The following is a 111,671-nucleotide window of genomic DNA, read 5'->3' on the forward strand; positions in this document are numbered from 1 at the left end:
TCGTCATATGAAACATGTTCCGCTGTATGAGCTCGTATTGTATTAGACGGAACATCCTCCGACAATTCCTTCCATCAAAAACAAATATCGGAGACAAAACATGAAGCCGTTCGCACGCTTGCTGTCGGGCCTGGCCCTGATGTGCATGACCAGCCTGGGCGCCGCCCAGGGCTACCCCGACAAACCCATCCGGCTGATCGTGCCGTTCCCGCCCGGGGGCGGCACCGACGTGCTGGCCCGCGAAGCGGCGATCAAGGTGGCCGGCAACACTGGCTGGAACATCGTCACCGAAAACCGCCCCGGCTCGGGCGGCAACATCGGCGTGGACGCCGTCGCCAAGTCGGCGCCGGACGGGTATTCCCTGGTGCTGGGCCAGACCAGCAACCTGGCGATCAACCCGACGCTGTACGCCAAGCTGCCCTACGACCCCGAGAAGGACCTCACCGCCATCGGCCTGGTGGCCGACGCGCCGCTGGTGATCGTGGTGCCGGCCAACTCGCCGCTCAAGACCTTCGAGGACATGATCGCGGCGGCCAAGGCCAAGCCGGGGGCCTTGAACTTCGCCAGCTCCGGCAACGGCACGGTGGCCCACCTGGCGGCGGTGCAATTGCAGAACGCGGCGGGCATCCAGCTCACGCACATCCCCTACAAGGGCGCGGCGCAGGCGTCCAACGATCTCATCGGCGGACAGATCGACATGTACTTGTCTTCCGTGCCGACGCTCATCGGCCACGTGCGCAACGGCAAGATGCGGGCGCTGGCGGTGACCTCGGCGCAGCGCGTGCCCGACATGCCCGACGTGCCCACCATCGCCGAGCGCGGTTTCCCCGGCTTCGAGGCCGTGACCTGGTTCGGCCTGGCCGCGCCGGCCGGCACGCCCAAGGACATCGTGCAGCGCCTGAATGCCGAGTTCAACAAGGCGCTCCAGACGCCGGAGCTGCGCGTCAAGTACCAGGAACAGGGCGCGCGCGTGCTCACCGACACGCCGGAAGCGTTCGCCAGGCTGATCCACGACGACCGCATCCGCTGGGGCAAGATCGTCAAGGACTCGGGCGCGAAGGTGGAGTGATCCGGCCGTGGCTGCCCTTTACGCCTACTCCAGCGGCGACGCCAGGCCGGCCACCGCCGCCCCGCCCGGGGCGTGCGACTGCCACCTCCACGCGTATGACGCCCGCTACCCGACGGTGAAGGGCGCAAGGCTGCTGCCGCCGGACGCGTCCATGGCGCAGTACCGCGCGATCCAGGCCCGCCTTGGCATCCAGCGCGCGGTGCTGGTCACGCCGTCGACCTATGGCGCCGACAACCGCCCCATGCTCGACGCCTTGGCGCAACTGGGCGGGCAGGCGCGCGGCGTGGCCGTGATCGACGGCAGCGAAAGTGACGCGCAACTGCAAGCCTTGCACGACGCCGGCGTGCGCGGCATCCGGCTCAATCTCTCGCTGGGGGTGACGAGCCGTGCCGACCAGATCCGGCCGCTGGCGGCGCGGGTCGCCCCGCTGGGCTGGCATGTGCAGTTGCTCATGCCGCCCGAGCGGCTGGCGCAACTGGAGGGCCTGCTGTCGGCCCTGCCGGCGCCGATCGTGTTCGATCACATGGCCCGCATCAGTCCGGCGCAGGCCGGCGCGCATCCGGCCCATGCCCTGGTGCTGCGCCTGCTCGGCCAGGGCCGCGCCTGGCTCAAGCTGTCGGGCGGCTACCTCGTCAGCCCGCGCCACAGCGTCGAGGATCCCGCGCTGGACGCGCTGGCCCGCGGCTATCTCGACGCCAATCCCGAACGCATCGTCTGGGGCAGCGACTGGCCCCACGCATCGGCGTCGGCCGGCATGCAGCCCATGCCCGACGACGCGCGCCAGCTCGACCGGCTGGCCGATTGGACCGGCAGCGCCCGGCTGCGCCAGGTCCTGGTGCACAACCCGGCGGCCCTGTACGGCTTTGCGGCATGAGTACCAGAACAATACGGAGACAACCCATGCAGACCTCTTATTCCCTCTCGCGCCGGCGCTTCCTCGCGCTGGGCGCGGCCGTGGCGGCCGGCGCGGCCTTCGGCGCGCGCGCCGCGCAGGATTGGCCCGGCGGCAAGACCATCACCTGGGTGGTGCCCTATCCGGCCGGCGGCAGCACCGACGTGCTGGGCCGCGCCATCGCGCAGCAACTGGATGCGCTGCTGGCCACGCGCGTGATCGTCGACAACCGTCCCGGCGCCACCGGCACCATTGGCGCGGCCCGCGTGGCGCGCGCCGAGCCGGACGGCCTGACGCTGCTGGGCACCTCGATCGGCCCCCAGGCGATCGCGCCGCACGTGCTCGGCAAGCTGACCTATGACCCGGTGGCGGACTTCGCGCCCGTCATCATGATCGGCACCATTCCCCATCTCCTGGTGGTGGGCAAGGAGCAGCCGTTCCACAGGGTCGCCGACCTGATCACGGCCGCGAAAAAGGCGCCCCAGAGCCTGGCGTATGCCTCGGGCGGCACGGGCACGATCCTGCACATGCAGGGCGAGCTGCTGCAGCAAAAGAGCGGCGCGCGGTTCCTGCACGTGCCCTACAAGGGCGACACGCCCGCGCTGCAGGACACGCTGGCCGGTCAGGTGCAATTCGCCTTCATTCCCGCGGCGGCCGCGTTGCCGCACGTGCAGACCGGCGCGCTGCGCGCGCTCGCCGCCACGTCGGCGCAGCGTCTGCCGGCCTTGCCGCAGGTGCCAACCATGGCCGAGGCCGGCTTCAGCGATTTCGTGGTGGAGCAATGGCAGGCCGTGTTCGCCCCCGCCGCCACGCCCGCGCCCGTCATCGCCCGACTCAACGCCGGGATCGGACGCGCCTTGCAGAGCCCGGCGCTCACGGCGCTGGCCGAGCAGCTCGGCATCACGCTGGCCGGCGGCACGCCGCAGGCCCTGGACACCACCCGCAGGGCGGACTTCGACAAATGGGGCAAGGTCATCCGCGATGCCGGCATCAAGCCGGCCTGACCCTGCCCTTCCGACTCTCACCTCCACAGGAACACTCATGGCAAACCAGGACATCATCAAGGACTTCCCGCGCGTCGGCGCCGACATCGTGCGCCGCGCGGCGGCACTGCAACCGGCCATCCTGGCCGACGTGGCCGGCCGCCGCGGCGCGCTCAGCGGCCGCATCCGCCCGCTGCACCCCGGCATGAAGCTGGCCGGCACGGCGCTGACGGTGGAAGTGCGCCCCGGTGACAACCTCATGATCCATGCCGCGATTTCCCTGGCCAAGCCGGGCGACGTGCTGGTGATCGACGGCAAGGGCGACCTCAGCTCGGCGCTGATGGGCACCATCATGATGAACGCCTGCCGCAAGCTGGGCATCGCCGGCGTGGTGATGGATGGCGCGGCGCGCGATAGCGTGGAGATCATCGAAATGGACTATCCGGTGTTCGCCGCCGGCACCAACCCGAACGGCCCCACCAAGAACGTGCCCGGCCGCATCGGCCATCCCGTGTCGGTCGGTGGCGTGACCGTGTACCCCGGCGACTTCGTCATCGGCGACGCCGACGGCGTGGTGGTGGTCGAACGCGAGAAAATCGAAGGCCTGCTGCCGGCCGCCGAAAAGAAGGTGCGCGACGAGGCCGCGCGCATCGCCGCGATCCAGGCCGGCGACACCGAGGCCAAGTGGCTGTCGGCGGCGCTGCGCGCCGCCGGCGTGCTCAAGGAAGGGGAATCGCTGTGAACAAGACCGCCACAGGCAAGGCCGCCATCGTCGTGACCGCGGCCGACCTGGCCCCGGAAGCCATCGCGCTGCTGCAGGATTTCAATCTGGTGTTTGCCGGCAAGACGCCCGCCGAAGAGGAAATCGTGGCCTTGTGCCGCGAGCACAACCCGGTCGCCATCATCGTGCGCTACAGCAAGGTGGGCGCCGCCGCCATGGACGCCGCGCCCGCGTTGCGCGTGATTTCCAAGCACGGCAGCGGCACCGACACCATCGACAAGGCCGCCGCCGCCCAGCGCGGCATCCAGGTCGTGGCCGCCGTGGGCGTGAACGCCGCCGCCGTGGCGGAACACGCCCTGGCGCTGCTGCTGGCCTGCGCCAAATCGGTCGTGGGCCTGGATGCGCGCATGCGCGCCGGACACTGGGACAAGTCGACGCACAAGAGCCTGGAGCTGGACGGCAAGACCATCGGCCTGGTGGGCCTGGGCGCCATCGGCCGGCGCATGGCCGCCATGGCGCACGGCATGAACATGCGCGTGATCGGCTTCGATCCCTACGCGCGCGATCTGCCCGAGTACATCGCCAGCGTGCCGCTGGACGCGATCTGGCGCGAGGCCGACGTGGTATCGCTGCATTGCCCCCTGACCGACGAGAACCGCGGCATGGTCAACGCGGCGACGCTGGCGCAGTGCAAGCCCGGCGTGGTCCTGGTCAACACCGCGCGCGGCGGCCTGGTCGATGAAGACGCGTTGCTGCAGGCGGTGCGCTCGGGCCAGGTCCGCGCCGCCGGCCTGGACAGTTTCGCCGTCGAGCCCATGACGGCCGGCCACCCCTTCCAGCAGGAGCCGCGCATTCTCCTCAGCCCGCACGTCGGCGGGGTGACCAGCGCCGCCTACGTCAACATGGGCGTGGCCGCCGCGCGCAATGCCCTGGACGTGCTGGCCCGCGCGGCCGCCCCCGCCTGAGGAGCCGCGCCATGCCGCAACGATGGACCGCGCGCATCCTGGCCGAGGCCGGTATCCACAAGGAATGACGCGGCCAGCGAGGGCTCAAGGCCGAAAGACATTCCCACATAAAAACAGAGGACGACAAATGAATCACCGTAATCGAACCCGCTTCTCCCCCCGGCGCGCCGCGCTGCTCGTCGCGGCCGCCGCGACACTCCTGGCGGGCGGCGTTGCCCATGCCGCGGACGCCTGGCCCAGCCGCCCCGTGCGGATCGTGGTGCCCTACGGCCCGGGCGGCGCGGTCGACGTGGCCACGCGCAAGGTCGCGCAGATGTTGTCGACGCAGACCGGCCAGAGTTTCGTGGTAGAGAACAAGCCTGGCGCGACCGGCACCATCGGCGTCAGCCAGGTGGCCCGCGCGCCGGCCGATGGCTACACGCTGGTGGCCAACGACACCACCTATTCGCTGCTGCCGCACATCTTCAAGAAACTGCCCTTCGATCCGGCGGCGGACCTGCAGCCGGTCACGGCCTTCATCTTCGCGCCCATGGCGCTGGCGGTAGCGGCCGACAGCCCGTATCGCACGCTCGACGATCTGCTGGCACGGGCGCGCGCCAAGCCCGACTCGGTGACGTACGGCTCGGGCGGCGCCGGCACCACGCCGCACTTTGCCGCCGAAGGGCTGGCGCGGGCGACCGGCGTGAAATTCATGCACGTTCCGTTCAAGGGCGCCGCCGAAGCCACGCAGGCGGTGCTGGGCAAGGTGATCGACTTCCAGTTCGCCTCGACCACCGGCCTGATGGGGCCGGCGCAGGGCGGACAGTTGCGCCTGCTGGCCGTGAGCGGCGCCAAGCGGCTGGCGGTGCTTCCCGACGTGCCGACATTCGCGCAGGCTGGCGTGAAGGATTTCGGCGTGGTCAACTGGACCGGCCTGTGGGCGCCCAAGGGCACGCCGCCGGAAGTCACAGAACGCCTGCAACGCGAGGTCGCCAAGGCCATGGCGTCGGAGGAAATGCAGACCTTCGCCACCAAGATGGGTGCCGAGCCGCGCGCCGCCGACGCGGCGGAATTCGGCCGCATCCTGGCCGACAGCAACGTGATGTGGGGCAACGTGGCCCGCAGCATCGGCTACGACGCCAAATAGACACCGAGGAGACGCCATGTTTTTCCCGCAACCGCCCCAGGTGGCGCAATTGGACGCATGGAGCGCCATGCCCGACCACTTCCGCCGCCACCAGCGCAGCGACTGGGCCGACGCCAACCGCGGCGGGGCGCCGGTCGATTCGTTCCTGGAGGGCCCGGTGTTCGATCGCCACGGCAACCTCTACGTCACCGACATTCCGTGGGGGCGGGTGTTCCGCATCGGGCCCGACGGCCAATGGTCGTTGGTGACAGAATACGACGGCGAGCCCAACGGCATGAAGTTCCTGGACGACGGCCGACTGCTGATCACGGACTACAAGAACGGCCTGATGGTCCTGGACGTGGCCAGCGGCCAGGTCACGCCCTACCTGGCCCGCCGCAACAGCGAGCGCTTCAAGGGCGTGAACGACCTGATCTTCGATGCGCACGGCAATATCTACTTCACGGACCAGGGCCAGAGCGGCCTGCACGACCCCAGCGGCCGGCTGTACCGCCTGCGCGCCGACGGCCGGCTGGATTGCCTGCTGGACAATGTGCCCAGTCCCAACGGCGTGGCGCTGTCGCCGGACGGCAAGGTGCTGTACCTGGCCGTGACGCGCGGCAACTGCGTCTGGCGCGTGCCGCTGATGGCGGACGGCAGCGTCAGCAAGGTGAGCCAGTTCTTCACCTCGTACGGTCCCAGCGGCCCGGACGGCCTGGCGGTGGACCGCGAAGGCAATCTGCTGGTCTGCAATCCCGGCCTGGGCTACGTCTGGCTGCTGAACCATCGCGCCGAACCGGTGATCGTCTGGCGCAGCCCCAACGGCATGTCGACCACCAACCTGGCCTTTGGCGGCGAGGACGGCCGCACGCTGTTCTGCACCGAGTCGGTGACGGGCACCATCCTCATCGCCCGCGCGCCCCATCCGGGCCTGCTGGCCGCGGCCCCGCGCTGACGCGCTCCGGGCGACGGAGCCGGCGGGATCCCACGCATCCACGACGGGCGCGCCGCGCTTGCCTTTACATCCCGTTTCAGCAAGGATGGGCATGCGTCCGTATCGTGGGCGCACCGCAACACAGGAGCTCGCCATGATGAGAACCACCTTGACCTGCACCCTGACAGTCGCCCTGCTTGCCGGCTGCGCCCCCTCCAAACCGATCAGCGCGCGTTCCGTGCCCGTGGACAATCACACGGCGCGCGATTCACTCGACTGGCCGGGCAGCTACGAAGGCACCCTGCCTTGCGCCGATTGCCCCGGCATCCGCACCCGCCTGACCTTGATGCAGGACGGCCGCTACGAGCGCGCCACCCAGTACCTGGACCGCGAGCCGCAGCCTGAAACGGTCGCCGGCACCTTCAGCTGGGAATCGGACGGCAGCACCATCCGCCTGGACGCCTCGGGCGACAGCCAGCGCTATTTCATCGCCGAGAACCAGGTGATCATGCTGTACCGCGACGGCACCCGGCCCACCGGCCCACTGGCGCCGCACTACGTGCTGCGGCGCGCGCAATAGCGCCGCAGCACCTGCCCGCGCAGGCGGCGGGCGCCGCGCCATGATGCCCGTGCGATCCGCGCCCCATTCGCCGCCGTGATGCCGCGCAGATGCCGCGCTTGCGGCTATTCTCTGGGCTGCACAGGCCGCGCCGCCCGCGCCGGAAGATGCCCCCACGGAAGGAAGATCCATGAAGACCGATCACGAACTGCTCGACGCGTTTGCCCCGACCGGCGCGCTGCGCGCCTCCATCAACCTGGGCAATCCCATCCTTGCCAACACCCATCCCGACAGCGGCGCGCCCGGCGGCGTGTCGGTCGACCTGGCCACCGAACTGGCGCGCCGGCTCGACGTGAAACTGGAGCTGGTGGTGTTCAAGTCCGCCGGCGAGTCGGTCAACGCGGTCGCCGCCGAACAGGCTGACGTGGGCTTCTTCGCGATCGATCCGCTGCGGGGCGAACAGATCGCCTTCACCGCGCCGTACGTGGTAATCGAAGGCGCCTACCTGGTGCGCGACGATTCCCCCATCACCCGCATGGAAGAAGTGGACCGAGCCGGCCAGCGCGTGGTGGTCGGCAAGGGCAGCGCCTATGACCTGTACCTGACGCGCGAGATCAAGCACGCCGAACTCTTTCGCGCGCCCACCTCGCCCGCCGTGGTCGACACCTTCGTGAAGGAAAACATGGAAGTGGCGGCTGGCGTCAGGCAACAGTTGGAGGCCGACGCGCACCGCCTGGGCGGCCTGCGCCTGCTGGACGGCCACTTCATGCTGATCCGCCAGGCCATGGGCGTGCCCAAGAGCCGCGGCGCCAAGGCCAGCGCGTACCTGGCCGCCTTTGTCGAAGCGATGAAGAAAAGCGGCTTCGTGGCCGAGGCGCTGGCGCGCCACAAGATCCAGGGCGCCGCCGTGGCGCCATTGGAAGCGGCGCCGCAATAAAAGGCAGCGTAGCCGCCACCCCGCTCGATTGCTCGCCGCGAGCCTGCCACGCGGTGGCATCACGCGCCTTGCCTGCCGCGCCGCCGCCTGCTGTGAACCGTCGCTGGCGGCCCGCCGCGCGGGCCGCCAGCGACAGGGATCGCCACCGCCGTCAGTGGCTGATCATCCAGGGCCGCGAACCGGCGAAGGACTTGGCGCCGTCGGGCGTGGCGCGGGTCTTGCCGGACCGGCGGGCGCCCGAACAGCAACCGCAGTTCATGCCGTGGCCCGACCGCGAGCTGCGCGGTTCGTTGGCGCTGCGTTCGTTGGCGGCATGGGCGCGATTGACGGCCGACGACAGCGCCGAGATCGCGGGCGCGCCGCCGACGATGCGGTTCGAGGCGGCGCCGCATCGCGGACAGTCGGCCGGGTCGCGCCACTGCGCCAGCGGCCGCAGCGCCGTGAATTCGCCGCAATCGGCGCAGGCGTAGTCATACATGGGCATGTCGGTCTCCTGCGCGCAAGGCCTAGCGGTCGCGCGACAAGGGCATGTCGATGCCGCCCTTGATGTGCTTGACCGGACCGGAGGCCGACGGCTGGATGTCGAAATCGAAGATCTCGGTCGGCAGCCACAGCGTGGCGCAGGAGTTGGGAATGTCCACCACCCCGCTGATGTGCCCCTGCACCGGCGCCGTGCCCAGTATCGAGTACGCCTGCGCCCCCGAATAGCCGAACTTCTTCAGGTATTCGATGGCGTTAAGGCAGGCCTGGCGATAGGCCACGTTCACGTCCAGGTAGTGCTGCTTGCCGCCCTCGTCCACCGAGATGCCTTCGAAGATCAGGAAGTCCTTGTAGGCCGGCGTGATCGGGCTGGGCTTGAAGATCGGGTTGCGGATGGCGTACTTGTCCATGCCGCCCTTGATCAGCGTGACGCGCATGTGCACCCAGCCGGCCATTTCGATGGCGCCGCAGAAGGTGATCTCGCCATCGCCCTGCGAGAAGTGCAGGTCGCCCACCGACAGGCCGCCGCCCTTGACGTAGACCGGAAAGAACACGCGCGCGCCGCGCGACAGGTCCTTGATGTCGCAGTTGCCGCCGTGCTCGCGCGGCGGCACGGTGCGCGCTCCTTCGGCGGCCGCGCGGTCGCGGTCGGCCCCTTGCAGCGCGCCCATGTGCGCCGTCTTGGGCGCCGGCGGATTGGCCAGTGGCGGCACGCGGTTCGGGTTGGTGTCGATCAGCGCCTGCTCGCGCTGGTTCCAGGTGTCCAGCAGCTTCTTGTCGGGCAGGCAGCCGATCAGGCCGGGATGGATCAGCCCGGCGAAGCTGACGCCCGGGATGTGGCGCGACGAGGTGAACATGCCATGGAAATCCCAGATGGATTTCTGCGCATGGGGGAAATGGTCGGTGAGGAAGCCGCCGCCATTGTTGCGGCTGAAGAAGCCGTTGAAGCCCCACAGGCTGTCGGGCTTGGCGCCGATGTCCAGCAGGTCCACCACCAGCAGGTCGCCGGGCTCGGCGCCTTCGACGCCGACGGGGCCGGACAGGAAGTGCACGGTGGAAAGATCGACGTCGCGCACGTCATCGGCGCTGTCGTCGTTCTTGATGGCGCCGCCGGTCCAGTCGTAGGTTTCCAGGATGAAATCGTCGCCGGGCTTGACCCAGACAGCCATCGGGATATCCGGATGCCAGCGGTTGTGGATCTGCTTGTTTTCGTAGGGGGACTGGGCCAGGTCGACCTGGATGAGGGTGTTTGCCATTCTCTTTCATCTCCAACGCAACGTGTTGATAAAACAGAACTTGCCATCAGAGGCCGGCCAAGGTGCCCAACGTGCCGGGGCGCGTCGCCAGCGACTGATTCGTCATGCACGGTAGGACAGTTTCGGGCGACGGTAAACTGGGTTTTTTCACAGTGAAGCCGTCACACGCCCCTTCGACACCCGGCCCCGGTCCGAGCCTCAGCCACTCTTGCGGCAAAAGCAGTAAACGTGCCGATAGGGATCGTCGACCATGTGGCGCGAAGCGATGACCCCATCGATGGCGGGCACGAACTCTTCGAATTCCGGGCCCACCTCGACCGGAAACGGCGTGCGCTCCGGAAGATCGTTGTAGCCCAGCACCAGCACGCCGCCAGGCCTGAGCACCGCGTGGCATTGCGCCAGCAGGCGGTGCAGGCCGGTCTCGCCGTCAATGCCGAAGCCGAGCAGGCCGTTGGCGACCACCACATCGAAGGCGTCCGCGCCATAGTGTTCCGCCATGTCGAGCGCATCGCCGATCCGGTGCAGCCCCGGCCGGCCGTAGACCGCATTGCGCGGCGAGATATCCAACGAATGGAAGGTCGCGCGCAGCAGCCTGGGATAGTGCCAGTTGTGTTTATCCAGGCCGAGGAACAGCAACTGTTGCGGTTCGCGCTGGAAGGCGGCCAGCCGGTTCAGATAGGCGAACACGCGCGTCTCGAGAAATACCCGGCTGGGCGTATCCAGCCTGAAATCGATTCCCACGCGTTCGGCCAGCACAGGCGACAGCCTGAACAGCGCCCGATTGGCGATATATTTCAACTTGCGCAACTTGCGCATCACATTCCCTCCTGCTCCGAGGGAAAGCAATATGCTTTGCGCGCGCGGACCTGCCTATTGGACTGGTCCGATATTGCACGGCAGTTATGATGCGTCCATCGCATTCGCGGCCGGCCCGCAACGGAAGTCCCAGTCCATGTTCCCGCTTCGCCCCCTGTCCGCCCTTTTCCTGTTCGCCTGTACCCTGCCGGCCCACGCGGCCGAGGAATGCGTGGCGCGGTTCGACGCGGGCGTGGCCCGCTACCAGGAAGCCGTGGGCGTGCAGAAGGGGCGCGAGACGGCCAACTGGCAGGAACTGAACGGGTTGCTGTGCCAGGGGCGGCTGGACCTGCTGGACATGGAGTTCGCGCTGGTCGACGACTACGAACAATGCGCGCGCAACGGCGGGAAGTTTCCCGAGCAGACCGCGCGCGCGATGCAGGACCGCTCGGACAACCTGGCCGCGCGCAAGAGCGCGTGGATCGACACCTGCGGCCCCTACATGAAGCAATAGCGCGGCCGCCGCAACGCGCGGGCAGGCCGCCGCGCGCCGTGCAACGGCCAGGCGCGTCAGGCGGCCGTGGCGGCCGCCGCGGGCCGCGGGAAGAAGATGGCGCGGGCGGGGTCGAAGTCGTAGCGGTCTTCGAACTCGGTGGCGTCCGCGGCCAGGGCCAGCACCGAATCGAGGATGAAATCGGCCTTGGCGTCCGACAGCAGCACGCTGAAGTTCAGGCGGATGAAACCCGGCTTTTCGATCTCGCGGCCGTCGAGGATGGCCTGGCGCATGCGCGCCGATTCGGCCTCGTCGATCTCCAGCAGATGATGCACGTAGGGACCGGCGCAGGCGCAGCCGCCGCGGGCCTGGATGCCGAAGCGGTCGCTCAGCATGCGCGTGACCAGTTGCTGGTGGACGTAGCCGCCCTGGCCGTTGCGCACGCGGAACGAGAAGATCGGCAGGCGCGGCGCGCTCAATGAACCCAGCAGTTCCAGGCGGGGATGGTCCTGCCAGCGGGCCAGCGCGCGCTGCACGAAGGCGGCGTTGCGCCGCGCCATCAGGTCGGCGCCCAGCGCCTCCTTGACCAGCAGCACCAGCGCGGCGCGGATGTCGCCGACCACGTTGGGGGTGCCGGCCTCTTCGCGCGCTTCCAGGCTGGCGCTGTAGTCGTGGTTCATGGGCGAGACGAACTTGACGGTGCCGCCGCCCGGGAAAGTGGGCGTGGTCGGCACGACCGCGTCGCGCCGCACGATCAGGATGCCCGAGGCGCCGGGCCCGCCGATGAACTTGTGCGGCGAGAACACGATGGCGTCGATGGGCGCGTCGGGCGCGGGCGTCATGCGGATGTCCAGGTACGGCGCGCCGCCGGCGTAGTCCCAGATCATCCGGGCGCCGGCGCGCTTGACGCGGCGCGTGATCGCTTCGACGTCGGCGACGATGCCGGTGACATTGGAGGCGGCCGACAGCGCGCAGATGACCAGCGTGCCCGCCGGCGCTTGCAGCGCGGCATCGAGTTCGTCCAGGTCCGGCCCGCCCTGCGCACTTTCGGCCAACACCACGATATCGGCGCCGCATTCACGCCACGGCAGGATGTTCGAGTGATGCTCGTAGGGGCCCATGACGACGCGCACCTTGCGGCCCGTCGCCAGCGCGGCCGGCACGCCCAGCAGGTGCACCAGGCGATTGATGCCCATGGTGGCGCCCGAGCCGGAGAAGATCACGGCATGCTCGTCGCCCGCGCCGCAGCAGCGGCCGACCACGGCGCGCGCCTCGCGCCGCAGGCGCGTGATGAAACCGCCGCAGAACGAGGCCTCGGTGTGCGAATTGGCGTAGTACGGCAGCACGTGCTCGAGCACGAAGCGCTCGACCGGCATGAGCGCGCGGCCGGAAGCCACGTAATCGGCGTAGACCAGCGGCTTGAGGCCGAACGGGCCTTCGATGACGGCGTCCTTGCCGATCAGGCCGTCGGCCAGGCTGGCGATGATGTCGGGGGATTGCAGGGATTGCTGGAACTGGCGCAACGGCCCTGTGGCGGCCGGGGTCGCTTGGGTAGACATGGTGCAGATTCGATGAAACGGCTGGCAGGAGAGTTAGCGAAATATCATACGATGGAAGGAAATTTGAAACCTCACCTAAATTTTCCTTAAAATCGTCAAAATTCGATCTTTTGAACGAATATATGGAAAAAATAGACAAGTTTGATCTGAATATCATTTCCTGCCTGCAACGCGAGGGTTCGCTGTCGCAGCGCGAGCTGGCCGATCGGGTGGGGTTGTCGCAGAACGCGTGCTGGCGGCGGCTGCAGCGGCTGAACGCCTGCGGCATCATCCGCGGCACCCGCGCCGAGGTGAACCTGGCGGAACTCGGGCTGGACCTGACGGTGTTCGTGATGATCCGCACCAGCCACCATGCCAAGGAATGGGCCGACGGTTTCCGCAAGCACGTGGAACGCCTGCCCGAAGTGACCGGGTTCTACCGCATCGGCGGCGACTGGGACTACCTGATCCAGGTGGTCTGCCGCGGCATCGCGGGGTACGACCGCTTCTACCAGAAGCTGATCACCGATTTCGAGCTGTCCACGGTGACGGGGTTCTTCAGCATGGAAGCCATCATCGAGAACCGGCCGCCCGACCTGGGGCTGCTGCAGGAGTCCGTGGGCAACGCGTAGCGCCCACGGTTGGCCGCGGGCGGCGCGGCGGCTTGAATAACCGGCAGTCATGATGTCCCGGGGCGGCTTATATCCACGGGTTATCCCGGATGCCTCCATATCCACAAATCGTCAATAATTCGCCAACGTTTTGTCGTCGATCCGTCCCCACCGCCGCCCATGTCCGTTTCCGTCCGGGACGCCATTGTTTCCTCCTCCCATCTTGCCTCGTCCGCCCCGGAGCTGTCCGAGGTGGAGTTCGGCCTGATCATCGCCTCGCACGCCTTCAACCGCTGGATGGTCCGCTGCATGGCCTGTGCCGGGCTGCCCGAGCTGACCTCGCTGGACATCCTGGTGCTGAACCACGTGTTCCATCGCGGCCGCGGCAAGAAACTGGCGGACATCTGCTTCACGCTCAATGTCGAAGACACCCACCTGGTGAACTATTCGCTCAAGAAGCTGGAGCGGCTGGGCGTGGTGCAAAGCGCCAAGACCGGCAAGGAAGTGATCTACACCACCACCGATGCCGGCGCCGCCGCGATCCAGCGCTACGCCGAAGTGCGCGAGCAATGCCTGGTGAAACCCTTCATCGACTCCCCCGCCGCGGACGATGCCAGCCACCAGCTGGCCAATACCCTGCGCGCCTTGTCGGGCCTGTACGACCAGGCCGCGCGCGCCGCCACCTCGCTGTGAGAATCCACGTTGTCTAGCATTCCCGCCTCCTCCGCCCAGCCGCTGCTCTCCGTGCGCGGCGTCTCGGTGGACTTCAATACCGAAAACGGCGTGTTCCGCGCCGTCGAGAACCTGGACTTCGACGTGCGGCCGGGCAAGACGCTGGCCATCGTCGGCGAGTCCGGCTCGGGCAAGTCGGTGACGTCCATGGCCATCATGCGGCTGACGGACTACAACAACGGCCGCATCGCCACCGGCCAGATCCTGTTCCGCGACGGCGACGACCGCGAGGTCGACCTGACGGCCGCGTCCGACGAGCGGATGCGCGCGATCCGCGGCAACGACATCGCCATGATCTTCCAGGAGCCGATGACCTCGCTGAACCCGGTGTTCACCATCGGCGACCAGATCATCGAGGCCATCATGCTGCACCAGCAGCTGTCGCGCTCGGCCGCCCGCAAGGCGGCGCGCGCGCTGCTGGAGAAGGTGCGCCTGCCGGACGCCGAGCAATTGCTGGACCGCTATCCGCACCAGTTGTCGGGCGGCATGCGCCAGCGCGTGATGATCGCGATGGCGCTGTCGTGCCAGCCGCGCCTGCTGATCGCCGACGAACCCACCACCGCGCTGGACGTGACCATCCAGGCGCAGATCCTGAACACCATCCGCGAACTGCAGCGCGACCTGGGCACCGCCGTGATCTTCATCACCCACGATATGGGCGTGGTGGCCGAGATGGCCGACGACGTGGTGGTGATGCTGCGCGGCAGGAAGGTCGAGCAGGGCTCGGTGGAAGAGATCTTCCGCGCGCCCAAGCATCCCTATACCCGCGCCCTGCTGGCCGCCGTGCCGCGCCTGGGCAGCCTGACCGGCCGCGACCTGCCGCTGCGCACGCCGCAGACGGTGCTGGAAGGCGACACGCTGCGCGAAGTGGGCGAGACCCGCGAGCAGGACACGGCCCGCTACGACGAGCCGGTGCTGCGCGTCGAGAAGCTGACCACGCGCTTTGACGTCGGCCACAACCTGTTCGGCCGTGTCACCCACCGCGTGCACGCGGTCGAGGAAGTCAGCTTCGACGTCTACCCCGGCGAGACGCTGGCGCTGGTGGGCGAATCGGGCAGCGGCAAGTCGACCATCGGCAAGACCCTGCAGCAGCTGGTGGCGCCGACCTCGGGCGCGGTGCGCTACAACGGCCAGGACATCTTCTCGATGGACGCCGCCGGCCGCCAGCGCCTGCGCCAGGAGATCCAGTACATCTTCCAGGATCCGTATGCCTCGCTGGACCCGCGCAAGACCGTGGCCTTCAGCATCGCCGAGCCGATCCGCACCCATCGCCTGCTGACCGACGAGGCCGCCATCGCGCGCCGCGTCGGCGAGCTGCTGGAACAGGTGGGCCTGAAACCCGAGCACGCGCGCCGCTATCCGCATGAATTCTCCGGCGGCCAGCGCCAGCGCGTCTGCATCGCCCGCGCCCTGGCCAGCGACCCCAAGCTGATCATCGCCGACGAATCGGTGTCGGCGCTGGACGTGTCGATCCAGGCGCAGATCCTGAACCTGCTGATGGACCTGCAGAAGGACCGCGGCCTGTCGTACCTGTTCATCACCCACGACATGGCGGTGGTGGAGAAGGTCAGCCACCGCGTGGCGGTGCTGTACCTGGGCCAGATCGTGGAACTGGGCACGCGCCGCCAGATCTTCGAATCGCCGCAGCATGCCTACACCCGCAAGCTGCTGGCCGCCGTGCCGGTGGCCGAGCCCGGCCGCCACATCGACACCTCGCTGATCGAGGGCGAAATCCCCAGCCCGGTGCGGCGCGTGGGCGACGAGCCGGCGATCATTCCCCTGGTTGAATTCGCGCCCGGCCACCGCGTGGCCCGCGCCGCCTGAACCTTCCGTTTTCTACACGTCGGCCCGGCCGATTTCCCGTCCCTGGAGTTGAACATGCTCTCCCTACGCAAAACCTTCACCGCCACCGCCCTGGCCCTGGCGCTGGGCGGCGCGCTGCCCGCGGTCCTGTCGACCGCCCAGGCCGCCGGCACGCTCAACGTCGCCATCAACCAGGATCCGGGCAGCTGGGATCCGATCGACACCTTCGTGACGTTCTGGGGTTCGGTCGGCAGCAACCTGTACGACGGCCTGACCATGCGCGGCGCCGACCTGAAGCTGCAACCCGGCCTGGCCACCAAGTGGGAATACCTGGACGACAACAAGCGCCTGCGCTTCACGCTGCGCCAGGGCGTCAAGTTCCACAATGGCGAGCCGTTCAACGCCGAGGCCGTCAAGTTCACGTTCGAGCGCCTGCTGGGCGCGGAAGGGGCCAAAGGCCCGCAGAAGTCGAACTACGACTCGATCGGCGAGGTCAAGGTGGTGGACGAGTACACCGTCGACTTCATCCTCAAGCAACCCGATCCGGTGCTGCTGACCAAGCTGGCCGGCTACGGCGCCATGATCGTGCCGCCCAAGTACATCCAGGAAAAGGGGGAAGGGAACTTCAACACCCATCCGGTCGGCACCGGCCCGTTCAAGTTCGAGAGCTACCAGCCCAAGGTCAACGTGACCCTGGCGCGCAATGACGACTACTGGGGCGGCAAGCCCAAGCTGGACAAGGTGGTGTACCGCTTCATCAGCGAGCCCGGCACCCAGGTCGCCGAACTGCAGGCCGGGCGCGTGGACATCGCCACGCTGATCCCGCTGGGCCTGATCGAAACGGTCAAGAAGTCGGGCAACGCCGACGTCATCTCGACCGGCGGCCCGGTGGCCTTCGCGCTGCGCTACAACACCAAGAACGGCATCACCCAGAACCGCGACGTGCGCCGCGCGCTGATCATGGCGGTGGACCGCGACACCATCGTCAAGCAACTCCTGCTGGGCCAGGCCAAGACCATCGCCAGCTTCCAGGGTCCGCAGTCGTTCGGCTACAACCCCGAGCAGAAACCCCTGCCCTTCAACCCCGCCGAAGCCAAGAAGCTGCTGGCCGGCGCCGGCATCAAGCCGGGCGCGACGGTGCAGATCGACGTGCGCGGCAGCGATTCGAACTTCCGCGAAGTGGCCCAGGCGGTGTCGGGCTATCTGCAGGCGGTGGGCGTGCGCGCCACCATCAAGCCGTACGAAACCGGCGTGCTGCTCAACGACATCATCCCCGGCGGCAAGACCGGCGAGATGTGGCAGAACCAATGGGGCGGTTGGACCTACGACTACGACAACACGGCCTACCTGATGTACCACTCGGGCCAGAAGTGGAATCCGTACGACAACGATCCCAAGCTGAACGCCATGCTGGAAGCGCAGCGCACCGTCTATGACGTGAAGAAGCGCGAAGCCATGCTGCAGGAGATCGCCGGCTACGTGGCCGACCAGGCGCTGGAACTGCCGCTGTACAGCCTGAACACCATCGTCGGCGTGAACAAGCGCGTGAAGAACCTGGAAGTGCCGGGCGACATCCGCTTCCGGTTCGTCGATACGACCGTGGAGTAGAGCCCCCCCGAGGCGCTGCGCGCCTTCCCCCAGGGGCATGCCTGCGGACCGGCGGAGCCGGATCCGCGGCATCCCGCTTAAGGGCGATGCCTGATTGGGCGTCGTGATGTCTGTGTGGCACTTGAAGCATTTGACGCATTAACCCTACTGATTCGCCGGGGCGAAAGCCCTGGCGGAGCCTCATGACCGGATTTCTGATTAAACGCGTGTTGCAGGCGGTCTTCGTGATCGTGGCCGTGACGCTGCTCGTCTCCTATGCCGTGCGCCTGACCGGCGACCCCGCGCTGATGCTCAGCCAGGGCTCGGGCAGCGTCACCGAGCAGGACCTGGCCAACATCCGCCAGGCGCTGGGCCTGAACCGGCCGTTCCACGAGCAATACCTGAGCTACATGCAGGGGCTGCTGCACGGCGACTTCGGCCGCAGCTTCATGGGCGGCACCTCGGTCGCCAAGCTGATCGGCGACGCGCTGCCGGCCACGCTGATGCTGGCGTTCACCTCGCTGATCGCGTCGATCCTGATTTCGCTGCCGCTGGGCATCCAGGCCGCCATCAAGCGCGGCAAGCCCACCGACCAGGCGATCCGCATCCTGTCGCTGGTGGGGCTGTCGTTCCCCAACTTCTGGCTGGCGCTGATGCTGGTGCTGCTGCTGTCGATCACCTTCCCACTGCTGCCGCCCTCGGGCTGGAGCGGTCCGGCCAGCCTGGTGCTGCCGTCGCTGACCATGGCCATCATCCTGTCGGCCACCAACATCCGGCTGGTGCGCACCACCATGCTGGAGACGCTGTCGGCCCAGTACATCATGGTGGCGCGCAGCAAGGGCCTGAAGGAACGCATCGTGCTGTACAAGCACGCGCTGCGCAACTGCGCCATTCCCCTCATCACCTACCTGGGTCTGCAGTTCGGCGGCCTGATCGGCGGCATCGTCGTCATCGAGATGGTGTTCAACTGGCCCGGCCTGGGCACGCTGGCGTTCGACGCCATCTCCGGCCGCGACTACCCGGTGCTGCAAGGCACGGTCACCGTGCTGGCCGCCGTCATCGTCCTGGTCAACCTGATCGTCGACATCGCCTACGGCATCGTCGATCCCCGTATCCGCACGCGGTGAGCCCCATGCAGACCACTACTTCCCCCGCCGCCCCCAAGGCAATCAAGCCGCGCAGCCGCTACCGCTCGCTGGAGTTCGTGCTGGGCGCCGTGCTGACCGGCATCATGGTCGTCCTGGTGCTGGCCTCGGGCTGGCTGTTTCCCGATGGCGGCGAGTCCATGGACCTGACCGCCCGCCTGATGGCGCCCTTCACCAGCGCCGCCCACCTGTTCGGCACCGACCCGCTGGGCCGCGACGTGCTGGCGCGCGTCATCGTCGGCGGCAAGATCTCGCTGCTGGTGGGCTTCGCGTCGGTGCTGGGCGGCGCCCTGCTCGGCATCATCATGGGCCTGATCGCCGGCTACTACCGCGGCTTCTGGGACATGATCGTGATGCGCTTCGCCGACGTGCAACTGGCGCTGCCGTTCATCCTGGTGGCCATCACCTTCATCGCCATCCTCGGCGGCGGCCTGTTCAACGTGATCTTCTTCATGATCATCTCGCAGTGGGTGCAGTACGCGCGCCTGGTGCGGGCCCAGGTGCTGGCGCTGCGCGAGCGCGAGTTCGTGCTGGCGGCGCGCGCCTTCGGCGTGCGCGACCTGGCCATGATCCGCCATCACATCGTGCCCAACCTGCTGGGCCCGCTGGTGATCCTGATGACGCTGAACGTCGCCAACAACATCCTGCTGGAAAGCAGCCTGACCTTCCTGGGCCTGGGCGTGGATCCCATGATCCCGAGCTGGGGCGGTATGCTGGCCGATGGCCGCACCTACATGCAGACGGCGTGGTGGGTGAGCGTGTTCCCCGGCCTGGCGATCATGCTGACCGTGCTGGGCCTGAACCTGCTGGGCGACTGGCTGCGCGATCGCCTGGACCCCACCGGCAAGGTGTAAATGTTATGCCCCCGCCCTGGGGCGGCCTGCTCCGGCAGGCACTTGAGGACTACTGACGATGGCATTGCTGGAAAAGACATTCGACCGCACGCTGGACGCCTGGATCCATGCCTACAAGGCCCCGGGCTGGCGCGGCGCGGCCGTCGAAGGCTGGCTGTTCGAGGGCGTCGAGGCGCGCCGCGAGGCCGAGGCGCGGCTGGCGCAGGCCGGCGTGACGGCGCGCTTTCGCAGCGCCTACAAGCCGCTGCTGCACTACTTCCTGGAAGAGGTCGAGCGCGACGGCCTGGTGGCGGTCGAGCTGCGCTACCCGCGGCACGAGCACGCCCAGGCCAAGCGCTTCACCCTCGAAGCCTACCCGCTGGTGGCGCTGCTGCAAGGCGTGCGCGTGACGATGAAGCCGGGATCGTCCGACCTGCACTACGACGTCACGCTCGTCTACGCCGACGGCCGACGCCGTGAAGATCGCGTGTTCGCGCCCAACCAGCTTGGCCAGGCGCAGGACGGCAAGCCCGAACTGTCGCCCACGGGGTGGCTGCGCGTGCGCGACGCCGACGGCGCCATCCAGACCGACGCGGCCCAGGCCACCGAATACCAGCAGGCCTTCCGCAGCATCGTCGACACGGTGCGCAACCATCCCTGGGGCGCGCACGAGCCGTATTTCGACCGGCTGGAGATCCGCGTCGACCTGCCCGGCATGGACTTCGCGCTGCCGGTCGACGAGGAAATCGTCAGCACCTTCGAGGCGCTGCACGAAGACCTGTACTTCACGCTGCTCGAACACTTCCAGCACCATTCCGGCCGCCCCTCCGGCGACCGCGGCCTGCAACCCGGCCAGATCATTCCCGACATCCGCCGCCACGACGGCGCGGCGCGCGTGCAGGTGACGCTGGAACCCTTCGCGCCGCCGGCGCCGGTGGCGCCCGTGGCGCTGGACGCGCCGCTGGCCGAACTGCGCCAGCCGCTGGCCGCCGCGCAGATCGCCGGCTGCATGACCGCGCTGGGCGGCGACGCCTTCCAGGCCGTTTCGCGCCAGGGACGCCCGGTGCTGGGCACCTACCTGCGCGGGCCCGGCCCGGCGGTCTTCATCTCGGGCGCGCAGCACGCCAACGAGACCTCCGGCGTGGTCGGCGCGCTGCGCGCGGCGCAAGCGCTGAAGGCGCGCGGCGACGCCCATTTCGCGCTGATCGCGGCCGAGAATCCGGACGGCTACGCGCTCTTTAACCGCCTGCGCGAACAGCATCCGCGCCACATGCTGCACGCCTCGCGCTATAGCGCGCTGGGCGACGACATCGCCTACCGCGAGCACGCGCCATTCTTCGAACGCGAAGGCCGCCACCAGGCCCACGCCATCAGCGGCGCGCAGTTGCACATCAACCTGCACGGCTACCCGGCCCACGAGTGGACCCGCCCCCTGTCGGGCTACCTGCCGCGCAATTTCGAGCTGTGGACCATCCCCAAGGGCTTCTTCCTGGTGCTGCGCCACCACCCGGGCTGGAGCGAGCGCGCCCGCCGCCTGATCGAGGGCGTGACGGCGCGGCTGGCCCGCAACGTGCCCGGCCTGGTCGAATTCAATGCGCGCCAGCTTGAACTATTCCACGCGCACGCGCTCGAAACCGGATTCGATGTGCTGAACGGCATTCCCGTGCAGGTCACGGAGACCGACCGGGAAGAGCTGCCGATGGCGCTGATCTCCGAGTTTCCGGATGAAACCGTGTACGGAGACCGCTTCGTTTTCGCGCATACTGTGCAAATGGAAACCGTCCTGGCGGCGACCGATATCCACCGCTCCGGACATTAGCAAGCGCCCGACATGAACATCCGAGAACGCAACCACGGCGACGACCTCGCCCTGGTGGACATCTGGCTCCGTTCGGTACGGGCCACCCATACGTTCCTGTCCGAAAAGGAAATCCAAGCCATGTACCCGCAGGTGCTCAACACCCACCTGCCGTCGGTGCGCGTCTGGGTCTGTGAGGACGATGCCGGCGAAGTCGCCGGCTTCATGGGCCTGAACGGCAACAAGGTCGAGATGCTGTTCGTCGACGCCAACAAGCGCGGCAAGGGCGCCGGGCGGCGCCTGCTGAATTTCGCGCTGTCGCTGCACGGCAGCCTGCGGGTCGACGTCAACGAGCAGAACCCGCAGGCGCATGGCTTCTACAAGCACTATGGCTTTGAAGACGTGGGCCGTTCGGAAACCGACGACGCGGGGCGGCCGCGGCCGATCATCCATATGAAGCTGGCGGGCTGAGGCGGACGTCAGGGTCCACGCCCCCGGAGCGGCACCAGGAAGCCCTGCGCCCGCCCTGGGCCGCGATCATCCTTACTAGCCGGCGAGAGGACTCCGACGCGGATAAGGCCGCACGGGTCCGATGGGCGTGCTGGATATATCACTCGACTGACGGCTTACCAGATTGCCTTTCCCGCACGAGTGGAGAATGCTCCACACAAGCGCCATGGGCACGGTGTGCTACGCTGCACTTATCGTGTAACACATGAGAACCGCACCATGAGCGACGCTACCTTTACCTTTCGAGTGGATGAAGCCTTGAAAAACGAGTTCGCCATGGCCGCCAAGGCCCGAGACCGCACCGGCGCGCAGCTTCTGCGTGACTTCATGCGGGAGTACGTGCAGCAACAACAGGAAGCAGCCCAGCATGACGCCTGGTTCCGCCGCCAGGTGCAAGCGGGCCTGGATTCCGCCAACGCCGGCCGCCTGGCGCCGGCCGCCGAGGTCGAAACCAAATTCGCGGCCCGTCGCGCCGCGACCCGTCGCCGGCTTGCAACATCCAAGTGAGGGCATTGCGCTGGACGCCCGAAGCGATCCAGGACCGGGAAGCGATCTACGATTTCATCGAGGCCGACAGCCCCGTTGCGGCGCTGATGCTTGATGAGCTGCTTGAACAGCAGGCGGGACGCCTGGCCGATCATCCCGGCCTGGGTCGTCCGGGCCGTGTCGCTGGCACCCGGGAGCTGGTGGCGCACCCGAACTATCTATTGATCTACGACGTGACGAACGATCTGGTGCGCATGCTGCGTGTGCTGCATGCGGCTCGGCAGTGGCCAACGCCGGATTCATCGCCGGGCAATCGTTGAATCTCGCGGTACGGCAAAGCCGCGCCCAAACGGCGGTTGCCCGCCCCCTACCCCGCCTCGCCATGCCGAGCCCGCCACGCCTTGAGCGCGGCGCGGTATTCGTCCATGGCTTCGTTGTAGGTATCGTAGACGCAGGGGATACAGCCGCTGTTGCAGCATTCCTCGGGCGCGGGGGCCTCGGGCGGCACGGGCGGCGGATCGTCGTCGGCGGGCGGAGTGGTGTTCGGGGTATCGGGGGTATTCGCGGGACTCATGGCCGCATGTTAGCGCCGATCGGCGCCGCTTCGTCCGCCAGCGCCCGCCATTGCTGGCGCCGGATCTCGTAGCGCAGCTTGCGCGCCTCGCCTTCGCCGGTGGTCTCGATCCAGCGCATCCCGCATTTTTCCATGACGCGCAGCGATGCGGCGTTGGCCTGTATGGCCACGGCGCTCAGCGCGTCCACCGGCAGGCGTTCGAATCCCAGCGCCAGCAGGGCGCGGGTGATTTCCGAGGCGTAGCCCCGGCCCCAACAGGTGGGCAGGAACGCGTAGGCGATCTCGACCCGCTCGATCTTGCCCGACAGCGCCAGCTTGAGGCCGGCTCGGCCGGCCAGTGCGCCGCTGTCGCGCTCGCTCAGCACATACATGCCATAGCCATGTTCGGCCCAATGCAGCATGTTGTGCTCGACGTAGCGCCGGCTGGCCGTGGCGTCGCGGGTGCCGCCCATGGTGGCCATCAGGGCAGCGTCGGCGTGCATCGCGGTGATGAAGGGCAGATGGGTCGACGACATGCGCTCGGCGCGCAGGCGCCGGGTGACGAAGGATTCGGGCAGCAGGACGGGCGGCATGATCTCGAAGCATGGACACACACGGTGCCTTGCATCATATCCATGCCCGCCCCTGCATGCCATCGCACTTTCGCACCGTGGACACACCCTGCTAGCCGCGCCGCAGGCCCAGGAAGCTCCAGTGCACGTCGGCGCGGTCCAGCATGTCTTCGCGCCTGACGAGGTGATGCGCCGACAGGCCATGCCCGGCCGCCAGCGCGATGGTCTCCTCGGCCGACACGTCGAACATGCGGCGGCCGGGCGGCACCGGGCCGTGGCGCAGCGACATCAGGATCTGGCCACCGGGCGCCAGCAAGGCCGCCAGCGCCGCCATGCCACGGGCGCGCTCGTGCGCGTCCAGGTGCATCCAGACGGCGGTCAGCATGATCACGTCGAACTCGCGCCCTTGCAGGCCCGCGAGTTCGGGCAAGGCGTCATCGACCCATTCCAGGTTGGGCAGCGCGTGGCGGCGCTGGCCCTCGCGCCGCAGTTCGGGCGTGGGCTCGGCCGCCACCACCTGGTGGCCCATGCGCGCCAGCGCGGCGGCATCGCGGCCCGAGCCGGCGCCGATGTCGGCGATGCGCGACGGCGTCGCCGGGATCAGGTGCGCCACGTCGCGATGCACATCCGCGAAAGCGATGCTCTCGTACTGCTCGGCCAGGGCCGCGGCGTTTTCGCCGTAACCCTGGGTGCCCGAGACCACGGCCCCGCCGCCGTCGACAGCTTGCGCGGGATCGGCGGCGCTCATTTGGCCTTGAGCGCGTCGTAGATGCGCTTGCCGACGCGGCCGTCCTGCGGCAGGTTGCGCTTTTCCTGCTCGGCGCGCACCGCGTCGCGGGTCTTGGCGCCGGGGATGCCGTCGGCGGTGCCGACGTCATAGCCGCGGGCGTTGAGCATCTCCTGCACTTCCTTGATCTGCGCGCGCGACAGGCCGGGGTCGTCCGTCGGCCAGGCCGTGGCCAGCGCCGAGCCGCCCTGCAGGCGGTTCAGCAGCAACGCCACCGCCAGCCCATAGCGGCGCGACTGGTTGTAGTGCAGGATCGCGTCGAAATTGACGGTGGCCAGGAACACCGGGCCCTTGGCGCCGGTGGGGGCGAACAGGTAGGCCTGCTGGTCGTTGCCGGCGGCCAGCTTGAGCGCCGAGCCGTCGCCCTGCTTGAGACCCGCCTGGGCCCACTGCGCGATGCTGCGGCGGTCCTGCGAGCCGACGTATTCGGCGTCGGGCGCGGGCGGGATGGCGGCGGCCACGTCGGCCGGCACGCGCACCTCCACCACCGCCGGCAGGCCGTGGGTCCATTTGGCGCGGCGCTTGCGCAGGTGGTTGGCGGTCGAGGCCAGGGCGTCGGGCAGCGAGTTGTACAGGTCGATCTTGCCGTCGCCGTCGCCGTCCGCCGCCAGCTCGTAGAACGAGGTGGGGATGAACTGCGTCATGCCGAAGGCGCCGCTCCAGGAGCCGACGAAGTTGTCGGCCGGCACCACGCCGTCGCGCAGCAGGCGCACGGAAGCGTAGGCGTTCTTTTCCCACAGTGTCTTGTTCTCGGTGCAGGCGCGGGTCAGCCAGGCATTGAGCACGTCGGTCTTGCCGACCTGGCGGCCGTAGTTGGTCTCGATGCCGAAAATGGCGACCAGCGTGGCCGGGTCCACCTGGTACTGCTGGCTGATGTCGCCCAATTGCTTGCCGTACTTGGCGAGCACCGCGCGGCCGTCGCTGACGCGTTCTTCGTCGACCGTCTTGGCGATGTAGTCCCACCAGCTTTCGCGGCCCTCGGGCTGGCCCTGGGCGGATGCCACGGTGGTGGGCAGCAGCTTGGCCTTGGCGGTGTACTTGTCCCAGTCGGCCACGGTCAGGCCGTTGGCGGTGGCGCCCTTGCGCAGCTTGGCGATACACGCCTTGGTGTCGAGTTCGGTCGGGATGATGACCGTGGGCGCGGCGGGGGCGGCGGTCGAGGCAGGGGCGACGGTCGTGGCGGGGGCATGGGCCGGCGCCGCCGCGGGCGTGGCGGCCGGAGCGGCGGCAGGCGCCGCGGTGGCGGGCGCGGCATCGGGCACGCGCACATTCGTCGGCGGGGCGGCTCGCGTATCGTCGGGCGTCGCCACGGGCGCGGCGGCCGGCGTGGCCGGATCGTCGAAGCTGCGCTTTGGCGTCAGCACCGGCCCGGACGTGGCGGGCTGCGCGCCGGGACTGCGCGTGCCGGTGGCCGAAGCAGGCGACTGGGCCTGGGCCGTGCCCAGGGCGGCAACGCTCAGCGCGGCGGCCAGGACGGCGCGCGCCAGGGGATCGATTCGGGTGCGAAGCGCATTCTGTCGCATGGTTATCCTGAAAAATCGAAGTCAGCCCGGATCGTACCGCGAGCGGGCGCCGAAATCGAACCGGCGCATTGCCAAGAGAAATGGGGCGTTACCCGTGCTTCGCTAACGGCTCGCGCGCTCCGGCCCGAACCAATACTGCGACCGCACCTCATCCGACGAATACCACGGCAGCAGGCCGATGCTGTGCGACTCGCGCTGCACGCTCACCAGCAGCCCGCCCGCCTGTGGCCGCAGCAGCGCCACGGTGCGGAACACGCCCATGGATTCGTACTGGCGCCAGTCGCGCCGGGCACTGATCCAGAAACGGCCCTGGGTGCAGCCGCCGAAATGCTGGACGCCGGGCAGGGCCGCCAGCGGGCCGTCGGCCGGGCGGTCAACGCCGGCCGTGGCGTCGCGCAGGGGCAGCAGGCCCGTGAACCGGCCCCCTTGGCCGTCGTCGGCCACCACTTGCCAGCCTTGCGGCGCCGCGTTGAAGGTGACGCTGGCGGCCGGCGTGGGGCGCCAGGCGTGCTCCGCGGTATCCGGCAGGCCCGGCAGGTCCAGCGTGTAGGCCAGGAAACGGCGCAGGTCGCCAACCCCGGCGGCCGCCTCGCCCGCGCGCGGTTCGCCCGCGACGCGGTAGGTGCCGGACAGGTCCGGACATTGCGCGGGGTCCGACGGCAGCGCCAGCGCGGTGCCGTCCTTGAACGGCGGCCAGGCCACGCGCACCTCGTCCACGGTCGACACGCCGCAGCCGGCCAGCGTCGCCAGCGCCAGCGCCGCCATCAGCCATCTTGGCGCGGCCCTGGGCCGCCCGGATTCCCGCCTTGTCGTCATGCGCATCGCACAGCCGCCTCCCTGGCGACGAACTATACCGAAACGCCAGGGCCGCGTTGCCAAGGACCCGGCGCGGGAGAATAATCGGCGCATCGCCACTGCCCTGCCCGCCATGACGCCCTTCAAAGGAAAACTCCGCACCCGGCACCTGGAAATCGTGCTGACGGTGGCCGAGCTGGGCAATCTGTCCAAGGCGGCGGCGCAGCTGCACAGCACGCAATCCGGCCTGTCGCGCGCCATCGCCGAGATCGAGGAGCTGGTGGGCGCGCGGCTGTTCGAGCGCACCGCCCGCGGCACCAGTTGCACGCCGCTGGGCGAGGCCATGTGCCGCCACGCGCGCCAGTTGCTGACCGGGTTCCGCAAGGCCGAGATCGACCTGGCGGCGCTGTCGCGCGGCGACGAGGGCAGCCTGACCGTGGGCTGTTTCTCGATGTTCGCCGGCTGGCCGGTGGCGCAGGCGGCCACGCGTTTTCGCCAGGCCTATCCGCGCATCACGCTGACGCTGGAGATCGGCACCCACGAGCGGCTGATCGACGATCTGGACGCGGGCGCGCTGGACGTGCTGATCAGCCGCTTCTCGTCCACGGTGGATCCGCGCATCTACCGCTCGGCCAACCTGCTGGACGACCCGGTGGTGCTGGTCTGCGCCCCCGATCATCCGCTGGCGGACCGCGCCGACGCCACGCTGGCCGACTGCGTGGCCTATCCGTGGATCACCGCCCTGCCCGGCAGCCGCATCCGCGGCGAACTGGAAATGGTGCTGCACCGCGAAGGCCTGCCGATTCCGGATATGATCGGCGCCCTGTCGCTGGAATTCGGCCGCGAGATGCTCACGGTCGGTCCTTACCTGTGGATGCTGCCGGGCAGCGTCGCGGCGGTGCGCGCGGCGCGCGGCGAAGTGCTGGTGCTGGCGGCCCGGCCGGCGCTGCGCAGATCGCCGCTGGCGGCCATCTGGCGCCGCGACCGTCCCAGCACCCGCCAGGCCCGCGCCTTCGCCGACACCGTGGCGCTGGCCATCAATACCCCTACTTAGGAGCGCCCATGTACGACTGGCTCAACACCTTGCCCAAGGCGGAACTGCACCTGCATCTGGAAGGCACGCTCGAACCCGAGCTGCTGTTCCGGCTGGCCCACCGCAACGGCGTGGCGCTGCCGTGGCCCGATATGGATGCCCTGCGCGCGGCCTATGACTACGGCAACCTGCAGGAATTCCTCGACCTGTACTACCGCGGCGCCGACGTGCTGCGCACCGAGCAGGACTTCTACGACCTGACCTGGGACTACCTGGTCAAGTGCCACGAGCAGAACGTGGTGCACACCGAGCCCTTCTTCGATCCGCAGACCCACACCGACCGCGGCGTGCCGTTCAAGGTGGTGCTGGACGGCATCAGCCAGGCGCTGGAGGACGGCAGCAAGAAGCTCGGCATCAGCAGCGGGCTGATCCTCAGCTTCCTGCGCCACCTGCCCGAGGAACAGGCCATGCGCACGCTGGAAGAAGCGCTGCCCTACCGCGACGCTTTCATCGCCGTGGGCCTGGACAGCAGCGAAAAGGGCTTTCCGCCGCGCCTGTTCCAACGCGTCTTCGACCGCGCCCGCGCCGAGGGCCTGCCGGCAGTGGCCCATGCCGGCGAGGAAGGCCCGCCCGAATACATCTGGGAGGCGCTGGACCTGTTGAAGGTGCTGCGCATCGACCATGGCGTGCGCGCCGCCGAGGACCCGCGCCTGATGGCGCGCCTGATCGACGAACAGATCCCGCTGACCGTGTGTCCGCTGTCGAACACCCGCCTGCGCGTGTTCGAACACATGTCGCAGCACAACATCCTGTCGCTGCTGGATGCCGGCGTGAAGGTCACGGTCAACTCCGACGATCCGGCCTATTTCGGCGGCTACGTCACAGAGAATTTCCACGCGCTCTACGAGCACCTGGGCATGAGCCAGGCGCAGGCCCAGGCGCTGGCCGACAACAGCATGGATGCGCGCATCCTGAAGTAGGCCGGTCCAGTAGGCCGGTCCGAATGGGCCGGTCCGCGCCCGCGGCCCGGCCATGCGGGTTGCGCATGACCCGGTTCGAAACCGGCATGCCCGCCCGGCCCCTTTCGTCCCTACCATAGTCCCGAGCGGACGGCGGCCCTGCACGCCGCCCGCCAGGGACCATGACGACAAGGGGCAAGACCACATGACTGACACCGTCCAGGCCCGGCTGCGCGCCGGCATGTTGACCGGTTTTCGCGACGGCGGCGTGTGCCGCTTCAGCGCCATTCCCTACGCCGAGCCGCCCGTCGGTCCGCTGCGCTTCGCGCCGCCCGAGCCGGCCCGCTGGCAAGGTCCGCGCGACGCCACCCGCCCGGGCAACGTAGCGCCGCAACTACCGTCGCGCCTGCGCGGCGCCATGGGTGACTTCGAGGCGCCGCAGGCCGAAGACTGCCTGCACCTGACGGTGTGGACGCCCGCCGCCGATGAGCGCCGCCGGCCGGTGGTGGTGTGGCTGCATGGCGGCGCCTGGCAAAGCGGTGGCGGCGCGCTCGACTGGTATGACGGCGCCGCCCTGGCGGCGCGCGGCGACCTGGTGGTGGTCGCGGTGAACTACCGGCTGGCCGCGCTGGGCTGGCTGCACGTGCCCGGCCAGACCGCCAACGTGGGACTGCTGGACCAGGAATGCGCCATCGACTGGGTGCTCGGCAACATCCAGGACCTGGGCGGCGACCCCGCCCGCGTCACGCTGATGGGCCAGTCGGCCGGCGCGTCGTCGATCTGCGCCATGCTGGCGCGGCGCCCGCGCTTTGGCCGCGCCATCCTGCAAAGCGCGGCGCTCGGCCGCGGCTTTCGCAGCAGCGCGCAGGCCGCGGCATTGGGGCAGGTGTTTCTGGATGCCGCCGGCGCCGGCGATCTTGAACAGGCCCGCGCCCTGCCGGTCGAGCGCCTGCTGAGCGCGCAGCGGGCGCCCCAGGTGATTGCCGCCCTCGAGGCCGAAGGCAGCCGCCGCAGCCTGTTCGGGCCGGTGCTGGACGGCCTGGTGCTGCCCACCGACATCGCGCCCGCCTTGAAATCGGCGGCCGGCCGCGCGGACGTGCTGGTCAGCTACACCCGCGACGAAATGGCCGCCTTCCCGGACGGCGACGGCCCCGACTGCGCGCTGGCCAGCGAAGCCGTGTTCGGCGCGCCCTCGCGGCAATGGGCCGCGGATGCCGCCGCGCAGGGCCGCCAGGCCTGGCTGGCGCGCTTCGACGTGGCGCCCACGCCTCGCTTCCGGGCCTGCCATTGCATCGAGCTGCCGTTCGTCTTCGACACGCTCGCGGCCTTTGCCGCCGCGCCCATGCTGCGCGGCCTGCCGCCCACGCAGGCCGCCACGCTGGCCCGGGCGACGCAACGCGCCTGGATCGCATTCATCCGCGGCGAGGCGCCCGGCTGGGCGCCCGCGCCGCATCAGCAAGTCCTGGCCTGAAGCCGGACGCCGGGCGCAAGACCCGGCGCATCCAACACCGACAAGGGGAATACCAATGCTCAAGCAACTCGCCTTCGCGCTCGCCCTGCTGCTGCCCGCGGCCGCCGGCGCGGCCTATCCGGACAAGCCGGTCAAGATCATCGTTTCCAACCCGCCAGGCGGCCCGGTGGACGTGATGCTGCGCGTGCTCGCCAGCAAGCTGTCGACCGCCTGGGGCCAGCCGGTAGTGGTGGAGAACAAGCCGGGCGCGTCGGGCATTATCAGCACCGGCGCGCTGGTGAAGTCGGCGCCCGACGGCTACACGCTGGGCATGGTGGTGGCGTCGTCGGTGACCATCGTGCCGTTCGCGGTCGACAGCCTGCCGTTCGATCCGCAGAAAGACCTGCAGCCGGTGGCGCTGGTGGCGCGCACGCCGTTCATCTTCATCGTACCCAGCGACAGCCCGATCAGGACCTGGCAGGATTTCGTGCGCGAAAGCAAGACGCGCAGCCTGGCGGTGGGCTCGTTCTCCATCGGCACGGCCTTCCACCTGGTGTGGGAACAGACCGCGCGGCGCGCCGGCATCAAGGCCTTGTATATCCCGTCGTCCTCGTCCGGCAAGACGCAGAACGACCTGATCGGCGGACAACTCGACGTGGGGCTGGACGCGCCTTCAAGCTCCAAGGGCCTGATCGACAGCGGCCGCCTGCGCGCGCTGGCCATCACCAGCCCGACCCGCTTCGCCGGCCTGCCCGACACGCCGACCCTGCGCGAATCGGGCATGGGCGACTATGCGCCGCAGCCGTGGATCGGCCTGATGGCGCCAGCCGGCGTGCCGGCCGAGCGCGTGGCGCGGATCCAGCAATCGGTGGCGGACATCCTCAAGGAACCCGCGATGAAGGCGCAGATGGAAACGCTGGGCATGATTCCGATCGGCGGCAGCGCGCGGGAGCTGGCCGACACCATCGCCGCCGATCGCGCCGAGATGGGGCCGTTGATCAAGGAACTGGGGATCAAGCTGCAGTAGGCGCGCCTACCAGCCGCAGGAACGGGGGGATCAGACTGGCGGCCAGCGCGTCGGCGTCGGCCGCGCCGCGCGCGATGGCGTCATCGACCGCGCCATGCATGCCGTGGTACAGCAGGATCGCGGTCAACCCCGGCTGCGTCAGCCGCCAGCAGCCGGATTGCTGGCCGGCGCGCAACATGGCCTCGGCCTGCGCCAGCACCGCCGCGCGCTCGGCGGCGCCGCGATGCGGGTGGTTGACGTCGTGGAACACGACGTCGTGCAAGGCATAGCCGTCGAAATAGGCGTGCACGCCGGCGCGCGTCCAGGCCCGCAGCCGCGCCACGCCGTCGTCCGGCGCACAGGCCGCCATGGCCGCGTCGATGCGGTCCAGGAACCCCTGCGAGAACTTGGCGCGCAGCGCCGCCAGCACATCCGCCTTGGACGAAAAGTAGTGATAGAAGGTGCCCTTGGCCACGCCGGCCCGCGCCACGATCTGGTCGATGGTGGTGGCTTCGACGCCCTGGCGCACGAACAGGTCTTCGGCGGCCGCCATCAATTCGTCCAGGCGCACCGGCGCGGGTTTGGTGCGCGGCGCGGGCTCGGCGGACGTGGGCGTCCTGGCGGCGGACTTGGCGGAAGCGGAGGCCATCGCGGGCGGGAATCCTTTCATTTTCAACGATCTCCAGTGTAGAGGACGCGCCTGGCGCGCGGCCCGGGAACAATCGGGAATGCGTCTTTTTATTTATTGACCGACGGTCAGTCGATTACTAGAATACGATTTTCCATCCCCTTCACGGCCCTTCCGCATGCTTGCCTCCCGCCGCCGCGCCCTGGCGATCGCCGTCAACCTGGGCAGTTTCATCACCATCCTGGACATCAGCATCGTCAACGTCGCCCTGCCCACCATGCAGGCGGCGCTGCGCATCGATATGGCCGGCCTGCAATGGGTGGTGGACGCCTACGCGCTGTTCCTGTCGGCGTTCATGCTGTCGGCCGGGCCGCTGGGCGACCGCTATGGCCGCAAGCGTTCGTGGCTGGCGGGCGTGGTGCTGTTCACGATCGGCTCGGCGTTCTGCGGGCTGGCCGACAACCTGCCGCTGCTGCTGGCGGGCCGCGCGGTGCAGGGCGTGGCCGGCGCACTGCTGATACCGGGCGCGATGTCGCTGCTGACCCAGGCCTTTCCCGACCCCGCCGAGCGCGCCCGCGCCATCGGCCTGTGGGCGTCGTGCAATGCCATCTCGCTGATCGTCGGCCCGATGCTGGGCGGCCTGCTGGTGGCGCACTTCAGCTGGCAGAGCATCTTCCTGATCAACCTGCCGGTGGGGGCGCTGGCGATCGCGCTGGGCGCCTGGGGCATCCAGGAAAGCGCGCATCCCGAACATGCCGCCTTCGATCCCGCCGGCCAGGCCCTGAGCGTGGTCTGGCTGGGCGCGCTGACCTATGGCCTGATCACCGCCGGCGAGCACGGCTGGCAGGCGCCGGCCACTATCGCCGCGCTGGCCGTGGCCGCGATCGGGCTGGTCGCCTTCCTGTGGGTCGAGCACACCGTGGCGCGCCCCATCCTGCCGCTGGGCCTGTTCCGCGACGCCGGCTTCGCCAGCACCAACTTCGCCTCGTTCGTGATGGGATTCGGCGCCTACAGCAGCCTGTTCTTCTTCTCGCTCTACCTGCAGCACGTGCGCGGCCTGTCGCCGCTGGAAGCCGGCTGGCAGCTGGCGCCGCAATTCGTGGCCACCGGGATCGTGTCGACGGTGTTCGGCCGCCTGAACCCGCGCTTCGGCCTGCCGCGGCTGATGATCGCCGGCTACGGCATGGTCGGCGCGGCCATGCTGGGCATGATGAGTTTCGACGCGCACACGCCCTACGCGCTTTCCGGATCGTTGATGGTGCTGCTGGGCCTGGGCATGGGATTGGCGGTCCCGGCCACCAGCATGGCGGTGATGGCGACGGTGCCGCGCGAGCGCTCGGGCATGGCTTCGGCCACCATGAACGCGCTGCGCCAGACTGGCATGACCATCGGCATCGCGCTGCTGGGCGCGCTGATGAGCGGCCGCGCGGTCGACCACCTGGCCGCGGCGCTGGCGCGGCTGGGCCAGGCGGATGCGCGGGCGGTGGCGCGCGTGGCGGTCACCCAGCACGTGCTGCCGGCGCAACCCGATGGCGTGGCGGCGTTGTTCGCCGACGCATTGGCCGACGGTTTCCATGCCGCCATGGCCGGCGCCGGCGTGGCCTCGCTGCTGGCGGCGCTGCTGCTGTTGTGGGTCACGCGCGGCGCGCGGCCGGTGCTGCGGGCCGCGTAGGCGACAGGCGCGCGCATCGTCGCGGCGACGCCGGACGCCGCCGCGCGAACCGCCGCCGCGTGGATACGACGACGCTGCGCGGGCCTCGCGGCGAGCGGCCGAAACCCGGGCGGGACGCGCAATTCCAAGGCGCGGAATTCCAGCGCCCGGAATCAAACAGCCGCGTTTTTAAGCAGGCGTAACAAGCGCGCCATCGCGGGTGCGCTCCGGTAATATCTCCGCCCAATAACAGGTTAACAACCAAGAGGAGACATGCCATGCAACACCGCAAGATCCTGTTCCGGCTGGCCCCGCTGGCGCTGGCCGCGCACCTGGCGTTCAGCGGCCCGGCCGCCGCGCAAAGCGCGCCCGGCACGCAGGGGCCGCTGGCGCCCGCGCCCATCCCCGAGCTGGCCACGCAGATCGACCAGCGCGCCAAGGCCATCGAAGACAAGCTCATCGCCTGGCGCCGCGACATCCACCAGCACCCCGAACTGGGCAACCAGGAAACGCGCACGTCCAAGCTGGTGGCCGACCATCTGCGCGCGCTCGGCATGGAAGTGAAGACCGGCGTGGCCGGCACCGGCGTGGTGGCCTTGCTCAAGGGCGGCAAGCCCGGCCCGGTGGTGGCGCTGCGCGCCGACATGGACGCGCTGCCGGTGAAGGAACAGGTGGACGTGCCGTTCGCCTCCAAGGCCAAGGGCACCTACCTGGGCAAGGAAGTGGACGTGATGCACGCCTGCGGCCATGACGCCCACACCGCCATCCTGATGGCCACCGCCGAAGTGCTCGCCGGCATGAAGGACCAGTTGCCCGGCAGCGTCAAGTTCATCTTCCAGCCGGCCGAGGAAAGCCCGGCCGACTTCGAGCCGGACGGCAAGAAGATCTGGGGCGCCAAGATGATGGTGCAGGAAGGCGTGCTGGACAATCCCAAGGTCGACGCGATCTTCGGCCTGCATGTGTCCAGCAGCTATCCGGTGGGCAAGCTGTCGTGGCGCAGCGGCCCGGCGATGGCCGCGGCCGACCAATTCTGGATCGACGTGACCGGCAAGCAGACGCATGGCGCGCGGCCGTGGTCGGGCATCGACCCGATCGTGGTCAGTTCGCAGATCATCCTGGGCCTGCAGACCATTCCCAGCCGCCAGATCAACAGCATGCTGGAGCCGGCCGTCATCACCGTGGGCGCGATCCACGGCGGCAACCGCATGAACATCGTGCCGGACAGCGTCGCCATGACGGGCACCATCCGCACGTACGACGAGGGCATGAAGAAGGACATCCACCAGCGCATCGAACGCACCGCCACGCAGATCGCGCAAAGCGCCGGGGCCAAGGCCGACGTGCGCGTGGTGGAGCTGTACAACGCTACCGTCAACAACCCCGGCCTGACCGAGGAAATGGGCGCGACGCTGCGGCGCGTGGCGGGCGAAGGCAACTACGGCCTGCAGCCCAAGTCGACGGCGTCGGAGGACTTCTCGTTCTACCAGGAGAAGGTGCCGGGCATGTTCTTCTATCTGGGCGTCACGCCCAAGGACGTCAATCCCGAGACCGCCGCACCCAACCATTCGCCGCGCTTCTACGTGGACGAGTCGGGGCTGATCAACGGCGTGCGGGCGCTGTCGAACCTGACGGTGGACTACATGGCCAAGGCCAAGAAAGGCAGCTAGCGACGGGACGTGTGCCACTGGCGCGGAGCCGGTGGCACACGCAGGCGGCGCACGTGCGCGGGCGCATGCCGGGCGGCACGGCGAACGCCGCTGCGTCAGCCGGCGGCCGGCCCGCTGGCCGCGAACCCCGCGTGGTAGGTCACCACGCCGGCCGCCGGCCGCGTGAAAACCCGCGCCATGAAGTACTCCGGCGGCACGCCGGGATAGGTCAGCGCCGGCATCCGCGCAAAGCCGAAACGCGTGTAGTACGCCGGCTCGCCCAGCACCACGCAACCGGCCGCGCCGCGCGCCTGGAGCTCGACCAGGCCCGCCTCGATCAACGCCGCGCCGATGCCACGGCCCTGCATGGCCGGCAGCACCGCCACCGGCCCCAACCCGTACCAGCCGGCCGCGCCGTCGCCGATGGCGACCGGCGAAAAGGCCGCGTGCCCCACCGCCATGCCCGCTTCATGCGCCACCAGCGACAGCGTCAACGCGCCGGCCGCGCGCAGGGCGTCGATGATGTAGCCCTCGGTATGCTGGCTGTGCGGGTGGTCGCGAAAGGCCTCCTGGGTCAAGGCGAAGATGGCCGCGATCTCGTCGGGGGTTTCAGCGGAAATCCGCATGGCCCTGCTCCTGGTGATGGTGGGACACGAAGGGCGAGTGTACGCCGCGCGGCCCGCGCCACCGGCATCCGATTGACGCCTGCCCGGGCCATCGCTACAGTGACCGCCGACCCTGGCCGGATCAGCTGCCGCCGGCCGGCTTCCAAGCTTGCGCGGCGCGCCGCGCCCCACCTTCCGGAAAACTCCATGAACAGCTACCGCGTCGGCATCGCCGGCTTCGGCGCCATCGGCCAGGCCGTGGCGCAATCCCTGGACGCCGGCCTGCCCGGCCTGACCCTGGCCGCCGTGGCGGTGCGCGATCCCAAGGCCGCGCCCGCGGTGGCCTGGCAGAACGCCACGCCGGTTTTCACCACCATCGGCGAACTGGCCGGGCATTGCGACGTGGTGGTCGAATGCGCTCCCGCCGCCGTGTTCCGCGAACTGGCCGAGCCGGTGCTCAAGGCCGGCAAGAAGCTGGTGGTGCTGAGTTCCGGCGCGCTGCTGCGCCACGACGACCTGATCGAACTGGCGCGGCGCCACCAGGGCCAGATCCTGGTGCCGTCCGGCGCCATCCTGGGGCTGGACGCCATCACCGCCGCGGCCGAGGGCGAGATCCACTCGGTCACGATGATCACGCGCAAGCCGGTGCGCGGCCTGCTGGGCGCGCCCTACCTGACCGACAACAACATCGACATCGACGGCATCACCGAACCGCGCCTGATCTTCCGCGGCTCGCCGCGCGAAGCGGCGGTGGGTTTCCCGGCCAACCTGAACGTGGCCGTGAGCGTGTCGCTGGCCGGCATCGGCCCGGACCGCACCACGCTGGAGATCTGGGCCGACCCGTCGCTGGAACGCAACGTGCACCGCGTCGAAGTGGTGTCCGATTCCGCCTCGTTCTCGATGGAAATCCAGAACATCCCGTCGGCCAATCCCAAGACCGGCCGCATCACCGCGCAGAGCGTGATCGCGGCGCTGCGCAAGCTGACCGGTCCGCTGCGGGTGGGCACCTGACAGGCGCCGGGCGTATCTGCGGGACAGCGCACTAGGCCGCCGCACACGCCAACGCCGGCACGGGCCCCGCGGCCAGCGAGCCGGTGTTCCAGCCGCCTTTGCCATCCAGATCCAGCCGGTGGGTATGGAACGCATCGAGCGTGCTGCGATGGCCGACGCTGACCAGCATGGCGCCGGGCAGTTGCTCGCGCAGCAAGCCGTACAGCATGTGTTCCAGCCCTTCGTCGGTGGCCGAGGTGGCCTCGTCCAGAAACACGATGGCCGGCCGGTTGAACAGCACGCGGGCGAATGCCACGCGCTGCTGTTCGCCGATCGAGAGGATGCGCGACCAGTCGGCCTCGTGATCCAGCCGGCCGGCCAGGTGCCCCAGGTTCACCGCGCGCAGTGCCAACGCAAGGCGCGCATCGTCCCCCGGCCGCGCATGCCCGGGATAGGCCACGGCATCGCGCAGCTTGCCCAGCGGCAGATAGGGACGCTGCGACAGGAACAGCGCCGCCGCGCCCTGCGGCCGCCGCACCGTTCCGCGCGCATGGGGCCACAGGCCCGCCAGGGCGCGCAGCAAGGTGGTCTTGCCGCTGCCGGACGGCCCCTTGATCAGCAGCGCCTGCCCCGGACGCAGCGAAAGATCCAGGCTCCGCAGCAACGCCCGGCCATCGGGACGCGACACGTCCAGTCCGGTGATCTGCAGCGCGTCCGGCAGCGGCTGCGCCTCGATCGCCGGCAGCGCGCGCGCCGCCGCGTTGGCATCGAGGAAGCCGGCCAGGCGGTTGAGGGTGGCGCGGTACTGCGCGAACGCGTCGTACGAGGTGCGAAAGAACGACAGCGAATCCTGCACCTGGCCGAACGCCTGCGAGGTCTGCATCACGTCGCCCAGCTTGATCGCGCCGCTGAAAAAGCGCTGCGCCTGCAGCAGGAACGGAAACACCACCGCCACCTGGCTCACGACCAGGTTGAAGCCGTCGAACTTCAAACCCCGGTACACACGCGCCCACAGGTTGGCGATGTAGGCCGAAAAGCGCGTCCAGAGCGCGGCGCGCTCGACCGCCTCGCCCTGGTAGAAGGCCACGTTCTCGGCGTTCTCGCGCAGTCGCAGCAGCGCGTAGCGGAAGTTGGCGGTCAGCCGTTCGGACAGGAAGTTCAGGCGGATCAGCGGCCGGCCGATGCGAAAGGCGAACAGCGTGGCCACGATGACGTACAGGTACACCATGAACACCATGGCGCGCGGGATCTCCACCCCCGCCACGTCCAGCGCGCCGGACAGGTTCCACAGGATCGCGGTGAACGCCACCAGCGACACCACGGCGCTGAGGGCGCCGATCGCCAGCGTGCGCGAGCCGGTCACGAACGCCGCGATGTCCTGCTCGATGCGCTGGTCGGGGTTGTCCACCGGTTCTTCGATGAAATGGCCGCGATAGTAGGCGCGCGCGTCCAGCCAATCGCCCGTCAGCCGATCGTTGAGCCAGACGCGCCAATGGATGTCGAAGGCCTGGCCGGCGTAGCTGTCGATCAGCGCGCGCACCACGTGCACCGTGGCCAGGATCGAGAAAATGCCCAGCAAGCGCCAGAACGCGCTCGGGTCGAGCGCCTGCAATGCGCTGTAGAAGCCGTTGTACCAGAACGAGAACAGCACGGTCATGCGGACCGAGAACATCGCCAGGAACAGCAGCGCGGCCAGCGTCAGCAGCGGCCGCCAGCTGCGCCGCGGCGTCAGGTAGGGCCAGGCCAGGCGCCAGAACTTGCGTCCCCAATCGGTCCAGCGCGACAGCGCCCACGCGACCAGCGCCAGCGCGATGGCGCTGATGCCGAATGCGCGCGCCATCCACCACGCGCTTTCCCACAACTGTTGCTGCCAGTCCAGGTCCATGAATCATCCCGTCGAAGCCGTTTCTGTTTAGAGCGGCGGGGATGTCGCAGTTCCGGCGAAAATGCCGTCTTAAGCGTGGCTTAAGCGTTCTTCGGACGAATTGAAAGGCATTCTCCGGGCGGATTGAAAGCTCAGTCTGAAAGCTCAGTCGCCGCCCAGGTCGAGGTTGGCGAACAGGTCCGCCAGCGTCGGCACCGAACGGGCCGGCCAGATGGCGCTCAGGTCGAAGCTGGGCAGGCGTTCGCCGTCGCGCACCTCGCAAAAGCGCACGCCGCGGAAATCCATGGAACGGATCCAGCTGGGCAGCAGCGCCACGCCGCAGCCGCCCGCCACGCAGGCCAGCACGGTCAGCGTGCGGTTGGCCTCCTGCGCCACCTGGGCGTCATGGCCGCCCTTGCGCATGGCATCGAGGATGTCGGCGTAGAACGCCGGCAACTGCGACTGCGGATACATCACCAGGCCGGCCTGGGCGATCTGCGCCATCGACACCTGGCCGTCGGCGGCGACGTCGAACTCGTCCGGCACCGCCGCCACCAGCCGGTCGCGCAGCAGCTGGCGTTCGCGCATGCGGCCGCCCACCGCCACCGGCGTGTGCATCAGGCCGATATCGATCTCGCCGGTCTGCAGGGCCTCGGCCTGCTCGGCGTTGCTCATCTCGCGCAGGATCACGCGCACGCCGGGCGCCTGCCGCCGCATCTCGCGCAGCGCCCGCGGCAAGGTGTTGAACAGCGCCGACGACACCAGCCCCACCGTCAGCTGACCGGCGCTGCCGCGGCCGATCTCCCGGGCGCGCCGCGCGGCGGCATCGATGCGGGCGATGCTGGCGCGCACGTCCTCCAGGATGGCCAAGGCCGCCGGCGTCGGCGTGGAACCCTGGCGCGAGCGTTCGAACAGGCGCACGCCCAGGTCCTTTTCCATGCGGCCCAGGGCCTGGCTCAGGGCGGGCTGGGCGATGCCCAGCCATTCCGAGGCGCGGCTCACGCTGCCGTGGTCGACCACGGCGAGGAAATAGCGCAGGTGCCGGGTTTCCATATCAATCCAATATGAATAAAGCAGTTTTACAGAATAGAAAACTATACCTTGTCTGCCTAGAATCCCGCTTACAGAACCTTACAGATGTGCACCCCCTTGGGGCATGCACCGCGAATCGCAGGAGACAGCCTTGCCCCTACCGGCCACCGCCGCCGTCGACACCCACGCCCACGTCTTCCACCAGGGACTGGCCCTGGCGGACACGCGCCGCCACACGCCCGACTACGACGCCACGCTGGCCCAGTACCTGGAGCTGCTGGACGGGCATGGGCTGTCGCATGGAGTGCTGGTGCAGCCCAGCTTCCTGGGCACCGACAACAGCCATCTGCTCCAGGCGCTGCGCGCCGCGCCGGCGCGGCTGCGTGGCGTGGCGGTGGTGGACCCCGCCATCGACGACGCCGGGCTGCAGGCCCTGGCCGCGGCCGGCGTGGTCGGCATCCGCCTGAACCTGATCGGCCTGGACCTGCCCGACCTGGCGGCGCCCGCCTGGCGCCACCTGCTCGAGCGCGTCAACGCGCTCGGCTGGCACGTCGAGATCCACGTGCAGGCCGCGCGCCTGGCCGATATCATGCCGGCCTTGCTGCAGGCAGGATGCCGCGTGGTGGTCGACCATTTCGGCCGCCCCGATCCGGCGCAAGGCATCGCCGACCCCGGCTTCCAGTACCTGCTGCGGCAAGCCGGCAGCGGCCGCGTCTGGGTCAAGCTGTCGGCCCCCTACCGCAACTGGACCGGCCCCGCCTGTGCCACGTCGGGCCGCGAGGCCGCGCGGCAACTGCTGGACGCCTACACGCCGGCCCACCTGATGTGGGGCAGCGACTGGCCCCATACCGAGCATCGCCACCTGGCGTCGTATGCCGCTGCCACGCAGTGGCTGGACGACTGGATCGATGACCCCGCGCAACGGCGCGCCGTACTCGCCGACACGCCGTTGCGGCTGTTCCAATTCCAAGGAGAATTCCAATGACCCCTCTGTTCAAACGCCTCGCGCGCCGCGCCAGCCTGCTGGCCGCCGCCGGCCTGTTGGCCAGCGCCGCCGGCGCGGCATCCGCCGCCTATCCCGAGCGCGCCGTCACGCTGGTCGTGACCTACCCGCCCGGCGGCACGGTGGACGTAGTGGCCCGCCTGCTGGGCCCCAAGCTGGCGGCCGAACTGGGCCAGCCGGTGGTCATTGAAAACCGTGGCGGCGCCGGCGGCATGATCGGCGGGGCGGTGGTCGCCAAGGCCCAGCCCGACGGCTACACGCTGATGCTGGACGCCTCCAACCACGCGCAGAACCCGGCCCTGCACCCCAAGATGCAGTTCGACACCCTGACCGCCTTCGCGCCGGTGTCGCTGCTGTTGCGCGTGCCCAACGTGCTGGTGGTGACGCCGTCGTACGAAGTGAAGACGGTGGCCGACCTGATCCGCCTGGGCCAACCCGGCGGCAAGGAACAGGTCTACTTCGCCTCGGCCGGCCCCGGCTCGGCCCAGCACCTGGCCGGCGAACTGTTCAACCTGCTGGCCAAGACCCAGCTGCAGCACGTCGCCTACAAGGGCGGCGGCCCGGCCATGATCGACGTGATGTCGGGCCAGGTGCCGGTGATGTTCGCGAGCATGGGCTCGGCCTGGCAGCACGTGAAGAACGGCAAGCTGCGCGCGGTGGCCGTCGGCGGCGCGCAACGCTCCAAGGCCGCGCCGGACCTGCCCACCATCGCCGAATCCGGCGTGCCCGGCTATGAAACCTACGAATGGAACGCGGTGTTCGCGCCCGCCGGCACGCCGCCGGAAATCGTCAACAAAGTGTCGCAGGCGCTGGCCAAGGTGCTGAAGGACCCGCAGATCGCCGAACAGCTCGAAGGCATCGGCGCCGAGCCGATCGGCTCCACGCCGGCCGAGCTGGACACCTTCCGCCGCGCCGAGATCGACAAGTGGCAGCGCGTGGTCAAGGAAGCCGGCCTGAAGCTGGATTGAGGATCGAGTACTGGCGGGCGCCCTGCGCCCGCATACCGGTTTGCCGGTCTTGGGCGCCCTTCGGGGCGCCGTTTTTTTTGCTTTTACGCCGACTCGCCGATGCGATAAAACAGCACATTGATCGTGCTCAGGGAAATCCGGAACGTGATGAACCAGGCAAGCGACGACTCATCCCCCTCCCCCGACGCGGCGGCGCGCCTGGCGGCCGGCGTCGACGGCGCCACGCTCGATGCCCTGGCCGACGGTTTCCTGTCGCTGGACCGCGACTGGCGCGTCGCTTATCTCAATCCGGGCGCCGAACGGCTGCTGCGGCGCAGCAGGCAGGATCTGGTGGGCCACGGCCTGTGGGACAGCTGTCCGGACCTGGTCGGCACCGGCTATTACGATGCCTGTCGCGCGGCCGCGCAGACCGGCCGCCCCGCTCATCACACCGGCTATTACGCGCCCCTGGCCACCTGGTTCGAAGCGCGCGCCTTTCCCCATGAAGGCGGCCTGGCGATCCTGTTGCGCGACGTCTCGCGCGAACGCGAAGAGACCGCGCAGCTCAAGTACCAGGCCACCCACGATTACCTCACCGGCCTGCCCAACCGGCGCCAGTGCATGGAGACGCTGTCGGCGGCGATTGCCGAGGCCGAACCCGCGCTGGCCGCGCGGGGCGCCACGCTGGCCGTGCTGTTCCTGGACCTGGACCGCTTCAAGGAAGTCAATGACGCCTTCGGCCACGCCGAGGGCGACCTGCTGCTGTGCGACGTGGCGGATCGCCTGCGCAAATTCCTGACGCCGTCGATCTTCTGCGCCCGCGTTGGCGGCGACGAATTCCTGCTGGTGCTGCGCGACACCAACGAACGCGCGGCCGAAGCCCTGGCCAATTCAATCCTGAATTCCCTGTCGCGTCCCAGCGATGTGCACGGACGCTCGCTGTCGCTGGGCGCCAGCATCGGCATCGCGCTGCTGAACTCGCCCGGCGAGTCCGCCGAAACGCTGTTGAACTACGCCGACGCCGCGATGTATGCCGCCAAGTCGGCCGGCCGCTTCCAGGTGCGCGCCTATCACCGCGAGCTGATGCAGGGCCTGGGCGCGCGCCTGTCGCTGCGTGGCGACATCCAGGGCGCGCTCACCAACAACCAGTTCGAACTGCACTTCCAGCCGCAGGTCAGCATGCACGACGGTTCGCTGTGCGGCGCCGAGGCGTTGCTGCGCTGGCGCCACCCGACCCGCGGCCTGCTCGGGCCGGCGGCATTCCTGGATGTGATCCTGGATTCACCGCTGGAATCGGCGCTGACCGAATGGGTGGCCAACGCCACCTGCCTGCACATCAGCGAATGGCTGGCCGAAGGCCTGCCGGTGCCGCGCATCTCGTTCAACCTGTCGGCGCGCCAGCTGGTCGCGCCCGACCTGCCCAAGACCATCGTGCGCCTGGCGACAGTGCATGGCGTGCCGCCGACGCTGCTGGACGTGGAAGTCACCGAGAACTCGCTGATGAGCGACGTGGAGAAAGCCTCCGGCATTCTGGCGGCGCTGCGCGAGGCCGGCATTTCGGCGTCGCTGGACGATTTCGGGTCGGGCTATTCGAGCCTGGCCTACCTGGTGCGGCTGCCGATCGACACGCTCAAGATCGACCAGTCGTTCGTGTGGGCGCTGGGCAAGGTGCCAACCGCCACGGCCGTGATCCGCGGCGTGGTGCGGCTGGCCCATTCGCTGGGCATGCGCACGCTGGCCGAAGGCGTGGAGACCGAGGCGCAGCGCCAGATGCTGATCGAGGAAGGCTGCGATGCGATGCAGGGCTTTCTCTTCAGCCGCGCCCTGCCCGCCAGCGCCTTCGCCGCGCTGCTGCGCGAGGGGCCGTGACGCCAGCCGCTATCATGTGCGCTTGAGGGCGCAATTTCGCGATGACGACGATGGACAAGATACGGATCGACAAATGGCTGTGGGCGGCGCGGTTCTACAAGACGCGCAGCCTGGCGGTGGACGAGATCGGCAAGGGCCGCGTGCAGGTCAACGGCCAGCCGGCCAAGCCGGCGCGCGAGGTCGGCGCCGGCGACGTGGTCAGCATCCGCAAGGAAGACCCCGCGGTGCACGTGCGGGTGGTGGCGGTCAGCGGCGTGCGCGGCCCGGCGCCGGCGGCGCGCCAGCTGTACGAGGAAACCCCCGAGAGCGTGGCCGCGCGCGAACGCGCGGCCGAGATGCGGCGCCTGGCGCCCGAGCCGGCGCTGGACATCGCGGCGGGGCGGCCGACCAAGCGCGACAGGCGCCTGATCGACCAGATGCGCGGCAAGTAGGCCGCGCCCGCATGCGGCGCGGCTACAGCGCCCGCCCCACGATCAATGGATCCAGCGCCAGTTCCGGCGCGCCGCTCTTGCCTTCGTACGGCAAGCGGGTCAGCACGTAGCGCATGGCGTTCAGGCGCGCGCGCTTCTTGCAGTCGGACTTGACCACGATCCACGGCGCATCGGCGGTGTCGGTGTGCGCGAACATGGCTTCCTTGGCGCGGGTGTAGTCGTCCCACTTGTCGAGCGACGCCAGGTCCACCGGGCTGAGTTTCCACTGCTTGAGCGGATGCACCTTGCGCTGCAGGAAACGGCGGCGTTGCTCCTCCTGGCTGACCGAGAACCAGAACTTGATCAGGTGGATGCCGCTGGTGACCAGGTGCCGTTCGAAGTCGGGCACCTGGTGCAGGAATTGCAGGTATTCGTCTTCCGAGCAAAAACCCATCACGCGCTCGACGCCGGCGCGGTTGTACCAGGAGCGGTCGAACATGACGATCTCGCCGGCGGTCGGCAGGTGCTGCACGTAGCGCTGGAAGTACCACTGGCCGCGCTCGGTATCGGACGGTTTTTCCAGCGCCACCACGCGCGCGCCGCGCGGATTGAGATGTTCCATCATGCGCTTGATGGTGCCGCCCTTGCCTGCCGCGTCGCGGCCCTCGAACAGAATCACCACGCGCTGGCCGGTGGCCTTGACCCAGGCCTGCAATTTCAGCAGCTCGACCTGCAGGGCGTACTTCTGCTTTTCGTAATTGTGCCGCAGCATGCGGTGACGATAGGGATAGATGCCCTCGCGCCAGTCGGTGGCCAGTTCCTCGTCGGGATTGCGCCGGGCGGCCGGGGCCTGGGTGTTGGCCTGCAGCAGCGCGCGATGCACCGCCACGGCATCGTCCGGCGACAGTTCCTCGATGACCGCTCGCAGCGCTTCGTGGGCTTCGCCGGACTGCCCCACCTGGTAGCGGCGGGCGATGTCCGCCAACACCGCGGTGGTTTCCTGGCGCGCCGCGACTTCGCGCGCGCTGACACGCTTGCGCGCCTGCAGCGCGGGCTCCAGGGCAGGCGAGGCGGGCGGCTGCGGCGAGGACGGCTTGGCGGCGGAGCGTTTGGAGGCAGGCGGTTTGGCGGTGGACCGTTCGGCGGTGGCTTGCCTGGAAGTGGCTTGCCTGGAAGTGGCTTGCCTGGAAGTGGCTTGCCTGGAAGTGGCTTGCCTGGAAGTGGCTTGCCTGGCGGCCGGGCTGGCAGCCGTGCGCGTGCGCCGCGGCGCGGCGGTGCGCTTGGCGGCGCGGGGTTCGTCCTTGCCGGTTTCGGGAGGTTCGGAGGCTGGCGCGATCTTGTCCGTCATCAATACAGTCCTTGCTATGCGTGTCGTGCGATCCGACGCGGCCGGCCGGTCGCCGGCGAGCCGTCAGGAAAAAACATCTACCCTACCCCGCGCGGTGGGGCGCGGAGTTGATGTGAATCAATGCTTGTAACATTCTTGCAGCATTCCTCGCCCGATCGCCCCGCTACACTGCCGCCATCGCCATCGCCCTGCCGCCAGCATGTGGTCACGCCTCAAACGGCTTTTCGTTCGCCCGCCCGCCGCCCCGGATCCCTACGCCGAGACCTTCCGCTTCGATGACGCGGGCTTCACGCGCGCGCTGGGCGTCCCCGACGGCACCGGCCGGCGGCAGTCCTGGCCCTGGGATGCCGTGTGCGAGTTCGGCTTTCGTTTCACGCCGGCGCTTTTCCCCGATCCCTGGTACGGCGACTACATGGAAGGCCTGTGGTACCTGCGCGTCATCGAAGACGGCACGCCGATGGCGGTGGAGTTCGGCCAGGAGCATCTCGACGCCGACGCGCTGCCGCCCGCCCTGCTGCGCCATCTGCCGGGGCTGGACTTGCGGCCGCTACGCGAGGGCCTGGCGCAGGCCGCCCGCGGACCGCGGCACTTTGCCGGCGAGGGCGAATGGGTGGGCTGGCGGCGCGAGCCGCGTTGCGCCTGACCGGGCTGCACGGTAACATCTGATGCAGAATATTTCATGACCGGCGCCGCCGTGGACACGCGTAGAGAACCCACCCTGCAAGGCGCCGACACGCCGCTGCCCCCGCCGCCGGCCACTGCCGCGCGGCCCTTGCCCAGCGCGGCGCTGCGCGCCTGGACCTGGGTCCTGTACATCGGCTTGTGGCTGGCGCTGCTGGCCATCAAGCGCGACGACACGCCCGGCGCGGCCAGCGCGGCCGAATCGCTGGGCTACCGCGTCGGCAGCGCGTTGGGCTGCGCGCTCCTGCTGCTGCTGCCCGCTGCCATCGCGATCGGCGTGTTGTCGTTGTTCAAGCGCTTTCGCACCCCGTTGCACCGCATGCGCGCCGCATTCGCCATCGGCGTGGTGCTGGCGGTGGCGGTCGCCGCGCTGGCCAGCCTCTCGGCCTATCGCGAGGCGCAAAAAGCCACTGCCCTGGCCGAGATCCGCCGCACCGGCGAGTGGATGCGCGCGGCGATCAACGCCCCCGACCATCCGCCCGGCGACGTGCCGGACATCGACGCCACACCCAAGGCGCGCGGCGTGTATGGCGAGATCGAACGCGGCGTCAAGATCATGCTGGGACAACGGGTGGCGCAGTACCGCGCCTACATGCGGGAACTGGACGAAGTGCGGCTGTCCGACCTGTTCATTCCCAACCGGCTGGCGCGCGACCGAGGGCTGGTGGAGAGCCGGCTGATCCTGGAGCAATCGCAGCGCGTGGTGCAGAAATACAGCCAGCAGAATCAGCGGTTGCTGGGGGACGTGCCCGCCACCATCCGTTCGCTCGACCTGAGCGAGCAGCAGAAGAACCAGATGGTCGAGGGCGCGATCAAGGCGCGCCCGCAGCAACGCGCAATGCTGGCCCGCAACTGGGACCTGGAGCGCCAGACGCTGGCCGAGTTCGAGAAGATGATCAATCTGCTCGACGACAACCGCCGTTCCTGGCGCGTGGAACACAACGAGATCGTGTTCGACCGCGACAGCCTGTTGAACCGCTTCCGCGCGCACCAGCTGGCCGTGCGCCAGTTGACCGAGGAACGCGCGCGGCTGGAGGCGCAGCAGTTCGACAGCCTGACCTCGGTGCTGCGCTGAGGGACTGGCGCTCGAACCTGCGTGGAGCCGGCCGGCTCGCCGTCACCGCGCCGCGCGGTCCAGTCCCTGCTTGAGATCGGCCAGGATGTCCGCGGCGGTTTCCAGGCCCACGGACAATCGCAGCAGCCCCTCCGACAAGCCGTACTTCTCGCGGTCCTCGGCGGTGTAGCTGGCGTGCGTCATGGTGGCCGGATGCTGGATCAGGGTTTCCGGGTCGCCCAGGCTGACGGCGATGCGCGCCAGCTTCAGGCTGTCGAGCAGGCGCCGGCCGGCGGCCAGCCCGCCCTTCAGTTCGAACGCCACCAGGCCGCCGCCGGCCGCCTGCTGGCGCTGCGCGACCTCGGCGCCGGCCGTGCCGGGCAGGCCCGGGTAGAACACGTCGGCTACCGCCGCGTGCTCGCGCAGGAACTTCGCCACCTTCAATGCCGATTCGCTGTGGCGCTCGACCCGCAATTCCAGCGTCTTCAGGCCGCGCAACACCAGGAAGGCGGTGAACGGCGACAGCGTCGCGCCGGTGAAGTAGCGCAGGCCTTGCAGGCGGATCGCGTCGATGTGCTGCTTGCGGCCGACCACCGCGCCGGCGAGCAGGTCGCCGTGGCCGCCCAGGTACTTGGTGGCCGAGTGCAGCACGATGTCGGCGCCGTGCTGCAGCGGCCGTTGCAGCACCGGCGTGGCGAAGGTGTTGTCGACGATGGTCAAGAGGCCCTTGCCGCGCGCGATGGCCGAGATGGCGGCAATGTCGACCAGCCGCAGGTTGGGGTTGGCCGGCGTCTCGAAATAGACCGCGCGGGTCTTGGGGCCGATGGCGGCGGCCACCGTTTCCGGGTGCGTGAAGTCGGCGAACACGGCGTTGATGCCCAGGCGCGGCAACCCCTGCGCGAACAGCGTGAAGGCAGTGCCGTAGACGATCTGGTCGACCACGATCTCGTCGCCGCTTTGCAGCAGCGACAGCAGCGTGGCCGAGATCGCCGCCATGCCGGAGGCCGTGACCACGCCGGCCTCGGCCCCTTCGAGCGAGGCCAGCCGCTCTTCCAGCAAGGCCTGGGTCGGGTTGCGGGTGCGGCCGTAGACGTAGCCCGATTGTTCGCCCAGGCGGATGCGGTCGAAGGCCTCGATGCTGTCCTGGGTGTAGGTGGACGTCAGGTAAAGGGGCGGCGACAGCGCCCCCTGTTCGTCCAGCGGGTCGTAGCCCAGGTGGATGGCGCGGGTGGCGAAGCCGTGGTGTGACGTGTCGGACATGGGAGTCTCCGGAAATCGGTTCAGGAAAGCGGACGGCGCGGCGCCGTCAACGCTTGTGGTCGGCGCGGCGCGACAGCCATTCGCCGGTGAATTGCACGATCGAGACCAGCGCGATCAGGATCACGATCACTTCGAACATCACGCGGGTTTCATAGCGTTCGTAGCCGTAGCGGATCGCCAGGTCGCCCAGGCCGCCGGCGCCCACCGCGCCGGCCATGGCCGAGGCGTTGATCATGGCGATGACGCTGACGGTCATGCCGCCGATGATGCCGGGCAGCGCCTCGGGCAGCAGCACGTGGCGCACGATGTGCCAGCGGCGGCAGCCCATGGCGCGCGCGGCTTCCACCAGGCCATGGTCGACGTCGTTCAGGCTGACCTGGGCGATGCGCGCGAAGAACGGCACCAGGTTGGCAGACAGCGGCACGATCGCGGCCCAGGTGCCGAGCGTGGTGCCGACCAGCATGCGCGTGAACGGCAACATCGCCACCAGCAGGATGATGAAGGGGATGGCGCGGAACGTGTTCACGGTGATCGACAGCGCCTTGTTCAGGCGCGGCCGCGGATACAGGTTGCCCGGCGCGGTGATCGTCAGCACCACCGCCAGCGCCAGGCCCGCGGCGATCGCGATGAGCGCGGACACGCCCACCATGGTCAGCGTCTGCAGGAAGGCCTGCAGGTATTTATCAAGCATCGGCAGCGACATAGCCCAGAACCTCGATCTGATCGGCCACCAGCGCGGCGCGCGCGGCCTCTTCCTGTAGAACGGCGGCAGGCACCGACACCAGCAGGCTGCCCTGGGCGTGGCCGCGCAGGCGGTCCAGCCCGCCGTGCAGCAGCGTCGCGCCCGGGCCCAGCGCCGCCAGCGCCTGCAGCGACACGCCGTCGGGGCGGCCCTGGCCGGTGAAGCGCAGGCGCAGCACCGCCACGCCGGCCCTGCCCGACAGGCCCGCCAGGTCCGGCGCCAGCCGCGCCGCCAGGTCGGCCGGCAGGTCATGCTGCAAGGGCCGCAACAGCGCGCGGGTGGCGTCGGCCTGCGGATTGCCGAACACGCGCCAGACCTCGCCGTGCTCGACCTTGCGGCCGCCGTCCAGCACCAGCACCTTGTGGCAGACCTCGCGGATCACCGCCATGTCGTGCGTGATCAGCACCACCGTCAGGCCCAGCTTGCGGTTGATGTCGCGCAGCAGCGCCAGGATCGACTGGGTGGTTTCGGGGTCGAGCGCCGAGGTGGCTTCGTCGCACAGCAGGATTTCGGGGTCGTGCACCAGGGCGCGGGCGATGCCCACGCGCTGCTTCTGGCCGCCGGACAGCTTGGACGGATAGGTGTCGGCCTTGTCGCGCAATCCGACCAGGTCCAGCAGCGCGTCGACCTTGGCGCGCGCCTCGGCCGGCCTGACGCCCGCGACGCGCAGCGGCAGGGCCACGTTCTGCGCCACCGTCTTGGCCGACAGCAGGTTGAAGTGCTGGAAGATCATGCCGATGCGGCGCCGCAGGCCGACCAGCGCGTCCTCGTCCAGGCCGCCGACGTCGACGCCGTCGACCCGCACCTGGCCGGCGCTGGGCCGCTCCAGCATGTTGATCGAGCGCAGCAGGGTCGACTTGCCGGCGCCGCTGCGGCCGATGATGCCGAACACCTCGCCGCGCCCGATGGCAAAGGAGATATCGGACAGCGCCGTTACCGTGCCCTGCGGGCCCTGGTAGCGTTTCTGCAGTCCGTCGAAAACGATGTGGGCGTCGCGCGCCGCGTCGGCGGCGGGCCGCAGGGCCGGATCCGCCAGGGGAATGTCGTGTTGCATCATGCTGTGTTCCCGAGCCGCCCGCGCGGCGGCGCGTGCCGCCCCGCGAACGAGGATGGCGGCGGCGCCGGCTGGCGCCGCCGCGCCTTCCGGCTCAGAAGACCGGGATCACCGAGCCTTCGTATTTGCTCAGGATGAACTGGCGCACTTCCTCGGAGTGGTAGGCCTTGACCAGCTCGGGCACCCAGGGCGCGTTCCTGTCTTTCTCGCGCACGGCGATGATGTTGACGTAGGGGTTGTTCTCTTTCTTCTCGACCGCGATGCCGTCGCGGGTGGCGATCAGCCCGGCCTGGTAGGCGAAGCTGTTGACGATGGCCGCGGTGTCGACGTCGGGCAGTGAACGCGCCAGCACCACCGAGGCGCTTTCGACGAAGTCGAGCTTGCGCGGGTTGGAGGTCACGTCGGCCAGCGTGGCGGTGCCGGTGGCCGGATCGAAGCCGTCCTTGAGCGTGATCAGGCCCTGGTCGCGCAGGATCACCAGCGCGCGGGTCTGGTTGCTGGGATCGTTGGGAATGCCGACCTTGGCGCCCTCGGGCAGGGCCTGCAGCGACTTGTATTTCTTCGAATAGAAGGCGATGGGCGAGATCAGCGTATTGGCGACCGACACCAGCTTGTAGCCGCGCTGCTTGATCTGGTCGTTCAGGAACGGGATGTGCTGGAACGCGTTGGCGTCCAGGTCGCCGTTGTTGAGCGCCTCGTTGGGGCTGGCGGTGCCGGTGATGACCACCGGCTCGACCGCCAGGCCGTTCCTCTTGGCGACCTGCGCCACCACTTCCCAGATCTGTTCGTCGACGCCGCCGCGCACGCCGACCTTGAGCGGCTTGGGATCGGCGGAGAACGCCGGCCCGTGGAACATGGCGGCGGCGGCCAGCACGGCGCCCAGCAGGGCCTTGGCCAACGTGCCCGCGCGGGCGCTGTAAGTACGGGGAGTCATATGGAAATCGCCTCTCAGTCGATACGGTTATGAGGAGACGATTCTAGGGATGGCCCCCGCGGCCACGAACGAATACTTCGTTGAGTCGTTATTACGGGGGTGTTTGGATATGGCGCCGGCGCATAAGCGGCCGCGCCCCGCGCCGACGGCGCGCGCCGGCCCGGCATGCCGGCGCCGCGTGGCCACGCCGCAGGCCGGGCCTCAGAACGGCTTGACCACCACCAGGGTCACGATGACCGCCGCGGCGACCACCGTGAGCGGCGCGTACAGGTCGACCAGCGGCGCGCGCTTCGCGCCGCCCTGGGCCTGGCGGCGCAAGGCCGCGCTCTGCACGCCCAGCAGGCCCGACAGGACCAGCGCCAGCGCGATCTTGATCCAGATCCAGGTCATGGCGAACCAGCCGAAGGTCACGGCCAGGTGCAGGCCGACCAGCCAGGCCAGCACCATCGCCGGCGTGGTGACGAACAGCGTCCAGCGGCGCAGGGCGCCCAGCATCTTGCGTTCCTTGGGCGCCTCGTCGCTGTCGGGCGGCTGCGACGACAGCAGGAACAGCGACACGAACAGGGAGCCGCCCAGCCATGCGACCACGGCGGCGACATGCAGCATTTTGAGTAATTGGTAGGTCATGCGCGCGATTATCGCCGCAGTGGCGAATCGCGGGGGGCTGGACGGGGCCTGGAGGTTTGCGCCAGGACAAAGGCGGACGCCGGTCCGGGATGGCCCGGCCTGACCGCCGCGCCCCGGCGCGGGCGCGGCAGCCGTATGCCGCCTCACCGGGCTTGCGGCATCGCGCGCGTCACGGCGTCTGCCCGGCAGGCGCGCGCGCTGGCGCCGCAACCTGCGCGGCGGGTGCGGCGCGCTCGCCTTCTTCCCGCGCCAGGCTGCGCCGGTACTTGCCGCAGCCTGCCGCCAGCAGGCCGATGCACAGCAGCGTGGCCACGCCGATCAGCAGCGACATGGAATGCCCCACCGCCGCCGGGTCGCGGAACAGGCGGTCGGTCAGCAGCGCCACCGCCGTGGTGCCCAGCCCCAACCCGACCAGGTTGGAGATCAGCAGGAACAGCGCCGACACCTGGGCGCGCAGCTGGTTCGGCGGCAGGATCTGCATGGCCGCCGTGGACGTCGGCATGGGGAACGAGGCGAAGAACATCGCCGGCAGCAGCAGGCCCACCGACAGCCACAACCCGTTCGCCTGGGTGAAGGCCACGGCCGGCAGCGCCATGCCGATCGCGCCGATGACGCCGGCGCGCAGAGGCGCGTCGCTGTAGCCGCGCCGCGCCAGCCAGTCCATCAGCCAGCCGCCGCAGAACACGCCCGCGGTGTTGGCCACCAGCACCACGGTGCCCAGCATGTAGCCCGCCTCCACCGGCGACAGGCCGAACTTGCGCATGTAGAAGGCCGGCGTCCAGCCCAGCAGGCAGAACAGGATCATGGCGTAGAACGAGAACCCCAGGTAATGGCAGCAGAAGGTGCCGCGATGGCGGCCCAGGAAGCGGAACAATGCGCCCGCGGTGGGCTTCTGCACCCGCCCGTCGGCGTCGTGGCGCAGGCCCTTGCGTTGCGGATCGCGCACGGTCAGCAGGATCAGCAGCGCCACCAGCACGCCGGGCAGGCCGACGATGAAGAACGTCACCTGCCACGGCCGCAGTTCGCCCACGCCGGGCAGGCGCACGCTATCCACGCTCTTGAGCAGGTCGATGACATAGCCGCCGATCAGGAAAGCCAGGCCGCCGCCGATGAACGAGCCGATCGAATAGATGCCCACGGCGCGCCCGAGCTTGTGGCGCGGGAACATGTCGCTGAGCATCGAATACGTGGCCGGCGACAGCGCCGCCTCGCCCACCCCCACGCCGATGCGCGCCAGGAACATCTGGCCGAAGTTCTTCGACAGGCCGCAGGCGGCGGTCGCCAGGCTCCAGAAGGCCACGCCGATGGCGATGATGCGGGGCCGCGAATAGCGGTCGGCCAGCAGCGCGATGGGGATGCCCATGAAGGCGTAGAACAGCGAGAAGGCCAGCCCGTGCAGCAGGCTGAACTGGGTGTCCGAGAGCTGCAGGTCGCGCTTGATGGGTTCGATCATCAGGGCCAGGATCTGCCTGTCGACGAACGAAAATATGTACGCTAGCATGCAGATCAGGACGACATACCATTCATAGGCATAGCGTTTCTGCGCCGCGTCGGTTCCGGTATCGCCCGTCATGTTCTTCCCTTGTATCGCAATGGGATCGCGCCGGCCGCATCGAGGCGGTGGCGGCGTCCCGCTGTCTGGTTCGCCATTCCGATGGCTGCATCTGTTGTAGGCCTTTGCGCCGGCCGGCTCTATACCGGGCGCGCAACGGCTATTCCCGGGGCGCAGGAAAGCATGTTCCACGATACCTATCCGCTGCAACGCCATTGCCTGCTGGATTCGGGCAATCTTTCCGAGATCACCGACCAGGTCAGCCAGCACCTGTGGTCGCACCGCATGTGCGTGGCGCGCGGCGATCCCCTGCAATCGCGCCTGTATGGCGTGTTCTTCGGCAGCGCCGCGCTGTTCGACCTGCACTATGGCGCCGAGGTCGAGATCGACGCCGGCGACATCGCCCGCTACTACCTGGTGCGCGTCACGCTGCAAGGCGCCGGACAGGTCACGCTGGGCAAGCGCAGCGCGGCCCTGCGCGAAGGCGGCCTGACCATTTCGTCGCCCTCCGAGCGCAGCGTGCTGCGCATCGGCCCGGATTGCCGCAGCCTGATCCTGCGGGTCGAGCGGCAGGCGCTGGAACGCCAGCTGCAACAGTTGCTGGACCGTCCGCTGCGCCAGGCGCTGGTGTTCGACCTGGAGGCGGCGCCCGGTTCGGCAGGCCTGGCGGCGGTGCAGGAAACGCTGGACTACCTGTGCAGGCTGTACCAGCACCCCGCCATCGAAGGCGTGACGCAGACATTGGCGGCGGGCTTTTCCGACTACCTGGTCTCGCTGCTGCTGATGCAGCTGCCGCACAACTATTCCGAGGCGCTGCGCGCCGATCGCCGCCAGCCGCTGCCGCTGCACGTGCGGCGCGCGCGCGACTACATCGAAGACCACATCGACGCGCCCATCGCCCTGCCCGACCTGGCCGCGCATTGCGGCGTCTCGATCCGCACCTTGCAGAACGGCTTCACCCAGTTCCTGCAGCAGAGCCCCAGCGACTACCTGCGCAACCGCCGCCTGGCGCTGGCGCACGCGGCGCTGGGCAACGCCGGCGACGGCGACAGCGTCACCGACATCCTGCTGCGCTGCGGCGTGACCAGCTTCGGCCATTTCGCCACGCACTACCGCAAGCGCTACGGCTGCCTGCCGTCCGACACGCTCCGGCAGGGCCGCGCCCGCGCCTGTTGAAGGGCGGCGCGCGAGGTCTGTTCAAGCGCGGGGCGCCAGGCCCATTGCGGTGGCGGGTCGCGCCTGCCGACGCAGCGGGCCGCGCCCCGCCGCGCATTCCCTTGCCGATTCCGTATTCCGCTTGCGCCTGCGGCGCAGTCCGCCGTGCCGGCCATCGCTAGGATCGAAGCTCTCACGAAGGAGCTCGATCATGCGCATCGGCGTTATTGGAGGCGGCCACGGCTGCTACGCGGCGACCGCCGACCTGGCGGAAAAAGGACATCGGGTGCGCCTGTGGCGCCGCGACGCGGCGGCGTTCGACAGCCTGCGCCGCGCCGGCGCCCTGGAAGTCACCGACTATCGCGGCACCCGCCGTATCGCCCTGGGCGAGGCGCCCGGCCAGATCGAGCTGACGGCCGACCTGGCCGCCGCCGCCGCGGGCGCGCAACTGCTGGTGATTCCGCTGCCGTCCACCTCGCATGCGGCGCTGGCGCCCGAGCTGGCGCCGCACCTGCGCGACGGCCAGGTGGTGTTCCTGCCACCCGGCACCTTCGGCAGCTATCTGTTTGCCCGCGCCCTGCGCCAGGTCGGCAACCCGGCCGAGGTCGCCTTTGCCGAAACCGGCACCCTGCCCTATCTGGCGCGCAAGCACGGCGACCGCGTCGTCATCAGCGCCTACGCCACGCGCCTGCCCACCGGCGTGTTCCCGAGTCGCCTGGCCGGCTCCGCGCTGGCAACGCTGGCGCAGGCCTATCCGAGCGTCGAGCCGATCGAGGACGCGCTGTCCGGGGCGCTGATGAACGCCGGCCCGGTGATCCACCCGCCGCTGATCCTGATGAACGCCGGTCCGCTCGAACACTTCGAACGCTGGGACATCCACAACGAGGGCACGCAGCCGTCGATCCGCCGCGTGACCGACGCGCTGGACGCCGAACGCATCGCCATCCGCGCCGCGCTGGGCTACGCCGCGCCGCATTTTCCGCTGGCCGACCACTATGCCAGCGAGGGCGACGAATGGATGTATGGCCGCGGCGCCCACGGCAAGCTGACCGACAGCGGCGACTGGCGCGAAACCATCGACCTGGGCACGCACCGCTACATGCTGGAAGACACGCGCCTGGGCCTGTCGTTCCTGGTGTCGACCGGCCGCTGGGCCGGCGTGCCCACGCCGGTGGCGCAGGGCCTGTTGAGCGTGGCCTCGGCCGTGACCGGCCGCGACCTGTACGCCGAGGGCCGCACGCTGGAGGCGCTGGGGCTGGACGCCCTGTCGCGCGCCGACATGGCCGCGCTGCTCGCGCAAGGATGCTGACCATGGAACGGACCTTGTGCGTGGTCGGCGCCGGCCGCATGGGCATGGGCATCGCCCTGTCATACATCCATGCCGGACTGGACGTTACGCTGATCGACATCAAGCCGCGCGCGCGCGGCGAGCGCGCCGAAACCTTCGCCCGCGTGCTGGGCGGCCTGCGGCGCGAACTGGGCACGCTCGTGCGGTTAGGCCTGCTGGACGAGGCCCAGGCCGACACCGCGCTGGGCCGCGTGCGCCTGGTGGCGCGCGAGGACGCCCTGGCCGACCTGGCCCGCGCCCGCGTGGTGTTCGAGGCGGTGCCCGAGCAACTGGACATCAAGCGCGACACCTTCGACTGGCTCGGCGAGGCCTGCGCGCCGGACAGCGTTATCGCCTCCACCACCTCGACCTTCCTGGTCACCGAACTGGCCGACATGGTGCGCGCGCCCGGCCGCTTCCTGAACGCGCACTGGCTCAATCCCGCCTACCTGATCCCGCTGGTGGAGGTGAGCCCCGGCCCGCGGACCAGCGACGCGGCGTTGCAGGACCTGCTGGCGGTGCTGCGCCTGGCCGGCAAGACGCCGGTGCGGTGCGCGCCCGCCGCCGGCTACATCGTGCCGCGCATCCAGGCGCTGGCCATGAACGAGGCGGCCCGCATGGTCGAGGAAGGCGTGGCCAGCGCCGAGGACGTCGACACCGCCGTGCGGCTGGGCTTCGGCCTGCGCTTCTCGGTGCTGGGCCTGCTGGAGTTCATCGACTGGGGCGGCGGCGACATCCTCTACTACGCCTCGCACTACCTGTCCGGCGCGCTAGATGCGCGCTTCGCGGCCCCGGCCATCATCGAACGCAACATGGAACAGGGGCGCAACGGCCTGCGCGAAGGGCAAGGCTTCTACGACTATGGCGGCATGGACGTCGAAGCGTACAAGTTGCGGCGGCTGGGCGAGTTGTGCGCGCGGCTGGAGATCATGGGGTTGCTGCCGAGGTTCGATGGCGCCAGGGCGGCCGGCCAGGCGCCCCCTGCGGCCCGATCCTGAAGGCCGCCGCGCGCCGGGCGGCGGCATTCACGGCGCCAGCGCCTCGAGCACCCGCAGCGCCAACCGCACCCGCGCCTCGTTGGGATAGTTGCGGTTGGCCAGGATCACGATGCCGAGCTTGCGCGACGGCACGAACGCCACGTAGGCGCCAAAGCCATTGGTGGCGCCGGTCTTGTTGACCCACACCGCCTGCTGCGGCGCCAGCGGCGGTTGCTGGGCCTTGACCGGCAGGGTCTCGAACGCGAACTGGGCGGAGTTGCCGCGCACCAGGTCGTCCACCGACACCGGGTAGCGATACTGTTCCCAGATCAGGTCCTGCGTCATCGCGCCCAACTGGTAATAGCCGGTGTGGGTCTCGGCGATGGCGCGCTGCAGCGTGGCGTCGACCGGCGCGGCGCCCAGGTTGATCTCGACGAAACGCAGCATGTCGCGGGCGCTGGACTTCACGCCGTAGGCCTCGTCGGCCAGCACGCCCGGGTTCAGGCGCACCGGCGCGTCCTGCTTGTCGTAGCCCTGGGCGTAGTCGGGCATCTTGCGCGGCGGCACTTCGAGCCAGGTGTCGCGCAGGCCCAGCTTGGGAAACAGCTGCTGCTCCATCGCCGCCACGTAGGACTCGCCCAGCGCGCGCGCCGCCACCACGCCCAGCATGCCGATGCTGGGGTTGGCATAGGTGCGCTTCGTGCCGGGCGCATACCGCGGGGTCCAGGCCTTGAGGTAGTCCATCAGTTGCGCCGTGTTCTGGACCGCGTCCGGCACCTGCAAGGGAAAGCCGCCGGCGGTGTGCGTGGCCAGGTTCACCAGCGTCAGCTTGGCGAATTCGCTGCCTTGCAGCTCGGGCACCCACTTGGCCGGACTGTCGGCCAGCGACAGGCGGCCCGTGGCCTGCGCGTAGGCGGCCAGCGTGACGGTGAAGGTCTTGCTGATCGAACCCAGTTCGAACAGGGTGTCGCTGGAAACGGCGCGGCGCGGCTGGCGCGAGGCGTCGCCATAGTTGAAGAAGCGCTGCTCGCCATTGTGGCTGACGCCGATGGCCATGCCGTCGATGCCATATTGGCGCATGACCTCGGCCACCGCGGCGTCGACGGCGGCGGTGGCGCGATCGGCCTTGGCGGGCGTGGATGCGGAGGCCGATGCCGTGGCTGCCTTGGCGGCCGGCGCTTGCGCAACGGCCGGGCTGGCCGAGGCGGTGCCGGCCAGGGCCAGCGCCAACGTCGTGGATAGCAGGGAAATACGGAACATTGCCGGAGCGCGCATGCGGGATCGTCCTTTCGTTTTCTGACCGGCGCGTGCCGCGCGGGTTGGCGCCCAGTGTAGAGCCTATCCGCCTCCTTCCTGGTATTAACCCTGAGTCCCGCTCGCGGCAGATTTTGGCTATTCTCACTGCGTCGATTCAAAACCCCGCAGAAGAGTCCCGTCCCCGTGGCGGGCGCCGACGGAGCAACCGCCCCGGAAACTCTCAGGCAACAGGACTGCGCGGTCTAGACAATCTGGAGAGAGGCGCCTGGCGCCCACCGAAGGGGAACCCGCGCCCTCGCGCCCGGGTGAAGCTCTCAGGTACAGAGACAGATGGGGTGCCGCGATCATCGGATCGTGGCCACGCCATCTGGAGCCATCATGCCCCGCATCGCCATCATCGGCGCCGGTATCACCGGCGTCACGTCCGCCTACGCCTTGAGCAAACTGGGCTACGACGTCACCGTCTACGACCGTCAGCGCTATCCCGCCATGGAGACGTCCTACGCCAACGGCGGCCAGTTGTCCGCCAGCAATGCCGAAGTCTGGAACAGCGCCGCCACCATCATGAAGGGCCTGCGCTGGCTCGGCCGCCACGACGCGCCGCTGCTGCTCAATCCGCGTCCGAGCTGGCACAAGTATTCATGGCTGGCCCAGTTCATGGGGCAGATCCGCAACTATCGCCAGAACACTATCGCCACCACGCGCATGGCGATCGAGGCGCGCCAGCACCTGTACGCCATGGCCGAGGAGGAAGGCATCGATTTCGACCTGGAGCGCCGCGGCATCCTGCACATCTACCACGATGCCGCCAGCTTCGAGACCGCGCGCCGCGCCAACGCGCTGCTGCGCGAAGGCGGGCTGGAGCGGCACGCGGTCACGCCGGAGGAAATCCGCGGCATCGAGCCGACGCTGCAAACGCCCTGCCACGGCGGCTTCTATACGCCGTCCGACGCCACCGGCGACATCCACAAGTTCACCAGCGGCCTGGCGCGGGCCTGCGCGCGCCGCGGCGTGCGCTTCGAACAGGATGCCGACATCCGCGCCATCAGCCGCGACGGCCTGCCCTATGTGCTGGACCTGGCGCGCGAGGACGGCACGCGGCGCGAACAGCACGAAACCGACGCCATCGTGGTCTGCGCCGGCGCCGCCAGCCGCCAGTTCGCGCGGCAATTGGGCGACAGGCTGAACATCTATCCGGTCAAGGGCTATTCGATCAGCGTGCACCTGGACGACGCCGCCAGCCAGGCCGCCGCGCCCAGCGTGAGCCTGCTGGACGAGGCCGCCAAGATCGTCACCAGCCGCCTGGGCGACCGTTTCCGCGTGGCCGGCACGGCCGAGTTCAACGGCTTCAACCTGGACATCCGCGCCGAACGCATCCAGCCGCTGGTGGACTGGACCCGCCGCCACTTTCCCGGCGTGCGCACGGCGCGCGTGGTGCCCTGGTGCGGGTTGCGGCCGATGATGCCCGACATGATGCCGCGCGTCGGCCCCGGCAAGCGGCCCGGCGTGTTCTACAACACCGGCCATGGGCACCTGGGCTGGACGCTGTCGGCGGCCACGGCGCAGATGCTGGCGGCGAGCGTGCGGGAGGGGGTGGGACTGTCGTAAAGCCATTGCGGCAGAGCACAGGCCGGGAGCGGGCCCGACGCGGACCGGCCCTCAATACCCCAGCAGCCGCGGCACCGACGACGCCAGCAGCGTCAGCCCCGAGCAGGTCAGCAGCCCCAGCACCAGGCGGCGGAACGCGACTTCGGAGATGCCGATGTACAGGCGCGTGCCCAGCAGCGTGGGGATCAGCATGGCCGGCGCCACCACGGCGAACATGGGCGCCATGTCGCGCGTGACGATGCCCGTGGCCAGGTAGGTGGCCATGGTCACGGCCAGCATCGACAGGTTGAAATTCTGGATCACGGCGCGCTGCGTGTCCTTGCCGAAACCGCGCAGCGTGCACCACAGCGTCGGCACGCTGCCGGCAAAGCCGCCGATGCCGCCCATCACGCCGCCCACCAGCCCGACCGCGCCGTCCCCCCAGCGATTGCCGCCGATGCGCGGCAGGCGCTGCGCCATCAGCATGACCGGACACCACAGCGCCAGCAGCGCGCCCAGCACCGCCTTGAACCAGTCCACGTCCAGGTGCGGCAGGATCAGGACGCCCAGCGGAATACCCGCCAGGCCACCTAGCAGGAAGGGCCACAGCAAGGGCCAGTTGAAGCCGCGCCGCACCGAGAATACCGCCAGCAGCTGGCCGGTGAGCGCGCCGAACACGGCCAGCGCCGCCGCCAGCCGCGGATCCAGCACCCAGGCCCAGAACGACATGGCCACCATGCCGAAGGCAAAGCCCGACAGGCCCTGCACGAATCCCGCCACGGCCGCCCCGACGGCGACTATCCACACCGCATCCATTGCCCTGCGTCTCCTTGTTGTCGTGTCCGGCGGCGGAAGGATCGTTCCGTCCGGCTCTCGTGACGGCAGATTCTAGGCGCGTGTCGCGGCGGCCTTATTTGAAGTGTTGATGAGGCAATAGGTTTTCGGTGATGGCGGCGCGGTTCACAGGAAGATCGTGCCGCGCAGGTACAACGCGGCCTGGCCGCTGATGATGACGCGGCCGTTGTCGCGCAGCTCGCAGCGCAGCTGGCCCTTGCGCGCCCCGCCCTGCTCGGCGGTGAGCCGGGTCTTGCCCAGCCGCTCGCCCCAATAAGGCGCCAGCGAGGTGTGCGCCGACCCCGTGACCGGGTCTTCGTTGACGCCGACGCGCGGCCCGAACCAGCGCGACACGAAGTCGTAGCGGGTGGACGGCGCCGTCACCGCCACGCCGCGCACGTCGAACGCCGCCAGCGCGGCGAAGTCGGGCGCGAGACCGTCGATCAGGCTTTCGTCGTCGATCACCACCAGGTAGTCGTCGGTGCGGTACAGCGCGCGCGCCGCCGGCAGGCCGAGCGCCCTCAGCAGGCCGTCGGGGATGGCTTCGGCCACCGGGCGCCTGGCGGGAAAATCCATCGCCAGCCCGTCGCCGGCGCGCCGCACCTGCAGTTCGCCGCTGCGGGTGGCAAAGCGCAGCACCTCTTCGCTGGCGCCCAATTGCTCGAACAGCACCCAGGCGGTCGCCAGGGTCGCATGGCCGCACAGGTCGACCTCGACTGCGGGCGTGAACCAGCGCAGCTCGTGGATGTCGCCGCGGCGCACGACGTAGGCGGTCTCGGACAGGTTGTTTTCTTCGGCGATGCGTTGCAGTGTGGCATCCGGCAGCCACGCCTCCAGCGGCACCACCGCGGCGGGGTTGCCGCCAAAGGGCGCGGCGGAAAAGGCGTCCACCTGGTAGAGATCGAGTTGCGGCATGAGGAATCCTGGAAAAAACGGTGAAGGCGGGACGCGGCGCCGCCATGCCGCATTTTGCTACGAAACGCCCGCGACTTCCCGCAGCAGCGCCTCCAGGCTGTCCAGTTCCGCCTCCTGGCGCGCGCTGTAGCCGATCACCACGCCCGCCGGCCAGGACACGCGCCGACAGAAATCCGCGACCGGCTGCAGCCCCACACCCAGCGCGCGCGCCCGCGCCAGCAATGCCGCCACGTCGATGCCGGGCGGCGGCCACCACACCAGGTGAAAGCCCGCATGTTCGCCGCTGACTTGCAGCGACGCCGCGCCCACCGCCTGGCGCAACATGCGCAGCACCCGATCGCGCCGCTGCGCATAGACCGGCCGCGCCCGCCGCACATGGCGCGCGAAGCCGCCGTTCTCCAGGAACGCCGCCAGCGTCATCTGCTCGACGATGCTGCCGGAGCGGCCCGTCAGGTAGCGGGCGCGGGCGAAGTCCGCCACCAGCGGCCGGGGCAGCACCGCGTAGCCGATGCGCAGGGCGTTGAACAGGGTCTTGTTGAAACTGCCGCAGTGAATCACGCGGTCGGCGCGGTCCAGGCTTTTCAGGGCCGCCAGCGGCGCGCCGTCGTAGTTGAATTCGCTGTCGTAGTCGTCGTCCAGGATCCAGCAACCGGCCTGCTCGGCCCAGTCCAGCAGCTCCAGGCGGCGCGACACCGGCATGGTGACGCCGGTGGGCGACTGGTGCGCCGGCGTCACATGCACCAGCCTGACGCCGCGATGGCGGCGGGCGCGCGCCACGGAAAAGCCGTGCTGGTCGATGGCCACCGGCACCACGCGCCGCGTGTACTGGCTGAACAGCGGCATGGCATTGAGGTAGCCGGGGTCTTCCACCAGCACCTTGTCGCGCGGCGTGAGCAGAATGCGCCCGCTGAGATCGAGGCCGTCGCGGATGCCGGTCAGCACCACCACCTGGTCGGCATCGCAGGCAATGCCGCGCGCCGCGCCGAGATAGCGCGCAATCTGTTCGCGCAGGGGATACCAGCCCTGCGGATCCTCGCGCGCCAGTTGCGCCGCCGTCACCCGCCGGGCGCTGGCCAGCAGGCCCTGGCGCCAGGCCGCCATGGGGAACAGCGAGGCGTCGGCGCCGCGCGCGGTGAAAGGCGGTTCGTGCCGCAAGGGAGGAACCGAACGGTCGGCATCCCGCGGGGCCGAGCGCGGCGCGGGCGGCGCGCCGCGCGTGGCGGCAGCGGGCGCCGTGGCCGTATCGCCCGGCAGTCCGTGGCGAAAGAAATTATCCGGGATGACCGCCGCCACATAGGTGCCGGACCCGACCGCGCCGGCGGTATAGCCTTCGCCGCGCAACTGGTCGTAGGCGGCCTCGACGGTGGAACGGGCAACATGCCAGCGCGCCGCCAGGCTGCGGGTGGACGGCAGCCGCCCGCCCGAGGGCAGGACGCCGCGCAGGATGCGCTCGCGGATCTGCCGGTACACCCAGGACTGCTTGGATTCGTCAGGGCGCGGCGGATCGACCGGCAGGTCCAGGCTGGCCTCCTGGCGGGTATCGCGCGAAAGTGGCTTGGTCTGGTTCATGAAAATGGCCCTATTTCATCGAGCCATTCTATCGCTACATTGCCCCCATCGCCCCCCGGGGCACGCCACCGGAATCGCGCCATGTCCACGCCCGCCCACACCATCGTCCTCGAGCACGGCCGCTTCACCAGCGATGGCAGCACCTCGATCCTGGAAGCCGCGCTGGCCCAGGGCGTGGCCGTGCCGTTTTCCTGTCAGCGCGGCGAGTGCGGTTCATGCCGGGCCCAGGTGGCCGGCGGCGCCTACGCCCGCATCGCGCCGCCCACCGAGCGCACCTATGTCACCGCCGCCGACGAATTGCTGATGTGCCAGTGCCGGGCGACCGGCGACCTGGCGCTGCGCTTTGCGCACTGGCAGGCGCCGGCGCAACCGGCGCGCCACTACCCGGTGACGGTGCTGTCGCGGGTGCCGCTGACCGCCGACGTGACCCGGCTGATCGTGGCGCCCCACGACGCCGCCGGGGCCTTCACCTGGCAGGCCGGGCAGCATGTGCGCTTCCTGATGGAAGATGGCGGCGAGCGCCCGTTCTCCATCGCCAGCGTGCCAGCCGCGGCCGGCCCCGCCCGACTCGAATTCCACATCCGGCGCATGCCCGGCGGCGGTTTCACCGAACGGGTGCTGCCGCGCCTGATGCCCGGCGACACGCTCACCCTGGCGGGCCCGCACGGCGCCTGCGTCTGGCCGGCGCGGGGCTGGGCCGAGGTGGTCCAGGAGCTGGTGCTGCTGGCCACCGGCACCGGCTATGCCGGCGTCCACGCGATCATGATGGCGGCATTGCAGGACCCGCGCATCAGGCGCGTCACGCTCTACTGGGGCGGCCGCGACGAGGACGACTGCTACGCGGGCCCGCTGCTCAACGCGCTGCAAGGCAAGCACAGCGGGTTCCAATGGCAGGCGGTGCTGTCGCGAGCATCCGCCACGCCCGCCTGGCACGTGCAGGACGCCGCCCTGGCCGCGGACCACGACTGGCCGCGCACGGTGGCCTACGCCTGCGGCAACCCGGCCATGGTGCGCGCGGCGCGGGATCGGTTGTGCGCGGCCGGCCTGCCGCCGGACCGCTTCGTGTCCGAAGCCTTCGTGCCGGCGCGGGATCGGCCCGCCACGCGCGTCGCGCCCGCCCCGGCCCACCCGTGGGAACAGGTCGGCCAGCGTTTCAGCCTGGACGGCATCCTCGACGCCCGCCGCCGGTCGCGCGAGGCGGTGCGCGAGATTGCCGCGCTGCTGCGGCCCGGCATGACCACGCGCGAGGCGGTCACGGCGGCCGACGCCCACCTGCGCCGCATGGGCGCGTCGCACAACTGGCATCCGACCTACGTGCGCTTCGGCCCCGACTCGCAGTCGCCGGCGGTGCAGCCCACCGACTTCCAGCGCCGGCTGCGCGACGATGACGTGTTCGTGGTGGACATCGGCCCGGTCTGGGACGGCTACGAGGGTGACTATGGCGACACCTTCGTGCTGGGCGCGGATGCCGACCGCCGGCGCTGCGCCGAAGCCGCGCGCCAGGTGTTCCGGCGCACCCGCGAGGACTGGCTGCGCGGGCTGACCGGCGCGGCCCTGTACGACCGCGCCGAGGCCTACGCGCGCGACTATGGCTGCGAGCTGGTGCGCGAGGTGCCGGGCCACCGGGTGGCGGATTTTCCGCACGCGCTGTACGGCCGGCACCGGCTGGCGCAGGCCGAATTCGTGCCGGCCGACGGCATCTGGGTGCTGGAGATCCAGGTGCGCGACCGGACGCTGCCGATCGGCGCGTTCTACGAGGACGTGCTGTTGCGGGAGATGGCGGACGCGGCAATTTGACCGGACTCAGGGTTTGTCCCAATGCCCGGCCTGTCGATCCGCCCCAAGCTCATACGTCGTCCCGATACGCACCACTTCCTTCAAAGGCGGATTCATCATGACGACTGGCACTGTTACCCTGCATCGCGTCCTGCGCGCATCACCCGACACCGTTTACCGCGCCTTCCTCGAGCCAGACGCGGTCGTGCGCTGGCTGCCCCCGTATGGCTTCACCTGCGAGGTCTTCGAGCTTGATGCCAAGGTCGGCGGCAGGCACCGCATGGCGTTCCGCAATTTCGGCACCGGCCACGCCCACGGCTTCGGCGGCGAATACCTGGAACTGGTGCCGGGCGAGAAGATCCGCTACACCGATGAGTTCGACGACCCGAACCTGCCGGGTCGCATGCAGACCACGATCACCTTGCGCAAGGTGTCCTGCGGCACGGAGATGACCGTGGTGCAGGAGAACATCCCCGCGGTGATCCCGACGGAGATGTGCTACCTGGGCTGGCAGGAGTCGCTGGCCCAGCTGATGCGGCTGGTCGAGCCGCAGATCCCCGACTGAGGCCGATCAGCCTGCGCGTTCAGCCAGCTCGTCCAGCAGCTCGGCCGACGGCACGAAGAACAGGCTGCCGGTGACGGCGCGGCTGTAGTCCAGCAGGCGGTCGTAGTTGCCGGCAGGACGGCCCACGAACATGTTCTCGAGCATCTGTTCGATCGGCTTGGGCGAACGCGCGTAGCCGATGAAATAGGTGCCGAATTCGCCGGCGCCGGCGCGGCCGAACGGCATGTTGTCGCGCAGGATCTTGATCTCCTGGCCATCTTCTTCCAGGGTGGTCAGGGCGCTGTGCGAGTACGACGGCTTGACGTCGTCGGGCAGCTCGACGTTGGTGAGCTTGCGGCGGCCGATGATGAGTTCCTGCTGTTCGGTGGACAGCTTTTCCCAGGCGCTCATGTCGTGCAGGTACTTCTGCACCAGCACGTAGCTGCCGCCGGCGAAGGCTGCGTCCTCGTCGCCGATCAGGGTGTAGCCGGGCAGTTCGAACCCCTGCGGGTTCTCGGTGCCGTCGACGAAGCCGATGATGGCGCGCCGGTCGAAGTAGCGGAAGCCGTGCACTTCATCGACCACCGTGGCCGCCGAGCCCAGCGCGGCCACCAGCAAGGTGGCCAGCTCGAAACAGGCGTCCATGGCTTCGGCGCGGATGTGCAGCAGGATGTCGCCCGGCGTCGACACGGCGACGCGCTCGCCCGTGCCGATTTCGCGGAACGGATGCAGGCCGGCGGGCCGCGGCGCGCCGAACAGCGTGTCCCAGGCGGCCGAGCCGAAGCCACAGACACAGGACAGGTCGGCGGCCACCGCGCGCGTGCCGACGGTGCGCACCAGGTTGCCGACGTCTTCACACCAGGCGCGCACGGCGGCGGCGTTGTCGGCGCCGGGGTTCAGCGTGGCGACGATGAAGATCGCGTAGCGGGCGTTGGGGCTGAGGACGGCTTGCGGTTCTACGGGTTTTTCAGGCATGGGATTCGATGGGGCCGGCGGCGGCCCGCGAGAAAGAAAAGGGGCGCTGGCAATATAGCCGATGCGGTCGCGGACCCGCGGCACGGGCGTGGCGGCGGGCGCCGCGGCTCATGCGGCGCCGCGTTCGCCACGAGCGGTCGGCGGGGCCAGTTCGGCGAGCAGTTCTTCCAGTTCCTGGCAATGGGTGCGGTCGTGCTCGAGCAGCTCGCGCACGATCTGTTCGAGCGTCATGCGGTGCAGGCCGTCGCGCAGGCCGCACCGCGCCAGCGCCGTCGCGTCCAGCTTGCGCAGCGAGGCGCACAACTGCGCCCGGCCGCGGCGGAACGAGGCCAGCGCGGCGTCCGGGTCCTGCTCCTGGTAATCGCGCTCGGCCGCCAGGGCGCTGCCGTCGACGGAATCGATGCGCGGCAGCGGCGCGGCAAGAATGGCCTCGATGCGCTGGACGAACACGGTATCCAGGCCGCGCAGGAGGCAGACGTGTTCGGTGGCCGAAAACCCGGTTCCCTCGGGCCGGCGGGTACGCCAGGGCGCCCGCACGCGCGCCATCAGGCTGGCCACGGCGTCCGGCATGCGCGCCAGCCCGTCGATGACCCCGGAGAACGGCAGCGCCACGGGCCGCGGGCTGAACACCGCGCCATAGCTGAAGATCGCGCCCGCCACGCGGCCGCGCGCCTGCACCACCTCATGACCATGGCGCCGCATCAGGTCGGCCACGAGCGCGCCGCAGAACTGCCGCGCGGTGGTGTCCGCCGCGACTTCGGGGAACATCGTTTCGACGTCGTCGCTGATGGCGGCGACGGCGGCCACGCCGACCCGCGACAGCGCCGCGTACTCGAGGTAGCGGCCCGGCTCGTCAATCAGGGCCTCGAGCTGCTGCCCGAGAGGGGTGGCGCGGAATCGGTCGAAACGGGAATGCATGGGGGGGGTGGCCGGTAACTGCGCAAAACGATACGTTACTGGCCGGCCACCGTCAACACCGGAAGGATGCCGGAGCGCCGGCCGGACCGACTGGGATGGCGCCGCGCCTGGCCGTGGCAGACATGATGGCGCTCCCGTGCGTTGCGTTCAGTGTTGGCCGGCCTGCTCCCGCTGCAGATGGGCCTGCGGCCGGCGCAATTGCCGCGACGGCGTTACGCCGCGGCCAATCTGCCAATTTGTGCTGCCGCGCCACGGCACGGGTCATGTCAAGGACGAAAGATCTGCTTGACCAAAAACGCTTCAAGTCCTTCGTTCAGGGTCTGGACGATGCCCCCATTGGGTGTCGCCCACAACAGGATTCGTCGGCTGCCATTGTCATACAGGTAGTAATGCCCGTCACCCGCATCCACCAGCGGCACCGCGAGCCTGGGATAAGTCGCGTCGCGGCTCAGATCGGCGTACATGTTCCGCACATTCAAGTAATAGTCCGGCGGAACTCCCAACCCGTAGGTTTCAGTAGCGCCAAACACAATGACGCCAAACGTGGACAGATAATCGACGTATTCATCGGCCAGAGCGAAGCCCAGACTCTCTCCCAGCTGCTGAATATCCTCGCCCCGGGCAGGACGAATGGTGGCATGGTTGCGCTCGACCAGCGCGGTAAGTTCGTTCATGACGTTTCCCGATCACGTTGATTATCAATCTGCGTGGCACGCGCCTTCCAATGGTCGCCACGCTCGTCGCCAAAATTTCCCCGATCGATCTCCGATTCCTTCAATTTATTGTGCAGGATATTGTCATTGCCGTTGCCCCGATGCTCCGAACCCGTCAGTTCGGCAAGGGGAGAATCCTGCGACTGGCCTATATGGTGAAGCTCTATGGGTTTCCCGCCGTCGTCGAGCGGCGCACGGCCATCCCGCATTCTTTCCAGATTGGTCTTGCCGAACGCATCCTCCCGGTCATAATCGATATCACCGCGGATCAACACGTCCTTTCCATTGACCGTCTCTGGTTTCAAATCCGCATTTTCATAAATATTCGCTTCGGCGTCGCTACCGATGGCGTCCAGAATCGTGTCCGGGTAGCCGCGGCTCTCAAGCCGGTCCCGTCGCTCATCGCTCAGCGGCGGTAGATCCTGGCGCATGTCTTGCGTCACCACCATCGGCCGGTCCAGTTCCGCGATCAGTACGCATTTTCCTGGCATATCCCAGGCCAACTGCGCCAGACGGCACGGGGCATCGCCGCCAACGGCACGCAGGTGTTCGAAATTCATGCTGATTTCCTGTTTTCGATGTTGGTGCGCCAAGCGGCGTAGATCTCCAGGTGGCTGTCGCGTTGCAGACTATAGTCTTTCATCACGCACTGCTGTATCGCCAAGCAAAGGTCATCCTCCACATGCCGGACCAGCGCCCTGACGATGGCGTCCAAGCCCGCCTGCAGCTGTTCATAATCCGCTGCTGTTTCGATCAGTTTGCGTATCTCGGGTCGGCATCCAAGCACATTGACGACCAGGCGGGCCAGGCTTTCAAATGCTTGCGGCTGCCATAGGGCAATGGCTTCCCCCTGACGGAACAAGCGTAGTACGTCATGCACCGCAATCTTGTCCGGCGCCCGCAGGGGCAGCTCACGCAAGCCGCGCTCCACAACACCCGGATCCACCGGATAAGGCGCATGAACCCGTTTTGCCAATAACAAGCGCAGCGCCTGGTGATTGAACGTCTCGCGCGCGAAACTTGCCGCTTGCCGCGGCACCTCATAGGCATAAGGACGTGTCTCGCCCTCGAACTTCGTCACCTGGCAAAGCACGGGCTCCAGCCAGTCGTTCTGGTGCACGACGGCCACGCCCTTGGGCAAGCGCGCAATCTCTTCCAGTTGATCATCACGCAGCCCGGCCGATTTGCCGATCAGACGCCGGTCCGCCTCGTCGGGCAAGCGCATGATGATCTTGGTGTTCGTATTACGGATCGCCGCGACATCGACCGCGTTGGGAGACTGATCGACAATGATGAACCCTTCCCCATAGGTGCGCATTTCGGCGATGGCGTTGGTCAGCATTTCGACCGACTTCCCTGCCACGCCCGCGCCTTCGGCGCCCGTGCCGACGGGGTCGCGCTTCAGAAGATGATGCGCCTCCTCAAGCACCGTGACGTGGCGCAGGGGTTGGTTCATGCCTCCTTTCGCCATCCGGTGTTCATTCAAGCGCATGACCAGGACGCCCATGATCAAAGCCTTGGTCTCCGCGGAACCGACACGGCTCAGATCGACAATGGCGGAACGTTCGAACAGATCGTCGGCATCAATCTCGTCGGCGGCGAAGATCCGGCCATTCAGGCCATTGGTCAGGGATTGGACCCGGGTCGTCAACGAGCCGATATAGTTGCCTTTCACTTCCTGTGAATAGACCGACGCATCGATCACGCTGTGCAACGTGGCAAGCAGATCGCCGAAACTCGGATATAGATCCGCGTAGCCAGGATTGACGGACAGTTCCAGATCCCAGCCACACTGCTCGTAGGCAAGCAGCAGGGCCTCTTTCAATACCGCCGGCATTGCCGCGTACATGGGCCAGCAGACACTGAAAATCTCGATCAGGCGATCCACGTGCTCGAGCACATGAATGGCTTCAGGAAAGCGGAATGGATTGATGCGCAACAGTTCGGAGTGCGCCGGATTCGTGCCATACACCCTGACGCGGGGATTGTGGCCGAATACGTGCTTGTACTCGCCCTTGGCCGGTTCGATGACCAGGAACGGGATTTCGTTGGCCTCGATCTGGCTGAGAATCTGGTACATCGTGTTGCTCTTGCCTGCGCCCGTCGATCCGCTGACAAAGACGTGGCTCGTCAACTGGTCCAGCGCAAGAGTGATGCTTTGCGGAAGGTTCTCCCAGAGGTGGCGCATCTGTCCCAGCTTCAACGTGCGCGTGCCCTTGCCGGCAGGAACGGCTCGCCGGCCATCCACATACTGGACCTTGCGGCCGAAAGCCTGTGTTTCCACCACCGCCACGGTAGACGTGGATCGGCGTGGCAGGCTCAGTTGAATCGCCAATTCCCGTCCCGACACCAGGGTCGCCGGAGTAACGTACGGGATCGGAATACGCTTCGAGAAATGATGATCGAGCTGCGGATGGCTGACCGCGGCCAACCAATCCAGTGCCGCCGACTTTCGCGCCGAGTTCCAGGTGGTCAGGGCAAAGTCCTCGTGGCTGGATTTACTGCCGCGGATCAGCCCCAGGAACAGGCTGGCCAAGGCCTCGGAAGAGGCGGTGCTATCGCCGATGAAATAGGCGGCCGAGTTCCAACCGCCGTACGTCTTGGCCTCGTCGATACGCATCAAATGATGGTCTATCCGCCCGAGCAACTGCTCGATGCTCTTGTCGGTCAAGTCGATCGAAACCTGACGATTGGCGCCGGTCGTGCGGTTCGCCGAACGCGAGTCCGTACGGCTGGTCGAGTGGGTGACGGATTCCGTCTTCGCCCTCGACTCCCCCCAGGAATCAGTGTGACTCTCGCTGCGGCCTTCCGCCTGGGAGTGACTCGTACCTGCGGACTCCTGTTCGCTGAGGACAGTACCGATCGCCGCTCCCACCTGACTGCCAATCACCACCCCCAGGGGACCGAAGAATGAACCGGCCAGCACGCCTGCGGAGGCACCAATGATGCTGCCGGTCTTCGAGGCTGCGGTATGTGAACTGGAATTCCTGGAACTGCCCGTGGTCTCCGTGGTCGACGTACCGCGCGTCTGCGATTGGCCTGTCGTGCAGGTCAAGCCAAGACTATGACCGAGCGATTCGCTCAACCCCTGGCTGATGCTGAAGCCGATACTGTCGCTTTCCTGGACACCAAAGGCGAGTTGTTGCGTAAGCAATGGCGACAGCTGCGTGGCAACCTGCTCATAGCCGGTCCGGATCAGGTCCAGATCCTGCAAGGCAATGGGTTCGGCCAGAATGATCGCTTGATACACCCGTTGCTCGGCGGCGTCGATAAACCGCTCCAACCCCTGGGCAAACTGCTCCCGATCCGCGCTGGACAAGGCGGGAACCCCGGTGACCGCGGTAACGCTGGAAGAAGGGTCGTCCTTGCTCGACGCAACCCCGTCGAGCAGACTGTCCACCGCCTGCTGGTTCAGCGCCTGCAGCGCACTGCCGCTGAAATGCCCCCGGAACGTTTCGCGCAGCAGCTCGCCGGCGTTGTGCCCCAGCATCTTGCCGGATTTACCCCGGCTACCGATATAGACCTCCGTCTCGACACCGTCCGACCGCAGCAGCAGGAACACGGCATGGCCCGCCGCGCCCAACGCGGTATAGGCGGCGGTGGTGCTTTCCAGGACGGACTGCTTGTTATTCTGGACGATGCGATCGATGCGGAATATCCGCAGGTCGGCGGCGGACTTGAACGCAGGCGTCGCGCTTGAATACGGCCGAACGGCGTAATGCTGCAGTTCGGACAAATAGCTGCGGTTGATCAGCACGCGCGCGGCATCCAGCGTCTGGGCCGCGTTCTCACGGACGTGTTGCAATGCGGCGGCGTTTGGAATGACTGCGTTCACGGCCTATTTCCCCCACATAGTCAGGAACAACGCCAGCGCAGCGGCAGCGCCGCCGACGATCAAGAGCGCGCGCACCGCCGGAGGCAGTGCCGATTTCGAAGGCGACGCCGCAGGGCGATGGTTGCCGCGCGAAACATCCTCGGGCGCGGCCTTGGCCTGAAACCGTCCCACGCTGGCATCCCGTAACTTCTGGCGAACGGAAATCAGATGCAAAAAGCGCGCCTCGCAGAAGTTCATCTTCAAATACACCATCTGCGTATCGAAATATTCGACCTTCCAATGGTCTTCTTCACGGTCAATAGCGCGTGCGAAGGCGGATTCGGCGTATGCCTCGTACAGGCCGGCCACGCGGCTGGCCGCCCAGGCTTGCGCGGCGCGCAGGTCGGCTGCCTCAAGCTCGGAGTCATCGAGTTCCATGAACAGCGCCGCGCGCGCCGTACTTAACTCGCCCGCTTCGACGTAGTGCTTGAGGTTGTCGGATGGAATGAAATTCGTCGTCATGCTCATATGCTCCGTTTCAGACCGCCAGCGTGGCTTCGAGCCTGTTTTTGAATGTGGCAATCCATGCGCGCAACGCCCTGCCTTCTTCCACGGCCCGCTCGCGGGCATCGCGGTCACGCGCCTTGTCCCTCACGGATTCCACCAATTCGTTGAACCGTTGGTCGAACTCGTCGGCCATGAATGCCAGGAACTGGTCGACCAACTGATCCCTGCCCGCTTTTATCCGCGCGACCTCGGCCAGGCTCAGGTTGGTGAACTCCGCCTGCACCTGGGTTTGCCTGCTCTTCCACACCTTCGCGAGATCGACGAATTCTTCGTCACCGAAGACAGGCACGGACTTCTCGTCGCCCCATGAAAACGGGTTGTACCACCGGCTCGTGCTGACTTTCCGGTACCCGACCACCACTTGCTCCCGCTCGACCTCGGCCTTGCGTATGTCCAGATTCAAGGAGATATCGGCAACGCTTCTCCGAAGGCTCTCCATGGCCGGAAACTCAAGCTCCTCATAGTCTTGGAAGATCTCGAGAACGTATTCCTGGTACGTTTTCTGCAGGTCTTCGGCCACGTATTTCTGGCTGGCCTCGAATGCGCCCTGGTACAGATTGGCGAGCCTGTTGTACTCGAAACGAAGCTGGGACGAGGCCTGCTCCACCCTGGCTTTCGCCTTGGACAATTCGCTCTTTCCGGAGAAGCCATCCGACACCTTGCGAATCGACGCAATCATCTCGGCTTCCAGTTCGACAAGGGTTTCGATCGTCCGTGAAGGCAGGCTCCTCTCGCTCGAGCGCAATTCCTCGACATATGCGTCCACATCGGATCCCCGCGCGCGCCGCTGCTGCAAGCCTTCCAGCTCATCATTGAGTTTTTTCAGCGCGCGCTCGTCCGTATTCAGCTGGTCGGCCAGGCCCGCCTCGTTCAAGCCCATTTCAATGACCCGGCTCAGCGCTTCGCTGGCGCGTTTGGCTCGATGAGGCAAGCTGTATTTGTCGATGTATTCGTCGATCATTGTCTCCACTGCCGGCAGGCCGCTGCTGAGCAACAGAGGCGAATACTGCTTGTCGGCCAACGCCATGCTGACCCGGGACGTCAATGGCATGTACTGGAGCATATTCATGCAAGGCTCCAGGTCAAACAGCTCCGCCATGGTGCTGTAATCGCCTCGTTCCTTGCGTGAATGCAGATCGCCAGGCTTGCGAATCAGGCGCGTCAGATTCGCGGATACCGGATAGACCAAGGGATTCTGGATGCCGTTGCTCACCAGGTACTGCTTCACCCGTTCCAGAATTTCTTTCGGATCCTCGCCCTTTTCGGGATCAAACACGTCCATCTTGTTGACCACGAAGATGAAACGATCCTTGCTTTGTTTACCGCCCTTGCGCATTGCCTGGCCGACCAATTCGAGCAGATTGCGGTCATCGTCAATACTCAGCTGGCTGGCGTTCAGGACATACAGGATCAGCGGATTGCGCCGCGAATCCTGGATGAAACCCATGGTGACGCGCTCGTGATTTTCATCCTGGCTGTTGTTCGGCCCAGGGGTATCGGTCAGCACCAGACGTACATTGTCGCGGTCCCGGACGGCCGGAATCGCCCCCTCGAGCTCGATCATGGCCGTATCCTCCATCCGGTTCCACCGCTGAATCAACTCAAGCCCGGCCTGCTCGGAAGCTTCCGCCTGCTCTCCATCACGGGTAATGCGGGCGGCGCTAAAGCGTTCCCCGAGGTCGCCGTTATGAACGATCCGGGCGATCGTGGCCGTCGTCGCCTCGTTCGCGGCGGGCAGCAAATCGCGGCCCAGCATCGCGTTGATCAACGTCGATTTGCCCGCAGACATGGTGGCGACGACGCAGACATCGAAGTCGTTGCCGAGCGCCTCGTCCAATGCGGCTTTCGCATCGGCGTTGTCGTTGAAGTAGGACTGCAGCTTCGGGTGCGATAGCGCTTCGTCCACGAGTTCGCGGATCTTTTCCAACCGTACTTCAGTATGCTCGGTGCGAACCCAATCAAGCTCCACCTGCATGCCCCGGTTCCTGGCTGCCTGCGCGGCCTCCGCGACATCCAGATAATCCGATTCCACGCCCTTGAAGCTGACCTTGAACCGGTCATCGCCATTGAAGAGTTGGCTCAACTCGTCAAACAGCCGCTCTATCCAGGTCTGAAGGCGGCTTTCGCGATAACTCGATAATTTGCAGCCTTCGGCCGGCACTTCGCCGTTGATCAGGAAGGTCGTCTCAACGATAAATGGATTATGGGTGATATCGATGCAGTTCATGATTTTTCGTAGGCATTGCGTTGATGTTTGATCAGGTGTTCGATGGTTCTGATGCCGCTCATGCAAACCAAGCGCTGCCAGTCTTCGGTGGCAAGCGCCTGGTCGCCGCCAGACAGGGCCGGGCGGATCGGCTCGAGTTCGGACAGATCCTTGAGCACGCGCCGCCGCACCGCTGCCGGGACGATCGCGGCTGACACCAGTCCTTGTTCGTGGTCTTCCATAGCCTGCAAGGCCTGCCGCAGCCTGGCGCGCTGCCCCCGGGTCAGCGGCTCGTCATGCCGGGCCATGGTGGCGTAGAGGGCAGCGGCCGCCATGGTGGGAATGACCATCGGCTCAGCAAAGCCGGCTTCTTCCAGAAAAGCGCGAGCCTGCGCCACATAGGCTTGCAGGTCTTCGCCACGCTCTCGGTCAAGCAAGTCAACCTTGTTGAGAACGAACGCGATGCGCAGGCCGGGCCGGGCCTTGATCCGCCGATGCAGTTTGAGCAACAACGCCTTGTTGTCCGCAGTCGTGAGCTGGCCGATATCCAACACGTAGAGCACGAACTGGACCGGGATCTTGCGCCAGGCGTCGAACACGCGTTTTTCGTGGTCGGCGTCCATACTGTTGTTTGGGCCCGGCGTATCGTGCAATACCAACCGGTTGGCCAGGCCCCTGGAACTGCGAAAAGGGCCGCTCAGATCTATCCGGCGTACGTGAGCGTCGCCATTCCAGCTCCGGATCTGATCAGCGGAAACGTCGTCGTGACGAACCAGTTCGCGCCCCGTACTCGATAGGCAGCGTCCATGAAACCCGCTTTGGTCAGGGCGATGCTCAATGGAAGCCACGCACGCCGTGGTCGCCTCATTCGCCGAATGCAGTAATTCGCGGCCGATCAGGGCATTGATCAGCGAGCTCTTGCCAGCGCTGACCGTCGCCATCACCAGCACATTAAAACGCGGCGCCGCTTTCTTCGCCGTCGACGGAGCGACTTGAAGCGCCGTCTTTTTTTTCCTTGTTCCCGGACCGCCGGCCGCCTTTGTTGCTCTCGTCGCGGCGCGGGCACCGCTTCGTACTCCCTTGCGACTCAGCATTGATGACAGACACCCGGTTGAGCCCACTCGTCAATCGTTTCCATACCGCCCACATCCACAACCGCCTCTGCATCCAAGCGTTGCAGCCGGAATCCCTCCGGGCGTTCAAAGGGAATGTTCGTGACGCGTGCCGCGACAATGCGGTCCAGCGCCAGACAGCCCACGCGCACTGGAGCCAGCACGCTGTACACCAGCAAAACGTCATCGCCGTGCTGCGTCAGCCCCAATGGCCCCACCTTGTCAGGCAAAGAGGGCGCGCCGTCCTTGCCGTAGCTCAATTCCAGCCAGCGCCCGGCACCAAGCGCATCGCTGACCGCATGCAACACGTTTTTTCTGCGAGGGTTTGTCGCCGTGTACGCCAATGGCGGCGTCGACTCGCTGTCCGCCTCCACGGCATTCGAATATCGGGATCTGCGGCGATATCCAAACGGCTTGTTTCGATCGTCCCGTTCGACATCGAAATGCACGCTCAACATTTCCAGCTGCCGTTGAACCGTGCGCAGATCACGAATATGGCCCGCGGCCAGCAATTGCCGATGCAACTCGACCGCGGTAATTTTTCGGTGATGGGGGATGCGCTGAATCAAATCCAGGGCCATGCGCAACGTGGCCAGATTTTTGGGGCGCGTGGTCATCGGACGGAATACGGGGGCGCCGCAAGTCCGACAGAACAGGGAAGTTGTGCCACGAAGCCAATCTGTAACTCAGGCATAGCGTTTTCTGGTAGTAACTGAATGCGTCAGATAATAATACCCGCATTATTAATGACGCCCCCACGAAAAACACTCCTGCGCTCATCCTGGGCCATGCCCTTGACTTCAAATCAAGAGAAAGCGTGATCAACCGTCGCAACCCACCCTTCCTCAAGGAAAACCGCTGCGACATATCGTGTCGCAGCGAAAGTAATTCGCCGCCCTGAGGGTTCGTTAGAACGCGCGACCCACGCATATTTCGGCCGCACCGGGGATAGAATCGCGCAGCATTCCGATTTGTGACTGGTTTAAATGGATAGACAACAACTTCTGCTGGCCAGCCTGTTGAGAATTCTTCCTTATATCGAAGACGAAGAATCCGAAGACGGTGGCATATCGATGTCGGAAATTCGCGAACGACTTGCCAGCATGCATCAGCCGGTCCCGGATTCACGCCAGATCCGCCGGACCCTGCTCAAGCTCGACAGCGTGGGTTTCCGCGGCGCAACCCGGGCAACCCGTTGGTATCGCACGATTCGACGCAGCGAATTCAATATCCAGAACATGAATGTCAACATGGCGATGGCCATGTGTGCGCTAAAGCAAGTGGCAGACCGCCATCTGCCAACGGTCGTACTGGAGGATCTGGCCGACACCTTCGCGGATGCCACGCGCTTTCTTGCCGCCCACCAAGGACATCCGGGCGCTGGCCGTGCGCACAGCTGGGCGCGCAAGACCTTGCGCATCGACGGCACACATCCGGTCGTGCTCCCCCGTTTCAGCGCGGACGTGTACCGCCCCGTCACGGAAGCCCTGTATTACGGACGAAAGCTGTCGTTTCGCAACACCCAATTCGGCGAGAAAGCGCCCGCCGAGCGGATCTACGTCATGACGCCGCTGGCCATGGTCGACCGGGCCGGCGTCTTGTATATGGTGGCTTGGGGAACGCAACGTCCCGGGCGGCGATTTCTCTTCCGGATGGACCGCTTATCCCACGTACAAGTACTTGACGAGGCCGCTGATGAGGATCCTTCTTTCGACCTGGAGGACTACGTACGGCGGGAGGACGCCCTCAATTTTCACAGCAGTGAGAACATTGAAATCGTACTCAAGGTTGATGAGCCCCTGATGGAGGATGGCCGCCCCCGTCGTCATCCGCTGCGCGAATTCTGGCTGGCGCAGGATCAGCGCATGCAGGAATGCGACGGCGGATTTGTATTGCGGGCGACAGTGAAGCCTTCGACCATGTTATGGCAACTGCTGCATGGTTACGGCTGCTCCATCGAGGTCCTGCAACCCGAGTCGGTCCGGACCAGCTTTGCCGACAATGCCCGACGACTGGTCGAACGCTATACCTGACCCGCGGAAACACAGTCAGGTGCCGGGCCACCCGTATGTGAGAAGCAAGGGCAGGAGAATTTCGGCCTTGCCGCGCAAATTATGCGAGGCCAATCGATCCATTGGGGTCGGATTTGGATTGATCTGCACCAGTTTCGCACCCGCCGCCAGCGCCGCATAACAGAGCTCGGCCGCGGCTGGGGATTGGCAGGACGTACCGACGGTCAGCACAAGATGCGCGGACGTGGCCACGATGTGGCAAGTCCTCCACAATGCTGCCTGCGGCCTTTCTCCATGCCAGAGACGGCCGGGACGCACAAATGCCCCGCAGAGCCGGCATGCAGGAGGCGCCGAATGGGCGTGTCTGGGCGATCGATTGGCAGAGTTGTTGCCGTAGGGTTGAGAAACGTGGGGAACCCCACAGGCAGGACACCAGGCATCATCCAATCGGCCATGTAGATAGATCGTACGCCGTGTTCCCGCGCGCTCGTGCAAATTGTCGCCGTTCTGGGTAATGACCGTCATCAACGGGACAACTTTCGCCAATTCCGCTATCGCCCGATGCGCCGCATTTGGCATCGCCCTACTGGCACGCACCCGACGGTCCGAATTCCACGCCCATACCGACGCGGGATCACGCCTGAATCCTTCGGCCGTGGCCAGATCTTGCGGGTCATGCCGGCTCCAAAGGCCATCAAGGCCGTCGCGGCTGGCAGGCAGGCCGCTGGCGACCCCCAATCCCGAACCCGTGATGACCACGACCTCTCGGGGTGCACGCAGCATATTCAGCAATTCACACGACAGACGAAGCTTGCGATGTTTCATGCCATGCCCCGCGCCTGCGAGCGCAAAGCCCCAAGTCGCTCCCAAGGCCGCAGTTTCAGGCTGAACTCCGCATACAAGCGGACGTAAAGTTCGCGCAGGTCTTTCACAGGTCGAAACCTCGCCTGCCGCACAACGCTAGCGAAATCCGCGGGTGCAAGCAGATAAAGCCGGGCAAGCTCGCGCGGCGCCACCGTCAGCAGATCTTCAATGTTCAAGCTGGCGGCGGCTTCCATGAACAGCGTCCAGGCATCCTCCTCCCTCAGATAATCGACGCGGATATTCATCTCGAACTGCCGCAACGAGCCCGGATCCGGCACTTCGCAAAGGCTGCTCGATGCAATGGCGACACCTTGATATTTGCCCAGCGCGGACTCGACCTCGTGCGCAAGCGCCACTTCCCATATCTCTCTGCCAGGACGCCCCCGGTGCAGCAGAAAATCCGCGTCCTCCAATAGCAGGACGGCGCCTTGATGGCACGCTTGGGACGTCATGGCAGCGATCCGTTGGGCGCCAGCGGTCGGCAGGAGATCCGCTGTGCGCACGATCAACAAAGGCCGTCCGAGCTGAGCCGCCAACCAGCGCGCCAACGTTGTCTTTCCCGTACCCGATGGGCCATGCAAGGCGATCCGCTTGCAGTTCAACCGGACCAGGGCATGACTGATTTCCGAAGAAGGAATACTGGTATTGAGCTGGTCGATCTGATGCGGTTCCAGCACCGCGTCCTGGCATACCGCTTCCGGCGGCAAGAATTCTGGCGAGTTCACAAATTGCTCCGAGGATTTCAACAGGAGCGCATTCTGTGACGTCATTCGGACAAAACATGGCTCAATCCGCCTGTCCGATCCCGACACCAAGCTGGTGCTGACGGGGTTCGTGACGACGCTGACCGATGCCGTCAACCAGGGCAAGTCGGCGAGCGAGACCGGCGAGGCGCTGCTGGACGGCCTCTGAACACCGGCCTGCGGGGGAAAACGCCACTCGCGGGTGCCAGGTCACAGCTCGTTGAGGGACTTTTCCCGCAGTTTTTCCACCAGGAACTCCACCAGCGACCGTACCTTGCCGGCCATCAGCCGCTGGTGCGTCATCAAGGCGAACACCGGACGGGGCGGGGTTTCCGAAGCCACCATCAAGGGTCGCAGGCGGCCCGCCGCAACGTGGTCGGCGATGGCCCAGGCGGGCGCATAGACGATGCCGGCGCCTGCGGCGGCGGCCGTGACGACGCCATCTACCGTGTTCGAGCGCATGCGGGTCGACACCCGCACGATGGTGGGCTTGCCCTTGTCCATCAGCGTCCACGCATCCTCCGTCGCCAGGTGGCTGTACACCAGGCCGTCGTGTTGCGCCAGGTCCTGCAGGCTGTGAGGGATGCCGCGCCGCGCCAGGTAGTCGGGCGAGGCGCTCAGGACCCAGCGGATGGAGCCCAGGCGCCGGGCGACGAGGCTGGAGCTGGGCTGTTCGCCGACCAGCACGGCCAGGTCGATGCCCTCCTCCAGCAGGTTGACGGGGCGGTCCAGCAAATGCAGGTCGAGCGCGACCTTGGGATGCTGCATCAGGAACTTCGCCAGCAAGGGCTGCAGGTGCACCCGCCCATACAGCGTCGGCGCCGTGACGCGCAGCCGGCCCGAGGGCTCGGCGGCGTCGATCCGCATGCTGCTTTCCAGTTCGTCCATCTCGGCCAGCAGGCGCTTGGCCTCGGCGTAATAGCGCTGCCCCGCCTCGGTCAGGCGCAGGGCGCGGGTCGAGCGCACCAGCAGGCGGGTACCCACGCGTTCCTCCAGCGCGCTGATGCGCCGGCTGACGGACGCCAATGAAATCCCGCTGACGCGCGAAGCGCCGCTGAGACTGCCCTGGTCCACGGCCGCCACCAGCAGCGCCATGCCTTCCGATCGGTTCACCCTGCCCTCGCTTTCGACGCGTTCCGCGGCCATGCTAATCGGTTCCAGTATTTCATATCTGCAAGGCTGCTTTCCGGATTTTGCTATTCACCGCAAGAAGCGAGGCTTTCATACTGGGACCGTTTTCCATGGCCCGATTTCGGTCTCACGTTCTTCTGTCCACGTTCTTCTGTCTCACGTTTTCTGTCTCCTTGCCAGTCTCCCTGCGTGCCGCGATGCCAGCTTCCCCCGCTTCCTCCCCCGCCCCCCTGACACCCGCCGCGCGCCGCTACGCGATGCTGGCCGTGTCCCTGTCGATCTCGATGGCGACGCTCGATACCTCCATGACCAACACGGCGTTGCCGTCGATGGCGTCGCAGTTGGGCGTCGGCGCGGCCGACGTGATCGGCGTGGTCACCGTCTATCAGCTGGTCATGGTGGCGACGATGCTGCCGCTTGCCGCGCTGGCGGGCAAGATCGGGCACCGGCGGGTGTTCCTGCCGGCGCTGTGGCTGTTCCTGGCCGCCTCGGTCTGGTGCGGCGCGGCGCAGTCGCTGTGGTCGCTGGAAGCGGCGCGGGCAGCCCAGGGCCTGGCTGCCGCGGCGCTGATGGGCTGCAACATGGCGCTGGTGAGCGCCATCTATCGCAAGGAGGAACTGGGCCGCGGCATGGGCCTGAACGCGATGATCGCGGCGGCGTCGCTGGCCGGCGGGCCGGTGCTGGCGTCGGCGATGCTGACGGTGCTGAGTTGGCACTGGCTGTTCTATGTGAACGTGCCCTTCTGCCTGGTGGCGTTGATGCTGGCCGGCCGGCACCTGCCACGCTTGCCCGGCGATGGCAAGGCGCTCGACGCCGGCGCGGCCGTGCTGTGCGCGCTGGCGTTCGGGCTGGCCGTGCAGGGCCTGGAACGCGCGGCGCAACCGGACTGGGGCACCGCCCTGATCTGGGCATGCTGCGCGCTGAGTTGGGCACTGCTGCTGCGCCGCGAACGCCTGAGCGCGCACGCGATCGTGCCGCTGGACCTGCTGCGCCTGGCGCCCTTCTCGATGGCCGTGCTGGTGTGCGTGCTGGCCTTCGCGGCGCAGGGCGCCGCCATGGTGGCGCTGCCGTTCCTGCTGAACCAGACGCTCGGCCGCGGCATCGCCGAAGTCGGGATGCTGATCGCGCCCTGGCCGGTGATGGGGGCTTGCCTGGCGCCGTTCTCGGGCAAGTGGTCGGACCGCATGTCCGCCAGCCTGCTGGGCGCGGTCGGCCTGGCGCTGCTGGCCGCCGGCCTGCTGATCCTGAGCGGGCTGCCCGCTGGCGCGCCGATATGGGCGGTGATGCTGCCCATGGCGTTGTGCGGCACGGGGTTCGGGCTGTTCCTGTCGCCCAACCAGCGCTTCATCATGTTCAGCGTGCCGGCGCACCGCGCCAGCGTGGCCAGCGGCCTGTCCGGCCTGGCGCGGCTACTGGGCCAGACCATGGGCGCGGCGTTCGTGGCGGCATGCTTTGCCTTCAATGCCCGCGGCGGCGCCACCTGGGCCTTGTGGGTGGCGGTGGCGTTCGCGCTGGCCGGGTGCCTGAGCAGCGCCCTGCTCGAACGCCTGGCGCGGCGGACCCGCCAGGCCCTGGCGGCCTCGTAGCGGCCCCGCCCGGGCCGGGCGCCGCGCGTTCCGGCGAACCGCGCGACCTCCGGCTTGCGGCAACGCCGCCCGCCGTCATTGATAGCGTTCGCGGTAGCCCACCGGCGACATGCCGCAGTACTTGTTGAAGATGTCGCGAAAGGCCTTGGTGTCGTTGTAGCCGACCTCGTACATCACTTCGGCCACGCTTTTGCGCGAGCTTTCCAGGCGTTTCTTGGCGGCCTCGACCCGCACCCGCTGCACGTATTCGACGATGCTGTTGCCGGTGGCCTGGCGAAAGCGCCGCTCCAGCGTGCGGCGGCCCATGGCGTGGCGGTCGGCCAGGTCCTCGACGGTGATCTTCTCGGTGTAGCGGCTTTCGATGAAATCCTGCACCGCCCGCACCACCTGGTCGGCGTGCGACTTCTGGCCCATGAACACCGAGAACGGCAGCTGGCTCTGGCGGCTCCAGTCCAGCTGGAAGTACTTGGCGCACCAGATGGCGGTGTCGCGATCGGTGTATTTCTCGATCAGGTGCAGCACCAGGTGCGCCGCCGAGAAGGCGCCGCCGCTGGTGTAGATGCCGTTGCCGGACTGGACCACGCGGTCGCAGCTCCAGTCGACCGACGGAAACAGGTTGGCGTACAGATTGCGCGCGGCCCAATGCACCACCGCCTGCTGGCCGTCCAGCAAGCCCCCGGCGGCCAGCAAGGCCGCGCCCAGGCACAGGCTGGCCACTTCGCCGCCGCCGCGGTAGTGGCGGGACAGCCACTCGATGAGATCGCGGTTCGACAGCACCGCGTCGGACACCGCGCCCAGCAATGGCGGCGCGATGCAGATGTCGATATCGCGGGCCTCGTCCAGCACCAGGTCGGCCTGCACGGTGATGCGGCCGTCGTCCAGGCTGACCTGGCGCGTGGCGGCCAGCGTGCGCACCGTGAAGCGCGCCGGCCGCCCCTGCGCGGCCAGGTATTCGTTGGCCACCAGAAAGCCGTGCCGGGCGGTTTCCAGCGAAGCGATATTGGCGCCGCTGGGCAGCAGGAACGCGATGTTTTTCATGCCGCCAAGCATACGCCTGCGGCCTGTCGCAATCCACCCTCAAGAATGTCGCAAACGCCTATCTGAAAGCGCCGCCGATCCCGATACAGTGACATCTGCCGGCATCGCTGCCGACATGGCCCGCGCGGACTGGCGGGTTCCGCGCCGGGGCCCACAACAACACCAAGTCAAGGAGCATCAGATGGAACAGTACATAGACGGTTACCTGTTGAGCGTCCCCAAGGCCAACCTCGAGGCCTACCGCAAGATGGCCGATCTGGCCGGCTCGATCTGGCTGGAGAACGGCGCGCTGGAGTATCGCGAATGCGTGGCGGACGACATCGACGGCGAAGGCTTCGGCTCGTTCAGCGCCGCGGCCAGCGCGCGCGAAGGCGAGACGGTGGTGTTCTCGTGGATCGTGTTCACCAGCAAGGCCGAGCGCGACCGCATCAACGCCAAGGTCATGGCCGATCCGCGCCTGAACAGCGTGTCGTGCGAAGGCGTGTTCGACTTCAAGCGCATGTGCTGGGGCGGATTCACCACGCTGGTCGGCAAATCGGCCCGCGCCCAGTAAAAAAAACCGGACGGCGTGTCGATCCCGGCGGCCTCCGTTCGTCGTAGGGCAAGGACGGGCAGGTTCGCGCAGGCGCGCCGCCCCTTCCACGAGCAACTTTCATCCAGGAATTTCGGAGACACATCATGGCGACCCCCGCAAAGCAGGCGATTCCCGACGGCATGCACACCCTGACCCCGCACATCGTGTGCGAAGGCGCCTCGGACGCGATCGCGTTCTATCGCAAGGCCTTCGACGCGCAGGAACTGGCGCGCCTGCCCGGTCCAGGCGGCAAGGTGATGCACGCGGCCATCCGCATCGGCGATTCGGTGGTGATGCTGATGGACGATTTTCCCGAGTGGGGCAGCCTGGGACCCAAGGCGCTCAAGGGCACGCCGGTGACCCTGCACCTGTACGTGGAAGACGTCGACGCGGCAATCAAGCAGGCGGTGGCGGCGGGCGCGCAGGTCACCATGCCGGCGGCCGATATGTTCTGGGGCGACCGCTACGGCCAGGTGGTGGACCCGTTCGGCCACCGCTGGTCCATCGCCACCCACAAGGAAGACCTGACGCCCGAGGAGATCCAGGCGAACATGGCCAAGATGGGCCCGATGGAAGGCTGCGGCGATCCGGCCCGCAAGCCGGGTTGAATGGCAATGCGCGGTCGGCGGCGCGCCGCCGGCACGCGCGCCCGGCGTCAGGCCGGGTATGGGCCCAGGAAGTCCAGCTTGCCGATCGGCACGCCGGCGTGGCGCAGGATGTCGTAGGCGGTGGTGACGTGGAAGTAGAAGTTCGGCAGCGCGAACGTCAGCAAGTAGGCGTCGCCCCGGAATTCGGGCTTGAACTCGCCGAAGCTGAGCGTGATCGTGCGGGCTTCGGCGCCGTCGAGCTTGTCGGCCGGCACCGAGCGCAGGTAGGCAATCGTATCGGCGACGCGCTGCCGCAGTTGCTCCAAGGTGGTTTCCTCGTCCGGAAAGCGCGGCGATTCGACTTGCGACAGGCGCTGCACGGCGAACTTGGACGCGTCGCTGGCGCGTTGCACCTGGCCGGACAAGGGATACATGTCCGGCGCCAACCGGGCATTGACCAGCTCGGCGGGATCGATGCCATTGGCGGCCGCGTGCGCCGCGCCTTTTTCCAGCAATGTGGCCAAGACGCTCAGGCCGCGAATGAAGACAGGCACCGAGGCCTTGTAAATGGACAGGGACATGATGGGAAGTTCCGAATAGGCTTGCCCGGCCGGCAACCGGAACGGCGCCGGGGATCGCGGGCGTGCCGCGATGTTACCGCCGCGCCATGGCACGCGCGCGACGGGCGGGGCGACATGTCTGTTTCCGCTTTCTGAACAATGGCGCCAACAGGTCCTAGGAAGACACGAGCACGCGCCGCTGGCCCTGGAAGAAACGCCAGGCCAGCGCCGAGGCATCCGGCCCGCTGCGCGCGTGATAGCGCACCGAGGCATCGCCACCGCTCCATCCATGCTCGACCCGCGTGATCTCGCACAACCGCAGCACCACCTTGCGGTCGCGCAGCAGGTCGACGCGGCGGTAGGCCTTTTCGGTCCCCAGGCCGAGCACGCGCTCGACGGTGGGCTCGTCCGGCGCCAGGCCATTGACCGCGCGGAACTGCTCGAACAACTGCCGGGCGTTGCGCGGCGCCACCGCCGGATCCATTTGCCCGTGCAGGATCATGGTCGGCATGCCCAGCTGGAACAGCGCCGGGTCGGCCACGGCCTGCACCAGCGGCAGCAGCGGCCTGAGCGTGCCGCGGCGCATCGTGTGCAGCCCGGCCGTGGCGCTGTGCGCGTCTCCCACCACCGGCCCGGAATGCATGGCCAGCGCGGCGATCAGCGCGGGGGGCGCAGCGCCACCAGCGCCGCCATGCCGGCGCCCGCCGACAGGCCGGCGATGTAGACACGTTGCGGATCCAGGCCATGGCGCGCCACCTCGGCCCGGATCAAGGCGGCGAGCAGGTCGGCCTCGGCGCCACCATGCAGGGCATCAGGCTGGAACCAGCGCCAGCAGCGCTGCACCTGCCGCGTCATCGACTGCTGCGGATACAGCACCATGAAGCCGCCCGCGTCGGCCCATTGATTCATGCGCGAGCCGCGCGCGAACGCCAGCGCGGTCTGGCGACAACCATGCAGCATCACCACCAGCGGCATGCCCTGGCGCGGCGCGGCCGGCGGGGTATAGCGGGCGAACGTGAGGCGCCGCCCATGGGCGTCGGAAAACTGCCGCGAGGCCTCCCAGCGGCCACCGCCCAGGTTGGCTGCCGCGGGGCTGGCCGCGCCGGAACGGACCACGGCCTGGCGCGCCGGGGCGGACCGCTTGCGGGCGCGCCGGGGCGCGGCCATGCGCAAGGCCGCGCGCTGGATCTTGCTCAGCTTCTTTGCGGCATTGAAAAAGAGATGGGTCAGACTGCGCGCCATGGTTCGGGCTGGAAATCCCGTCAGAACCGGCCCGGCGGGATCGCCGCGCTGCCGGTCAACAGGTCCAGACAGGACACCAGCGCCACCGCGATCGTGATGAGGGAAAGTACCTTGAGGACTTTGCTGGTGCCAGGCTGGGTCAACATCGCGGTCATGCGCGTGATGATATACGCCCCAACCATCAGGCCGATTGCCGGAATCATAGAAGAGCCTCCCCTTGAAGAGTCTTGCGGGCCCGCCGGATGCGCTGCCCTCGATAACGCCATGCAGCAAAAGCGCCGCCTCTGCGGGCGGCTGATCGAGCGTGTGAAATGTATCACACAGTAACTTTCCATCGATGCTCCTGAGGCATGCCGGCGGCGATGCGGTTTGCAGAAAATCAAGCCATCCCCCCGCGCGCGGCGGTCCGGCTTGAGGTGGCGGCCCAAAACCCTTATGGTGGAAACCCTGAGAATCCAAGCCACGCGCCGCCAGCAAACCATGTTCCCGAACGACCGCCGCCAGACCCTGGGCGAAGAAATCGCCAACACCATCAGCCACGGCCTGGGCGCGGCCGGCGCGCTGGCCGCCGCCCCCATCCTGATCGTCGCCGCCGCGCGCCAGGGCGACGCCGCCTTCATCGCCGGCGCGGCGGTGTTCGCCGCCAGCATGTGCCTGCTGTACCTGGCCTCCACCATCTACCACGCGCTGCCCGAAAACCGCGCCAAGCGCCTCTTCAACGTGCTCGACCACTCGGCCATCTACCTGTTGATCGCCGGCACCTATACGCCGTTCGCGCTGGGCGCGCTGCGCGGGCCGTGGGGCTGGACGCTGTTCGGGCTGGTGTGGGGGCTGGCCCTGCTGGGCGTGGGCCTGAAAGCCAGCAAGCGGCTCAACCGGCCGGCGATCTCGACCGGACTGTACCTGGCCATGGGCTGGCTGGTCATCATCGCCGTCAAGCCGCTGCTGGAACGGGTGCCCGAGGGCGGCCTGTGGTGGCTGGTGGCGGGCGGACTGGCCTACACCGGCGGCGTGGTGTTCTTCGTGTTCGACAACCGCTGGCGCTATGCGCATTTCGTCTGGCACTTGTTCGTGCTGACGGGCACGGTGTGCCATTTCTTCGCGGTGCTGTGGTACGCGGCGTAGGCAGCGCGGCCCCGCCGCGCCGGTCGGCGCGATCGCGGCTGGTTACGAAGGCGGGCCTACCGTTGCAGCGCCGCGCTGGCGGAGCGCGCGTGGCTGTCCACCAGCAAGCGGCCATGGTGGATGGCCGCATCCACCGCCATGACGGGGCTGGAGACAGAGCCGCCTGATGCGAACAAGGGCACCACGACGTGGTGGTCGTTGCGGCGATCCTGTTCGGCGGCCAGCTCCACCGCCACGGTCGCGGTGAAAGCGGGCCTGCCGCTGCCATCCACGGAAATGCGGGAAACACTGGCGGTCAGCCGGTAACCCTTGTAGACCATGTTGTTATGAAACATGTTCGCTCCCATCCGAGATACGGGCCGTGGGGGCCTGCGCTCACATTGCGCGAATCTGCGTTGCGTGAGGGCCTTTCGCGCCTTGCGCGGTGACGTAGCTGACGCGCTGATTCTCGACCAGAGCCTTATGGCCGTCGCCGACGATTTCAGAAAAATGCGCGAACAGATCCTTGCCGCCATTTTCGGGCATGATGAAGCCAAAGCCCTTGGCGTCGTTGAACCACTTCACGATTCCGGTTTCCATATTTCCACTCCTTGCATGACGGGCGCTGCCCGAGAAAGAGCCAGTCAAGGAAAGGATAGCGAACAATGAGGCGCCCCTGGGAGGGTGCGATACCGGACGAAAATCACGATGCTCGAACAGCTTCAATCGACTATGGGTGCCCAGCCCCGGAAAGTCAACGGGTGTTTCCAATTAGGGCGGCCGTGATGTCCTGAATCACTTTCGTGGCGGGAGACGCCGTCAGCGCGCGAGAAAGCGCGTATCCTGCGGACATGGTGCTTGAACGCGCGTCACCTCGCCGTATCGCCATACAGGAGGACGACGCCCATGCGCCATGACCACAGCAAACACGCGGCGCCCGCCGCGCATCGCGCCCCCCCGCGCTCCCCGGCGCAATCGTTCCAACCGCCGCGCGCGCCTGTCGCGGAGCGCACGTGAGCGTCATCAGAAGGTCCATCGCCAGATTCGCCAACGCCTGCGTGAAACTGCTCCCGCCCGCGACGCCGCCGGACCCCGCCACGCGGCCGGCCGCGCCGCGCGACCATGCCGCAGTGGCCTCGCCTTGGCGCATCTACCGCATCTACGCCCGCCCAGGCCACTTGCTGCTGCGCGACGAACATGGCCGCATCCTCGATCTCGGGGTGATGAAGGGGGTCGAACCCAACCTGACCTACCGGTTGTTCGCGCGCGGCCTGCAGGGACGCGGATTTGCCAACCGCACGCAGTTGCTCGATGACATCGCGCGGCGCATCGAAGCGGGCGAAACCGGCAACGAATTGCTCAAGCTACCAGACTGGAGCCAATCCCTGGGCGCGGACCTGGACCGTGGCACGCACACCGACGTGTCGATGAAGCTGCGGCGCTAGCGTCCGCGCCGTTCACTCGGGCTGTTGCAGGTAGCCGGTGGGCGGACGGCCCAGCACGCGCCGGAACATGGTCGAGAATGCCGCCGGGCTCTGGTAGCCGAAATCCAGCGCGATGGCCGTCACCGGCGTGCCCGCCGCCAGCCGCGCCAGCGCCAGCACCACGCAGGCGCGCTGGCGCCAGGCCGAGAACGCCATGCCGGTCTGCTGGCGGAAGTGGCGGCTGAAGGTGCGCGGGCTCATGTGCAGGCGCTCGGCCCAGGCCTCGGGCGACTGGCGCACGTCGGGCGCGGCGATGAAGGCGCGGCACAGCGGCGCCAGGCGCTTGTCGCGCGGCAGCGGGATGTGCAGCGGCAGCACCGGCGCGCGCGCCACTTCGTGCAGCAGCAGCGCCGCCAGCGCGCCGTCGCGGCCGGCCACGTCGTAGCGCGCCGGCATGTCCACCGCGGCCAGCAGCAGCTGGCGCAGCAGCGGCGACACCTCGACCACTTCGCAGGCCGTGCTGGCGGCACGCGCCGCGCCCGGCTCGATGTAGGCGCTGCGGGTGCTGACGTCCTGCATCCGCACCTGGTGCGCCAGCCCGGCGGGAATCCAGACGGCGCGCTGCGGCGGCACCACCCAGTTGCCGTCGCGCGTGGCCACGTGCATGACGCCGGTGGCGCCGTACAGCAGCTGGGCGCGGCGATGCGTGTGCGCCGGCAGCAGATGGCCGGGCGGATAGTCGTTGCCGATGGCGACCACCTCGCGGTCCAGGCGGTCGTGCAGGTCGATGTGAGTGTTGCGCATGGCGGGATTGGCCGGAATGCGAACATTATTGTCCAATCCTCGAAAGCGAGCCACCGCGCCCCGCCCTATCGTGGCGTTTTGCCCGGAAAGGACGTTTGCGATGTTGTATGTGACCCTGGCGCTGTTTGGCGCCCTGAGCGGCGTGACCACGGTGCTGTTCGGCTTCGGCGGCGGCTTCGTGGTGGTGCCGGTGCTGTATGGCGTGCTGACCGCCACCCACGGCGCGCAGGACGCCATCGGCCAGGCCGCGATGCACATCGCGGTGGCGACCTCGACCTGCGTGATGATCGTCAACTCGGTGGCCGCCACCCGCAAGCACCAGCGCGCCGGCAACATCGTGCGCGCCTATGTCTGGCCGCTGGCCGGCTTCATCGGCGTGGGCGCCTTGCTGGGCGCCTGGGCCGCCACCCGCGCCAGCGGCGACGTGGTGCGCTATGCCTTCATCGCCTACCTGGCCGTGACCATCCTCGACTGCCTGCTGCGCCAGGGCTTCATGGCGCGCCACGAGGCGCAGGCGGCGCGGCCGCTGGGCCAGGGCGTGACCGTGGGCGGCGGCGTGGTGATCGGCGTGATCGCCACCTTCCTGGGCGTGGGCGGCAGCGTGATGACGGTGCCGCTGCTGCGGCGGCGCGGCCTGGCCATGGCCAAGGCCGCGGCCATGGCCAATCCGCTGACGCTGCCGGTGGCCATCGTCGGCACGCTGGCCTACATGGCGGCGGCGCGCGCGCTGCCCGCGCCGCTGGCGCCGTGGATCATCGGCTACGTGGACCTGCTGGCCTTCGCGGCATTGGCGCTGGGGTCGCTGGCGGGAATCCGCCTGGCGGCGCCGCTGATCCCGCGCATCCCGGACCGGCTGCATGCGCGGGTGTACGTGGCGCTGCTGGCGCTGGTGCTGCTGAGCATGGCGCTGGCCTGAACGGCCGCGCGGCCCGTCCGACGCGCCGTGCCGCGGGCCGGCGCGCCCCGGCGCTCCAAGCGCCAGGGCGACGCTATTGCGCGGCGAAAGCCGCCACCTGCGCCACCAGCGCGGGATCGCGCAATGCGCGGGTGTGTCCCATCTTCTCGGTGGCCACCAGTTCGGCGCCCGGCCAGGCCTGCGCCAGCACGGCGGCATCCTCGTAGGGGCTCTCGCGGTCCGCACGGTCGTGGACGATCAGCAGCGGCGTCGTCATGGACGGCGCCAGCCGCGCCGGCTCCATCTCGGGAAAGGTGATGCCGAGCCAGTCCTGGGCGCGCTTGAGCACCAGCGGCATGACCTTGGGCGGCAGGTTCATCATGCGCCGCGAATATTCCCAGACGCTGTCGTAGCGGCTGACCGGCCCCAGGAACACCGCGCGCTCGACGGTAAAGCCACGCGACAGCGCAAAGGTGACGGCGGCCGCGCCCAGCGAATGCGCGATCACGCCATGGAACGGTCCGTAGGCCTGGGCGGCGTGGGCCACGCAGGGTTCGAAGTGGCGCACCGAGGCCTGCTTGCCGGTGGAGCGGCCATGGGCCGGCATGTCGATGGCCACGACCTGGTAGCCGCGCTGGCGCAGCGGTTCGACGTAGGCCGTCATCTGCGCGGCGTCGCCGCCCCAGCCATGCACCAGCAGCACGCGCGGGCCGCTGTCGCCCCAGACGTAGTAGTAGACGGTCTGGCCGTCGATCTCGTGCGGCTCGGCGCGCGCCTGCGCCAGCACGCTGCGTCCGGGCTCGGAGGGCTTGAGCCTTGTGGGCGTGAACAGCAGCTTCTGCACCACCTTGGCGGTGGCGCCCGGCGCCACGGTGCCGGCAAAGCCGAACACGGCGCCGATGGCGCTGGCCAGGAAGGGTTTCTTGCGAGGCTTGCGCGCGGCGCCCGTGTCGGCGGCGGCAACGGCGGAGAGCTTGTTTTCAGTCGTCATACGTCGTTTCATCCTGGTAGCAGAGACAAGCGAACGGCGGACCCAACAATCGATACAGAGAATACCCCGATTACCAGCGCGGCGGTGCGCTGCAATCGTTCCGGGTTGATGAAGCCGATGCGCTGCCCGGCGAGCACGGCGCCGAACTTGATCCACAGGAACGCGATCGGCGCCAGCAGGCAGATGAACTGCGCCATCGCGGCCAGGTAGCCCGGCATGTGCTCGAACGCATGCGGCGGGAACAGCGTCGACGCGAACACCAGGCCCTTGGGGTTGAGCAGCGTGGCGATGAACAGCGCGTAGGGCCCGATGGGCTCTTTGCGCGTCGTCACATCCTCGCCCGCCGCGCACCAGATCCTGACCGCGACGTGGGCCAGGTAGACACTGCTGGCCACGCGCACCACGATGCCTATCCAGGGATAGGCGGCCTGCGCCGACGCCAGGAACAGGCCCCACGCCGTGATGCCGACCAGGTAGCCGGCCAGTTCGAAACCCACCAGCGGCGCGGCGCGGCGAAAGCCCTGCGCCAGCCCCGCGGCCGCCAGCAGGGTGTTGGTCGGACCGGGCGTGAGCAGGATGGCGGCCGTGCCCAGGACGAAGACCCAATCGATGCCGGTCATGGCGCGGCTCCGTCAGGCGGTCACGCGGTCGATGTTGTGCTGGAACATGCCCAGCAGCCCCTCTTCGAGCCCCAGCGTGTGCTGCGGGTTGGCGCCGCAGTGCAGGCCGGCCTGCACGCCTTCGACGATGCCGAAGTCCTCGCGATGGAACACCGCGTCGATGTTGCCGAAGCGCTGCGCCAGCGTCGCCTGCCCTTCCTCGCCGGCGTAATCGGCCTCGCGGTACAGCATGTCGTGGGTCCAGATGGTCTTGTCGGGCGCGATCGGATAGAAGGAATTGAGCGAGACGATGTTGGCGTGGTTGATCAGGAAGGTATTGGGGAACAGCGTGTAGAACACCGATGCGTAGTCCAGGATGCGCCACGACTGCGGGTCGGCGGCGGCCGCGTCCATCAGGTTGGTCTTGGCCGCGGCGATGCGGATGTGCAGGCCGTGTTCGAAGTGCGCGATCACCCCTTTCTCGAACACCGGGCCGATGGTGTTCTTGTGCAGGATGGGCACGTGGTAGCGCTCCAGGTAAGTCTTGAGCAGCAGCTTCCAGTTGGCGTTCAGGGTGCTGACCTTGCGGCTGTGCAGGGAAAGTTCGTCGAGCTTGAAGCCGGCGATCTCCTCGCTCATGTCGGCGCCCAGGCTGGCGTCCAGGTCGATGGTCGCGCCCGGCGTCGGATGCAGCCAGACCAGCCCCGAGCGCTCGGTCACCGCCAGCTCCACCAGTTTGTGCTTGCCGCAGTCCAGGTCGGGGAAGTTATAGGGCTTGGTCACGCCCTTCAGTTCGCCGTCCAGGCCGTAGACCCAGCCATGGAAGGGACAGGTGAAGAACTTCAGTTCCTTCTCATTGCCCGACACCAGGCGCGCGCCGCGATGGCGGCAGACGTTGAGGAAGGCGCGCAGCGCGCCGCCCTTGTCGCGCACCACCACGAACGGCAGTCGGTCCCACGGGCTGAGCAGGTAGGAGCCCGGCTCGCGCACCTGGGTCGAGGCGCCCACCACCAGGGGATAGTCGCGGAAGGCCGTTTCCAGTTCGCGCTCCAGCACGGCGTTGTCCATATAGACGCTGGCCGGCACTTGCACCACCCGGCCCAGCATGTCCTCGTCGCGGTCCACTTCGCGCAGCTTGAACATCTTGCGCAGGGTTTCTACTTGCGTCGCGTGTTTCATCTGAGATCCCAAGTCCTGTCAAAAGCGTTTTATGGAAAAAGACGCCCCGGCCCCGCCGGCGCCGGGGCGGGCCGCTCATGCCGCGGCGGCCACCGGCACCTCCCGCAGATAGGCGCCGACCCGCTTGCCCACGGCGGCCAGGCCCAGGATCTCGAAGTGGCCCGCGCCATCGACGATCTCCAGCGTGGCGCCGGGCCACGCGTCATACAGCGCTTGCGCGTGCGCCGGCGGCACGAAGTCGTCCTTGGCGCCGTGGATGACCAGGCCGGGCACGTCGAGCGCGCCGGCGATGTGCCGGGGCGCATAGTCGGTCCACAGCGAGGCGCCGTAGCGCCGCTCCAGCTCGGCGCACAGCCGGGTCTCGACCTCGGCGTCGAGCTGGTTGAGCTGGACGAACTTCTCGACCAGGAAGCGCGTGGTGGACGGCGTCGAGATCGAGACGAAGGCATCGGCGCGGAACCCCTGGTGCATGGCCGACAGCGCCCACAACCCGCCCAGCGAATGGCTCACCACCGCGTGGATGTCGCCCACCCGGGCGCAGACCTTGCGGATGAAGTCGCGCACCTGCACCGGGTCGGTGCCGCTGCCCGCGGCTTCGCCATGCGCCGGCATGTCGAACAGCACCACCTCGTAGCCCAGGTCCAGCAACTGCTCGGCGATCGGCACCATGCTGCCCAGGTGGCTGTGGATGCCATGCGCCAGCACCACGGTGGGGCCGGCGCCGCGCCGGTAGTACTTGTAGACGCCGCCGTCGACCTTCACCGAGAACGACTGGCAGCGTCCCAGGAACGCGCGGGTGAAGGCGTCATACGGCACCCGGGTGATGGCGAAGTACTTTTCCAGGATGGCGGCGAAGGCCGGATCTTGCGCGGTTTGCGCCATCATCAACTCCCCGCCATCGCCGCCAGGCACTGGCGCGCGCGCTCCGGCAACACGTATTCGCCGTCGCGCTCGATCCGCTCGTACAGGCGCTCGACCCGCTCGTAGTGAGCGTCCAGGTTCTGGTCGAGCAGATGATGGCGGGTCTTGTTGTAGACGCCGAACTGCAGGTCGGTCAGCAGCTCGAACGGGTTGATGTGGCCGTAGGGCGTGCCGAAGATCATCTTCAGGAATTCGTCGATGTCGTGGTAGCCCAGCGCGGTCAGCAGGAACTCGATGCCGGCGCGCTTGCGCTTGGTCTGGTAGGCGCGTTCCTTGGGGTCGACGATGAAGTCCAGGCCGCTGGTCATGCCCGCCGGATACTCCACCTTGGAGAAGCAGCGGAAGTCGATGGTGACGCGGTCCTCGGTGGCCTGCGGCAAGGTGCTGTCGGCGTGGGCGCGGTAGTTGTCGAAGAACAGCGCCTGGCCCACCTTGGAGTCGCAGAACCAGCCGGACGAGGGCTTGTCGGCGTATTTCTTTTCCCAGTACTTGGCCATCAGGAAGTCGCGCACCGTGGGCAGGTCGATTTCCGACAGCAGCCCTTCGGTGTACAGGTACAGCGCCTTGTCGACGGCGGCGCGCTCCTCGGCGTCCAGGTCCATCTCCAGCATCTTCATGTAGACGAAGTTCAGGTTCGGGGCCTCGACCTCGGCGTCCTCGAAGATGACGAAGGGCTGGCGCGTGATCGGGGTGGGCGTCAGGGCGGTGTGGAAGCTCTTGTAGTGCTTGGGAAAGCCCAGGCCCTTCTTGACCAGCGACGGGATCTGCAGCGCGATGCCGCTGGCCGAGTGGGTGCCGTAGGGCTTCTTGCCGGCCGGCACCACGAAGGCATTGACCACGGTGGTGGCCGCCTGCGGGAAGTGCTCCATCACCTTGTCCTGGTTGTCGTCGTAGAAACGCTTGGCCGAGGGGATGAAGAGCGCGCTGTTCTCGAACATGGTGGACAGCGGGAAATAGGTTCCCACGGAGGTGTCCGAGAACGTGCCCGCCACCTTGGCCTGCAGGCGCAGTTCGCGGCGCAGCTTGCCGGCCAGGTCGGCGTCCACGTTCATCTGGATGACCTGGGTGGGCTGGTGCTCGGGATAGAAGCAGCAGGCGTTGAGCGCGCGGTTCGGCGGCAGGCGCGAGGCCACGGCGGCCGGGTCGGCGCTGTAGCGGTCCAGCACGCGCACCAGGTGGCGGGCGTGCACGCCGGCCGCCTCGTTCAGGAACGTGCCGGTCTTCTGCCAGATGCCGGTGCCCTGGGCTTCGGGGGCGGCGGCTTGTGGTTGCTCTTGCAATTCGAGGGTAGTCATTCAAATCCTCCACGGGTCGTGGAAATCGGTCTGAGGACGCCGCCCGGCGGGCAGCGCCTGCATGGCGCTGCCCCGGCGGCGGGTCGAACTTGCTCAAGCCGGCTGGGATACCGGCGACAACTCCTGCGCTTGCGCGGCGGCCGGCGCGGCGGCCAGGATGCGTTCCACATACGGCCGGACGTGCCGGGCATCGACCGGCGGGCAGGGATAGACCTCGCCGCCGAACACCTGCCGGCCCACCGGGAAGCAGTCGAACATCTGCTCCAGGTCGCTCTGCACGCCCAGGCCGTCCAGCACCGCCGCGATGCGCGCGATGGCGCTCCTGGGGTTGGCCTGCGCATACGCCAGGGCTTCCTCCCGCCACTGCTCGAACGGCAGGCTGCCGACCTGCGCGCCGGCGCCGCGGATGTGCTGCACCAGGCTGTTGAAGCCAGGCGCCTGCGGGTTGGCGAAGTCGTAGTCCTGGCCGATGCGGTCCTGGTCGCGGGTCATGACCCGGGCGATGACCCCCGCCAGGTAGTCCACCGGCAGCACGCCGCCGATGTCCGAACCCAGCAGCGGGAAACTGCCCATGGCGATGCAGCCCGAGATCAGGTTGTGCAGGAAATCGCCGCGATCGAGCCGGAAATGGCCGCTGCTGGCGCTGGCGCCGACGAACGGCAGGCGGTAGATCGAGGCCTTGGCCCCGCGCCAGCGCGCCGCCGCCACCATCTGCTCGGCCATGTACTTGGAGCTGAGGTAGCCGTACTCGCGTTCGTCCTTGGACACCTCGTAGCCCAGGTAGCGCGGCAGCGTGGCGGCGGTCGAGACGAAGTGCACCGCCTTGCCGCGGCCGCGCGAGGCCAGTCGCAGCACCTCGTGCGTGCCCACCACGTTGGGCGCCAGGTAGTTGTCCAGCGGCAGCATCCAGTCGACCAGCGCGCCCGAATGGCAGATGGCATCCACCTGGTTCGCCAACTGGTCGAACTCGTGCTCGGACAGGCCGAACAGCGGCTGGGTCAGGTCGCCGACCACCGGGTTCAGCAGCGCCGCGTACTCCGGCTTCCAGAGATCGTATTTCTGCAGGATCTCCACCTGCCGCGCCATGGCCTTCTCGGCGTCGTCGGCCCGCACCAGGCAGTAGGCGATGATGTTGGCGCGCAGCAGCTCGTGCAACAGGAAGGCGCCGACAAAGCCGGTGGAGCCGGTAACGAACACGGCTTCGGGCTCGGCCTCCATCGCCAGCACGTTGTCGAACTGCAATTCCGGCTCCAGGTAGCCGCGACGCGCCACGCGGTCGTCCAGGCGACGGCCGCCGGCCGCCTCCTTCGCCGCCGCGCCGGCCTCGGCCGGGGCCTCCTGGCTGTCCAGCCCCGCCTCGGTCAGCTTCTCCAGCAGGAACTGGCTCAGCGCCCGCAGGTTGGGATGGTCGAAGGCGATCTTGGCGGGCAGCGCCAGGCCGGTCATGTCCGAGAGCTGGTTGCGCAGCAGCACGGCGGTGAGCGAGTCGATGCCGATATCCTGCAGCGGCAGGCTGACGTCCACGTCCTCCGGCGAGGCGAACTCCAGCGCCTTGGCCACCTCGGCGCGCACCGCCTCCAGCACCGCGGCCTCGCGCTGTTCGACCGCGGTCTCCACCAGCAGCTTGCGCAGGCCGGCGCCGCCGCCCGCGCCACCGCCCGCGCCGCGCCCGCCCGCCGCGCGGCTGAACAGCTCGCGGTACAGGGCCGGCGCGCTGCCGCCGTTGTTGTCCTCCAGCGTGCGCTGCAGGCGGCCCAGGTCGAGCGCGGCGGCCACGGCCATCGGCGCGTCGCTCATCACGGCGGCCTCGAACAGGTCCAGCGCCTCGGTTGGGCCCAGCGCCTCCATGCCCTGGCGGCTGAAGCGCGTCTTGTCGGCGTCGCTCAGGCGCGCGGCCATGCCCTGCCCGTCCCAGGCGCCCCAGGCCACCGAAGTCGCCGCCAGGCCCTTGGCGCGGCGATGGTGCGCCAGCGCGTCCAGGAAGGTGTTGGCGGCGGCGTAGTTGCCCTGGCCTGGCGCGCCGGTCACGCCGGAGATCGACGAGAACAGCACGAAGAAGTCCAGCGGCAGGTCCTGCGTCAGGCGATGCAGGTGCCAGGCGCCGTCGACCTTGGGCGCGAACACGGTGTCGAAGCGTTCCGGCGTCTGGCCGGCGAGCATGCCGTCGTCCAGCACCCCGGCCGCGTGCACCACGCCGCGCAGCGGCCGGTCTTCGCCGAACTCGCCCATGACCCGTTGCAGGCCGTCGGCGTCGGCCGCGTCGCACGCCACCACGGTGGCGCGGGCGCCCAGTTCGGCCAATTCGGCCACGAAAGCCTCGGCATCCGGCGAACGCATGCCGCTGCGCGAGGTCAGCACCAGCTCACGCACCTGGTGGTTCTGCACCAGCCACTTGGACACGTAGCGGCCCAGCCCGCCCAGGCCGCCGGTGACCAGCACCGCGCCGTCCGGATCGACCATGCCGCGGCGCTGCGTCGGCACCAGCACCACCTTGCCCACGTGGCGGGCCTGCGCGATGAAGCGCAGCGCGTCGGAGGCGCTGTCCAGCGGGAAGGTGCGCAGCGGCAGCGGCTTGAGCTTGCCTTCGGCGAACAGCGCGGCGATCGCGCCCAGCATTTCCTGGATGCGCTCGACGCCGGCCTCGGGCAGGTTGTAGACGCGGTAGGTCACGCCCGGATGATTGGCCTCGACCCAGGCCTGGTCGCGCAGGTCGATCTTGCCCATCTCCAGGAAGCGGCCGCCCGGCTTGAGCATGGCGAAGCTGGCATCGATGAACTCGCGCGCCAGCGAGTTGAGCACGATGTCGAAGCCGCGGCCCGGCGCCGTTTCGGCGAAGGTCTGCGCGAAGTCCAGGCTGCGCGAGGTGCCGATGTGGTCATCGGCCAGGCCCAGCTTGCGCAGCGCAGGCCACTTCGGTTCGCTGGCGGTGCCGTAGACCTCGGCGCCATGCAGCAGCGCCAGTTGCACCGCCGCCATGCCGACGCCGCCGGCCGCGGCATGCACCAGCACGCGCTCGCCCGGCTGCATGTTGCCCAGCACGTGCAGGCCGTACCATGCCGTCAGGAAGGTCATGGGGATGGTGGCCGCTTCCTCGAAGCTGAGATTGTCGGGCTTGGCCACCACCTGCCGCGCGTCCACCACGATGGAGGAACCGAAGGCGCCGCGCGCCAGCCCCAGCACCGGGTCGCCCGGCTTGAGGTGCTTGACGGCGCTGCCGACTTCCGTGACCACGCCGGCGAACTCCAGGCCCAGCGCCGGAATCTCGACCATGCCCAGGGCGTTCAGCACGTCCAGGAAGTTCACGCCGGTGGCCTTGACCGCGGCGCGGATCTCGCCCGCCGCGAGCGGCTCGTCCACCAGCGTCTTGACCGACAGCGGCTGATCCAGGCGGCCCTTGGTGGCGATCTCCAGGCGCCAGTTGCCCTCGGCCGGCAACACCAGGCCGGCGTTGGCCGGCGCCTTCTTCAGGCGCGGCGCCAGCACCTTGGCGCCGCGCATCGCGCACTCGGGCTCGTCCGCCAGCGCCAGCGCGGACGCCAGGGTGTCCAGGTCGGCCGCGGTCTCGCCCAGGTCGACGATGCGCAGGGCCAGTTCCGGATGCTCGTTGCGCGCGGTGCGCAGCAGGCCCCACAACGGGCTGGCGCCCAGGTCGGACACCGGATCGTCGCTGCTGGTGCCGACGGCGCCGCGCGTCAGCCAGATGATGGGCTTGGCGAAGCCGGCCAGCGCCAGTTCCTGCACCTGCACCAGCGCGCTGGCGGCCTGGCGGTGCGACGACTCGGCCACCTGGCCATCGCCGCCCCACAGCTGGATCACGCCATCGCAGGCCTCGGCCTCGCTCAATCGGGCGATGTCGACGACCTGCGCGCCGGCCTGCATGAGGCGCGAACGGATCTCATCGGCCCAGGGCGCGTCGGCGCCGCCCAGCAGGCCCCAGGTGCCGCCGAACACGGCCTCGGGCGCCTCGACCGGTTGCCATTCGGTGCGGAACAGGAAGCGGTCGACCCCGGCCGCCGCCAGGCGCCGCAGCGCCGCGCGGTGGATGCGGCGCGCATGCAGGCGCTGCAGCCGGCCCACGTGCTCGCCACTGGTGTCGTACAGGTCCAGCGAGGCCCAGAACTCGCCCTCGCCCAGCTCGAACTCCGCCACCTTGACCCACACTTCGGCCAGGCCGTCTTTCCAGACCGACAGGCGCTCGGCCTCGAACGGCACGAACACGTCATCGCCCACCTGCGCTTTCAGGCGCTGGGTCAGCAGCAGCGAATGCATCGACGAATCCAGCAGCGCGGGATGCAGCCCGTAGCGGATGGCCGACGACGCGGCCGCTTCCGGCAGCGCCACCCGCGCCCAGACGTCGCCGTCGACGTGCCAGGCGGCATTGATGCCCTGGAACGTCGGGCCGTAGCCGTAGCCCAGTTCATGCAGATCCTGGTAGAGCGCGGTCACGTCGATCGGATCGCCATCCGGCGGCGGCAGCTCGACCGAATCCTGGCGTGCGGCCTGGGCCGGCACCAGCTTGCCTTCGGCATGCAGCTGCCATTCGCCGTCCTCGTCCGACTCCGGCGCGCTGTAGACGTGCACGGTGCGGGCGCCGCCCGATTCCGCGCCCACGGTGATCTGCATGCGCAGCGATACGCCGGGCGCCAGCACCATCGGCGCCAGGATGATCACGTCGGCCAGGTCCCACTGGCCCTTGACCTGCCGGCCCGCGGCGCGCATGGCCTCGAAGAACGCCGTGCCCGGCATCAGCACCGCGTCCATCACCTGGTGCTCCTGCACCCAGGCCGGCTCGTCGGCCGCCACCACGGTCGTGAACATCGTCATGTCGGTGCCGGCGATCTGCACGCCGCCGCCCAGCAACTGGTGATTGGCGTCGTTCAGGCCGGCGCCGACCGTGCGCGTGGGCATGGGTTCGAGCCAGTAGCGCTCGCGCTGGAAGGCGTAGGTGGGCAGCTTGACCCGTTCGCCGCCATACGGGGCGAAGAAGCCGCGCCAGTCCACCGGCGCGCCCAGCACGTGCAGCTCGGCCAGGCCTTTCTGCATGGTCTGGGTCTCGTCCTTGGCCGGGTTGAGCGAGGCCACCCAGGTCACCGGGCCGTCATCGGCCAGGCAGGCCGCGCCCATGCCGGACAGCACCGGCTGCGGACCCAGTTCCAGGAAGGCGTTGATGCCCTGCTGGTAGAGCGTGCGCATGCCGGCATTGAAGCGCACCGCCTGGCGCGCCTGCTGCACCCAGTATTCAGGCTGGGTCATCTCGCCGCGCCTGGCCAGCTCGCCGGTCAGGCTGCTGACCAGGGCCAGCTTCGGCGTGGCGTAGTCGAGCGACTGCGCCACCTGGCGGAAGGCGCCCAGCATCGGCTCCAGCAGATGCGAGTGGAACGCGTGCGAGACCTCCAGCCGCTTGGCCTTGCGCTGTTGCTGCTTGAAGTGCGCCACCACCTTTTCGATGCTGTCGATGTCGCCGGACACCACCGTCTGCTGCGGCGCGTTCAGGCCGGCCAGCGAGACACGGGCGGCCAGGCCGAGCGCGGCCAGCGCCTTCTCGACCTCGTCGGCGCTGGCTTCCAGCGAGGCCATGCCGCCGCCGGCGGGCAGCGCCTGCATCAGGCGGCCGCGCGCGGCCACCAGACGGCAGGCGTCGTCCAGGTCGAACACCCCTGCCGCATGGGCTGCGGCGATCTCGCCGATACTGTGGCCCAGCAGCAGCTCGGGCTGCACGCCCCAGCTTTGCCACACCCGCCACAACGCCACTTCCAGCGCGAACAGGGCTGGCTGGGTGAAGTCGGTGCGGTTGAGCAAGGCGGCCTCGTCGCTGCCGGCCTCGGCGAACATCACCTCCAGCAGCGGTTTTTCCAGCGTGGTGAAACGCTGCGCGATCTCGTCCAGCGCCTGGCGGAAGACCGGGTTGGACTGGTACAGGCCGTGACCCATGCGCGGCAGCTGGCTGCCCTGGCCGGTGAACAGCAGGGCCAGGCGGCATTCGCGGTCGCGGTCATCGACCATGCTGACCGCGCCCGCCGGCACCTCGCCGGTGCGGCCGTACGAGGCCAGCGCGTCCAGCAGGTCGGACTTGCCCTTGGCGAACACCACCAGGCGCTTGCGGAAGTGCGTGCGGGTGGTGGCCAGCGAATAGGCCACGTCCAGGAAGCGGTCCTGGATGTTCATGCCCATGTGCAGGTGCAGCTTGTCGGCCTGGGCCCGCAGCGCGGGCACGGTGAAGGCCGACAGCACGAACGGCAGCGACTCGGGCGTGGCCGCAGGCTTGGCGGCGCGGGCCGGCGCGGCGGCCTTGGGCGGCTCTTCCACGATGACATGGGCATTGGTGCCGCCGATGCCGAACGAGCTGACGCCGGCGCGGCGCGGGCGTTCGCCCGCCGGCCACGGCTGCTCCTGCTGCACCAGCGCCATCTGCGCCGCGGCCCAGTCCACCGCCGGGGTCGGCTCGACCACGTGCAGCGTGATGGGCAGCTTGTCATGATGCATGGCCAGCACCGCCTTCATGACGCCCGCCAGGCCGGCCGCCGCCTGCGTGTGACCCAGGTTGGACTTGACCGAGCCGACCCACAACGGCCGCTCGGGCGTATGGCTGCCGCCGAACACCGCCGCCAGGCCATTGCCCTCGATCGGGTCGCCGAGCTTGGTGCCGGTGCCATGCGCTTCCAGGTAATCGATGTCGGAAGGCTGCAATCCGGACATGGCCAGTGCCTGGCGGATCACGCGCTGCTGCGCCGGGCCGCTGGGCGTGGTCAGGCTGGCGCTATGGCCGGCGTGGTTGACCGCGGTGCCGCGCAGGACGGCCAGGATCGGATCGCCGTCGCGCTGCGCGTCCGACAGGCGCTTGAGCACCACCACGGCGGCGCCTTCGCTCCAGCCGGTGCCGTCGGTGCTGGACGAGAACGACTTGCAGCGGCCGTCCGGCGACATGCCGCGCAGGCGGCTGAATTCCACGTGCAGGTCGGGCGACAGCATCAGCGTGACGCCGGCCGCCACCGCCAGGTCGCACTCGCCCTGGCGCAGGGCATTGCAGGCCAGGTGCGTGGTGACCAGCGACGACGAGCAGGCGGTGTCCACCGTCATGCTCGGCCCTTCCAGGCCCAGCACATACGAGACCCGGCCGGACATGGTGCTGCCGGCCGAGCCGGTGCCGACGTAGCCGTCCAGGTCGGCCAGGCCGCCGGCCAGCGCCAGGCCGTACTCGTGGTAGCCCTTGCCGATGCCGACGAACACGCCGGTCTGGCTGCCGCGCAACTGGTCCATCGAATAGCCGGCCAGCTCGATCGCCTCGGAGGTGACTTCGAGCATCATGCGTTGGGCGGGGTCGAGCGCCCGCGCCTCGCGCGGCGAGATGCCGAAGAACGGCGCGTCGAACAGGTCGATCGGCGTCACGAAGCCGCCGCGCATGCAGTACGACTTGCCGCGCGCGTCCGGGTCGGCGTCGTAGATGGCGGCCGCGTCCCAGCGTTCCCTGGGCACTTCGACGATGCCGTCGCCGCCGCGCTCGAGCAGGTTCCACAGGTCTTCGGGACTGTTGACGTTGCCCGGCAGGCGGCAGGCCATCGAGACGATGGCGATGGGTTCGTCGGCCAGCGCATTGCGGCGCTTGGGCGTGTTGAGCGCGGCCTTCTTGTTGCCGGCCAGATGCGCGGCCAGGTCCTTGATGGTGAAATGCTCGTACAGCGTCGAGGTCGACACGTTGCGGCCCAGCAGCTTCTGCAGCTCGGCCTGCACCCGCACCACCCGCAGCGAATTGCCGCCGATCTTGAAGAAGCTGTCGTGGATGCCGATGCGGTCATGGCCCAGCACTTCGGCCCAGACCGCCTGCAACTGCTGTTCCAGCTCATTGGTGGGCTGCACCGCCGGCTCCAGCATCACCTCGGTGGGTTCGGGCAGCGCCTTGCGGTCGATCTTGCCGTTCGGCGTCAGCGGGAACTCGTCCAGTTCGACGAAGAAGTCCGGAATCATGTAGCCCGGCAGGCGCGCTTCCAGCCAGGGCCGCAGCACGCGTTGCAGCGCGGGGCGCGGCGGCGCGCCGGCCGCGGGCTGGTTGGCCCATTGCGCCAGCGCATCGCGGTCGAGCGCCTGGGGCGCCTGCCAGCCCAGGTCGGGCTGTTCGCCGGCCTGCCAGAACACCGCGTCGAATGCCCAGATGTCGCGCGCGCGGCTCGGCAGCATGGCCATGCGATAGCCGGCCGCCTCGGCCGCCTGCGCCAGGTCGCGCGGGTCGACCCACTGGCCCGGGCCGGTAGTGGCCTGCGCCTGTAGCACATGGCTCACGCGTTGGTGCACGTCGGCCAGGCGGCCGTTGGGAATATTGGCGATGGCCAGCGGCTTGCCGCCCTTGCCCAGGCGCCGCGCCAGCTCCGGCAGGTCGAATCCATCTCGGCCCCAATCGAGCGCCGTCATGGCCCGCGGCCTGGCGCGGCCGGAAGCCGGCGCGCCGACGTGCAGGATCACGTCGAAGCGAAAGCGCGACATCTCGTTGACGTAGGCGCCGTCGCGCAGCAGGATTTCAACGCGCGAGATCTGCGGGTACAGCGCCGGCAGGTTGGCGAAGAACTCGGGCGCCAGCACCAGCTCGCGTTCCGAGCGCAGGCCGCGCTGCGCGCGCCGCCGCAGCTCGTCGGGAGACAGGCTGCACAGGCCCTGGAAGTTGGCCACGTCGGCATGGAATGCCTCGAGCAGCGCCAGGTCGCGCACGTCACCGACGAAGATGCGGCCCTCGGTCACGGCCTGGGTGGCCCAGTCCAGCACCGACAGCAGATAGCCGGCGCTGGGGAAGTACTGCGCCACCGAGTTGATGACCACGGTGTCGAAGCTGCCCGGCTCCACCTCCGGCAAATCGTTGGCCAGGCGGTGTTCGCACGAGGCCTGCGGCAGGCCGCCCAGGTGGCGGTTGATCTGTTCCACCGCCTGGCTGGAGGCGTCGATGGCCCGGTACTGGGCGACCTTGGGCGCGACGCCGAACAGCACCAGGCCGGTTCCCGAACCGATCTCGAAGACGCGCTCGGGGCTGGTGGCCAGGATGCGGTCGACAGTGCGTTGCTGCCAGTCGCGCATTTCGTCGGCGGCGAACGGCAGGCCGTCGTAGCTGTTGTGCCAGCCGGCGGTGTTGAAGGTGGGATCGGCCGCGCCGGGCTCGTAGGCCCGGTCCCAGACATCGCGCCATTCGGTCACGGCGGTGGTCTCGGCGCGGCGGTCCTGCGCGGCGCTGGCCGGCGAGCTGTTGCGCAGGCAGTAGGCGACCAGCTGGTCGTTGCGGCCCACCACCACGGCGCGGCCGATGTCTTCGTGGCTGGCCACGGCGGCCTCGACCTCGCCCAGTTCGATGCGGAAGCCCCGCAGCTTGATCTGGCCGTCGTTGCGGCCCAGCACCACCAGCTTGCCCGGCTCCTTGAAGCAGGCCAGGTCGCCGGTGCGGTACAGGGCGCCGGGCGCGAACGGGTTGGCGCCGAACTGCGCCGCCGTCTGCGCCGGGTCCTTGTGATAGCCGCGCGCCACGCCGGCGCCGCCGATGCACAGCTCGCCGGCAAAGCCGGCCGGCACCGGCGCCAGGTTGGCGTCCAGCACGTACAGCTGGGTGTTGGCGATGGGCTGGCCGATGACGATGTCCTCGCCCGGACGAACCTGCCAGACGCTGGACCACACGGTGGTCTCGGTCGGGCCATACATGTTCCACACCGACTCGGCGCGCGCCAGCAGCTCGTCGGCCAGCGCGCGCGGCAGCGCTTCGCCGCCGCACAGCAGGCGCTTGAGCGCCACGGCGCGCGGCCAGCCCGATTGCAGCAACAGCTGCCAGGTGGTGGGCGTGGCCTGCATCATGGTGACGGCGTGGCGGCGCATCAGGTCCAGCAGCGTCTGGCCGTCCAGGCTTTCCTGCTGGCGCGCGATCACCACGCTGGCGCCGCTGATCAGCGGCAGGAACAGTTCCAGCGCCGCGATGTCGAAGGAAATCGTGGTCACCGCGAGCAGGCTGTCGCCGGCGTCGCAGCCGGGCGCGGCGCGCATCGACAGCAGGAAGTTGCCCAACGCGCCGTGGGTGACTTCCACGCCCTTGGGCTTGCCGGTGGACCCCGAGGTGAAGATGACGTAGGCCAGGTCGTCGGCCTGCGCCGAGGACGGCGCATTGGCGCTGTCGTCGCCGGCCTGGGCCAGGGCCGCGCCCAGATCCAGGCAGCGCTCGGCCCAGGCGCTCAGGCTGGCGTCGCGCGCCGCCGGCGGCGCGATCAGCAGCGCCGGCTGGGCGGCCTCCAGCATCTGGCGGATGCGCTCGGCCGGGAACGCCATGTCGACCGGCACATAGGCGGCGCCGGTCTTGAGCACGGCCAGCAGCGCCACGACCATGTCGATGGAACGGTCCAGGCATACGCCCACCAGCTGGCCGCGGCCAATGCCCTTGCCGCGCAGCACGCCGGCCACGCGGTTGGCGGCGGCGTTCAGTTCGCCATACGACATGGACTGGTCGGCGCAGCGCAGCGCCACCCTGCCCTCGTGCTGGACCGCGGCGTGCTCGAACAGTTCGTGCACCACCGCGCCGAGCGTGGCGGTATCGCCGGTGGCGTTGAACTGCTCCACCAGCGATTGCCGCTCGCTCGCCGACAAGGCCTCGACCTCGCCCAGCTTGCGGTCGGTCGAGGCCGGCAGGCGGCGGCACCAGTCCGCCACCTGCGCGGCCAGCTGCGCCGCGGCGCGGCGCGTGATCTTGCGCGGATTGAAATGCAGTTCGAAGGCTTCACTGCCAGCCAGCAGCACGAACTCCAGCGCCGGACGATCCTCGTCCGCCGCGTAGGCCGCGGGCACCTGGCTGGACACGAGCACGTCCGGCGTCAGTTCACCGCGCGCATGGCGGGCGGCCAGCGCCGCGTCGCGGCCGATCAGGTCGCGCCGGATCAGGCCATGCTCGCGCGCCTGGCCCAACGCCCCGGCCACGGCGTCCAGGTTGCGCGACACCGGCGCCGCCGGGTCCATGTGCGCCAGCACCGGCGCCCAGGCGCAGAACACATCGCGGCACTCCGGGTCCACGTCGGTGCGCGGCAGCGCCACCGCCAGGTGGACGTCGGCCGCGCCCGAGGCGCGCGCCAGGAAGGTGCACAGGCCGCCCGCGGCCTGCTCGATGAAGGCCTGCTCGCGCCCGGCGCCCTGCGGCGCGGCGGGCAGCTTGCCCACGATAGGCGCCGTGTTGGTCTCGGGGGCGGTCGGCCGCGCATACGGCAGGCGGTACGGTTGCCAGGCGGCCCACTGGCCGCGCCAGAAGGCGGCGGAACCCGACGCGGCGGTGCCGGCGGCCGTGACCTGGGCGCGCACCTGCTCGCTGGCCGAGGCCAGGCGCGCGCCCGCCCGCAGGCTGCCGGCGCTGGCCAGGTCGGCGATGGCGACGTCCTCGCCCTCGAGCGTGCACAGCGCTTCCAGGCGCAGCGCGCGATTGCCGGTGGCGATGCTGGCGCCGAAGGCATCCACCGCCACCACATCGCCCGGCGCCGCGCCCGCGGCGCGCGCCTCGACGCTGACCTTGCGCACGGCCAGCACACGGCCATCGATCAAGGCCTTGGGCCACACCAGCGGGCTGCTGAAGGGGCCGTGGTCGGTGGCGCGCACCATGGCGGCGATCTGCTCGGCGTCCTGGTGCCAGTCGATCAGGCCTTCGGCCGAGAATTGCGAATGGCGCGAGAAATAGCGGCGCCGCGACAGGTCCTGCGGCGTCTCGCGCTCGCGGCCGGCGGCCAGGTCGTCGACCAGCGCGCCGAAACTCTGGATGGCGGTCTCGTCGCACTTCAGGCCCAGCGACAGGGCCGTGTCGGTCGATTCGATCGGCACCGCGACGCGCTTGAGAATGCCGCCGCCGTCGATGATCTCGCCGATGCGGTGCCAGGTGATGGCGTAGTCGATGGCGCGGTCGTACACCGCCCAGGCCGGCACGTGCAGGCCCGAGTATTCCGGCAACGGGCCATAGTGGTAGTTGATGCTCATGCGCCGCACGCGCTCGAGCAGCGCATCGGGGATCACCGAGTAGTTGCCGATACTGAAGAGGATGTCGGCCGACAGCCGGGATTCCGGCTTGACCGCGTCGTCCAGCGCGTACTGCGGGATGCCGGCCTTGGCGGCCCACGCGCGCACGGTCAAATCGGTGGAAATCACTGCCTGTATGCGGTGTCCCTTTGCCATCAGCAGTTCGCCGCAACGAACCAGGACACTGCCGTCTCCAACCAAAAGCGATACGAAACTCGTCATGATCTGTTCTTCCTATGAAAGACATTCTGACCCTGGCGGCAGCACGTTTTTTTCTAATGCGTTGCCTGCCGCCCGCATGCTCGCGTCGACGAATTCTTATACAGATGATTTGAAAATTCCAGACGCGTCACTGCCTCCAAACACGTACGTACACCCCCATTTCTTCGAGCAAAAAAACACGTCCCGGCCGTTCGCGCCTGGCGCGGTCAAACGCCATTTGGAACACATGTGAACATGCTCGCAAGCGCCTGAATCCGCGCCTCTACGCCGTATTTCGAGCGTCATATCGCCACTCCACGACGGCGCGATTTCGCGCATCGATGCGCGGCCCGTCCGGTACGTACGGGTCGACATGCGCATCCCCCCACTACGTATTCGCGTACGTGGATGCACGTATAGAGATACGTATTGGCGCAGTCCTACACTTGATCGCACAAGCACACCACCGCCGCACATCACCGTGCATGGGGAGAGGGACATGTTCGATCATTCGGGCGTTTCGATCGTGGGCAGCGGCCATACGCCGTTCGGCAAATTGGACGCTCTGAATCTTGAGCAACTCATCGTGATGGCGGCCAACGAGGCGATCGAGGACGCCGGCATCGACCCCGCCGAGATCGACGCGATCTACCTGGGGCATTTCAACGCGGGGCTGGTTCCCGATGCCTTCCCCGCCTCGCTGGTGCACCAGGCGCATCCGGCCTTGCGCTTCAAGCCCGCCACGCGCTGCGAGAACGCCTGTGCCTCGGGCTCGGCCGCGATCCACGCCGGCCTGCGCGCGATCCAGTCGGGCGCGGCCGGCACCGTGCTGGTGATCGGCGTCGAGAAGATGACCTCGCGCAGCACGCCCGAGGTGACCGAGGCGCTGGCCTGCGCCGGCTACAAGAACGATCCGCGCGAAAGCGCCATGAGCTTTCCGCAGCAGTTCGCGCGCCTGGCCGAGAAATACGCCGAGCGCTACGAGGACCCGCTGCCGGTCATGGCCGCCATCGCCGCCAAGAACCACGCCAATGCGCTGCGCAATCCGCTGGCGCAGCTGCGGCGCGAGCTGGACGCCGACTTCTGCAACACGATCTCGGAACGCAATCCCATGATCGCGGCGCCGCTGCGCATGACCGACTGTTCGCCCATCAGCGACGGCGCCGCCGCCGTCATCCTGACCTGCGAGCGGCGCGCGCCGCGCTATGCGCGCCAGGTGCGCTTTCGCGCCGCCACCCAAGTCAACGACATGCTGCCGCTGGAGGGCCGCGACCTGCTGGCGTTCGAGGGTCCGCACCGCGCCATGCAGCGCGCCTACTCGGATGCCGGCATCCAGCTGCAGGATCTGGATTTCGCCGAGGTGCACGACTGCTTCACCATCGCCGAACTGCTGATCTACGAGGCCATGGGCCTGGCCGCGCCCGGCGAAGGGCATCGCGTGCTCAGCGAGGGCACGGTGCGCCGCGACGGCGATCTGCCGGTCAACCTGTCGGGCGGACTCAAGGCCAAGGGCCATCCGGTCGGCGCCACCGGCGTGTCGATGCACGCGCTGGCCTACCGCCAGCTGACCGGCCGCGCCGGCGACATGCAGCGCCCCGGCGCCGAGCTCGGGCTGGTTTTCAACATGGGCGGCATGGCCGTGGCGAACTACGCGTCGGTGCTCGAGGCGGTGCGGGCGTAATGGCATGAATATCGCGAACTGGTTGCAGGCGGCCGCGCTGGAGCACGGAGGCCGGCCGGCCCTGCATACGGGCCTGCGCCTGCATGCGAACTACCGTGACTTCGCCCGCCGCGCCGCGGCGTTGGCCGATTGGCTGCAACGCGACCATGGCCTGGCCCCGGGCGATCGCGTCGCGCTGTTCGCGCGCAACCGCGTCGAATACCTGGAGCTGCTGTACGCGGCCTGGTGGCTGGGCGCGGTGGCGGTGCCGATCAACCCCAAGCTGCATCCCAAGGAAGTCGGCTGGATCGCCGCCAATGCCGACGCCAGCGTGATCTTCACCGACCGGCTCGACGATCTGCCGGCGGGCTGCCTGCCGGATGGCTGCCGCCACCTGGAGATCGACGGCGCCGACTACGCCCGGGCCTGTGCCGGGACCGGCCCCTGGGCGCCCCCGGCGCCGCTGGCCGCGGATGCGCTGGCCTGGCTGTTCTATACCTCCGGCACCACCGGCCGGCCCAAGGGCGTGATGCTGAGCCACCGCAATCTGGTGGCCATGGGCCTGTGCTATGCGGTGGACGTGGAAACCGTGGAGCCCGGCGACGGCATGCTGTACGCCGCGCCCATGTCGCACGGCGCCGGGCTGTACCACGTGCTCTACGTTCGCAAGGCCGCGCGCCACGTCGTGCCCGAATCGCGCGGCTTCGAGCCGGCCGAGATCCTGGCGCTGGCCGAGCAGACCGGCCCGCTGTCGTTCTTCGCCGCGCCCACCATGATCAAGCGCCTGGTCGAGCAGGCGCGCGCCGGCGGCCGCGACGGCCGCGGCATCAAGACCATCATCTACGGCGGCGCGCCGATGTACCTGGCCGACCTGGAAGAAGCCCTGGCGGTGCTGGGCCAGCGCTTCGTGCAGATCTACGGCCAGGGCGAAAGCCCGATGACCATCACCGCGCTGTCGCGCGAGGTGATTGCCGATGCCGCCCACCCCGAGCGCGCCGCGCGGCTGGCTTCGGTCGGCACCGCGCAGAGCTGCATGGAGCTGCGCGTGGTCGACGCCGCGCTGCGGGCCGTGCCGTCCTGCACCGAGGGCGAGGTGCTGGTGCGCGGCAACGCCGTGATGCAGGGCTACTGGCGCAACGATCCCGCCACCGCTGAAACGCTGGTGGACGGCTGGCTGCGCACGGGCGACATCGGCCGGCTCGACCATTCGGGTTTCCTGACGCTGACCGACCGCAGCAAGGACGTGATCATCTCCGGCGGCTCCAACATCTATCCGCGCGAAGTCGAGGAAACGCTGGCGCGCCATCCCGGCGTGCGCGAGGTGGCGGTGGTCGGCGCGCCCAGCGCGCAATGGGGCGAAGAGGTGGTGGCCTTCGTGGTGTCGCGCCCCGGCGCGACCCTGGCGCCCGAGGAACTGGACGCCTGGTGCCGCGGCGAAATCGCCTCGTTCAAGAAGCCCAAGCGCTACGTATTCCATGAAGAGCTGCCCAAGAACAGCTACGGCAAGATTCTCAAGACCGCATTGCGCGAAGCCTTGCGCAGCGCGGAACCAGGCGGCCAGGGAGATGCCAGCCCAGGCCGATGAACCGGCGCATCAGAAGCCGGAATCCCCCAAGGAGGAGAGCATGAGAAGACGCGATTTCATCAAGGCCGCCAGCCTGCTGGCCAGCGCATCGGCCCCGGCCATCTGGACCGGCCGCGCGGCCGCCGCGGCCAAGCCGGTCACCCTGAAGTTCGACAGCTACATCAGCGAGACGTCGGGCCCCTCGCGGCTGGACGAGTGGTACCTGAAGCAGCTGGAGACCCGCAGCAACGGCGCGGTCAAGGTGCGACGCTACTGGGCGCAGTCGCTCAACAAGGTCGGCGAGCACCTGTCCGCCGTGCGTGACGGCACCTCGGAAATGTCGCTTATCTCGCCGGGCTACTACCAGGCCCAGCTGCCGGTCACGCGCGGGCTGGACTGGTACTACCGCATGCACCGCTCGGACGCGCTGCAATGGCTGTGCCGCGACGTCTACGCCGAGTACCAGCCGCTACGCGACGAATGGGAGCGGCGCTACAACAGCAAGGTGCTGTACTGGACCAACTGGTACTACGCGCCGCTGGTGACGCGCCAGCCGATCAACTCGATCGCGGACATCCGCGGCAAGCGCATCCGCGGCTACGGCGCCGCCAACGAGGTCATCGAGCGCCTGGGCGGCACCGCCGTGCCGATGGCCGCGCCCGAGGTCTACACCGCGCTGGAGCGCGGCGTGCTGGACGGCGTCTACGGCTTTGACTTCATCACCGCCGTGGCCTACAAGCTGCACGAGATCGCGCCCTACTTCACCGATATCGGCGACGGCCCGCACGGCCCGGCCGCGACCATCATCAACGCCCGCGTGTGGAACAACTTCCCCGATCCGGTCAAGCAGGTCAGTGACCAGATCGTCAGCGAAATCTACGGCGGCGAATACGCGCGCATCTACGAGGCGGCCGCGCGCCAGTACGTCAAGACCGCCAAGGCCGAGGGCGCCAAGTTCTCGTCGCTGTCGCAGGCCGAGAAGGACCGGGCGCGCACCCTGGTGCAGCCGGCGCAGACCGAGGGCTGGGTCGAGCGGGTGGCCAAGCCCGCCGGCCTGGACGGCCTGGCGATGCAGGCCCTGGTCAACCAGGCCATCGCCAAGTACGACGCGCAGGGCAGCTTGAAACGCTTCGACGAACTGGCCGCCGAGGCCTGACGCCGTTTCCTTCCCCGCGGCCCGGCGCGCGCCGGGCCGCCACAGGCAGAGACCCATGGACTATTCCTCCCGACTGGGCGTGGCGCTGCGCGCTGTCTCCAACGTGCTCGGCGCCATCGCCACGCTGTTCCTGCTGTTCCTGATGTTCGGCATCACGCTCGACGCCATCGTGCGGGCCATCTACGGCCATTCCATTCCCGGCCTGTTCGAGATGTCCGAACTGAGCCTGGTCGTGATCGTCTTCTTCGGCCTGGGCTGGACCCAGATGGACGACGCCCATATCCGCGTCACGCTGCTGCACAAGAAGGTGCCGCCGCGCGTGGCGCAATGGATGGACGCGCTGGCATGGCTGGCCGCCGCCGCGGTGCTGGCGATGCTGGCCTATCCCGCCACCGGCGAGGCGCTGGAATCGATCGAGATCCGCGAGTTCCGCTGGGGCTACGTGGAAGTGCCGATCTGGTGGACCAAGGCCATCGTCGCCCTCG

100 protein-coding genes, 1 pseudogene and 2 riboswitches (2 of these 103 running past the window's edge) are annotated in these 111,671 nt (G+C 68.4%); of the genes and pseudogenes, 51 read left to right on the forward strand and 50 right to left on the reverse strand.

Features of this window, described 5'->3' with window-relative positions:
* Positions 1-16: the beginning of an IclR family transcriptional regulator gene (locus ACUTAG_RS03035; protein ID WP_100504397.1), read on the reverse strand. It extends 734 nt beyond the left edge of the window; 16 of the gene's 750 nt are visible here — the first part of the coding sequence; it begins with the start codon at positions 14-16; its stop codon lies off the left edge, out of view.
* Positions 17-100: 84 nt separating this feature from the next.
* Here ACUTAG_RS03035 and ACUTAG_RS03040 point away from each other — a divergent pair, with 84 nt between their 5' ends.
* From ACUTAG_RS03040 to ACUTAG_RS03080, 9 genes are all read left to right on the forward strand, one after another.
* Entirely contained in the window at positions 101-1,069 is a 969-nt protein-coding gene (locus tag ACUTAG_RS03040; protein WP_047991237.1) for a Bug family tripartite tricarboxylate transporter substrate binding protein, read from the forward strand.
* 7 nt (positions 1,070-1,076) lie between these two features.
* Positions 1,077-1,943 (forward strand): amidohydrolase family protein, encoded by an 867-nt coding sequence (locus tag ACUTAG_RS03045; RefSeq protein ID WP_148318234.1) that lies wholly within the window; start codon positions 1,077-1,079, stop codon positions 1,941-1,943.
* Between the two features lie 26 nt (positions 1,944-1,969).
* Positions 1,970-2,965, forward strand: a complete 996-nt coding sequence (locus ACUTAG_RS03050) for a Bug family tripartite tricarboxylate transporter substrate binding protein (protein WP_446649979.1) — start codon at positions 1,970-1,972, stop codon at positions 2,963-2,965.
* Between the two features lie 37 nt (positions 2,966-3,002).
* Entirely contained in the window at positions 3,003-3,686 is a 684-nt protein-coding gene (locus ACUTAG_RS03055; protein ID WP_020928512.1) for an RraA family protein, read from the forward strand.
* Positions 3,683-4,630 (forward strand): NAD(P)-dependent oxidoreductase, encoded by a 948-nt coding sequence (locus ACUTAG_RS03060; RefSeq protein ID WP_068958059.1) that lies wholly within the window; start codon positions 3,683-3,685, stop codon positions 4,628-4,630. Before ACUTAG_RS03055 ends, ACUTAG_RS03060 begins: the two co-directional genes overlap by 4 nt.
* Before the next feature lie 127 nt (positions 4,631-4,757).
* Entirely contained in the window at positions 4,758-5,756 is a 999-nt protein-coding gene (locus ACUTAG_RS03065; RefSeq protein WP_148318238.1) for a Bug family tripartite tricarboxylate transporter substrate binding protein, read from the forward strand.
* A 16-nt stretch (positions 5,757-5,772) separates the two neighbouring features.
* Complete coding sequence (locus ACUTAG_RS03070; RefSeq protein ID WP_148318240.1) at positions 5,773-6,690, forward strand: SMP-30/gluconolactonase/LRE family protein; 918 nt, start codon at positions 5,773-5,775, stop codon at positions 6,688-6,690.
* A gap of 133 nt (positions 6,691-6,823) precedes the next feature.
* On the forward strand, positions 6,824-7,249 hold the full coding sequence (locus ACUTAG_RS03075) for a copper resistance protein NlpE (RefSeq protein ID WP_006385025.1): 426 nt from the start codon (positions 6,824-6,826) through the stop codon (positions 7,247-7,249).
* A 169-nt stretch (positions 7,250-7,418) separates the two neighbouring features.
* Positions 7,419-8,165, forward strand: a complete 747-nt coding sequence (locus tag ACUTAG_RS03080) for an ABC transporter substrate-binding protein (protein ID WP_148318242.1) — start codon at positions 7,419-7,421, stop codon at positions 8,163-8,165.
* Positions 8,166-8,316: 151 nt separating this feature from the next.
* On the opposite strand, the gene ACUTAG_RS03085 is transcribed toward ACUTAG_RS03080, so the two are convergent.
* From ACUTAG_RS03085 to ACUTAG_RS03095, 3 genes are all read right to left on the reverse strand, one after another.
* Complete coding sequence (locus tag ACUTAG_RS03085) at positions 8,317-8,649, reverse strand: zinc ribbon domain-containing protein (protein ID WP_020928519.1); 333 nt, start codon at positions 8,647-8,649, stop codon at positions 8,317-8,319.
* Between the two features lie 22 nt (positions 8,650-8,671).
* A complete protein-coding gene (fmdA, locus tag ACUTAG_RS03090) occupies positions 8,672-9,901 on the reverse strand; it encodes a formamidase (RefSeq protein WP_054485259.1) in 1,230 nt (409 codons plus the stop codon).
* Between the two features lie 198 nt (positions 9,902-10,099).
* Positions 10,100-10,717 (reverse strand): class I SAM-dependent methyltransferase, encoded by a 618-nt coding sequence (locus ACUTAG_RS03095; protein ID WP_148318244.1) that lies wholly within the window; start codon positions 10,715-10,717, stop codon positions 10,100-10,102.
* A 136-nt stretch (positions 10,718-10,853) separates the two neighbouring features.
* Between ACUTAG_RS03095 and ACUTAG_RS03100 the strand changes: the two genes are divergently transcribed.
* Positions 10,854-11,210 carry a hypothetical protein gene (locus ACUTAG_RS03100; RefSeq protein WP_006385020.1) on the forward strand — a complete coding sequence of 119 codons (357 nt, stop codon included), beginning with the start codon at positions 10,854-10,856 and terminating at the stop codon, positions 11,208-11,210.
* Positions 11,211-11,266: 56 nt separating this feature from the next.
* Here ACUTAG_RS03100 and ACUTAG_RS03105 read toward each other — a convergent pair whose 3' ends face one another.
* Positions 11,267-12,748, reverse strand: coding sequence for an aminotransferase class V-fold PLP-dependent enzyme (locus ACUTAG_RS03105; protein ID WP_148318246.1), 1,482 nt, complete (start codon positions 12,746-12,748; stop codon positions 11,267-11,269).
* Positions 12,749-12,870: 122 nt separating this feature from the next.
* Between ACUTAG_RS03105 and ACUTAG_RS03110 the strand changes: the two genes are divergently transcribed.
* The 10 genes from ACUTAG_RS03110 (at position 12,871) to ACUTAG_RS03155 (ending at position 22,552) form a co-directional block, all read left to right on the forward strand.
* Positions 12,871-13,359, forward strand: coding sequence for an Lrp/AsnC family transcriptional regulator (locus tag ACUTAG_RS03110; RefSeq protein ID WP_006385018.1), 489 nt, complete (start codon positions 12,871-12,873; stop codon positions 13,357-13,359).
* 159 nt (positions 13,360-13,518) lie between these two features.
* Positions 13,519-14,031: a winged helix DNA-binding protein gene (locus ACUTAG_RS03115; protein WP_006385017.1), complete on the forward strand. Its 513-nt coding sequence runs from the start codon at positions 13,519-13,521 to the stop codon at positions 14,029-14,031.
* 9 nt (positions 14,032-14,040) lie between these two features.
* Positions 14,041-15,894: an ABC transporter ATP-binding protein gene (locus ACUTAG_RS03120; RefSeq protein WP_446649980.1), complete on the forward strand. Its 1,854-nt coding sequence runs from the start codon at positions 14,041-14,043 to the stop codon at positions 15,892-15,894.
* 54 nt (positions 15,895-15,948) lie between these two features.
* A complete protein-coding gene (locus ACUTAG_RS03125; protein ID WP_446649981.1) occupies positions 15,949-17,481 on the forward strand; it encodes an ABC transporter substrate-binding protein in 1,533 nt (510 codons plus the stop codon).
* Between the two features lie 182 nt (positions 17,482-17,663).
* Positions 17,664-18,587: an ABC transporter permease gene (locus ACUTAG_RS03130; protein WP_006385014.1), complete on the forward strand. Its 924-nt coding sequence runs from the start codon at positions 17,664-17,666 to the stop codon at positions 18,585-18,587.
* A 5-nt stretch (positions 18,588-18,592) separates the two neighbouring features.
* The gene (locus tag ACUTAG_RS03135; RefSeq protein ID WP_054507207.1) at positions 18,593-19,459 is read left to right on the forward strand and encodes an ABC transporter permease; all 867 of its coding nucleotides are present in this window, start codon (positions 18,593-18,595) and stop codon (positions 19,457-19,459) included.
* A 58-nt stretch (positions 19,460-19,517) separates the two neighbouring features.
* Positions 19,518-21,257: a peptidase M14 gene (locus tag ACUTAG_RS03140; protein ID WP_446649982.1), complete on the forward strand. Its 1,740-nt coding sequence runs from the start codon at positions 19,518-19,520 to the stop codon at positions 21,255-21,257.
* 12 nt (positions 21,258-21,269) lie between these two features.
* A complete protein-coding gene (locus ACUTAG_RS03145; RefSeq protein ID WP_006385010.1) occupies positions 21,270-21,707 on the forward strand; it encodes an acetyltransferase in 438 nt (145 codons plus the stop codon).
* A 258-nt stretch (positions 21,708-21,965) separates the two neighbouring features.
* Positions 21,966-22,253 carry a CopG family ribbon-helix-helix protein gene (locus tag ACUTAG_RS03150; protein WP_054436906.1) on the forward strand — a complete coding sequence of 96 codons (288 nt, stop codon included), beginning with the start codon at positions 21,966-21,968 and terminating at the stop codon, positions 22,251-22,253.
* Positions 22,250-22,552 (forward strand): type II toxin-antitoxin system RelE/ParE family toxin, encoded by a 303-nt coding sequence (locus tag ACUTAG_RS03155; protein WP_070781144.1) that lies wholly within the window; start codon positions 22,250-22,252, stop codon positions 22,550-22,552. Before ACUTAG_RS03150 ends, ACUTAG_RS03155 begins: the two co-directional genes overlap by 4 nt.
* 47 nt (positions 22,553-22,599) lie before the next feature.
* On the opposite strand, the gene ACUTAG_RS03160 is transcribed toward ACUTAG_RS03155, so the two are convergent.
* The 5 genes from ACUTAG_RS03160 to ACUTAG_RS03180 form a co-directional block, all read right to left on the reverse strand.
* Positions 22,600-22,806 carry an oxidoreductase-like domain-containing protein gene (locus ACUTAG_RS03160; RefSeq protein WP_053514712.1) on the reverse strand — a complete coding sequence of 69 codons (207 nt, stop codon included), beginning with the start codon at positions 22,804-22,806 and terminating at the stop codon, positions 22,600-22,602.
* Positions 22,803-23,378 carry a GNAT family N-acetyltransferase gene (locus ACUTAG_RS03165; protein WP_070781145.1) on the reverse strand — a complete coding sequence of 192 codons (576 nt, stop codon included), beginning with the start codon at positions 23,376-23,378 and terminating at the stop codon, positions 22,803-22,805. The genes ACUTAG_RS03160 and ACUTAG_RS03165 overlap by 4 nt, the downstream gene beginning before the upstream one ends.
* A gap of 91 nt (positions 23,379-23,469) precedes the next feature.
* Entirely contained in the window at positions 23,470-24,105 is a 636-nt protein-coding gene (locus ACUTAG_RS03170) for a class I SAM-dependent methyltransferase (RefSeq protein ID WP_047991253.1), read from the reverse strand.
* Positions 24,102-25,667, reverse strand: a complete 1,566-nt coding sequence (locus ACUTAG_RS03175) for a lytic murein transglycosylase (protein ID WP_446649983.1) — start codon at positions 25,665-25,667, stop codon at positions 24,102-24,104. The genes ACUTAG_RS03170 and ACUTAG_RS03175 overlap by 4 nt, the downstream gene beginning before the upstream one ends.
* 102 nt (positions 25,668-25,769) lie before the next feature.
* Entirely contained in the window at positions 25,770-26,432 is a 663-nt protein-coding gene (locus tag ACUTAG_RS03180) for a hypothetical protein (RefSeq protein ID WP_446649984.1), read from the reverse strand.
* Between the two features lie 163 nt (positions 26,433-26,595).
* Between ACUTAG_RS03180 and ACUTAG_RS03185 the strand changes: the two genes are divergently transcribed.
* From ACUTAG_RS03185 to ACUTAG_RS03200, 4 genes are all read left to right on the forward strand, one after another.
* Positions 26,596-27,516, forward strand: a complete 921-nt coding sequence (locus ACUTAG_RS03185; protein WP_020928537.1) for a LysR family transcriptional regulator — start codon at positions 26,596-26,598, stop codon at positions 27,514-27,516.
* A gap of 8 nt (positions 27,517-27,524) precedes the next feature.
* Entirely contained in the window at positions 27,525-28,475 is a 951-nt protein-coding gene (locus ACUTAG_RS03190) for an adenosine deaminase (protein ID WP_148318254.1), read from the forward strand.
* A gap of 184 nt (positions 28,476-28,659) precedes the next feature.
* Positions 28,660-29,925 (forward strand): carboxylesterase/lipase family protein, encoded by a 1,266-nt coding sequence (locus ACUTAG_RS03195; RefSeq protein WP_054485268.1) that lies wholly within the window; start codon positions 28,660-28,662, stop codon positions 29,923-29,925.
* 55 nt (positions 29,926-29,980) lie between these two features.
* Positions 29,981-30,931 carry a Bug family tripartite tricarboxylate transporter substrate binding protein gene (locus ACUTAG_RS03200; protein ID WP_006384921.1) on the forward strand — a complete coding sequence of 317 codons (951 nt, stop codon included), beginning with the start codon at positions 29,981-29,983 and terminating at the stop codon, positions 30,929-30,931.
* On the opposite strand, the gene ACUTAG_RS03205 is transcribed toward ACUTAG_RS03200, so the two are convergent.
* Positions 30,918-31,559, reverse strand: a complete 642-nt coding sequence (locus ACUTAG_RS03205) for a TetR/AcrR family transcriptional regulator (RefSeq protein ID WP_049055648.1) — start codon at positions 31,557-31,559, stop codon at positions 30,918-30,920. The genes ACUTAG_RS03200 and ACUTAG_RS03205 overlap by 14 nt on opposite strands.
* A gap of 157 nt (positions 31,560-31,716) precedes the next feature.
* Between ACUTAG_RS03205 and ACUTAG_RS03210 the strand changes: the two genes are divergently transcribed.
* Complete coding sequence (locus tag ACUTAG_RS03210; protein ID WP_054517009.1) at positions 31,717-33,210, forward strand: MFS transporter; 1,494 nt, start codon at positions 31,717-31,719, stop codon at positions 33,208-33,210.
* Positions 33,211-33,467: 257 nt separating this feature from the next.
* Positions 33,468-34,856 (forward strand): amidohydrolase, encoded by a 1,389-nt coding sequence (locus ACUTAG_RS03215; protein ID WP_026383005.1) that lies wholly within the window; start codon positions 33,468-33,470, stop codon positions 34,854-34,856.
* A 95-nt stretch (positions 34,857-34,951) separates the two neighbouring features.
* Here the strand turns inward: ACUTAG_RS03215 and ACUTAG_RS03220 are convergent, their stop codons facing one another.
* Positions 34,952-35,461 (reverse strand): GNAT family N-acetyltransferase, encoded by a 510-nt coding sequence (locus ACUTAG_RS03220; protein ID WP_020928545.1) that lies wholly within the window; start codon positions 35,459-35,461, stop codon positions 34,952-34,954.
* A 186-nt stretch (positions 35,462-35,647) separates the two neighbouring features.
* On the opposite strand from ACUTAG_RS03220, the gene ACUTAG_RS03225 reads away from it, so the two are divergent.
* The gene (locus tag ACUTAG_RS03225; RefSeq protein WP_024069607.1) at positions 35,648-36,451 is read left to right on the forward strand and encodes an aspartate dehydrogenase; all 804 of its coding nucleotides are present in this window, start codon (positions 35,648-35,650) and stop codon (positions 36,449-36,451) included.
* A gap of 31 nt (positions 36,452-36,482) precedes the next feature.
* On the opposite strand, the gene ACUTAG_RS03230 is transcribed toward ACUTAG_RS03225, so the two are convergent.
* Complete coding sequence (locus tag ACUTAG_RS03230) at positions 36,483-38,315, reverse strand: ABC transporter ATP-binding protein/permease (RefSeq protein ID WP_024069608.1); 1,833 nt, start codon at positions 38,313-38,315, stop codon at positions 36,483-36,485.
* Positions 38,316-38,459: 144 nt separating this feature from the next.
* Entirely contained in the window at positions 38,460-39,347 is an 888-nt protein-coding gene (locus tag ACUTAG_RS03235; RefSeq protein ID WP_020928548.1) for a LysR family transcriptional regulator, read from the reverse strand.
* A gap of 103 nt (positions 39,348-39,450) precedes the next feature.
* Between ACUTAG_RS03235 and ACUTAG_RS03240 the strand changes: the two genes are divergently transcribed.
* The 4 genes from ACUTAG_RS03240 to ACUTAG_RS03255 all read left to right on the forward strand — a co-directional run bounded on the left by ACUTAG_RS03240 (position 39,451) and on the right by ACUTAG_RS03255 (position 43,576).
* Positions 39,451-40,311, forward strand: a complete 861-nt coding sequence (locus tag ACUTAG_RS03240; RefSeq protein WP_054445495.1) for an amidohydrolase family protein — start codon at positions 39,451-39,453, stop codon at positions 40,309-40,311.
* Complete coding sequence (locus ACUTAG_RS03245) at positions 40,308-41,297, forward strand: tripartite tricarboxylate transporter substrate binding protein (protein ID WP_006384856.1); 990 nt, start codon at positions 40,308-40,310, stop codon at positions 41,295-41,297. The genes ACUTAG_RS03240 and ACUTAG_RS03245 overlap by 4 nt, the downstream gene beginning before the upstream one ends.
* Before the next feature lie 147 nt (positions 41,298-41,444).
* Positions 41,445-43,145: a putative bifunctional diguanylate cyclase/phosphodiesterase gene (locus ACUTAG_RS03250; RefSeq protein ID WP_223203204.1), complete on the forward strand. Its 1,701-nt coding sequence runs from the start codon at positions 41,445-41,447 to the stop codon at positions 43,143-43,145.
* A 50-nt stretch (positions 43,146-43,195) separates the two neighbouring features.
* Positions 43,196-43,576 (forward strand): RNA-binding S4 domain-containing protein, encoded by a 381-nt coding sequence (locus tag ACUTAG_RS03255; protein ID WP_049055401.1) that lies wholly within the window; start codon positions 43,196-43,198, stop codon positions 43,574-43,576.
* A gap of 22 nt (positions 43,577-43,598) precedes the next feature.
* On the opposite strand, the gene ppk2 is transcribed toward ACUTAG_RS03255, so the two are convergent.
* Positions 43,599-44,903 carry a polyphosphate kinase 2 gene (gene ppk2, locus ACUTAG_RS03260; protein ID WP_446649985.1) on the reverse strand — a complete coding sequence of 435 codons (1,305 nt, stop codon included), beginning with the start codon at positions 44,901-44,903 and terminating at the stop codon, positions 43,599-43,601.
* A gap of 199 nt (positions 44,904-45,102) precedes the next feature.
* Between ppk2 and ACUTAG_RS03265 the strand changes: the two genes are divergently transcribed.
* Together ACUTAG_RS03265 and ACUTAG_RS03270 are read left to right on the forward strand one after the other, a co-directional pair.
* Positions 45,103-45,546, forward strand: a complete 444-nt coding sequence (locus tag ACUTAG_RS03265; RefSeq protein ID WP_049055544.1) for a hypothetical protein — start codon at positions 45,103-45,105, stop codon at positions 45,544-45,546.
* Between the two features lie 36 nt (positions 45,547-45,582).
* Positions 45,583-46,659: a hypothetical protein gene (locus ACUTAG_RS03270; protein WP_006384860.1), complete on the forward strand. Its 1,077-nt coding sequence runs from the start codon at positions 45,583-45,585 to the stop codon at positions 46,657-46,659.
* Positions 46,660-46,701: 42 nt separating this feature from the next.
* Here the strand turns inward: ACUTAG_RS03270 and ACUTAG_RS03275 are convergent, their stop codons facing one another.
* From ACUTAG_RS03275 to ACUTAG_RS03300, 6 genes are all read right to left on the reverse strand, one after another.
* The gene (locus ACUTAG_RS03275; RefSeq protein ID WP_076469075.1) at positions 46,702-47,898 is read right to left on the reverse strand and encodes a trans-sulfuration enzyme family protein; all 1,197 of its coding nucleotides are present in this window, start codon (positions 47,896-47,898) and stop codon (positions 46,702-46,704) included.
* A gap of 46 nt (positions 47,899-47,944) precedes the next feature.
* Positions 47,945-48,601 (reverse strand): methionine ABC transporter permease, encoded by a 657-nt coding sequence (locus ACUTAG_RS03280; RefSeq protein WP_148318258.1) that lies wholly within the window; start codon positions 48,599-48,601, stop codon positions 47,945-47,947.
* Positions 48,582-49,697, reverse strand: coding sequence for a methionine ABC transporter ATP-binding protein (locus ACUTAG_RS03285; protein WP_024069616.1), 1,116 nt, complete (start codon positions 49,695-49,697; stop codon positions 48,582-48,584). Before ACUTAG_RS03285 ends, ACUTAG_RS03280 begins: the two co-directional genes overlap by 20 nt.
* 91 nt (positions 49,698-49,788) lie before the next feature.
* Positions 49,789-50,628, reverse strand: coding sequence for a MetQ/NlpA family ABC transporter substrate-binding protein (locus ACUTAG_RS03290; RefSeq protein WP_006384864.1), 840 nt, complete (start codon positions 50,626-50,628; stop codon positions 49,789-49,791).
* A 201-nt stretch (positions 50,629-50,829) separates the two neighbouring features.
* Positions 50,830-51,255, reverse strand: a complete 426-nt coding sequence (locus tag ACUTAG_RS03295; protein WP_053500734.1) for a CopD family protein — start codon at positions 51,253-51,255, stop codon at positions 50,830-50,832.
* A 169-nt stretch (positions 51,256-51,424) separates the two neighbouring features.
* Positions 51,425-52,828 (reverse strand): spinster family MFS transporter, encoded by a 1,404-nt coding sequence (locus ACUTAG_RS03300; protein ID WP_047991267.1) that lies wholly within the window; start codon positions 52,826-52,828, stop codon positions 51,425-51,427.
* A 162-nt stretch (positions 52,829-52,990) separates the two neighbouring features.
* On the opposite strand from ACUTAG_RS03300, the gene ACUTAG_RS03305 reads away from it, so the two are divergent.
* The 3 genes from ACUTAG_RS03305 (at position 52,991) to ACUTAG_RS03315 (ending at position 56,287) form a co-directional block, all read left to right on the forward strand.
* Positions 52,991-53,983, forward strand: a complete 993-nt coding sequence (locus tag ACUTAG_RS03305) for an AraC-like ligand-binding domain-containing protein (RefSeq protein ID WP_006384866.1) — start codon at positions 52,991-52,993, stop codon at positions 53,981-53,983.
* Between the two features lie 190 nt (positions 53,984-54,173).
* Positions 54,174-55,271, forward strand: a complete 1,098-nt coding sequence (locus ACUTAG_RS03310) for an NAD/NADP octopine/nopaline dehydrogenase family protein (RefSeq protein ID WP_110134702.1) — start codon at positions 54,174-54,176, stop codon at positions 55,269-55,271.
* Between the two features lie 2 nt (positions 55,272-55,273).
* Positions 55,274-56,287, forward strand: coding sequence for a 3-hydroxybutyryl-CoA dehydrogenase (locus ACUTAG_RS03315; RefSeq protein ID WP_148318260.1), 1,014 nt, complete (start codon positions 55,274-55,276; stop codon positions 56,285-56,287).
* A 27-nt stretch (positions 56,288-56,314) separates the two neighbouring features.
* Here the strand turns inward: ACUTAG_RS03315 and blaELC are convergent, their stop codons facing one another.
* Positions 56,315-57,541, reverse strand: a complete 1,227-nt coding sequence (blaELC, locus tag ACUTAG_RS03320) for an ELC family class C beta-lactamase (protein WP_262352254.1) — start codon at positions 57,539-57,541, stop codon at positions 56,315-56,317.
* A gap of 137 nt (positions 57,542-57,678) precedes the next feature.
* Positions 57,679-57,769: riboswitch (glycine riboswitch) on the forward strand.
* Between the two features lies 1 nt (position 57,770).
* A riboswitch (glycine riboswitch) is annotated at positions 57,771-57,857 on the forward strand.
* Positions 57,858-57,901: 44 nt separating this feature from the next.
* Here blaELC and ACUTAG_RS03325 point away from each other — a divergent pair.
* Complete coding sequence (locus ACUTAG_RS03325; protein WP_058664841.1) at positions 57,902-59,131, forward strand: D-amino acid dehydrogenase; 1,230 nt, start codon at positions 57,902-57,904, stop codon at positions 59,129-59,131.
* Between the two features lie 51 nt (positions 59,132-59,182).
* Here ACUTAG_RS03325 and ACUTAG_RS03330 read toward each other — a convergent pair whose 3' ends face one another.
* The 3 genes from ACUTAG_RS03330 to pdxR form a co-directional block, all read right to left on the reverse strand.
* Positions 59,183-59,926, reverse strand: coding sequence for a sulfite exporter TauE/SafE family protein (locus ACUTAG_RS03330; protein ID WP_148318262.1), 744 nt, complete (start codon positions 59,924-59,926; stop codon positions 59,183-59,185).
* Between the two features lie 144 nt (positions 59,927-60,070).
* A complete protein-coding gene (locus ACUTAG_RS03335) occupies positions 60,071-60,859 on the reverse strand; it encodes a PhzF family phenazine biosynthesis protein (RefSeq protein WP_148318264.1) in 789 nt (262 codons plus the stop codon).
* 57 nt (positions 60,860-60,916) lie between these two features.
* On the reverse strand, positions 60,917-62,428 hold the full coding sequence (gene pdxR / locus ACUTAG_RS03340) for a MocR-like pyridoxine biosynthesis transcription factor PdxR (protein WP_148318266.1): 1,512 nt from the start codon (positions 62,426-62,428) through the stop codon (positions 60,917-60,919).
* An 81-nt stretch (positions 62,429-62,509) separates the two neighbouring features.
* Here pdxR and ACUTAG_RS03345 point away from each other — a divergent pair, with 81 nt between their 5' ends.
* Positions 62,510-64,225 carry an NAD(P)H dependent flavin oxidoreductase family protein gene (locus ACUTAG_RS03345; protein ID WP_148318268.1) on the forward strand — a complete coding sequence of 572 codons (1,716 nt, stop codon included), beginning with the start codon at positions 62,510-62,512 and terminating at the stop codon, positions 64,223-64,225.
* Positions 64,226-64,322: 97 nt separating this feature from the next.
* The gene (locus ACUTAG_RS03350; RefSeq protein WP_020928567.1) at positions 64,323-64,769 is read left to right on the forward strand and encodes an SRPBCC family protein; all 447 of its coding nucleotides are present in this window, start codon (positions 64,323-64,325) and stop codon (positions 64,767-64,769) included.
* A 6-nt stretch (positions 64,770-64,775) separates the two neighbouring features.
* On the opposite strand, the gene ACUTAG_RS03355 is transcribed toward ACUTAG_RS03350, so the two are convergent.
* From ACUTAG_RS03355 to ACUTAG_RS03395, 9 genes are all read right to left on the reverse strand, one after another.
* Positions 64,776-65,723: a Dyp-type peroxidase gene (locus ACUTAG_RS03355; RefSeq protein WP_047991274.1), complete on the reverse strand. Its 948-nt coding sequence runs from the start codon at positions 65,721-65,723 to the stop codon at positions 64,776-64,778.
* 108 nt (positions 65,724-65,831) lie between these two features.
* Entirely contained in the window at positions 65,832-66,641 is an 810-nt protein-coding gene (locus tag ACUTAG_RS03360; protein WP_148318270.1) for a DinB family protein, read from the reverse strand.
* Between the two features lie 266 nt (positions 66,642-66,907).
* Positions 66,908-67,315 carry an SMI1/KNR4 family protein gene (locus ACUTAG_RS03365; protein ID WP_054505383.1) on the reverse strand — a complete coding sequence of 136 codons (408 nt, stop codon included), beginning with the start codon at positions 67,313-67,315 and terminating at the stop codon, positions 66,908-66,910.
* Positions 67,312-67,914 carry an HNH/ENDO VII family nuclease gene (locus ACUTAG_RS03370; RefSeq protein ID WP_076472501.1) on the reverse strand — a complete coding sequence of 201 codons (603 nt, stop codon included), beginning with the start codon at positions 67,912-67,914 and terminating at the stop codon, positions 67,312-67,314. The genes ACUTAG_RS03365 and ACUTAG_RS03370 overlap by 4 nt, the downstream gene beginning before the upstream one ends.
* A complete protein-coding gene (locus tag ACUTAG_RS03375; RefSeq protein ID WP_446649986.1) occupies positions 67,911-71,189 on the reverse strand; it encodes a helicase HerA domain-containing protein in 3,279 nt (1,092 codons plus the stop codon). The genes ACUTAG_RS03370 and ACUTAG_RS03375 overlap by 4 nt, the downstream gene beginning before the upstream one ends.
* A gap of 3 nt (positions 71,190-71,192) precedes the next feature.
* Positions 71,193-71,690 (reverse strand): hypothetical protein, encoded by a 498-nt coding sequence (locus tag ACUTAG_RS03380; protein WP_127481483.1) that lies wholly within the window; start codon positions 71,688-71,690, stop codon positions 71,193-71,195.
* A gap of 16 nt (positions 71,691-71,706) precedes the next feature.
* Entirely contained in the window at positions 71,707-73,962 is a 2,256-nt protein-coding gene (locus ACUTAG_RS03385; protein WP_446649987.1) for a dynamin family protein, read from the reverse strand.
* Positions 73,959-75,035 (reverse strand): dynamin family protein, encoded by a 1,077-nt coding sequence (locus ACUTAG_RS03390; RefSeq protein ID WP_082385361.1) that lies wholly within the window; start codon positions 75,033-75,035, stop codon positions 73,959-73,961. Before ACUTAG_RS03390 ends, ACUTAG_RS03385 begins: the two co-directional genes overlap by 4 nt.
* Complete coding sequence (locus tag ACUTAG_RS03395; RefSeq protein WP_131728640.1) at positions 75,029-75,670, reverse strand: hypothetical protein; 642 nt, start codon at positions 75,668-75,670, stop codon at positions 75,029-75,031. The genes ACUTAG_RS03390 and ACUTAG_RS03395 overlap by 7 nt, the downstream gene beginning before the upstream one ends.
* Before the next feature lie 369 nt (positions 75,671-76,039).
* On the opposite strand from ACUTAG_RS03395, the gene ACUTAG_RS03400 reads away from it, so the two are divergent.
* Positions 76,040-77,086, forward strand: a complete 1,047-nt coding sequence (locus tag ACUTAG_RS03400; protein ID WP_006384266.1) for a helix-turn-helix transcriptional regulator — start codon at positions 76,040-76,042, stop codon at positions 77,084-77,086.
* 15 nt (positions 77,087-77,101) lie between these two features.
* Here the strand turns inward: ACUTAG_RS03400 and ACUTAG_RS03405 are convergent, their stop codons facing one another.
* The 3 genes from ACUTAG_RS03405 to ACUTAG_RS03415 form a co-directional block, all read right to left on the reverse strand.
* Positions 77,102-77,890, reverse strand: a complete 789-nt coding sequence (locus ACUTAG_RS03405) for an SIR2 family NAD-dependent protein deacylase (RefSeq protein WP_238866953.1) — start codon at positions 77,888-77,890, stop codon at positions 77,102-77,104.
* Positions 77,887-78,699, reverse strand: coding sequence for an AAA family ATPase (locus ACUTAG_RS03410; RefSeq protein WP_006384270.1), 813 nt, complete (start codon positions 78,697-78,699; stop codon positions 77,887-77,889). Before ACUTAG_RS03410 ends, ACUTAG_RS03405 begins: the two co-directional genes overlap by 4 nt.
* Before the next feature lie 183 nt (positions 78,700-78,882).
* A complete protein-coding gene (locus ACUTAG_RS03415) occupies positions 78,883-79,818 on the reverse strand; it encodes a LysR family transcriptional regulator (protein ID WP_054485286.1) in 936 nt (311 codons plus the stop codon).
* Positions 79,819-80,000: 182 nt separating this feature from the next.
* Here ACUTAG_RS03415 and ACUTAG_RS03420 point away from each other — a divergent pair, with 182 nt between their 5' ends.
* Complete coding sequence (locus ACUTAG_RS03420; protein WP_020928571.1) at positions 80,001-81,389, forward strand: MFS transporter; 1,389 nt, start codon at positions 80,001-80,003, stop codon at positions 81,387-81,389.
* Between the two features lie 75 nt (positions 81,390-81,464).
* Here the strand turns inward: ACUTAG_RS03420 and ACUTAG_RS03425 are convergent, their stop codons facing one another.
* Positions 81,465-82,439 carry a GlxA family transcriptional regulator gene (locus tag ACUTAG_RS03425; protein ID WP_006385396.1) on the reverse strand — a complete coding sequence of 325 codons (975 nt, stop codon included), beginning with the start codon at positions 82,437-82,439 and terminating at the stop codon, positions 81,465-81,467.
* Positions 82,440-82,608: 169 nt separating this feature from the next.
* Between ACUTAG_RS03425 and ACUTAG_RS03430 the strand changes: the two genes are divergently transcribed.
* Entirely contained in the window at positions 82,609-82,980 is a 372-nt protein-coding gene (locus ACUTAG_RS03430; RefSeq protein WP_006385397.1) for a DUF1428 domain-containing protein, read from the forward strand.
* A gap of 125 nt (positions 82,981-83,105) precedes the next feature.
* A complete protein-coding gene (locus ACUTAG_RS03435; RefSeq protein ID WP_006385398.1) occupies positions 83,106-83,609 on the forward strand; it encodes a VOC family protein in 504 nt (167 codons plus the stop codon).
* 47 nt (positions 83,610-83,656) lie between these two features.
* Here the strand turns inward: ACUTAG_RS03435 and ACUTAG_RS03440 are convergent, their stop codons facing one another.
* From ACUTAG_RS03440 to ACUTAG_RS03450, 3 genes and pseudogenes are all read right to left on the reverse strand, one after another.
* Positions 83,657-84,169 carry a DUF1993 domain-containing protein gene (locus ACUTAG_RS03440; RefSeq protein ID WP_054485287.1) on the reverse strand — a complete coding sequence of 171 codons (513 nt, stop codon included), beginning with the start codon at positions 84,167-84,169 and terminating at the stop codon, positions 83,657-83,659.
* 154 nt (positions 84,170-84,323) lie between these two features.
* Positions 84,324-85,390: pseudogene (locus ACUTAG_RS03445) on the reverse strand (extracellular catalytic domain type 1 short-chain-length polyhydroxyalkanoate depolymerase).
* A 20-nt stretch (positions 85,391-85,410) separates the two neighbouring features.
* Positions 85,411-85,593 carry a hypothetical protein gene (locus tag ACUTAG_RS03450; protein WP_024069638.1) on the reverse strand — a complete coding sequence of 61 codons (183 nt, stop codon included), beginning with the start codon at positions 85,591-85,593 and terminating at the stop codon, positions 85,411-85,413.
* A gap of 277 nt (positions 85,594-85,870) precedes the next feature.
* On the opposite strand from ACUTAG_RS03450, the gene trhA reads away from it, so the two are divergent.
* Entirely contained in the window at positions 85,871-86,515 is a 645-nt protein-coding gene (gene trhA / locus ACUTAG_RS03455) for a PAQR family membrane homeostasis protein TrhA (RefSeq protein WP_045953616.1), read from the forward strand.
* A 56-nt stretch (positions 86,516-86,571) separates the two neighbouring features.
* Here the strand turns inward: trhA and ACUTAG_RS03460 are convergent, their stop codons facing one another.
* Together ACUTAG_RS03460 and ACUTAG_RS03465 are read right to left on the reverse strand one after the other, a co-directional pair.
* Positions 86,572-86,850, reverse strand: coding sequence for a hypothetical protein (locus tag ACUTAG_RS03460; protein WP_148318278.1), 279 nt, complete (start codon positions 86,848-86,850; stop codon positions 86,572-86,574).
* Between the two features lie 40 nt (positions 86,851-86,890).
* Positions 86,891-87,094, reverse strand: coding sequence for a cold-shock protein (locus tag ACUTAG_RS03465; RefSeq protein WP_006385404.1), 204 nt, complete (start codon positions 87,092-87,094; stop codon positions 86,891-86,893).
* A 413-nt stretch (positions 87,095-87,507) separates the two neighbouring features.
* On the opposite strand from ACUTAG_RS03465, the gene ACUTAG_RS03470 reads away from it, so the two are divergent.
* Positions 87,508-87,939, forward strand: a complete 432-nt coding sequence (locus ACUTAG_RS03470; protein ID WP_054436962.1) for a hypothetical protein — start codon at positions 87,508-87,510, stop codon at positions 87,937-87,939.
* A gap of 12 nt (positions 87,940-87,951) precedes the next feature.
* Here the strand turns inward: ACUTAG_RS03470 and ACUTAG_RS03475 are convergent, their stop codons facing one another.
* Positions 87,952-88,722 carry an AraC family transcriptional regulator gene (locus ACUTAG_RS03475; protein WP_053499912.1) on the reverse strand — a complete coding sequence of 257 codons (771 nt, stop codon included), beginning with the start codon at positions 88,720-88,722 and terminating at the stop codon, positions 87,952-87,954.
* A 100-nt stretch (positions 88,723-88,822) separates the two neighbouring features.
* Between ACUTAG_RS03475 and ACUTAG_RS03480 the strand changes: the two genes are divergently transcribed.
* Entirely contained in the window at positions 88,823-89,638 is an 816-nt protein-coding gene (locus tag ACUTAG_RS03480) for a sulfite exporter TauE/SafE family protein (RefSeq protein WP_024069643.1), read from the forward strand.
* Between the two features lie 73 nt (positions 89,639-89,711).
* Here ACUTAG_RS03480 and ACUTAG_RS03485 read toward each other — a convergent pair whose 3' ends face one another.
* The 6 genes from ACUTAG_RS03485 to ACUTAG_RS03510 all read right to left on the reverse strand — a co-directional run bounded on the left by ACUTAG_RS03485 (position 89,712) and on the right by ACUTAG_RS03510 (position 106,734).
* Positions 89,712-90,608 (reverse strand): alpha/beta hydrolase, encoded by an 897-nt coding sequence (locus tag ACUTAG_RS03485; RefSeq protein WP_049055508.1) that lies wholly within the window; start codon positions 90,606-90,608, stop codon positions 89,712-89,714.
* Positions 90,609-90,616: 8 nt separating this feature from the next.
* On the reverse strand, positions 90,617-91,228 hold the full coding sequence (locus tag ACUTAG_RS03490; protein WP_049055509.1) for a LysE family translocator: 612 nt from the start codon (positions 91,226-91,228) through the stop codon (positions 90,617-90,619).
* Between the two features lie 12 nt (positions 91,229-91,240).
* Entirely contained in the window at positions 91,241-92,386 is a 1,146-nt protein-coding gene (locus tag ACUTAG_RS03495; RefSeq protein ID WP_006385414.1) for an aromatic ring-hydroxylating oxygenase subunit alpha, read from the reverse strand.
* Between the two features lie 75 nt (positions 92,387-92,461).
* Positions 92,462-93,271 carry an alpha/beta fold hydrolase gene (locus ACUTAG_RS03500; protein ID WP_020928584.1) on the reverse strand — a complete coding sequence of 270 codons (810 nt, stop codon included), beginning with the start codon at positions 93,269-93,271 and terminating at the stop codon, positions 92,462-92,464.
* Positions 93,271-94,602 (reverse strand): hypothetical protein, encoded by a 1,332-nt coding sequence (locus tag ACUTAG_RS03505; RefSeq protein ID WP_054444403.1) that lies wholly within the window; start codon positions 94,600-94,602, stop codon positions 93,271-93,273. Before ACUTAG_RS03505 ends, ACUTAG_RS03500 begins: the two co-directional genes overlap by 1 nt.
* A gap of 93 nt (positions 94,603-94,695) precedes the next feature.
* Positions 94,696-106,734, reverse strand: coding sequence for an amino acid adenylation domain-containing protein (locus tag ACUTAG_RS03510; protein WP_446649988.1), 12,039 nt, complete (start codon positions 106,732-106,734; stop codon positions 94,696-94,698).
* Between the two features lie 91 nt (positions 106,735-106,825).
* Here ACUTAG_RS03510 and ACUTAG_RS03515 point away from each other — a divergent pair, with 91 nt between their 5' ends.
* The 5 genes from ACUTAG_RS03515 to ACUTAG_RS03535 form a co-directional block, all read left to right on the forward strand.
* Positions 106,826-107,059 carry a hypothetical protein gene (locus ACUTAG_RS03515; RefSeq protein ID WP_131728065.1) on the forward strand — a complete coding sequence of 78 codons (234 nt, stop codon included), beginning with the start codon at positions 106,826-106,828 and terminating at the stop codon, positions 107,057-107,059.
* Between the two features lie 246 nt (positions 107,060-107,305).
* On the forward strand, positions 107,306-108,487 hold the full coding sequence (locus ACUTAG_RS03520; RefSeq protein ID WP_054445521.1) for an acetyl-CoA acetyltransferase: 1,182 nt from the start codon (positions 107,306-107,308) through the stop codon (positions 108,485-108,487).
* 4 nt (positions 108,488-108,491) lie between these two features.
* Positions 108,492-110,051 (forward strand): class I adenylate-forming enzyme family protein, encoded by a 1,560-nt coding sequence (locus ACUTAG_RS03525; RefSeq protein WP_024069647.1) that lies wholly within the window; start codon positions 108,492-108,494, stop codon positions 110,049-110,051.
* A 40-nt stretch (positions 110,052-110,091) separates the two neighbouring features.
* A complete protein-coding gene (locus ACUTAG_RS03530) occupies positions 110,092-111,186 on the forward strand; it encodes a TRAP transporter substrate-binding protein (protein WP_148318282.1) in 1,095 nt (364 codons plus the stop codon).
* Positions 111,187-111,241: 55 nt separating this feature from the next.
* A protein-coding gene (locus ACUTAG_RS03535; protein WP_148318284.1) for a TRAP transporter small permease subunit crosses the window boundary here: on the forward strand, positions 111,242-111,671 show its 5' portion. 101 nt of this gene lie beyond the right edge of the window; only the first 430 of its 531 coding nucleotides appear in the window; its start codon is at positions 111,242-111,244; its stop codon lies beyond the right edge, outside the window.

Source organism: Achromobacter sp. CSND-B12, from assembly GCF_052906545.1.

What these genes read in the sequence shown, in the direction of transcription:
- ACUTAG_RS03040 (WP_047991237.1), top strand. Translation starts at nt 101, where the DNA reads ATGAAGCCGTTCGCACGCTTGCTGTCGGGCCTGGCCCTGATGTGCATG.
- ACUTAG_RS03050 (WP_446649979.1), top strand. Translation starts at nt 1,970, where the DNA reads ATGCAGACCTCTTATTCCCTCTCGCGCCGGCGCTTCCTCGCGCTGGGC.
- ACUTAG_RS03055 (WP_020928512.1), top strand. Translation starts at nt 3,003, where the DNA reads ATGGCAAACCAGGACATCATCAAGGACTTCCCGCGCGTCGGCGCCGAC.
- ACUTAG_RS03065 (WP_148318238.1), top strand. Translation starts at nt 4,758, where the DNA reads ATGAATCACCGTAATCGAACCCGCTTCTCCCCCCGGCGCGCCGCGCTG.
- ACUTAG_RS03070 (WP_148318240.1), top strand. Translation starts at nt 5,773, where the DNA reads ATGTTTTTCCCGCAACCGCCCCAGGTGGCGCAATTGGACGCATGGAGC.
- ACUTAG_RS03075 (WP_006385025.1), top strand. Translation starts at nt 6,824, where the DNA reads ATGATGAGAACCACCTTGACCTGCACCCTGACAGTCGCCCTGCTTGCC.
- ACUTAG_RS03080 (WP_148318242.1), top strand. Translation starts at nt 7,419, where the DNA reads ATGAAGACCGATCACGAACTGCTCGACGCGTTTGCCCCGACCGGCGCG.
- ACUTAG_RS03085 (WP_020928519.1), bottom strand. Translation starts at nt 8,649, where the DNA reads ATGCCCATGTATGACTACGCCTGCGCCGATTGCGGCGAATTCACGGCG.
- fmdA (WP_054485259.1), bottom strand. Translation starts at nt 9,901, where the DNA reads ATGGCAAACACCCTCATCCAGGTCGACCTGGCCCAGTCCCCCTACGAA.
- ACUTAG_RS03095 (WP_148318244.1), bottom strand. Translation starts at nt 10,717, where the DNA reads ATGCGCAAGTTGCGCAAGTTGAAATATATCGCCAATCGGGCGCTGTTC.
- ACUTAG_RS03100 (WP_006385020.1), top strand. Translation starts at nt 10,854, where the DNA reads ATGTTCCCGCTTCGCCCCCTGTCCGCCCTTTTCCTGTTCGCCTGTACC.
- ACUTAG_RS03105 (WP_148318246.1), bottom strand. Translation starts at nt 12,748, where the DNA reads ATGTCTACCCAAGCGACCCCGGCCGCCACAGGGCCGTTGCGCCAGTTC.
- ACUTAG_RS03110 (WP_006385018.1), top strand. Translation starts at nt 12,871, where the DNA reads ATGGAAAAAATAGACAAGTTTGATCTGAATATCATTTCCTGCCTGCAA.
- ACUTAG_RS03115 (WP_006385017.1), top strand. Translation starts at nt 13,519, where the DNA reads ATGTCCGTTTCCGTCCGGGACGCCATTGTTTCCTCCTCCCATCTTGCC.
- ACUTAG_RS03125 (WP_446649981.1), top strand. Translation starts at nt 15,949, where the DNA reads ATGCTCTCCCTACGCAAAACCTTCACCGCCACCGCCCTGGCCCTGGCG.
- ACUTAG_RS03130 (WP_006385014.1), top strand. Translation starts at nt 17,664, where the DNA reads ATGACCGGATTTCTGATTAAACGCGTGTTGCAGGCGGTCTTCGTGATC.
- ACUTAG_RS03135 (WP_054507207.1), top strand. Translation starts at nt 18,593, where the DNA reads ATGCAGACCACTACTTCCCCCGCCGCCCCCAAGGCAATCAAGCCGCGC.
- ACUTAG_RS03140 (WP_446649982.1), top strand. Translation starts at nt 19,518, where the DNA reads ATGGCATTGCTGGAAAAGACATTCGACCGCACGCTGGACGCCTGGATC.
- ACUTAG_RS03145 (WP_006385010.1), top strand. Translation starts at nt 21,270, where the DNA reads ATGAACATCCGAGAACGCAACCACGGCGACGACCTCGCCCTGGTGGAC.
- ACUTAG_RS03150 (WP_054436906.1), top strand. Translation starts at nt 21,966, where the DNA reads ATGAGCGACGCTACCTTTACCTTTCGAGTGGATGAAGCCTTGAAAAAC.
- ACUTAG_RS03160 (WP_053514712.1), bottom strand. Translation starts at nt 22,806, where the DNA reads ATGAGTCCCGCGAATACCCCCGATACCCCGAACACCACTCCGCCCGCC.
- ACUTAG_RS03165 (WP_070781145.1), bottom strand. Translation starts at nt 23,378, where the DNA reads ATGCCGCCCGTCCTGCTGCCCGAATCCTTCGTCACCCGGCGCCTGCGC.
- ACUTAG_RS03170 (WP_047991253.1), bottom strand. Translation starts at nt 24,105, where the DNA reads ATGAGCGCCGCCGATCCCGCGCAAGCTGTCGACGGCGGCGGGGCCGTG.
- ACUTAG_RS03175 (WP_446649983.1), bottom strand. Translation starts at nt 25,667, where the DNA reads ATGCGACAGAATGCGCTTCGCACCCGAATCGATCCCCTGGCGCGCGCC.
- ACUTAG_RS03180 (WP_446649984.1), bottom strand. Translation starts at nt 26,432, where the DNA reads ATGGCGGCGCTGGCGCTGGCGACGCTGGCCGGCTGCGGCGTGTCGACC.
- ACUTAG_RS03185 (WP_020928537.1), top strand. Translation starts at nt 26,596, where the DNA reads ATGACGCCCTTCAAAGGAAAACTCCGCACCCGGCACCTGGAAATCGTG.
- ACUTAG_RS03190 (WP_148318254.1), top strand. Translation starts at nt 27,525, where the DNA reads ATGTACGACTGGCTCAACACCTTGCCCAAGGCGGAACTGCACCTGCAT.
- ACUTAG_RS03195 (WP_054485268.1), top strand. Translation starts at nt 28,660, where the DNA reads ATGACTGACACCGTCCAGGCCCGGCTGCGCGCCGGCATGTTGACCGGT.
- ACUTAG_RS03200 (WP_006384921.1), top strand. Translation starts at nt 29,981, where the DNA reads ATGCTCAAGCAACTCGCCTTCGCGCTCGCCCTGCTGCTGCCCGCGGCC.
- ACUTAG_RS03205 (WP_049055648.1), bottom strand. Translation starts at nt 31,559, where the DNA reads ATGGCCTCCGCTTCCGCCAAGTCCGCCGCCAGGACGCCCACGTCCGCC.
- ACUTAG_RS03210 (WP_054517009.1), top strand. Translation starts at nt 31,717, where the DNA reads ATGCTTGCCTCCCGCCGCCGCGCCCTGGCGATCGCCGTCAACCTGGGC.
- ACUTAG_RS03215 (WP_026383005.1), top strand. Translation starts at nt 33,468, where the DNA reads ATGCAACACCGCAAGATCCTGTTCCGGCTGGCCCCGCTGGCGCTGGCC.
- ACUTAG_RS03220 (WP_020928545.1), bottom strand. Translation starts at nt 35,461, where the DNA reads ATGCGGATTTCCGCTGAAACCCCCGACGAGATCGCGGCCATCTTCGCC.
- ACUTAG_RS03225 (WP_024069607.1), top strand. Translation starts at nt 35,648, where the DNA reads ATGAACAGCTACCGCGTCGGCATCGCCGGCTTCGGCGCCATCGGCCAG.
- ACUTAG_RS03230 (WP_024069608.1), bottom strand. Translation starts at nt 38,315, where the DNA reads ATGGACCTGGACTGGCAGCAACAGTTGTGGGAAAGCGCGTGGTGGATG.
- ACUTAG_RS03235 (WP_020928548.1), bottom strand. Translation starts at nt 39,347, where the DNA reads ATGGAAACCCGGCACCTGCGCTATTTCCTCGCCGTGGTCGACCACGGC.
- ACUTAG_RS03240 (WP_054445495.1), top strand. Translation starts at nt 39,451, where the DNA reads ATGCACCGCGAATCGCAGGAGACAGCCTTGCCCCTACCGGCCACCGCC.
- ACUTAG_RS03245 (WP_006384856.1), top strand. Translation starts at nt 40,308, where the DNA reads ATGACCCCTCTGTTCAAACGCCTCGCGCGCCGCGCCAGCCTGCTGGCC.
- ACUTAG_RS03250 (WP_223203204.1), top strand. Translation starts at nt 41,445, where the DNA reads ATGAACCAGGCAAGCGACGACTCATCCCCCTCCCCCGACGCGGCGGCG.
- ACUTAG_RS03255 (WP_049055401.1), top strand. Translation starts at nt 43,196, where the DNA reads ATGGACAAGATACGGATCGACAAATGGCTGTGGGCGGCGCGGTTCTAC.
- ppk2 (WP_446649985.1), bottom strand. Translation starts at nt 44,903, where the DNA reads ATGACGGACAAGATCGCGCCAGCCTCCGAACCTCCCGAAACCGGCAAG.
- ACUTAG_RS03265 (WP_049055544.1), top strand. Translation starts at nt 45,103, where the DNA reads ATGTGGTCACGCCTCAAACGGCTTTTCGTTCGCCCGCCCGCCGCCCCG.
- ACUTAG_RS03270 (WP_006384860.1), top strand. Translation starts at nt 45,583, where the DNA reads ATGACCGGCGCCGCCGTGGACACGCGTAGAGAACCCACCCTGCAAGGC.
- ACUTAG_RS03275 (WP_076469075.1), bottom strand. Translation starts at nt 47,898, where the DNA reads ATGTCCGACACGTCACACCACGGCTTCGCCACCCGCGCCATCCACCTG.
- ACUTAG_RS03280 (WP_148318258.1), bottom strand. Translation starts at nt 48,601, where the DNA reads ATGTCGCTGCCGATGCTTGATAAATACCTGCAGGCCTTCCTGCAGACG.
- ACUTAG_RS03285 (WP_024069616.1), bottom strand. Translation starts at nt 49,697, where the DNA reads ATGATGCAACACGACATTCCCCTGGCGGATCCGGCCCTGCGGCCCGCC.
- ACUTAG_RS03290 (WP_006384864.1), bottom strand. Translation starts at nt 50,628, where the DNA reads ATGACTCCCCGTACTTACAGCGCCCGCGCGGGCACGTTGGCCAAGGCC.
- ACUTAG_RS03295 (WP_053500734.1), bottom strand. Translation starts at nt 51,255, where the DNA reads ATGACCTACCAATTACTCAAAATGCTGCATGTCGCCGCCGTGGTCGCA.
- ACUTAG_RS03300 (WP_047991267.1), bottom strand. Translation starts at nt 52,828, where the DNA reads ATGACGGGCGATACCGGAACCGACGCGGCGCAGAAACGCTATGCCTAT.
- ACUTAG_RS03305 (WP_006384866.1), top strand. Translation starts at nt 52,991, where the DNA reads ATGTTCCACGATACCTATCCGCTGCAACGCCATTGCCTGCTGGATTCG.
- ACUTAG_RS03310 (WP_110134702.1), top strand. Translation starts at nt 54,174, where the DNA reads ATGCGCATCGGCGTTATTGGAGGCGGCCACGGCTGCTACGCGGCGACC.
- ACUTAG_RS03315 (WP_148318260.1), top strand. Translation starts at nt 55,274, where the DNA reads ATGGAACGGACCTTGTGCGTGGTCGGCGCCGGCCGCATGGGCATGGGC.
- blaELC (WP_262352254.1), bottom strand. Translation starts at nt 57,541, where the DNA reads ATGCGCGCTCCGGCAATGTTCCGTATTTCCCTGCTATCCACGACGTTG.
- ACUTAG_RS03325 (WP_058664841.1), top strand. Translation starts at nt 57,902, where the DNA reads ATGCCCCGCATCGCCATCATCGGCGCCGGTATCACCGGCGTCACGTCC.
- ACUTAG_RS03330 (WP_148318262.1), bottom strand. Translation starts at nt 59,926, where the DNA reads ATGGATGCGGTGTGGATAGTCGCCGTCGGGGCGGCCGTGGCGGGATTC.
- ACUTAG_RS03335 (WP_148318264.1), bottom strand. Translation starts at nt 60,859, where the DNA reads ATGCCGCAACTCGATCTCTACCAGGTGGACGCCTTTTCCGCCGCGCCC.
- pdxR (WP_148318266.1), bottom strand. Translation starts at nt 62,428, where the DNA reads ATGAACCAGACCAAGCCACTTTCGCGCGATACCCGCCAGGAGGCCAGC.
- ACUTAG_RS03345 (WP_148318268.1), top strand. Translation starts at nt 62,510, where the DNA reads ATGTCCACGCCCGCCCACACCATCGTCCTCGAGCACGGCCGCTTCACC.
- ACUTAG_RS03350 (WP_020928567.1), top strand. Translation starts at nt 64,323, where the DNA reads ATGACGACTGGCACTGTTACCCTGCATCGCGTCCTGCGCGCATCACCC.
- ACUTAG_RS03355 (WP_047991274.1), bottom strand. Translation starts at nt 65,723, where the DNA reads ATGCCTGAAAAACCCGTAGAACCGCAAGCCGTCCTCAGCCCCAACGCC.
- ACUTAG_RS03360 (WP_148318270.1), bottom strand. Translation starts at nt 66,641, where the DNA reads ATGCATTCCCGTTTCGACCGATTCCGCGCCACCCCTCTCGGGCAGCAG.
- ACUTAG_RS03365 (WP_054505383.1), bottom strand. Translation starts at nt 67,315, where the DNA reads ATGAACGAACTTACCGCGCTGGTCGAGCGCAACCATGCCACCATTCGT.
- ACUTAG_RS03370 (WP_076472501.1), bottom strand. Translation starts at nt 67,914, where the DNA reads ATGAATTTCGAACACCTGCGTGCCGTTGGCGGCGATGCCCCGTGCCGT.
- ACUTAG_RS03380 (WP_127481483.1), bottom strand. Translation starts at nt 71,690, where the DNA reads ATGACGACGAATTTCATTCCATCCGACAACCTCAAGCACTACGTCGAA.
- ACUTAG_RS03385 (WP_446649987.1), bottom strand. Translation starts at nt 73,962, where the DNA reads ATGAACTGCATCGATATCACCCATAATCCATTTATCGTTGAGACGACC.
- ACUTAG_RS03390 (WP_082385361.1), bottom strand. Translation starts at nt 75,035, where the DNA reads ATGCTGAGTCGCAAGGGAGTACGAAGCGGTGCCCGCGCCGCGACGAGA.
- ACUTAG_RS03395 (WP_131728640.1), bottom strand. Translation starts at nt 75,670, where the DNA reads ATGACCACGCGCCCCAAAAATCTGGCCACGTTGCGCATGGCCCTGGAT.
- ACUTAG_RS03400 (WP_006384266.1), top strand. Translation starts at nt 76,040, where the DNA reads ATGGATAGACAACAACTTCTGCTGGCCAGCCTGTTGAGAATTCTTCCT.
- ACUTAG_RS03405 (WP_238866953.1), bottom strand. Translation starts at nt 77,890, where the DNA reads ATGAAACATCGCAAGCTTCGTCTGTCGTGTGAATTGCTGAATATGCTG.
- ACUTAG_RS03410 (WP_006384270.1), bottom strand. Translation starts at nt 78,699, where the DNA reads ATGACGTCACAGAATGCGCTCCTGTTGAAATCCTCGGAGCAATTTGTG.
- ACUTAG_RS03415 (WP_054485286.1), bottom strand. Translation starts at nt 79,818, where the DNA reads ATGGCCGCGGAACGCGTCGAAAGCGAGGGCAGGGTGAACCGATCGGAA.
- ACUTAG_RS03420 (WP_020928571.1), top strand. Translation starts at nt 80,001, where the DNA reads ATGCCAGCTTCCCCCGCTTCCTCCCCCGCCCCCCTGACACCCGCCGCG.
- ACUTAG_RS03425 (WP_006385396.1), bottom strand. Translation starts at nt 82,439, where the DNA reads ATGCTTGGCGGCATGAAAAACATCGCGTTCCTGCTGCCCAGCGGCGCC.
- ACUTAG_RS03430 (WP_006385397.1), top strand. Translation starts at nt 82,609, where the DNA reads ATGGAACAGTACATAGACGGTTACCTGTTGAGCGTCCCCAAGGCCAAC.
- ACUTAG_RS03435 (WP_006385398.1), top strand. Translation starts at nt 83,106, where the DNA reads ATGGCGACCCCCGCAAAGCAGGCGATTCCCGACGGCATGCACACCCTG.
- ACUTAG_RS03440 (WP_054485287.1), bottom strand. Translation starts at nt 84,169, where the DNA reads ATGTCCCTGTCCATTTACAAGGCCTCGGTGCCTGTCTTCATTCGCGGC.
- ACUTAG_RS03450 (WP_024069638.1), bottom strand. Translation starts at nt 85,593, where the DNA reads ATGATTCCGGCAATCGGCCTGATGGTTGGGGCGTATATCATCACGCGC.
- trhA (WP_045953616.1), top strand. Translation starts at nt 85,871, where the DNA reads ATGTTCCCGAACGACCGCCGCCAGACCCTGGGCGAAGAAATCGCCAAC.
- ACUTAG_RS03460 (WP_148318278.1), bottom strand. Translation starts at nt 86,850, where the DNA reads ATGTTTCATAACAACATGGTCTACAAGGGTTACCGGCTGACCGCCAGT.
- ACUTAG_RS03465 (WP_006385404.1), bottom strand. Translation starts at nt 87,094, where the DNA reads ATGGAAACCGGAATCGTGAAGTGGTTCAACGACGCCAAGGGCTTTGGC.
- ACUTAG_RS03475 (WP_053499912.1), bottom strand. Translation starts at nt 88,722, where the DNA reads ATGCGCAACACTCACATCGACCTGCACGACCGCCTGGACCGCGAGGTG.
- ACUTAG_RS03480 (WP_024069643.1), top strand. Translation starts at nt 88,823, where the DNA reads ATGTTGTATGTGACCCTGGCGCTGTTTGGCGCCCTGAGCGGCGTGACC.
- ACUTAG_RS03485 (WP_049055508.1), bottom strand. Translation starts at nt 90,608, where the DNA reads ATGACGACTGAAAACAAGCTCTCCGCCGTTGCCGCCGCCGACACGGGC.
- ACUTAG_RS03490 (WP_049055509.1), bottom strand. Translation starts at nt 91,228, where the DNA reads ATGACCGGCATCGATTGGGTCTTCGTCCTGGGCACGGCCGCCATCCTG.
- ACUTAG_RS03495 (WP_006385414.1), bottom strand. Translation starts at nt 92,386, where the DNA reads ATGAAACACGCGACGCAAGTAGAAACCCTGCGCAAGATGTTCAAGCTG.
- ACUTAG_RS03500 (WP_020928584.1), bottom strand. Translation starts at nt 93,271, where the DNA reads ATGATGGCGCAAACCGCGCAAGATCCGGCCTTCGCCGCCATCCTGGAA.
- ACUTAG_RS03505 (WP_054444403.1), bottom strand. Translation starts at nt 94,602, where the DNA reads ATGACTACCCTCGAATTGCAAGAGCAACCACAAGCCGCCGCCCCCGAA.
- ACUTAG_RS03515 (WP_131728065.1), top strand. Translation starts at nt 106,826, where the DNA reads ATGATCTGTTCTTCCTATGAAAGACATTCTGACCCTGGCGGCAGCACG.
- ACUTAG_RS03520 (WP_054445521.1), top strand. Translation starts at nt 107,306, where the DNA reads ATGTTCGATCATTCGGGCGTTTCGATCGTGGGCAGCGGCCATACGCCG.
- ACUTAG_RS03525 (WP_024069647.1), top strand. Translation starts at nt 108,492, where the DNA reads ATGAATATCGCGAACTGGTTGCAGGCGGCCGCGCTGGAGCACGGAGGC.
- ACUTAG_RS03530 (WP_148318282.1), top strand. Translation starts at nt 110,092, where the DNA reads ATGAGAAGACGCGATTTCATCAAGGCCGCCAGCCTGCTGGCCAGCGCA.